Source organism: Legionella massiliensis (assembly GCF_000756815.1).
In the GTDB taxonomy this organism is placed as follows: Bacteria; Pseudomonadota; Gammaproteobacteria; order Legionellales; family Legionellaceae; genus Tatlockia; species Tatlockia massiliensis.
This window is the reverse complement of record NZ_CCVW01000004.1, coordinates 1-115343: the sequence shown is the minus strand read 5'-3', so window position 1 is coordinate 115343 and position 115343 is coordinate 1. Positions and strand designations below refer to the sequence as shown.

Genomic DNA, 115343 nt, shown 5'->3' with positions numbered 1-115343 from the left:
CCAGCTTAGATTTGCTCTCGGTGTTGCAGAGCAAGAATTGATTTATGAAACAAGCACGGCACTAGTTGCTTCAATCCTATCCCTATTGCCGCCTTTTCGATCCAATCTTTTAATTTCATTCATTTTCTGCTGCTCATCAACTTGATGAACCTTACATTTGTTCAATCCGGCAAGATCACAGCCAAGGTCAAACAACTCAGTCATATTACCCGCGGTAAGAATTTTACCATCAATAATGTCAGCTACCTTTGGTGCCTTTGTACCTACTGAGCCCGGAGTGTTAGCCGCTGCTGCCTCTTGAATTTTCATTGTACAATTCAACAGTGCTGCTGTTTCGCAGAACTCTTTGCGGGTTGCACCTTTCTCATCATAGGCAATCACTTCGCCATCAAGATCGTGAGTTACTATGCAGAGTGCATGTTGGTATTCCTCGCTTTGACCTGTGCGATCCTTGCCGCTTTTACAATTATTTTTAGTAGCACCGCCCATCGCCTCAACAAACATCTTTTTCAAGGCAATGATATATTCCTCTTGATTTCGGCTATCAGAGCCTACTGTCTTTGTAGAAGTTTTAGCTACCTTCCTAAATTGATTCTCAGTATTAACTAAAATTCGCAGATTCAATTTCTGTGCTTCGGTTAATTTTAAGCTATCAATATAGTTGGTTATTTGTTCCATTTGTGCATCAGAAATGGCTTTGCTACCCTTCATCAAAGGATCCAACACGTTGACAGAAGCCCCTTCCGTAAAATGGCCGACTACCCTAGCTAAAAATTGCATACCAATTCCGCGTAAGGCTGCTAACTCCCTTTCTGCCTGCTTTCCAGCTTCTTTTCCTTCTCCATGCCTAAAAGAATTGGTTGCATTGTTATGATGTAGAACTATAGAAGATGAAGAGACCAAACCATGATCTACTACATAGTTTACTGCCTGTCTCTGAGCCTCAATCAAAGCTTCATCCGCTTTACTCACTTTAATTGTGGCAACTTCAACGCTGTTGCTTAATAGTGATTGGATCAAGATAAGTCGTTGCGGTCTGTCAAGTTCATTATCTGTAAAAAAGTCACCCCAAACTTTATCGAAATTATGATCAGCGAGTTGTTCTAATTTCTCAATTTCTTGCAAGGTGTTCAAAACAGTTTGTAACTCACGATCCCCTTGTTGCATTTCATAAGTTACTGGTGTCCCTGATTTCATGCTGGCAGACTGTATTTCTAATGAGCCTGTTTCAGATTCGGCAATTAAATAGTTGACCCTTGCGTTTGCCAATCCAGGAGTATGTTGCATGGCAGATGACTTAAAGAGCTTCTCAAAATTTGCCCACTCAGGTGCGCCGAGTGTTTGCGGAATTCGGGCTAGATACCAAGCTTGCTCAGCTCGGTGAAGATTAGTAAACCACTGTGGCTTATTATCAGTACTGTGAATTCTCAGGTATTCCTGTTTTTGTCTTTCTGTAAGTTCGTGGTTGAAATTATTGTCAACCTGAACCACCTTGGAACCATCCTTACGGTGAGTGATAACTGCTAGTACCTTATTTTGATTATGTTGAGCTACGAAATAACGCTCGGCTTCACGAATTGGACCAACAACATTTTTAACATCTGTTTTCGCAAGTTTGGCAACTTGTTTATTTAATCCTTTGACAAAGTTATCCATGCTTTTGTTTACATCATCTAAGCCCTTAGTCGTATTAGCATCACTAATTATGTTATTGGAAAGTCTTGTCAGATACTCTCTGATCTTTTGCTTATCTTCTTGATTATCTGTTACCAGCCCCTGATCAAGCAGGGTCAATACCCCTGCAATAACACTTAATTTTCTCGTGGCCAATGAGTAACGTTTTTTATCTGTTTTTATTCTTGATGTTGGTTTTGCCTCATCATTATATTCAATTTTTATGACAACCTTTTCTCCAGGTTTTTGAGGATCTAAACGGCTATAGGTCCAATTGGGCTCAGGATGCTTTAATTGCTCTAAAACCTGCATTCTTTGCTCAATTTGAATTAATAGTGCTTGACTAGTAGTAGCAGATAGGATTTTGGTTAAATCTTCTTTTCTATATCTACGGAAATCAGCAGCATTCTCCCCCGTCACTGTTCTTGTGATTTGCTCGCTACTAGCCTCATTGGCAAACAGGGCAAAAGAGTTTTTTAACGCCTTCCGTGCTTCGATCTCGACGGGTTTTTCTACAAGGAGATGACGTGTTCCCTCGGTACGTTGCAGGCGTTTTAAGAAAGTAACTGTAGCTTTCGATGGTCTCTCATCCTCAGAACTGCTAGAGCTCCTAGGACTACTTGGACCACTTGAACTACTTTCCTCAACATCACTTGATTGACTTAGACCATCAGATGAGGTCGCTAAGGTCATTTCTAGACTATCTGAGCTGTTGCTTAAACGCAGCGAAGGAGTTCTTGAGGCAACAGGGAAATCGATATCAGATGAAGACGATCTATCAGGGCTTTCAGGCTGACTTAATAGAGGATTCTCAGCCTCATCATCAGATTTCGCTAATTCAAGTTTTGATTTAGCCTTATCAGAGGGAACGGTAGGTTTTTTAGCACTTTTTAGTTGTGCCTCATGCTCTTCATCGTCTTCAACAGTTTGCTCAACAACAACTGACAGGGCATCATTAGGATTTTGACCCAGATCATGCTCATGATCGTCAGATAAATCATCATCGTGATTGTCTTCATTCTGCAGTAACTGCTCATCCTCATCACTTTTAAGCTCTGCAGGCTTAGAGCTGAATAAAAAAGAAAATAACTGATAAGCTCCATAAACAATGGCGGCTGCAACAATGACTACAGTAATAAGAGCTAAAGCACCTATTCCAGCGCCGGCAGCAATCGCTAAGGCGCCTGCCCCTAAAATAGGAATAGCGCCCGTTGCTACAAGAGCAGCGCCTACACCTGCGCCTACTAGAATTAGTAAAAGAATTAATCCTGCATAGAAGAAACGTCTACGATTTGCTTGCCAAAAAGTCTTTTTTGCTACGGGAAGACCACTCTCAAGATCAACTTCAAACTCTTCGTTTTCACCAGCCATAATTACACCAAATATTGTACAACTGGTGTAATTTTAGCAGCCTATTATTAAGCAAATGTTAAGAATTAAAATCAATATGCAATTTTTTGAGCCATATTGGCATATTATTGTTTACTCTGAGCTGATTGGGTTTTTATGCAAGAGGAAAATTCGGTTTTCTATGGAGCCGATCCTTTCAAAGAACAACCTTCATTTTGTGGCATCAATTAATAGCATCGCCCCATAGATATCTACACAAGTGTAGCCTTGATACAGCGCAGCACTGAGCTGAGCGATCCTGACATTTTTTTAGTCAAAGTATCATTTAGCTACCTATATGAACATTAATCAGTTACTTTGACTTATATGACACATGCCTTCTGTTTAAAAAATGCCAGGATTCCTCAGAGCGCAGCGTAATTAAGGTTTCCTTTGACAAATTATAGCGAGAGGTAATAGGCCAGCCCCGCTCCAGTATCGAAATCCCGCGGCTTGACCGCGGGATTTAGGAATATCTCACTCCTTTGGGCAATTCCTTGCACTTCCACAATTTGAAAGTGTTACCGAATAAGGGTTTACCTCAGCAGCAACAGTTGCTGGCGACAAAGGCGTTAACACGCCATCCTCGCCTTTTGCATACATTGAAATAGAGTCAGAGTCGAAATTGGCCAGATAGGCATATTGTCCTGAAGGTTCAAAAGCGATTGCGGCTTGAGGCCCCCCGCCAGCATCAACTGAGGCTGGAGAAAGCGGCACTAGCACGCCATTTGAACTAATTTTAAACATGGAAATGCTACCATTAGAGCCATTCGGCCCCCTATTCGCTGAATAGGCAAATTGACCTGTGGTGTCAAAACTAATTGCCATAGGCATATATCCTGTCTCGACCGTTGCAGGATTTAAGGCAACTAACTCGCCATTTTCCTGATTAATCTTATACATCGCTATCGAAAAGGGCTTCCAGGAATTTGCAACATAAACATAGCGTCCAGAGGGATCCAGCGTAATAAAGCTTGGAGTTTGTGCGCCAGTCGAAATTTCGCTGGTTTCTAATGGGGTTAAGACGCCCGTTTCAGCATCCATTTGATACATAGAAACAGAGCTACCATTATAATTGGTTACATAGGCATAATTACCGGTAGGATCAAAGATCATTTGAAAAGGATATTCACCAGTGCTAACACTCGCTGGCGATAAGGCAGTTAAAGCACCTGTTTTTGTATCCCGCTTATACATATAAATACTGTTGTCGCTAGAGCTTGGGATATAAGCAAATTGACCTGAGGGATCTAAAATAGGCACCTGAGCATTAACACCGGCATCAACAGTAGCCGGGGAAAGCGCTCTTAGGCTGCCTGTTATCTGATCAATGCTATACATAGAAATAACACTATTCTCTGAATAGTTTCCAACATAGAGATTTGTTCCCGTAGGATCAATTAACAGAATACCGTTATTGGGTGCACTAACAGGGCTATTGGGCAGTGGACTTAAAACTCCCGTTGACTTATCGATAGAAAACATATCAATGCTATTAGCCTGATTATTAGAGTAACCAAAGCTGTCCGAAGGATTGAGAACAAGAGGCCCTGGGTTGTAACTGGTTGGAATACTTGCGGGATTAAGAGGAATCAACTGACCTGTTAAATTATCAATAGCATACATACTTAAGGTGTTAGATCCATTATTAGGAACATAGGCATAAGTGACTTGCTCGGTATTAGCTGCAAATACTGCCGTTGCAAAAGCAATACTCTGCAACATCAAAACTACAGCAAGTTGCTTTCTCATAAAACCATTAATCATCATTATTCCTTTTATTAATTAAGAGCAGCGCTTCCCCTTTACCAAATTCTCGGTTTGACCGTGGGTTCGGCGACGGTGCAAGAAACATAGATCCCGTGGTCAAGCCACGGGAATTCGGGGCCATTAGAATCGTATCTATCTATAACTGTCGAATCCCCGCGGGGTCTAGCAGTAGCAGATGATACATTCGAGCCGCCTGAATTCAGGATAATTAAAAGGGGGACCACTTTGGGTCCCCCTAAAAAGCACGCGCTATATTAACTCATATTTCATAAAAATTATTATTACTTTTTTTGATGAATAGGCAAAGTCATAGACACTATATTGATTTTATCGAGCACTAAAAATGTCACAATCAACAACCACATTCCTGCAAGAATCTCTATAAAAGCTTGGAGTGCATTAGCTCCCAAATAGCCCATAAGCACGACAGCAACTGTGGCGGTTGACATGTTTATAAAACTCATCATTGCCGAACAGCTTGCTTTATCAGCAAGAGCATTGGATGCAATCAATGAGCCCCCGGCGAACAATAAGCCGCTGAATAAATACAAACTCAGGGTGCTTAGGAAAAACCAGACAGCAGACGACGAGTGCTGTAAATCCATTAACCCCAGGCTTAGAATTCCCAGAATACAACCAGCAAAACCAATAGCGATTACCTGTTTTGCTTGCAATCGATTCAATAGTTTCTTCGCAAAGATTCCTCCTGCAAGCATGCCCAGCATATTAAGCAAGTTCCAATATCCGTATTCGGCAGACGATAGATGCAGGATCTGATGTGCAATCTGAGGCCCTGCTGCCGAAAAACAATAGCCAATGATCGAGCAGAAACCCACCACTAAAGAGAATAGAACCAAGTTTTGCGAAGTCAGGGCACGTGTATAACCTGTAAAAATTGTCAGGAAATTAATCGCCTGAGATTCGACTAAGGTCTCAGGAAAGGCAACGGTCCCGAGCAGCATAACCAAGCCATGAATTAGCAAAAACATAAAACAATAGGTCCAGCTTCCATATTCACTAATAATCCCACCGAGTGTTACAGCCAGGCCAATTCCGAAAGTAAAGGACAAAATGGTATAGGCCATTGCTGTTTTTCGTTGCGACTCAGCTAACCATTCATTAATAAGCATAAAGGTACAAGCCAACCCTGCGGCCGTTCCGAGTGCAGAGATCAGTCGTCCGATAAGAACTAAGGCAAATGAATTGCAGGCTAGGCTAAGCAGGCATAAAGAAACACCAAAAAGATTAATGATTAAACCAGTACGCAGAGAAAATACACGTCCCCAACGATTAGCGAGTGGTCCATAAAGTAGTTGGCCAAAAACATAGCCAAACAAAAAGGCTGAAACAACCCACTCAACCTGCCCAGCTTGCAAACCATAGTAGAGTTGGATTTGCGGCAATGCTGGCGTAAGAAATGCGGCTGAAAACGAGGCAATTGAGATATAACTAAGCAACCAAGCAATACGAAAATTTGTAACCATGATAATTCTCCATTGGTAAAATTATATTATAATGGTTAACAATTAATCGATTAAGATAGTTGCAAGTTAATAATTATTAACTTTAAGTTAATAAAAGACCCCTCATCCGCCCCATAGGTATCTACACAAGTGACTGTAATAGACGCATGTCATCCAGAGCGCAGCGAAGGATCTCCGGGATTAGCACGGTACCACATTCAGGAGATCCTTCGCTGCGCTCTGGATGACGTAGTGTTGAGACAAGGAGGGACGTGACCTATTAAAGACACTTGTGTAGATACCTATGCATGCCCCCTTCGGGCACCTTCTCCCCTGAGGGGAGAAGGTGCCCGAAGCGTCGGATGAGGGTCTTAAACTTGATTCGCCTTCAGGGAGAATGGAGAAACGAGGGAAGCCTGCAAGATGTGCCAAATACGACCTTTCTTTGAATAGGGCACAAATGCTAAGGGAGGACTTCTTCGTCTTCCATCTTCCCAAACACATCCTTCTTCGTATGATCTTCAGCCAACAACATATACATCGCAGGTACCACAAATAAGGTAAAGAGTGTACCAATTGAAATACCGGTAGCAATCACAAGGCCAATATTGAAACGGCTCTCAGCACCTGCGCCGGTCGCGATAATCAAGGGGATAACACCTAAAACCATTGCTGCTGTTGTCATCAAAATCGGCCGTAAACGAATTGCGGCTGCTTGCTGGATAGCGTCTCTTTTCTTTCTGCCGTTGATCTGCAATTCATTAGCAAATTCAACAATCAAAATACCATGCTTAGAAATCAAGCCGATGAGGGTTACCAGTCCTACCTCACTATAAATATTGAGGGTTGCCTCACCAATACCGAGACTCACAAAGATCATGGCGCCACAAATGGACATGGGAACGCTGATAAGTACGATCAGTGGATCACGGAAACTTTCAAACAAAGCGGCTAAGGACAGGAAAATAATAATTAGGGCGAAGAAGAAAGTTACAATCAAGCTCGATCCTTCCTGAATGAGCTGGCGGGATTGTGCTGCATAGTCAATATAATAGCCTGAGGGCAGTAGTTCTTTAGCAATATTTGCCATAGTGGTCAAGGCAGTGGCCATTGATACCCCAGGCAGGGCAACCGCTGAAATGGTTGCTGAATTAAGCTGCTGGAAATGGTTTAAGGACTCAGGAACAATTTCTCTTTTCAAGGTAGCAATTGTCGATAGGGGAACCGAGGCACCAGAAGCTGTCTTAATGTAATAATCCAAGATCTGTTCTGTATTTAAACGTGTATCACGTTTTGTTTGTGGGATAACTTGGTAGGAGCGTCCCGCATAATCGAAGTAGTTGATATAACCTTCGCTAAGTGCTGAGCCGAAGATATTACCCAAATCCTGCATAGTTAAACCGAATTGTGAAATCTTATCCCTATCTAAAACAATTTTAGTCTGTAGCTGATCAATTTTAAGATCCGGGTCAATATAAGCAAAGAGGCCGCTTGCATAGACTCGCTTTAAAATATTTGCAAGTACTTCATTGAGGTTATCAAAGTTCTCAGTTGTGGTGATAACAAATTGGATAGGCAAACCACTTCCCCCGCCAGGTAATGAGGGTAATTGGAAGGCGGCGATCTTAGCTCCAGCGATATTAGACAATTCTTGTTGAATCAAAGGTTGCAGCTGGTTTGAGGTGCGTTTGCGCTGATCCCAAGGTTTTAATACCATACCAATGATGGATTTGTTTAAGGAACCAGTACCATCAACCTGGAAGACATGGTCTGTTTCAGGGAAGGTATTAAAAATCTCGCGAACCCTGTTTGAATACAACTTGGTTTGATCCAAAGACGCATTGGCTGGAGCAGTAACCTGGGCAATGATGATCCCCTGATCTTCCTGAGGAGCCAATTCAGAATCAGAGGTAACGAACAAGAAATAGTTAGATAGCAGAATAATAACTGCAAAAACGGCAATGACAGGTAAATAATTCAACGATCTATCCAGCACCCGCTCATAGCGCTTTTCCAATCGCTTAAAGAAACCATCAACCTTGATCATCAGGCGCCCTTTATCCTCACCACCCGTTTTTAAAAATTTCGAGCACATCATAGGTGAAAGCGTCAAGGCAATAATTGCAGAAACGGTTACCGCCCCAACCAGAGAAAAGGCAAATTCGGTAAACAGAGCTCCTGTTAATCCGCCCATAAAACCAATGGGGACGTAAACAGCGATAAGAACGACAGTTATCGCCACAATTGGACCAGCTAACTCTCTAGTTCCAAGTATAGAAGCTTGTACTCTATTTTTGCCCTCCTCAATATGGCGTTGTATGTTTTCCACTACAATAATCGCGTCATCGACCACAAGACCGATAGCTAATACCAATGCTAAGAGGGTTAATAAGTTAATCGAATAGCCTAAGGCCAACATTACAAAAAAGGCTCCAATAATCGATAAGGGAATAGCAACAAGAGGAATGATTACTGAACGGATAGAACCCAAAAAGATAAAGATAACTCCTGTTACAATCAAAAAGGCTTCCATTAAGGAACTAACAACCTCATGAATTGATGAGTCAACGAATAAACTAGCATCATAGGTGATATTTGCTTTTAAACCCTGGGGTAATTCAGCTTCAATGGTGGGAAATATTTTTTTGATATTCGAAATTACGGTCAAAAGATTCGCAGAAGGAGCAACAATAATACCGATATAAACAGCCTTGCGCCCATCAAAGCCTACTGTTGAATTGTAGTTCTGAGCGCCCATATCTACTTCAGCAACGTCTTCCAAACGAATAATTGCACCGTTCTGAGCTTTAAGAATCATTTTCTTAAATTGCTCCACATTTGTCAGATTTGTACTTACCGTGAGATTTTGAATAAACATTTGTCCGTCAGTACGCCCTGCTGCCGAAATAAAGTCATTATTCGCTAAGGCTGCACCGACTTCTGCGGCTGAAATGCCATAACCTGCTAATTTGGCCGGATCAAGCCAAGCCCGCAGAGCAAAGGTTTGGTTACCTAATATTTCTGCTTTCTGCACCCCGTTAACTGCCTGCAATTTTGGCTGGACCACACGGATCAGATAGTCAGTAATTTTATTAATCGGTAACTCATCGCTATAAAAGCCTATATACATTGAGTCAATTGTTTGCCCTACAGACACGGTAATAACCGGCTGCTGTGAATTCTTTGGTAACTGGTTAAGTACAGCATTTACCTTGGTTGTAATATCTGACAAGGCTTTTAGCGGATCATAATTGAGCAGCAGGTTAACAGTAATTGTCGAAGTACTGGGAGTACTGGTCGAAGTCATATAATCAATACCATTTGCCTGGGCGATGGAATTTTCCATGGGGGTCGTAATAAAGCCGGCAATAACATCAGGATCAGCACCTGTGTAAGTGGTAGTTACTGTAACAATGGCATTTTCAGTAAAGGGATATTGCATTACAGGCAATAAATTAATCGAACGCAAACCTAATACCAAAATCAACAGACTGATTACTGTTGCAAGTACTGGACGTTTAATAAAAATATCAGTAAACGGCATTTGTTGCGGTCCTTAATTTGCGGTAATAGGTCAGCCCCGCTCCAGTATTGAATTCCCGCAGCTTGACCGCGGGATCCAGTGGTTAGAAGCTCTTCACTCTGAGCCCATAGATCCCGCGGTCAAGCCGCGGGAATTCGTGATGGGAGTGACCTAGTACAATTTGCGTAAATTCGATTATCTTTCTTTAATCTTCGGTGCAGCTTCATCACTTGGTTGCAGTGAATTATTCACAGTAATACGGCTACCATTTTTAAGTTTCAGCTGACCGCTGGTCACAACCGTGTCACCCAGGGACAAGCCCTTTAATATAGCAATCTGGTCGCCTCTGGTTTCCCCTACTGTCACAAAAACCTGGAGCACAGTGAGAATCGGTTTATTATCCTTATCCTTTTTGCCACTGTCTTTAACGATATAGGCAATATCGCCATAGGGGTTAAAGCTGATTGCTGATTGCGGTACTGTTAAATAGGTTTGGGGCATTGCGATATCAACTTCCACATTAGCAAACATACCAGGCGTTAAGAGAAACTTAGGGTTTGGCAGCGTTGCTTCCACCTGTACGTTACGGGTGCTTGTATCAACTGCAGGCTGGATAGTTGTAACCTTTCCGCTAAACACTTTATCTGGAAAAGTATCAGTCTTTACTTCAACAGTTTGTCCTAATTTCAGCTGAGATAAAGCTTGTTGTGGTAGATAAAAATCGGCATAAATTGGATCCAAGGCCTGCAAGGTTGTAACGGTGTCTCCAACATTGAGATACTGGCCAGGGTTAATGTTGTTAATTCCTAAGCGCCCTGCAAAAGCAGCACGTAGCGTCTTTTTCTCAACAGTTGCAGTTTGCTGTTCAACCTGGGCTTCCAGGTTTTTGAGATTCCATTCATCACTATCAACAACCTGTTTACTCACTGCATGTGCAGCAAACTGAGCTTTATCGCGGTTATAGGTAATCTTTGCTAGCTCAACCTGGGCCTGTAAGGAATGAAGTTGGCCAATTTCTGTTCCAGCATTCAACTGCACCAGCACCTGACCCTTTTCAACCTGGGCTCCGGGCGTAAAATAAATGGTCTGCACCATACCAGGCAATTCGGTAGTCACGTTAACACCTACTCGGGCGCGTAAACTTCCGACTGCTTTCAGCTTGGGCTGCCATAAAGAGGATTCTACTTTCATAGTTGAGACAGTCACAGCTGGGGACAGCATTGTGGCCATATATTTCTCGATCATTTTCCCCTTAATATATTTCCAGCCAAAGATCGAGCCGAATAATATACCCACCGCAACCAACATAATAATCATTTGTTTTTTCAAGAAAACTCTCTCTCTCTCTTAAAAATTTACTCGGATAACTTAATGCATTATCAAGAATCCAACCATTCTTATAAACACTCATTCACACACCAGGGTTTATGCCACCATCCACCACCCAAAGCTTGGAACAATGCAGCCGTATCAGCAAAGCGCGTAGCCTGAGCTTGAATTCGGTTAATACGGGTCTGCTCATACTGCTGTTGCGTATTCAGCAAAGCGATATAACTCGCCCCGCCCAAACGGTATTGTTGAATCGTCAGATTCAACGCTTGTCGTGCCGAATTTTCCGCAACGACCTGTGCACGTAAAGCTCGTGCATCTGTTTCCAAAGCGCGTAAGACATCCGCTACATTTTCGAACGCCTGTAACACAGTCTGCTTATATTGCGCCGCTGTTTGTTGAAAGGCTGCAATGTTGGCGCGTCGTTGAGCCAGCAAAGCGCCACCATGGAAGAGTGGCTGTGCCGCCTGCGCCAGAATACTCCATATGTTATTGGGTCCAGTGAATAAATTTGACAGCTGACTACTGACATAACCATAAGAACCACTTAGCGTAATCTGCGGCAGTAAATTGGCAGTTGCTACACCAATCTGGGCACAAGCCGCATGCATAGTTGCTTCTGCTGCTCGAACATCAGGACGTTGCCGCACAAGCATAGAGGGCAAACTAACAGGGATGTTAACAGGGAGCTTTAAGTTATCGAGCTTAGGTAAGGGCAAGGGTTCATCTGGGAAAGTACCAACCAGAGCAGCTAAAGCATGTCTGTTTTGCGATAAACTCTTTTGCAAGGGAGGCAAGGTCGCCTTCGTTTGCTCAAGCAAGGTTTGCTGAGTTAAGACACTCGCGTTTGAAATAGCACCTAGCTGATATTGCTTATTCAAAATGTTGTACACTTTTTGCTGTTCATTGATTAGCTGAATTGTCACATCAATTTGCGCCTGGTATGAGGCAACAGCCACAGCAGTTGTTACGATATTTGAAGTCAGGGTCAAATAGGTTGCTATCACCTGGAACTGTTGGTAGTCAACCTGAGCAGCATAGGATTCAATTTGCCGCCTGTTTCCGCCCCAAACGTCAAGGGTATAGGAGGCATTAACTGAGGCATTATAAAGATTAAAGGTAAAAGCCCGATCGCCTCCGCCAATACCACCAATACCAGTAGTCGAATAACGCTGTCTTTGCGCAGTCCCTACAGCATCGACTGCAGGAAGCATCAAATTGCCAATCTGCACATTCAAATTTTCCTGAGCTTGCCGTAGAGCAGCATTTGCAGCAGCAATCGTGGGACTATGGGCTAAGCCTCGGCGAACTAATTGGTTAAGCTCTGGGGAGCGAAATAATTCCCACCATAGCAAGGGTACATCCTTATCCTTAAGAAAACGTTGAGAGTCGCCACCAGGGGTTGGAGAACTAGCTGTTTTAGCAGGAAGGAGAGGTTTTTCTTCATAACCTTTAACTGGAGGAGCATCTGGTTTACGGAAATTAGGACCAACCTTGCACGCTGTCATACAAACAGAAGTCAAGATAATAAGGATAGCTCTGCTAATTCTTGGCCTAAAAATATCCACTTACAACATCCCTCGGATACAACGAATAATTTGATTAATCTACATGATATTAGCCCAGATGTTAAATCAAAAAATGTTTTTTTATCAAGACTCTTTTTGTTGAAATGGCGACTTCTCAATAAATCCGGCAAAACGTCATCTTGCACACAGTGAGAGATCTCCTAATGCAGGTACAAAGCCACATTCAGGAGATCCTTCACTTTGTTTAGGATGACGAGGCTCAGACTTATTGAGAAGTAAGTTGAAATGAAAAGGTGAAGTACAAGCTCCCACCCTCTTCGGCATAAAAGTGATCAGATATTGCATAGCCAACCACAGCAGCGCATTGTCCATTAATAAAAAGAAGAGGAATGCGGTCGCGTTGCCAAGGTGGGATAGACCAATCCTGCATTAATTTCTTAAGATGCTTGTTTTGTCCGCGCCAATAAAATAATTCACCCCCTTGGCGAAACCGTATTTCGATTTGAGCTTGCTCTGGGAGTAAAAGACCTTGTGCAACATTATTAGCAACTAAGGTTCCTAAACCTTCTATAACCACGGGTTGTGGAAAAAGCAGCCAGGTCATTGCACTTAGGGGTTGGCTTTCTTCATCTGCCATTAGATAAAGCGCTTGCTGATAACGTCTTACACAGCCTCCCTGCCAAGCAACTTTGGGTTGAGCATCATCACGGGCTTCTATCACTTCACTAATAAGGCGATTGAAAGTCAGTGTTCCTGGTAGCCTAAAATTATTCGCTTTAAACCAAGCTCGCAGGACATTTGTAATCCTTGCCTCGGACAGCCTGTTTAATCGAACAAGAGGTAAAATCCTAGAAGCAGGTGAAAGTTCAGGGCAATCGAGTTTTGCCAAATCATCTAAATTAGATTGTGCCTGTTGGCAATGACTGGCTGTACGGGTCAAATTGTTAACTATCGCAGGCCAGCGCGAATCTAAGACTGGCAAGACCTCATGTCTGAGAAAGTTTCTGTTAAAGGCAGTATTCTGATTGGATTCATCTTCAATCCATTGAAGTTGATACTCTCTAGCATAGGTTTCGAGGTTTTGACGACGTTGTTCAAGAAAAGGGCGAAGAATTTTTGCCCGGCCAAAATCTTTAGATTCTGCCATGGCAGCCAGGCCATCAATCCCTGTGCCGCGGAAAAGTTGTAAGAGTAAGGTTTCCGCCTGATCATTCAGGTGGTGACCTAGAATTAAACAATCCTCATCGCTAAGCAGGGAAGCAAAAACTTGATATCTGGCCTTTCGCGCTTCGTCTTCTATATTGGCATGACGGGCAAATTCAACTTCTTTTGCTTGCAAAGCGATCCCTAGATTCTTGCAAAAAAGCTGACAATGCCTTTGCCAATTGACAGCATTTGGACTGAGTCCGTGATTAATATGTACAGCTAGCAGCTTCTGAGCCAAACCTGGCTGGTTAGCCAGGCTATGAAGCAAGACTGTCGAATCTAGGCCGCCACTAAAACCAACAATCACTCGCTTGTATTGGTCTAATTGTTTTAGCCATTCAACACTAAGCAGAGAACTAGTCACAGGCCCCCATTGCCATGAATTTCTCGTATCGTTGTTGCAAAAGCTCATCCATTGATAAACGCTTGAGCATGCGTAGTTCATCAATCAAAAGCTCTTTCAAACGTGAAGTCATATCTACAAGATTGCGATGCGCCCCACCTAAGGGTTCTTGAATAAGATTGTCTACCAGGCCTGATTCATAAATTTTATCGGCTGTAATCCCCATCGCGCGCGCTGCTTCACTCGCCTTAGCCGAATCTTTCCAAAGAATAGAAGCACAACCCTCTGGAGAAATAACTGAATAGATAGAGTATTGCAGCATTATCACCCTATCGCCGACACCAATAGCTAAAGCGCCACCAGAACCCGCTTCGCCGGTCACAGTGCAGATTATCGGTGTTCTCAACTGAGCCATTTCAAGCAAGTTTCTTGCAATAGCTTCTGACTGGTTACGCTCTTCAGCCCCTATTCCAGGATAGGCGCCGGCTGTATCAATGAAAGTAAAAATGGGGATTTTGAATTTTTCTGCCATTTTCATCAGGCGCAAGGCTTTCCGATATTCTTCCGGGCGAGCCATACCGAAATTTCGATAAACTTTTTCCTTGGTTCGCTTGCCTTTTTGATGGCCAAGAATCATAACGGCCTCGCCATTTAAGCGTGCCAAGCCACCAATAATTGCTGGTGCACAAGAATAATGCCGGTCACCATGCAGTTCTTGGAAATCGGTGAAAATATGTTCAACATAATCAGTCGTTTGCGGACGAAGAGGATGCCTTGCCATTTGTGCAACCTGCCAAGGTTCCAAATTGGAAAAGATATTGGCTGTTAGCTCTTCGCTTTTTGCTTCAAGGCGGGCGATTTCTTCCGTTAAATTGACTTCATTATCACTGCCCACCATGCGCAGCGCATGAATTTTTTGATTCAACTCCTCGATGGGTTGCTCAAAATCCAAAAATTGTCGACTCATTTACATACTCGTTGGCGATTTTTTTAATGCGCTATGATAACCGCAACTTCTTTTTGACGCTACCATTCCCTGCATGAAGCTCCCATTATTCCCCTTCCTATGGTTAAATTAGCGTCCCCTCTTCATTGAGAGCCCCAACTATGCTGTTAAATGCCCAATTGATCTCAGCTAAAGACTGCTCTTTGCAGGACAATTGTATTGATATCTGGGAATTCCCCTTGGATGAACTACCTCCTTTGGCCAGCTCCTTTCTCAATGAAACCGAATTAACGCGCGCCAATCGCTATTATTTTGATCAACATCGACGCCGTTTTACTGTTGCCCGTGCCTCGCTACGCCTTATACTTGGGCTTTACATAAAGCAAGAAGCAAGACAACTGACCTTTAGTTATAACGATCATGGCAAACCTAAACTGGATAATCTACCAACTCTGGAATTTAATCTTAGCCACTCTGGTGAGCTAGCCCTGCTTGCAGTAGGCCAAAACCAGCCCCTAGGCATTGATTTGGAGTTTTTCTCCGAGCGACCTTATGATGGAATCGCTAAAAACTTATTTTCTCCGCAGGAATTGGCGCTCTTTCTACCCCTCCCAAGCTGGCAAAAGCCACAGGTTTTTTTCCATATTTGGGCGCAAAAGGAAGCCTTTATAAAAGCCAGCGGTCTGGGATTAGCCTATCCAACCGCGCTCTTTACTGTTCCGCTCTATTCACCAGCGCATGCGCTAGTCAATGATAGTGTCCACCACCGCGATTGGTTATTAGAATCATTTATGCCTAAGGTAGGATGCAATGCAGCACTCTGTCATCATCCTGAGATCCAGACAATTCGCTATATCCGTGTTGACAAGGCTAAAGAGCTTTTTAATTAATGTGCAAATTGCAATTATGGTTGTTTAACTGTTCAGCAAAATAACATATACTTTGCGTTTTTTACTAAATAACTAATGTTATGAGTCATACAAACAGAAGGTTAATCGATCGAATTCCCCCTGATTATCGTGACTATCTAGGCTATTATCCTGATACCCTGTTTTACCAGCACGATAGCATCCAATATCGCCAGAAATTAGCCCGTTTAGCGCAAGCCTCTTATCTTTATTCCGATGGTTATACTGTAAAATCCGCAAGTTACTTTAGATATCTCTTTGAATCTTTTAAAGGCTGGTTTGGTTTTACCAATCATTGCCAACCGGAAAAGGCGCAGCTGGCTTTGCGAAAATTTACTTTTTATGGTTATTTACGAGGTTACACGCAACCTCAGGGGCGTTTGCAAAAACTTGGCATCGATGCAGAGTTCCTTGAACTTGTTTCCAGACCTAGAACCAGTGAGAATTCACAAGAGCTTCAAAATAAGCTGATTGAATTTTGTATTGAAAATGAATCGGGTTTGGAAACTATTTCCTCTAATGTATTACCGCGAATTGCACAGAACTATCGTTTTGGTACTGTATTGTTTCGCATGGGTTTCTGGTCAGAGATTCCTAGTCTTGATCCACAGAATGAACAGCTGATTCAACTCACTGTTCAACGGCTTGAGTCCGAAATAGAACTCCCCTCCCCTTATAGCTTTATTCCAGGGAGCAAATATGCCCTTGCTGCTGCAAATTGCTATCTTGAGCGAGCAAAGGCAGCTAAAGGAAGTTATTTTTATGGTTGGTCCTATGTCAGCAATAGCCAAGCAAATGCTCAGAGCGCCCTAGAGCAAGCTCTTACCTTTGATCCAGAAATAAGCTCGCGTGAAAAGACCATTTACATTGAGTATTACTTAGAGAAAAAAGAATTAGCCAAAGCAATAGCACTTATCCATCAACTTGATGATCCGGAACAAGCACTAAAATATATCAGAGACGGAAAATACTCTGAGACGCAATTACAGCAATGGGTAAAGAAAGATTCCTGGCTAGCTTCTGTATTGTCTACTTCTTATTTAATGCAACGGAATGACCGTGAAACCCTCGAGTTCGTTGATAATTTACATTCAAATCTTCCGGAGCAACGCCCTGTACAAGCCTTTAGCTTATTAGTATCCCAACAAAAATATGATGATGCTTATAGCCTATTCGCTAAAAGTAAAGGAACGCCTTTCTTGGATGAGGATATCGCGGAAGTTGCTAATTTCTACAGCGAAGAGAGTGAGAGACTTTATAAGCAAGGACACGGCTATAGACAATCCAAGAATTGGAAAATGGCTAAAGAATATTATTTGAAAAGTGCATCGATGAAGCGAAGGGCCAAGGAATTAGAGCCTAATGATGAAACTAGAGAAAATGAATATTTTGCGCACAAACGCTTATATGCTCAGTTATTAATTGATGCGGATATTGAGCTAAATTCGATAGACCAATGTCAAATTGAAGAAATCCTCAAAGCAGTTAAATTCCTTAGAGAATGTAATTCAACTGATGATCGTGAACAGAAATATAATCAAAAAGCCTTGGCAAAAGGCCTAATGAGACAGGTCGATTATCTGGTTTTTCGTGTACTTACGCCGACAACCTATGATGCGGACTATCAAACCCGAGTGAAGCATCTCGCAGCAAATAAAACTAATTTCGAGAACATGAATACGGCGCTGCATCAAATAATCACCTTGCTCGATGGCACAAAGGATAAGCAGCTAAAATTAATCTTAGGTAAGGCTTACTTTTTATTAGCTGATGTTGCTGACTATTTTAGTTTAGAAGGCTCTTCCCCGAGTTTCTATATCAAGGCGCAAGAAACTGTTCCGGATAACCCCTTCTACCTCCTTCGACGTAGCGAAAGATTTCCCGAAGATAAAGAGAAATATCAAAGGCCTGGTATTGTCCGATTAAAACAGCTAGGCTTTGCTGTTATTGACTGGCTTGATTGGGACAAAGAACGCTGGCAGCGCGACTATCGGTCTGCACAGATAAAAGATATCCATTACTATCAGAGTGATAGCCAGGTATTAGGGTTGCAGCTGAGATCTTAGGCCAGATGCCGCGCGATTTCGGGATAACGCTAACCACCGGATCCCCGCGGCATCAACCCATAGATATCTACACAAGTGTCTGTAATAGATGAGCTCTGTCCCCCTAAGGCACGTCATCCAGAGCGCAGCGAAGGATCTCCTGAATGTGGCACGGTGCTAATCCCGGAGATCCTTCGCTGCGCCCTGGATGACGTAGTGTTGAAACAAGGAAGGACGTGACCTTATTACAGACACTTGTGTAGATACCTATGGCGCAGCGAAGGATCTCCTGAATGTGGCACGGTGCTAATCCCGGAGATCCTTCGCTGCGCTCTGGATGACGTAGTGTTGAAACAAGGAAGGACGTGACCTTATTACAGACACTTGTGTAGATACCTATGGCCATCAACCGCGGGGTCTAGCACATAAATTTAATTTCATTATCCCACCACCTGCGCTATGCTAATTCTGCTTTGCATCTACTAATAAGGATATTTTATGACAAACGCAAAAACTGAGATTGAACAGGAAGTTGACACATTAAAGCGTAGCTGGGGCTGGCTCTTAGCTTTAGGCATTTTATTTGTCATCTTAGGTTGTATTGGTATGGGTATGGTTGTTGGTTTAACTCTCGCCAGCATGCTCTTTCTTGGTGTCTTGCTCATCATCGCAGGCTGCTCACAGTTTGTGGATGTCTTTAAGGCTAAAGGTTGGGATGGTGTTGCCTGGCATGCTCTTATTGCTGCTTTATACATCATCGGTGGTTGTGTTGTTATCTACGATCCCTTTTTAGCCTCATCAATAATCACAGCGGTACTAGCAAGCGTTTTGATTATTATCGGCCTTACGCGCTTTTTAATGGCTATTAAACTAAAGGGTTCTCCAGGCTGGGGCTGGCTATTTTTTGCAGGAATTATTGCCATCATTCTAGGCGTCATGATTCTGATGCAATGGCCAATTTCTGGTTTATGGGTCATTGGTCTATTCATTGCCATTGAAATGATCGTAGACGGCTGGACCTATATATTCCTGGCTCTTGGCCTTCGCCGCTCAAGCTAGGTAAATAAGAACTGCTGTCATTGCGAACAGAGTGAAGCAATCCAAGGTTCAGGGCTCCAAATCCTGGATTGCTTCGTCACTAGGTTCTTCACAATGACGGCGACTAAGTTACTGCCTCTACCCTTCTTTGCTATAATCCCTCGCCAGAACAAATTGCCCTGATACCCTAATGAAACAATTCAGCAAAACCCAATTAGCCCTACTTCACCTACTTTCTGATGGTCATTGTCATAGCGGCAATGCCATTGGTGAAAAACTTTGTGTATCACGTACAGCCATTTGGAAACACATCAGCCAATTGGCTGATTTGGGTTTAGCTATTAAACGAATTCCACAACAAGGCTACCAACTCACAAAACCTATGAAACCACTGGACGAACAGTTAATTCGCCAGCATTTAAAAAATAGACTCTTCGATAAGGAACTCAATTTTCATCTCTTTGCGGACATAGGCTCTACCAATCAGTTTTTAAAAGAATTAAGCGATGACGTCTCAATCAATATCTGTTGTGCTGAAAAACAAAGCCAAGGCCGTGGCCGTTTCGGGCGCCAATGGGTTTCTCCTTTTGGTGAAAATATTTACTTCTCTGGCCGTTGGCAATTAAATTGCTGTTTATCTCGCTTATCGGGTCTTAGTCTTGTCGTTGGTTTGGCTATTATGGCTAGTTTGGCTGATAGCAAAATTCACCAGGACATTCGCTTAAAATGGCCAAACGATGTGATCTGGGAACACAAAAAACTCTGTGGGATTTTGATAGAAGTAATTGCCGAAACAAATAGTTGTGCGCAAGTCATTATTGGCATTGGCATGAATGTCAATACAGCAACCCATGAGCAACCTCTCGCAGATAAACCTTGGTGTTCCTTGTATGAAATAACGAACAATTATTATGATCGCAATGGCTTAATTGCCAATCTGATTCTGTCCTTAAACCACTATATGGACAAATTTTTACTCTCTGGTTTTACTGTCTTTATGGATGAATGGCATACCTTGGACTACCTACAAGATCAACAGATTACCGTTTCGCAACCAACTGGTTCTATCAGTGGCCAAGCCTGTGGCGTCAACGAACAGGGGCAGCTCTGCCTTCGCGACAATCAGGGTACGATGCACTATTTATCCTCAGGTGACACATCTTTAAGTGCCAATGCACAATTTACACAGGAATAGGTCACTCCCCTTCCGTCATCCTGAGCGTAGCGAAGGATCTCCTGAATGTGGCAAGGACGTACGTCATGTCGAACGTAGAGAGACATCTCCTTATGTGTAGCACGTGCTAATCCCCGAGATCCCTCACTATGTTCGGGATGACGAGGTCTTTATCGATGTTTGCCCAAAAGGGGCTGGGGTGCTCAGGATGACGGGCTATGTTAGGCTGACAGGGGCGACCTATTACTTTCCACAAGGATAAAGGATATTAGATCTATTCGTTTAGTAAGGGGAAAGTTTTCTATGAGTGTAGTCCCGAGTTTCGAACGATCCTGTTCGACTCGGGACTGGAGGACTGCGGAATGAATCCGGTGTTATACAGCTTCTTCTTCAGTATCTGGTGTTTCTTTTTCTTGTTGAATACGCAGGTATATTTCTTCGCGGTGTACAGAAACATCTTTTGGTGCATTAATACCTAGGCGCACCTGGTTTCCTTTTACCCCTAAAACAGTGATATTTACATCATCACCAATGATCAGTGTTTCACCGATACGTCTGGTCAAAATTAACATGACAACTCTCTCCCTTCTACAAGACAGTCACCTCCAATTCCATAGAACAGTCCATGGTGCCCTCGGTGACTACGCTTTGTTTTATTTATAATCAAATTTACTACTCGATTGTTAGTTTACACAACCATTCTTAACACAATATTAAGAAACACAAATTTTGAATTTCTAGGACGAAAAAACTCAAAATTATTCCTTTACTCCAGCATTAAACTTCAATGCCAGAGCAAATAGCGGTAGATAAGCGATCAACAAACCTAAGCTACTATTGATCCAATCAAATCCAACTGCTAATGCTATGGGGAATAACCACAGCACATTGATAATCAATACCCCCAAGGTAACATGTCGATGTTCCCCATAATAACGCGAGGCATATTGATAAGCATGACTTCGATGCGCTTCGAAAAGAACTTCGCCACGAATTCCACGGCGCAGCAATGTTACAGTAGCATCGACAATAAAAACACCCAAAAGTATTAACCAACTCCAAAAAAAGTTTGGTTTTATGGTTGCAGCCTGCATTGACAAGATTCCTATGACTAAGCCAAGAAAACCAGAGCCTGCATCTCCCATAAAAATCTTTGCGGGGGGAAAATTCCAGAATAAAAAACCGGCAAGCGTTGCAGCCAAACTGATTGGTAAGTAAATTGAATCTATATTATTAGTAAGACAATATAATAGAACACCGCCTAAGCAGACGCTTACCCCCTCCACTGCCGCAAGACCATCGATACCATCCATGAAGTTATATAAATTCAATAACCAGATTAGATATAACAGCGCAAAGATATTGGCTAGTCCCCCCACCGCAAGTGTCCAGCCAAAAACTGGAATAGCCGGCATACCACCTAAGCAATACAAAGCAAAGCATGCCGCTGCAAAATGAGCTAATAAACGCCAGCGAGCAGGAATGCCCCCTTTTCGATCATCCATAAAACCGATAAAGGCTATGAAAAAACCAGAACCTAACAGGGCAATAGCCAGCCAATGTTCGATGAAGGCGCCAGATAATAAAACAATGACTGATATCAAAAAACACAAAACAAAACTCAGCCCACCACCTCTAGGTACAGGTATCTTATGAGAACTACGCTGATTGGGAATATCAAGCATGCTGGTAGACAAAGCGTAACAACGCAATGCCCAGGTCAGAAAACAGGATAATAAAAATATGAATGGAAAATACAAATAAAGCATTGTTTCCCCGCCACCGTCGGTTGGTTAATCCCTGAGTGATGATTACTAAAAAATTTCGGATTATACAGTAAATCGAGACTAAGTTGCTATGAGATCTTAAGCTGATTCTCTAAAGTCCTGTGTATGGGTCAAGCCGCGGGGATTCGGAACTAGTTAGCGGGTTTCAATTTTTTGCCTCTCGTTTTTCCCCTATGACAAGATTATTGTTTAAATAATAACTATTTGCTATCTTAGGCAGAATTTTTTATTACAAATAAACAAGCATGAAGCAACTTACAGAACTAAGCTCCTGGATGGCACTCGAAAAGCATTCTGAATCCCTAAGATCAACATCTTTTAATCTTTTGAAAAAAGATTCAGCTCTGCGAAGTACCAAGATGACCTTTGCTTCCCAAGGGATCAGCATCAATTTTTCCAAGCAGTGTCTCGATGAGACAGCGCTTGATTTGCTAATTGATTTAGCGAAAGAACGAAACATCAAAGAAAAGATTTTTTCGCTCATGAACGGAGACAAGGTCAATCAGAGTGAGAATCGACCTGCCCTGCATACCGCACTTCGTACCTTTAAAGATAAGCCAATCTGGGTTGACAGCCACGATATCATTCCCGATATTTTTACTACGCGCGAGCAAATGCGGGTAATTTCCACAAAGATCAGAGACGGCCTCTGGCTTGGTCAGTCGGGGCGGCCGATTAAGGATATAGTTAATATTGGTATCGGCGGCTCTGATTTCGGCCCCCGCTTTTGTGTTGATGCCTTGGACAAATACGTTACAGCCGATTTAGGTTTTCATTTTGTGTCTGATGCAGACCCACAAGCTTTTGAAAGTACAGTCGCAAAGCTAAAACCAGAAACTACCCTATTTATCATTTCGTCCAAATCATTCACTACTAGAGAAACCTTGTTTAATGCCCAAAAGGCAATTGCCTGGATTAACAATAATCAGCAACTTGATAAGCATTTTATTGCTATTACAGCAAATGTTAGCAAAGCGAAGACTCTTGGCTTCTCTAATGTATTACCTATTTGGGATTGGGTTGGCGGAAGATATTCCCTTTGCTCTGCTATTAACCTAATTACTTGCATTGCAATTGGTTTCGAGCAATTTACGCAGTTGCTTGTTGGTGCTAACTCCATGGATGAGCATTTTTATAGCAAGGATTTACATGAAAATATGCCAGTCCTCATGGCTCTTATTGGCCTATGGAATATTAATTTTCTTCATATTTCCAGCTTATTGCTTCTTGTTTATGCCAGACAGCTTGAGAAATTAGTTCCCTATATTCAACAGTTGGATATGGAGAGCAACGGTAAGTCCATAGATAATTCTGGGCGCTCAGTAAACTATGCAACAGGGCCTCTTGTCTGGGGTGGAGCAGGAAATCAAGCCCAACACGGTTATTACCAACTGTTGTGCCAAGGGACACACAAAATTGCCGCAGACTTCATTTCTAATGATGAATATAACAATGACCTGATTGGTCACTTCTGCGACGCAAAAATGCGCGTGTTGAGTAATGGAATAGATCCAACCGATAACTCCAATGGCTACATTCCTGGTGGCATGCCAATTAGCCATATTCGTCTCAATTCCTGCTCACCATTCTGCCTAGGCGCTTTAATCGCCTTATATGAGCATAAAGTTTATGTGCAAAGCGTGCTTTGGAATATTAATTCCTTTGACCAACCTGGTGTCGAAAGTGCTAAACGTCAAACACCCGCAGCATCGACAGCAAACCAAACAGAACAATCCCATATAGAAGTGAGTTAATTTTTGCAAGGAGCATCATATGGCTAAACCAGTCTGCGTTGTTGTCGGAGTGGGACCTGGAAACGGGGCTGCTTTTGCAACTCGTTACAGCAAAGAAGGCTATACCGTTGCTCTGCTAGCACGTAAGAAAGATTTTACCCAGCAGCTCGCGACGGAACTGGCAAATTGTCATCCTTACGATTGTGACGTTAGTAATACTCAGTCTGTAGAAAAAGTCTTTCAGCAAATCCAAAAGGATTTGGGAGATATCTCTGTTGTTGTTTATAACGCAGGTTCTGGATCCTGGGGAAATGTTGAAGAAATCACCTCAGAACTCTTTGAAACCAGCTGGCGTGTTAATACTCTAGGCCTCCTTGCTGTTAGTCAGGCTGTGATTCCAAGCATGAAAAAGAAGGGAAAAGGCAGCATCATTGTTATTGGTGCAACAGCCTCTCGTCGCGGGGGGATCAACACCGCAGCCTTTGCTCCGGCAAAAGCGGCACAACGAAGCCTGGCTGAATCTATGGCTAAACACTTATGGCCACAAGGTATCCATGTTGCTCTAGTCATTATTGATGGCACAGTTGATTTACCGAAAACACGGGAATGGATGTCTGACAAACCAGCTAGTTATTTTGTTAAACCTGTGGATGTTGCCAATACTGTTTTCTGGTTAAGCCACCAGCCCTCTTCTGCCTGGTCTTTTGAAGTGGAAGCACGACCTTTTGCAGAACATTGGTAAGGTGTAAAGATGCCGCGGGGATTCGATACATATTCTATAAACCCCGAGAGCCCAACACTCTTACTCCGAATTCCGGGGGATCCTGAATCTAGCTACATCGCTGGATCCCGCGAACAAGTCGCGGGACGTGGACAAGGGTTTAGTGCTAAACCTAACGGCAGTGCCCTTGGGGCATAGGTATACACACAAATGTCTGTAATAGGTAATAGGTCACCCTAAGGCACGTCATCCAGAGCGCAGCGAAGGATCTCCGGGATTAGCACGGTGCCACATTCAGGAGATCCTTCGCTGCGCTCTGGATGACGTACGTTAACTAAGTACCATTGGGCAGAAGGGTTTGCTACCCCCTCCTTTCAAACAATCCACGCCCCTATTTCTGTTTTACTGACTTAGCTGAATTTCTAGGCTCAACAAGCTGAATCTTATCGACAAAACATTTGGTTTCTCCACGCCAGGGAAGGACAAAGAGGTCGCAATGATAGGAAATAATGACATGACTATTATTTTGCATAGCCAAAAGAGCCTGATCGACTAGCGTCGACTTAAACTGCCCTAAGGTAAAATTAAAGGAACGTCCTGTTGCACCGCTAGCATCCTCCAATCCACCTCGAATTAGCTCACCCTCGTAGGTTCCCCAATATTTCCCTTCCTTGGCTACTTTGACAATAACCCCAGATTTTTCCCCCGACTTAACCTTCCAGCAACCAGTCATTAAGCTGATGCTGATTAACATCAATAAAACTAATAATTTTTTCACTATCTAAACTCCTTGAATACTTAAAGTCAGTTATGGATAAGAATCATTTAAAACCTTCGATAAATCAATGTACTTTTCGTTAAATGATTCTTATCCATAACTGATGTTACTTAAGAGCTAAATTTTGTCGAAAAGATAATGTCCCGTCAAATGGATATAAGATACAATCCTGGAACGCTTAATGCTTGATACAAGTTAGGTCTAACCGATATAACAGAAAAAAATTAAATTTGTGTCGCTATGAGGAGAAATATCATGAACATAAGCAATAAGGGCTATAAATTGTTAAGCACAGTAGCCTTAGCAGTTTGCTTACTAGCTACAACAGTTTCCCAATCCTATGCATGGGTAGCCTGGGGTGGTCATCCTGGATACTATCACCCTGGCTGGGGTTACCACGGTGGTTGGGTTGCACCTGGCCCTAGAGTTGGCGTCGTAATCGCCCCCGGCCCAGCTTATTATCATCCCTATGCTGCTCCTGGTTGTGTTTGGGTTGCTGGTCATTGGGCACGTGGATACTGGATTCCAGCCCACAGAGTTTGCTAATCCTTCAAGCATTAGCGTCCTTCTCGTCACCCTGTATCAACAAAAAACGCAGTTGAACCTAGATAGGCAGCAACTGCGTTTTTTGGGTTTAAACTAGCCGGAAATTCCGTTACTATTAAGTCTCGCTATTTTTGACCATAACAATAACAATACCATGCAAAAAAGACTTCTTTCCTTATTATTCCTTGCTAATACTGCATTCGCCTCACCATGGTTCACAGGACCCTTACTTGCACCCGCAGGTAAAACTATTCCTGCCGGCCATTTTAACTTCGAGCCCTATGGTTTTTATACCGAATATCCCGCAGGTTTTCGTAACGTTGAGGTTACTCCTATTCTGACAGCTGGTATTAATAGCTTTATGGACTTACAAACCTCCCTGCCCTATGACTATAGCTGGGATAGAGGTAAACATGGCAATGGTATTGGCGACTACAGTATTGCTTTGGGGTTTCAGGCTTTGCGGCAAAAAGAAGGCAGCTGGTTGCCGGATTTGCGCATTGTTTTGCAAGAGGTTATACCAACAGGGCGCTTTGAAAGACTCGACCCCAAAAAATTGGGCACGGATCAAACTGGTTCAGGCTCTTACCAAACCTTTCTCGGCTTTAACTTTCAAAAGCTCTTTACTGTTAATAAGGAACATTACATACGTACACGTCTGAGCTTAGTCGGGTCCTATCCAAGCGATGTTAAAGTCCATGGCGTCAATGCTTTTGGCGGTAACAGATTAACTGAAGGTAAGGTACATCCCGGACGAAGCTATTCAGTCGATGCGGCTATTGAATATACGCTCACTCAGCATTGGGTTCCTGTAATGGAAGCCTTGTACGTCCATAGCACCTCAACTAATTTTAGTGGGAACCCTGGTTTTACGCCTGGAGGGTCTTTTGCAAATGTTGGTGGTAAAGGCGGAGACTCAGCCTCTTTAGCTCCTGCAGTCGAATACAACTTTACACCGAGTCTTGGAATTATTGGCGGGGTTTGGTTTTCCGTCACAGGTCCACATGGGGCGAAGTTTGCCTCGACAACGGTAGCGGTCAACTACTTCTTTTAGAGTTTTCGGTAATAGGTCAACCCCATCCGCCCTCCGAGCACCTTCTCCCCTGAGGGGAGAAGGGAAATATACCCTATGTGGTGATAATGCAAAGTGGCTTTAATCGCTTAGTATCCTACAAAATCCCTCTTCAACTGTTTGCACTGGCTTCCAATCAAGCATTTCTTTGGTTTTATCAATATTTAACTGTAAAGAACCACATAAGCGGTCAAAAACTGCCTTTTTTCCTAAGGAAATTGCCGCCCAGCGTAGAAAAATTTGCGGTATCGGCAACAAATAAACAGGCCTATTGAGCGCAGTGCTAAGTTGCTTTAATAATTCTGTTGTTGATAAATCCTGATCATCGCTTACAAGAAAAACCTGGTTTGTCGCACGCGGGTGATTGATGCAGGTTATTATCAGGCTATTTAAATTATCGACTGATACAAAACTTCGTTGATTCCTTATTGCTCCCAGAGGTAGGGGACGCTTTTTTTTCAGCCCAGAAAGCATGCGTTGGAAATTTCCCTTAACACCTGGACCGTAAACTAGGGGTGGGCGAATTATTACAACGTCCATACCCGTTTTTGTAGCGATTAACTGTAATCCCTGTTCAGCCTCATACTTAGAAATAGCGTAGGGATCCGTTGGATTAGGTAGATCATCGGCAGAAAATGGCTGATTAGCAGAAGTTGACTCACCATTAACTTTAATTGAACTAATAAAAATAAAGCGTTTTACCCCTGAACTAGCCGCTTGCCTTGCTAAATTGAGAGTCCCCTCCGTATTCACCTTTCTGAACTCCCGAAGTGGATCTTTTGCTCTATCCTCCATGATATGAGCTCGTGCTGCTGTGTGGATTACGACATCGCATCCTGCCAAAGCATCTTGCCAATTTGTTGTTGCAGAAAGCTCCATTGCCTTGAAAACGCTGATCTTGCCATCGCTAGGAAATTCGCTTTTAGCCCGGATAGCAATCCTTAAAGAAAATTCGTTTTGTTCAATAAGCGTTTTCACTAACTGCTGTCCTACAAAGCCAGTAGCACCGGTAAGTAAAATTCTTTTATTCGCTTGCTCCACCTTTCAAGCCTCCCTAATCAATTCACAAGGGCACGATAAAGTTTCTCATATTCCATGACCATTGAGTCCGCAGTAAACAGCTCCCAATAGCGTGCAGCAGCTTGCTCTCCCATTTCTGAGCATTTCTCAGGATTATCCCAAAGGAATTGCATTGCCTCACGAAGTGCTTGAGGATCATTCGGCGGCACAACAATCCCTGTTTTACCATCAACATTGATATAACTAGTTCCTGTTCCTATTTCAGTAGAAATCAAAGGCTTACTAAACATTGCACCTTCAAGCAAGGAAACACCAAAGGCCTCTGAACGTAAATGAGATGGAAAAATGATTCCCAATGCTAACTGCAAAAGCGCAATTTTATCTTCTTCACTTAGCCTTCCTAAAAAATGAACGTTTGTTAAATTTAAAGCCATTGCCTGCTCTTTTAACTCATCCTCAATAGGTCCTGAGCCAACAATTAAAATGGGAAAAGAGGTATTTTCAGCCGCCTTTAATAGAATATGTAATCCTTTGTAATAACGCATGACACCTACAAAAAGAAAGAACTTATCGCCATATAATTTTCGCCACTGTGCCTCACGCTCATTCGTCGCTAGGGGGTAACTTGCTTTGTTTAATCCTATAGGCACCACAGCAACCTTTTTATGATACTTCTGCAACACAGGGCTTGTTTTGAAATAATTGGGTGAGGTCGCAACTATTTTATCTATTGAATTTAAAAATAGATTCATTAGCGGACGATAGAAAAAGAGCAGTTTCTTTTGGCGAACGATATCCGAATGATAGGTGATAATTGATGGTTTTTTTATCTGCCATAGCAAATGCAAAATATCAGCAAAAGGCCAGGGAAAATGATAATGAATAATATCTGCTTGTTTAGCGATTTTACGAAAGTCGCGAAGTAGGGAAAAGGAAATGCCATTGGATGCAATATTGAAATTTTCTTTGTAGCGAATATTTTTACAACCAAAATAGTCAACTTCACGGGGCTGTGGATTTTGCGAAATAGATAAAATCGTATGCTGAAAATCTGTCTTTGGGTTACAAGCAATCTGTGCAATAACTTGCTCAACGCCTCCAAAATTATCATTCAGAAAGGTCTTATAGACATGCAAGATCTTCATTAAATCAGCAACTCATTTTTAAATAGTGCCGCTATACTAACATAGATTCGCCAAAGCGTAGAGAGAGGTCCCTCATTCACCTTCAACATTAAGCAAATGCTCAATTCTTTTTCTATGCAACTGTTGGCCACCAGTCATAGCAAGACTAATACAGACGAACAAGAAAATAATCTGCTCACGCAAACGACGGCGGCATTGGAAGGTATAGATAGACAAATGCAATAATTGCTTTGTTCCTAACTTGGACCAAAGTTGGATAAAGGAGCTATGGCTAATACCAACAAGCTCGGCAATCAAAAGAGCCTGAGTTAACCACCAACCGTTTTTGATTTTACGAAACCGGTTCAGATAAGCCTTGATTCCTAAATTAACACCGACTTGATTTTTATTATGCTGGCGGTAAAGCATGGAGGGTTCTGGATCAATAAACCATTTAAAGTGATTAGCACGGGCAAAAGCATAACAAAACCAATCATGCAAACTGACTTCTTGAAGCCTATCCCAGACTTCAAGCATACGAGCCTTGATGACCGCCATAAGCTTTACAGTCATTACATAGGTGCAACCCGGCCCTGCGGCTTCAAATACATAATCCCAAGAACGTTGTGGCTGAGATTTATTAATTAATAAACGTTTTTGATCAGGCCAAAATGCGATTACATTAGAGGAATATCCCGCATAATCTGAACCGGACAAACGCTTAGCAGCTCGGGCAAGTTTGTCAGGAAACCAACAATCGTCTTGGTCTGAAAAAGCAACAAAGTCAAATTGAGAGAAATCAACATCACGTATTAAACGGAAAAAATTTCGGGCAGCACCACCAAAGTGCTCACCTGCAGTTAGAACCTTAACTCGAGGCTCACGAGCTGCCAGTTCCTTAAGCCATACCTCACTTTCGTCGCTTGAAAGCTCAATACTGACAAAAATTTTAACATCAACATCCTGCTGCTGAAGAATAGTTTGTACCTGCTCCTCAAGATAAGGCATGCCGCTATATACAGCCATCAGAACGGCACATTTGGGTACTTGTAAGTCTAAATGAACACTCAATCCTGCAGCTCCTCAATTAGCTTGGATGCTCTTATAAGCTCCGCAAAAAACCACAACACTAACATCAAAATAATAAACATCAGATTTAATAAAATATAAAATTGCGGCGCGAATCCCATAAATAGCGCATTGTAAGAGATTCTTATAAAAATCAAAAAAGTGAAAATATTAGGTGATCTCTTAAATAAAAGAAAGGAAATGATAAAACTTAGCAACATGCCTATAAAGGCAAAAACAACCAAACCCAGCCCTTTGTACAATAAAAAGGGATAAAACTCTGTACCCACATTAAATCTGGGCACTAATACTGGTGCATAGGGGTAAGCATCAAAACTCTCTCGGCTAAAGGGTGAAAACTGACTTAATAGAAAATCCTGATTAATAAAATCAAGGGAAGAAATTGTCGCCAAATTAAAGATTGGCGTAGTTATATATAAAACCACCTGCTGTAAAAGTCTTGGTAAAGTGCTAAATGAATCTTTTAAGGGAAAATACTCTGATTTTAAAAAGCCACCTGATGAAGGAACAACAAACTCTGAGCCCGTACGAAAATGACCTACTATAGAAAAAATTAAAAGACAAAGTATCGGGATAAAGAAAATTAAAAAATCGCTTTTAAACTTCGAATTTTCTGTCGAATTAGATTTAGCAAGCATGGTACAAAGAAATAAGGAATAACAGGATAAAATAAAGCGATTGCGATCGATAATTAAAATTGGAAATAAAAGTGCATAACCGATGAAGAGGGATTTCATCAAGAATGAGCGAACAAAAAGAAAAGACACCGGCACAAAAAGCCAACAGAGAATAGTGACATGCCGAATATATCGCCCAACACCAAAAATATCAGCATAGGTATCAGGAGCAAGTAATTTAAAACCATTCACATAGATATCCAAAGGACCACAAATAACTATGAAGAAGCAAGCTGAAAGAATCACGAAGCGATAGTGCGGTTTTGCAGCCATTAATTGGTAATAAGAACCCAGTTTCATCCTCAATGGAAGCATGGTTGTTATAAGCAAAATGGGTAGGGTAATAACGGAATAAAAACTTAAAAGACTAGGATAATAGCCCTCTGGCACATGAAAAAAACCAAATAATAATGCAAGGGCAACATAGGCTGGAAATAAGAAATAAAACGACATTGAGTTAATCAATTTATTCAAAATTTCAACTCACTTTTTATTTTAAAAAACATTGATATCCCCATCGAAAAGAGGCAACGAAAATACTGCCTTTGCAAATAATAAATCTTAGCTTTGCTCAGGTATTTAACTGAGGTTAAGTACTTGGCTAATATTGGCCTATCAAGATACTTGTTAATAATATCCAGAAAAGACCCTATATTTTCAATTCGTTTTTTCCTGTTTTTAGATTTAGAGGTATTTGTTTTATGCACCCTATATAAACAGGCCTTTTCATTAATAAAAGTCAGTTTGCCCGGACTTTCTAATAAGGATAAAAATAAGTCATAGTCATCAATTTTTGATGATTCATTATAGAGCATTCGCTCATAATGACTTTTCTTTATGAGATGGCTTGGACCCGCAACGCACCAGTGTTGGATCAATTCCTTTGTGAGAGAAGCGGGATTAAGCAAAGATTGAACCCTTCCCCCATGAAAGGCGATTGAACTCTCATCAAGCACCCTCTCCTGCTCATCGATAACCCTAGCATCCGCCAAAACACAAACAAGCTGAGGATTAGATAAAAATTGCTCATAAAGCCGTTGGCTAGAACCAGGCAAGACAATATCATCTGAAGCACAAAGTCTTAAATACGAGCCTTCAGCCCTGGAAATCAGCTGGTTTAGCGTTGCAGTCAGCCCTCTATTCTTCTGATAAAAGCAGCTAATCTTAAACTTTGAGGCTTCTTGTTCAGTCCAAGCCTTAATGAGCGCAGCAGAATTATCTGAGGAACCGTCATCAATAATAATGACTTCAGCAGCTATGGTTAAAGATTGAATATCTAAGCTGATATTTTGCAATAGAGCCGGAAGAAATTGCGCATGATTGTAGCTGGGGATTAAATAAGATATCACTCTAGGTACTGGCAACTGGAAATCAGCTATGTTAACTCAAATTTTGCCTCGCGCAAACGAGATAAGCCTTTCCCAAAAATCAGAAAGTACATTGTTATCCAATACAAAAGATAATTCATTGCATAAGCCCAGGAAACACCTTCCAAGCCATAACGATCTGTCATTAAAACAACTAGACCATAAAAACTAGCGGAAAACAGGATTTCGGTAAGAATAAAGGCCTTAGTCATTGCCTTACCCAGCATAGTGAAGGCCAGAATCCAGCTGCCGATTTTCAAGATATCGCCGATAACCTGGCCGAGAAATAACTCTCGTACAGCATAAAAGTCCTTATTGAACAGCAGGTTGATCACAAAATCGCGCAGCAGATAGATAAGACCCCCACAGCAGATAGCCAGCGGTAAAATAAGCTTATAGCCCTGCAGAATTTCCTTTTTTAATTCGGCTGTTGTTTTTAACTCAGAAATTCTTGGCAGATAATAAACGCTTAGCGTGGTGGTCACTAACATGAGATAGGCTGCACTCAGACGCCACATTGCCTCCCAATAACCAGCAGCATCCCAACCGAGGGTCGCACCCAAATGGCTGCGTATAAAAATATGACTAATTGGGACGCAAACCGCTGTTGATACCGCCATCAGGGTATAAGCCAGCAATTTTCTGGCAATTGCCCTGTCGAAACGGCCAAAGAGATATACCAATTTAAACCAAGGGCAGCGATAACATAAAAAGAGGCTGACAAAAAAGGCCAGCGATTGAAAGATCGCCAGGGCGACTAAAGCGCCATAGAGGCCGCTTTGCAGGACTAAAATAGTTGTGATTAGCAGCGCAAAGAGACTGCCAGCAATATTTGCGCAGACATAGGAGCCAATTTCTTTTTTGCCGTTGAGAATAGCGAGTAACAGGGCATTAAAGACAAAAAAGACTAGCGAGACTGCAAACCAGAGAAAGACTGAAGCATAGGCTTCGTTGTTTAAAAACCAGCCTGCGAGAATTTTACGATAAACAATAATCAACAAAGCAGTGAGCAGAGAACCCAATAAAGCGATAGAACCCGCTGTTTGCCAAACAGCACGTTGACGTGTTTCGTCCTCAAAATATTCTGCTGTATATTTTGTGACTCCAGTATTAATCGCCCCGCTAGCAAAGGTTGTAATCATGGTTATTGCGTTTTGAAACTGCCCCAGAGCAGCATAGCCAACAGGGCCAACATAGATAGCCAGCAACTTATTGATGCCTAGGAGAGTAAGGATCCTTACAAAAACAGCTATTCCATTCAGCAGGCTGGTTCTAATTAGGGTCATTTTCCTGGGTCTCTAAATTGATTACAGGCAGCAATAACTTGCTCTGCCTCAGCACAGGTCAGCGTCGGTCCCATTGGCAAACTCAAAACCTCTTGATGCAAGCGTTCGGTCAGCGGCAGGGATAGATGATTGTACTCCTTATAAGCCTCCTGCTTATGCGCAGGAATAGGATAATGAATCAGTGTTTGGATGCCAGCTTCTTTTAAATGTTGTTGTAAGGCATCGCGCACTGGGCAGCGCAACACAAAAAGATGCCAAACATGCTGCCCCGCCTGCCCTTGCTGTGGCAGGGTCAAAAGCGGATTGCGAATACCGTCCAGGTACAGTTGCGCTATCTTGCGGCGCTGTTCAGTGTAATTATCGAGATAGGCAAGTTTGACAGAAAGCATTGCTGCCTGAATTTCGTCCAGACGGCTATTCAAACCTTGATAGCGGTTTTGGTATTTTTCATGGGAACCATAATTGCGCAAGGCGCCTAAGGTTGAAGCCAGTTCTTCATCATTAGTAGTGATACAACCGGCATCGCCAAGCGCGCCCAGATTTTTGCCGGGGTAGAAACTGAAACCCGAAGCATCCCCCCAACTACCGGCCTTTTTTCTTGCAAGGCATGCGCCATGCGCTTGGGCAGAATCCTCTAAAACCAGTAATCGATGCTGCTTAGCAATAGCCATTAACGCAGGCATTTCGCTCAAACAACCATAAAGATGTACGGGCATAATAGCCTTAGTCCGCTTAGTTATTGCTGTTTCTACGCCGGCAGGACTAAGGTTATAACTTTGTTCATCAGGCTCAACAAAGACAGGTTGCAAACGGTTTTCCGTAATAGCTAAGATTGAGGCAATATAAGTATTGGCCGGAACTATCACCTCATCGCCCTCTTTAAGCCTGCCAAGTTCTTTCCAAGCTCTCAGGGTCAGGCTCAAGGCATCCAGACCATTAGCCACGCCAATTGCATAGTCGGTACCGCAGTAGGCAGCAAAGTTCTGCTCAAAGGCTGCAAGCTCTTCGCCACAGAGATACCAGCCAGAATCAATAACTCGCGCACAGGCCTCTTTCAAAGCCTCTGCCTCTAATTGATTAACTGCCTTTAAATCAAGAAAGCTGACCATCTAATTCAATCTCATAAAAATCAAGGACTACACCTCGGGCACCAAAATTTTCTTTTTGGGCAACCAAGCCAGTATTTAATACCCTGCCCTGCTGCTCTGTCGAGATCCCAAAACTAAAATAACTGTAGCCCTGGCTTTTTGCCTCAGCAATGCAGCTTTCAATCAGAAAATCCAAAGCCCCGAGGTCTTTCCCCGTCTCAGAAGTAGCAAGATATTGGGTGTGTACGGTGGCGTGAAAGTGGAAAAGCAGAGCAGCAGCCTCTATCACTCCCTCTTGTTCAACTACCATTAACCTGATGTTATCAGGAAACAAGGCAGCTAAGGTTTCAAGCTCAGAGACTGAATGTACAGGCTGAGCACCATGTCGCAACAATACGCTTGCCAGTAAACGGTGAAAGGCCGACCAATCGCTTGATCGACTCACCTTAAGGCCTAGCTTTTGGGCTCTGCTAATCAGCCATTTTCGCCCCTTAGACAACTTCAGGCGATTATTGAGATAGATCACTGAGGATAAATCACGACGAAAAATTTTAGCGTCCAGATGATTCACCAGGGCATATAAATCTTCCTGGCTTCCCTGGGTATAAAATAAATAAGGAATTGCCTTATAAATGATTTTTTTACAGCCAAGCTCATACACTTTTTCTGCCAAAACTTTGATAATAGTTATCACCGTTTCCGAGCGAACCCGCTCAGACAGTAAAAGACCGCCATAGGTCAGGCCGCCATGGGAACTTAAAACCTCACCTTCACGACTGGCAGGAAAAACAGCTAGCAAGACCTCGTCCTGATAAAACAGTAAGGAAGCATCAGAAAAACGGTGAGCATGGTATTCAAGATAATCCCGCTGGAAAAAAAAGAGCGGAGCCTTGCATTGGGCAACGAAGCGATCCCAGCTGGACTTATCCTCTGCTTTATAAACCCTGGCAACTACCATTCTAAAAGCTCCGCGAGACCAAAACCCTCAGCGCCCATATTATTGCCGTTATAAACACAGTAGGTTTTATTCTGAACGGCAAGCAGCCTTGGATAACATAAATGAATAGAATCGAAGCCTGTGCTTGATAGAGGCAAACCAAAATCGCCATCCTGCCTTTGCCAGTTACAACCGTCAGTGGAGAGGGCTAGGCCAGGATAATAGTCCTCGCCTGAGGTGCTTCCTCGGGTATAAAACATATAATAAAGGCCCTCATGGTGATAAACAGAGGGGCGACCAATACGATACTCCTCGTCTTGCACATCGATACAGAGTGAGCTCGCTTGGTTAAAACAAAGGCCATCCTGCGATTCCGTGTACCAAATATTGTATCGAGGATAAGCTGTTCCCTTGATATCTTGCCAATCATTACCAGCCGCATACCAGATTCTCCAGCGGCCTTGCTCATAGCGGGCACTATGAATTGCGCGAATGGTTGTCGCACCGGCTGCTCTGTCTAAGACTGGCGCTTCGCTAAGGCGAGTAAAACTTTCGCCCTGATCCTTGCTTTCTGCAACACCTGTAAAGGCGAGAAATTTCGCCCGTTTTACCAATTGGAAACCGACATAATACATGCGCCAGCAGCCATTATGATTGATGATATCCCCTAGAATGACACCATTGTCATCAAAGCAACCTGGCCTGCCAATATCCAACACTGGTTCCTTAGCAACAGCCTTAACGATGGAAGGATTTGCTGAGTCCAGATCGACATAGCCTATACGACTGATGCCTTCCTGATCACGAAAGCCAGCATAGACCCGGATTGTTTCTTCATTGAGCAACACGGGAGTCGGTGTCAGCGCCGAATTTGCCCGCCAACTCTGCGCTCCGTCTTGCTGAAATATTTGACCTAACTTTCTCCATCGCATCTTACCGTTCCTAAAATTGCACGCTAAATGCGCTCTTTTTGGGCATTTCTTTAGCCGGAGAGCCATAATAGATTTTTTCGGGTGCCTGCACACTTTTAGACAGCAGAGCACCGGAGGCAATAATACAATCACGCGGAATTTCAACATGATCATTAAGCGTTGAATTGACGCCAAGAAAACAGGAATCACCAATCCGGCAATAACCAGAAACGACAACATGGGAGGATAAAAAGCTGTTGTCGCCGATAATTGAGCGATGGCCAATATGGTTGCCGCTCCATAAAATGACGTTATTCCCTATTTTGACGAAGGGCTGCACAGTATTGTTTTCAAAAATAAAACAATTTTCGCCTATCTCGGCATTGTGCCAAACAAAGGCGCGAGAACTGATATAGGTTGCGCAGCGATAACCCTTTGCTTTTACAGCCAGATAGAGGCGAGTTCGCAATCGGTTTAGTTGTGAAGCCGGAATGGCGACAAAGGCATCATGTGTTGCTGCCGGGAAGTGTTCGTTAAGTTCATCAAAGGCGACTATGGGTTTGTCATAAAGACTGCTTTCCTGCAAATAATCTCGTTCTACCGAAAAACCAACTACCTCATAGCTTGAGTCATGGGTAAAATATTCATAGGCAATCATTGCCATTTCACCAGCCCCCACAATCACTAGCTTTTTGTCTTTAGTCACCCCTTGCCTCCTTTAGAAATTGCTGGTAATCGCGGATATAATCGCTTTCTCTATAATAGTCGCTGGCAAAGACTATAAAGACACAATCAGGCGAAAACTCATGTAGTTCTAGCCAAATCAGATTGCTTACCAAAACTCCCTTTTCTGCTGAATCCATCCAGAGTTCTTGTCTTGTTTTTCCATCGTCAAGAACCATTCGACACTTTCCAGAAACACAGACAACAAGCCGTTGCGATTCCCGGTGGGCATGAAAGCCACGGCTTACCCCGTCCTTCGTATTGAAGATGTAATAAACTCGTTTTAACTCAAAGGGGATGTTAGTGCCCATCTCAACCGGTATCAGACTACCCCGTGAATCCCCCATAACCTGCAGCTCAACCTGTTCTACCTTTGGGCTTGGGCTAGACACTGTAGGTTCAACAATAACACCGTCAGGGATAGCTGTTTGTACCAATTTCACACTTCTACTCCTATAAATCGATCAATCGCTTAACGCACAATTAACGCAAGAGGCTTTCGTAAAATAGCCAAGCTAACACCTAAAAAGATACCAGCAAAGATCGACAGCAAAAGTATGAGTTTTTTGCGCGGCGCAACGCGAAAATCTGGCACCATCACCTCACTATCCATCCTGAACATTCTAAGATCACCTTTGTTAAAAACGATATTCTTGTAAAAATCATACAAACCCTGGGTTTCGCGCAATTTTAGGCTTTTCGCCACAAAGGCATCCGAGGATTTTCTGCTTGATAAATTATCAATCTCTGCCTGCAAGGCTTTAGTGCCGCGTAGATACATCATACTGGGATTGTTGATGACTGAGGCATCGGTGATTAGACCGTTTGCAGCATGGTTCATATCAACTGCCTGAGCAACTTTGACTGCTTCCTGCAATTGCTCAATACGATCAAGTCGTTGATTATTAGCAACATTCCTTATTGAATTAATTTTAGCCTGCAATCGCTCAAGCAAGCTGTCCCGCTGTTGATTAAGCTCCAGCCAAAACTCATCAACCGCCTTTTCCCTGGCAAACTCAATATAACCTTGCACAAAATCTGCATCCTGCTTAGGCGAAGTCCCTCGGTAAGAAACAATATAATCAGCCGGTTTGAATTTATCACTCAGAATCAAGGCATTAACTGCTTTGACAGTCAGGGAACTAGAAAAGCTTGCCCAGAGCTTTGCTTCAGAAGAGGTTGATTCTTTAATTTGCTCAGCCGGTAACACAGCGCTCTCAAAAAAAAGCCTTTTTGTCGAATCAGCTTGCAATACCCTGCTAAAGACTTCATAAACATTTTGCGGCTCGTAAGCCATTAATAAGGCCTTTTTACTTGCTGAACGCCCTTGGTTAATCGCGCTAAGATCCCCTATCGTAGGAGGGCTGAGATGGCCTGTTGCTTCATAAACAGGTTTAGAGAGAAGAATATAGCTAAGGCCTAAACCTAGACATAAAATTGTCGTTAGCAGAATTAATCGTTTTTGCTGCCAAAGCGTACGCAAAAACTCAATTAAATTCATTTCATCTGTTAGTTGTCGTCCTTCTGAACCCACTTTGAATATCTCCGTCTAAGGATAATGAGTAAAACATAATAGATCAGCCCCGTCACCCTAACATGGCTTGTCATCCTGAGCGTAGCGAGATCTCCGGGATTAGCATCTGCCACATTCAGGAGATCCTTCGCTACGCTCAGGATGACGGAAGAGGGAGTGACCTATTACAGCAAAACAGCTGCTGATAATATCCTAAATCTCTCAATCTCTGCTATGGAAAAAATAAAATTAGCCGGGTTAAACAACATAAACGCATCATGTTAAAATTTTCAATATAAAGATCCAAATAATATCAATCAGAATCTATTTTAAGCAACAACTAAAACAAGTCTTCCTATTCAACCTAAAGAGCCTTTATTATGTTTAACAGCACTACTACGGCTACGCCCCAAGCTAACAAAATTTTTTACTGGCATGGTCTCTTTGATCCTGCAGGACTCTCAGCAAATTACAGCAACATCATAGAAAAAAATCGTGCAAGGTAATTATCAAGGCTTGGATTTAGAAAAGCTGCCCGGCCATCATGTCTATAGCGTGCGTGTTAATCACAGCGACCGCCTGTTGTTTACTACTAAGCGTTCAGCGCGCGTTTTTTAGCAGCAACTCAACGACCTAAACCAGCGGATTCACAAGCTAGCAATGAAGGTCTAATAACCAAGAAACCAACAGCTGCTGCGCCCCAAAGTCCAAGTCATGCTACTACAGTAGAGAAATCTGACAAACATTACGAATACATTGACAAATTACTTAAGCAGTTCACTGTGAATAATTTAATCCATTTATTTAAAAATCCCCAAGCACACAAATACTTATTTCAATACCCGCTGGAAGATGGGCTCTGTTTGTTTACCAAGCTATTTGAAAATGAGAAGTCACGGCAAATAATATTTGCATGCCTGGAGCAAGGCATCGATGCCATTGCCCAAGGTATCACCCAAGAGTCTTTATGCAGGACGGATAAGTATAATATTTCACCCTTATATTGGTTTACAATCAAATCTTGCAGGCTTAAATTTCTTAATAGCCTGCTCGATAGAAATCCAGAATTTGCTAAAATAATCAACCCGCAAAAGCACTCTGTCTACCACTTACCTCAGCCGCTAGTTCGGATGCGGCTTACTCCCCGCTCTCTTTACTTCTACGTTTTAATAAGGGCTCAAAATTCTTGAAATTCTGTTCAAAGCAAATCCGAAACTTGCTCAATCCATCGATATCAATGTGCTGCACCAGGCAATGAAAAACATAAGCATTGAACCCGATTCCTCGCAGGTCCTTTCGGAAACCGAAGAACAAGAATTGCAGAACCCTTATTAAACCATGTGGCAAGAGCTCAACGACAAAGTTGAAAAAAGAGTAATAGGTCACCCCCATCCCGAAATCCCGCGGCTTGACCACAGGATCTATGGACTCAGAATAAACACCGGATCCCGCGGTCAAGCCGCGGGAATTCAATACTGGGGTGGGGGCTGACCTATTACAAAAAAGATCAATCTTACAAAGAGTATTCGCATAATTGGGTAAATTAGGGATATACTGTCCGAACGTTTATGAATTGGAAGGTTGCATGTCCTTAAAGGCCATGTATAACGAAATTGCGGGCAATTATGCTACCGCAGATCGATTTGGCTCAATTAGCGACAGCCATCTGGCAGCGATAGCTCAGATTAAAAAAGAGCATTTAGGCTTAAGACCTCATTATAAAGTGCTCGATTTTGGTGTGGGTAATGGGGCTTTTTTAGCAAAACTTAGCGCCTGTATGCCAGAAGCCGATTTTACCGGAATTGATATTTCCAAAGAAATGTTGAACCGAGCCCGCGAGGCACTACCGCTAACTGCTATTGAAGCCAGCGCAACCGAAGCCAGCCACTACCTGCCTCATCATAGCCAAGATTTAGTGCTTGCCCATTTTGTGAATGCCTATATTCCCATCCATACACTCTTTCATGAAGCTGATTTATTAACACGAGCCAATGGTTATTTCTCATTAATCACAACAACCTACGAATCATTCCCTGTTGCGCAAAATAATCTGGCTGAATTTATTGCCCAAGGCACTATCCTAAGCTCTGTTGTCGGTCATTATTACAAAGCGATGGTTAAAAATACCACTGTTGCTTCAGGATTCGATGAACTGATGCGAGTATTTGCTCAACACAAATTTACAGTCGTCGAACATCAACGCTTAAGAATTCCTGTAACCTTGCAAGATATTGACGAACTTGCCCTCTTTGGTATAGAGGGAACCTGGTTTCTCAATAGCATCTCAATGAGAATGTTACCTAAAAATTTCTTGATACAACGGTTAAAACGCCTTTTTGGACAAATTTTTACCTTTCCCTATCACGATACCCATATTATTGATGTTGTTTTAGCAAAAAAGCAGTAGAGCTTTAAAGGTGTCCAAAGGGGAGAAGGGAAAATAATTGAATCCTTTCTCCCCGCTCTCGGGGAGAAGGTGCCCGAAGGGCGGATGAGGAGCTGCTGGTTCGAAGTTCTTTGCTGATATTCGCCTTAAATGGGATTAAGTTGCTCCCAAAGACGTACGTCATGTCGAACGTAGAGAGACATCTCCTGAGTGTGGCACTGTGCTAATCCCGGAGATCCCGGGATGACGAGGTCTTTATCGATGTTTGCCCAAAAGGGGCTGGGGCGCTCAGAGCGAACAGATATAAATGTCCTTAACTTGGAGACCAGGGAATGGCTTATCAGGGACTTAAAAATTACCTACCCCAGTGGGATATTCGCCAACAACAAACCAATAATATTGTCCTGATTACCTTTTGGAGTCAGTTTTCATCTTATGCCCTGAATACCATCTTAATTCTCTTTTTAACACGCCCCTTACTCACTCATGGGCTAGGATACAACCAAGAGACAGCCTATGCCTTTATGGGAGTTAGCCAAGCTACTGGTTACCTAATGCCCGTCTTAGGTGGGTTTATGGCAGACAAAATACTAGGAATACGCCGAGCCATTTTATTAGGTTCAGTGATGCTTGCTAGCGCCTACTTGCTAGTTATGCTTAGCGGCTACACACTAACCTCTTATGGGGACACCCTATTCATTGCCGCCTATGCCTTAATTCCGGCCACTAATTCTTTATTAATGGGGACAGCATCGAGCATGGTTTCCCATATCTACGCCGATGATGCCATCAAGGCTAAATCGGCAATGACCTTTTATTATATGGCTATCAATATTGGCGGATTATTGGCAACCTTCATTGCCCCTGCTTTGCTAGACAGCCGTTATGGCCCCCTATCTGTCCTAGCCCTGACCTTTGCTGGCAAGGCAATCGCTGCTTTAAATTTTGCCAAACGCTATTCACTCTACGATCAGGTTGCCTGGGGTAAAGACAGATTAGCCTTCTCGCGAAAATCTAAATATCAACTTGCCATTTATATCCTGTCTATCTATTGTTTTACTCTTTTTGCTTATAGCTATGTTTATCTTGCTTCTTTGATAGTAGGTTTGGGTTGTGCCTTGGGGATTTTTTGGTTTCTGAAAAAAACCTTGAGCTTGTCGGGAACTCATCGTACAAAGCAATTAGTTGCCTTATTGTTAATAGTGGAGGCTATCGTTTTTTTCATTATTTACAATCAGATGAATAGCACCCTGGTTCTGTTTGCCAAGAATAACTCAGATCTGCAGCTTTGCGGGCTTAGTATTTCAGCAGCCCAATATCAATTACTCAATCCCCTGTTAATTATTGCTATAGGTACACAACTTCCCCGTTTTTATCGACTTTTCCCTCGCTTCACCATTCCCTATCAGTTTGCAGCAGGAACCTTGCTGGCTAGTTGCGCCTTAATCCTGCTAGCCTTTGCAGCTAATCGGGCTAGTAATGGCTATATCAATGGAAATTATATCGGTCTCAGTTATATCTTTATCACCCTCGCAGAATTATGGGTCTCAGCAATTGGTTTAAGCATGATTGGGCTCTATTGTGATAGCGAAAATATTGCTTTCGCAATGGGGGTCTGGTACCTGGCAGCCTCAATGTCAAACGCTATTTCTGGGCGTTTAGCTGGCTTGGTTGCTATCCCAGACAATCTTAATTCTGCTTTGCAAAGCCTAAAGATTTATCAACATTATTATTTATTGCTAGGTGGTTGCACCCTGGTTTTAGGATTGATGATGTTGATCTTGGCTTATGTTGTTCAGTATAGATTGCGTAAGAAAGGGATTGTTTTGGTGTAGCCTGGATGTAGCGAAGCGAAATCCGGGCTACGAGTTTAAAGGCGATACATCAAAACCGTTCGGGCTGAGGAGGCCTTTAGGCCGTCTCGAAGCCTTAATTATGACGCTTCAAGACCTATGCATAGCCCTCTCCCCAACCCTCTCCCGCGAAAGACAGTATCATACTTTTCAAATTTCTTGCGCGGGTGAGGGAGTAGATTGGGGTAAACCTATAGAACTGTTTATGACCTTAGACTGCTAGCCTAAACCCGACCATAAACATCTTCAAAACGCACAATATCGTCTTCACCCATGTATTCGCCGCTTTGCACTTCTATCATCACTAAGGGCTTTATACCTGGATTTTCCAGGCGATGTTTATGCCCTGCTGGGACGTAAGTTGATTCATTCGTACGAACAAAAATTTCCTTATCACCATTCACCACTTTTGCCATACCACTCACGACAATCCAATGCTCACTGCGGTGATAATGCATTTGCAAACTTAGGCTCGCACCAGGCCTCACTTCAATACGCTTGATTTTGAAACGTGAGCTCTCTTCCAACACAGTATAAGTTCCCCATGGACGATGAACCGTACGGTGCAGTTTATGCGCTTCATGCCCCTGTGTTTTGAGCTGGCTATAAATCGATTTAATATCCTGAGCTCGTTTTTTATCAGCAACTAAAAGGGCATCAGGCGTATCGATAATAAAGAGATCTTCAATACCAACAGCGGCGATTAAACGCTCTTTGCCGCGGATATAGCAATTGGCTACATCATGAAGCATGGTTTCACCTTCAATGCGGTTTCCTTTGGCATCTGACTCAATCAAGCTACCTAAGGAATTCCATGAGCCTATATCACTCCATCCGATTTGGCATGGAACAACAGCTACATGTTTTGATTTTTCAATAAGCGCATAGTCAATGGAATTATCAGGAACTAAATTAAATTGCTCTGCCTCAAGTTCAATTTGGGCAAAATCTTTACCCGATGCTTTATAAGATCCTTCGACACAGGTTTTAGTAGCAGCCAAAATATCTGGGCAATGATCCGCCACTTCCTGCAACAACGTTTTCACGCTAAAGCAGAACATACCGGAATTCCAGAAAAAGCGTCCAGAATCCAGATACTCTTGTGCTTTTTCCAGAGAGGGTTTCTCTACGAATTGCAAGACTTCGTTGCCATTCGCTTCGATATAGCCATAGCCCGTTTCTGGACTATCGGGTTGAATACCAAAGGTAACTAGCTTGCCTTGCTGCGCAAGCTCGGCTGCTTGGGCAATAGCCCTAGCAAAGGCTTGCTGGTCAGTAATCAGATGATCTGCAGGCAAAACCAGCATGAGTGTCTCGTCATCATGATTTTCATTAATTTGTAAGGCTGCAGCAATAATAGCCGCTGCAGTATTACGGCCAAAGGGTTCAAGAATATAAGACAGGTTTAATCCTGTTTCATTAGACTCACGAAACTCATCAGCAGTTTTAAAAAATAATTCTCGATTAGTGACTGTGAGAATTTCTTCAACGCCTGGTAATTGTGCTCCACGTAAAAAGGTTTTTTGTAATAAACTTTGTCCATCAGCCAGATGAATAAAGGGCTTGGGGTGCAATTCGCGCGAAACAGGCCAAAGTCTTGACCCGGCACCACCGCAAAGAATTATTGGAATCATACGCATAGAAAATCCTCTAGAATCACCCTTCTTGTGGGCTATAAACCTAAATTGTCTCGTTTGAATACCCTGTCAGCACGATAGCTTGAACGTACTAATGGTCCTGACGCTACTTCAAAAAATCCTTTCTGCAAACCAATTTCACGAAGCGCCGTAAAAGTTTCTGGGGTTACATAACGCGCAACAGGCAAATGATTTTTAGTGGGTTGTAAATATTGCCCTAGGGTTAAAATATCAACATTTTGTGCGCGCAGTTCATCCATGGTCTTAATAATTTCTTCATCAGTTTCACCCAAACCCAGCATGAGGCTTGTTTTGGTCAAAACATCTGGTCGGTACTTCTTGGCAAAGGCTAAAACACCTAAGGTTTGCCAATAGCCAGCACGATTATCGCGTACAGGATGAGTTAAACGCTCAACTGTTTCTACATTTTGCGCAAAAACATCAACTCCGCTGTCTAACAAGGTGACCAGATCTTTCTCTACTCCTTGAAAATCAGGCGTTAGTGCCTCTACCTTGGTCTTTGGGCAGCGAGCTTTAATCGCACGGATAGCATTGGCATAATGTTGTGCCCCACCATCTGGCAAGTCATCGCGATTCACCGAGGTTAGGACAACATAATCGAGATTCATTAAAGCAACGGTATTCGCTGTATTTTCAGGCTCTTGAGCATCTAGCCAACCATGAGGATTTCCGGTATCAACAGCACAAAAACGGCAAGCTCGGGTACAAACAGCGCCCATTAGCATAATAGTTGCCGTCCCATGGGACCAGCATTCGGCGATATTGGGGCATTTTGCTTCTTCACAAACAGTCGCTAAACGGTGTTTAACCACCTGTTCTTTCACTTGTTTGTAGGCTGGAGTAGTATGATTAACAATACGAAGCCATTTTGGCTTTGGCAAACGCTCTGACGATGAGTCAACGGATTTAACCCCATCTTTGATAGCGACAATACCTTGGGCAGTTTTGTATTTATGACCACTTTCGACCACAACTGGGATATCAATTAGTTTGCTCATGGAAATACCAGTAATACGGAATTCAGTGATAATCCCAAATCAAGCAAGCTAGATCAAGTTTATTTGGACTTTTTCAACCTAAAAGACGCAGTAGTCGCTTGTAGTAGATTCAACTGCGTTTTTTTAGGTTCATATATTCACGCAGTAATCTCGCATGAGAACCATCACATAAAGGGGGATCTTTGCTTTCCTTGCAGGCACAAAAATAAACCGTTTCAGTGAGTGGAGCAAGATAAGCAACAGATGACTCGCCACAATTCTCACGATCGCAGAGTGGTTGGCTTTCGCTCTTTCCACAACCACACCAATGATAGGTTTTGCCCTCTTCAACATCATAGGCGATGGGGAAAAACGGCAGCCTATCATTGTTGTCTGTCATTGCGCCCCCTGCTTGTTTTTAAGCCGACGAGCTCGTCTCACTGTTAGCCAGGCAGCAACAAAAGACAGGAGCAAGGCTAGCACTGAACAAAGATAGTTCGACAAACCACGGGGATAAATGACTAATATGATGCCAATAATCAGCAACAAGCACCAAGCCATACAAACCAGAACCGCCTTGCATTTTTCTATTTTCTTCTTCACTCGGCAATAAATAAGAAGAACCATGAATAAGATGAGTGGGATGACATAAACCAGGCTGTAAAAAATAGCATAAATTCCCTTTGCAAAACTTGAGGGCTTCTGGGCATCAAGCCATTGAGTAAAAATCAACGCAAAATTGGGTAAACAAACTTGCTGATAAGACTCTATAACTAAGGCTGTTAAGCCAACAAGAATTGGAATTACAATCCCAGGCTGCACATTAGCCCCTTTGGAATAGAGAACAAAGACATAGGCAATAAGCCCCAATCCAATCAAAGCAGCAAGGATACGTAAATTATGGAGAACCTGATAGAAAAAGATTGCGTGGTTTTGTTGGAAATGATGAACAACAGCGACAACAACTATAAACAAAATTCCCAGACCTAACATGATCGATTTGTCTTTGTATAACCAAAGAAAAGAAAACAAAGCGAGTAAGCAGAAAATTGAACAAGAGTTTAAAGAATCCATCGATGCAATCAGGGGAATTACAACAATTGCCTTAGAAGTAGGCGTCAAACTTCCAGCCAGAAAACTTGCATTCGCCCATTGAGTTAAGATTTTTACTGTATTGCTCTTTAACTCACCTGTTTTAGTGATTTGTTGATAACAGAAATCCAGACTTTTTGCTAAGACTTGTCCCGTTGTTTCAGGCTTATCAAAACCAACCCAGCGTGAATTACAAAATAAGACAGCTGGCACAGAATAATCATCCGTTTTCAACAGATTCAATTGCTGGCGGAAATATTCCAAGGCTTGCTTATCCTGATTAATTTCATAGCGATGAACATCTAACCAAGGTCTTTTAGCTTGCAAGTCACGAAAGAAAGCATCTGCTTGTTGGCAATGGGGACAGGTTGAAGCCATAAACAAATCAACTCGCAGCTTAATCTGGTTATTGCCAGCCTTAGAAAACCAGGGAGCCGAGTCGGTACTAGCGGCACAAGCCAAAGGGGTAAAAATAAAGAAGAGAATGGCTATTACACTTTTTATCATTATTTGCATGCTCAACAATCCTTATATGCACTTTCTATAGATTCTAGCTTAGCGTCACCATTATTGCAGTATTTCTTATTTTATCAATGCGGTTTGAGGGTACAACACTGGTGTGGATGAATCAGGGAGGAAGCTGCTCCCCCCCGCCACCGCATATAGGGTGGGGAGGGAGGATGAATGCTGCATCATTTCAGTTTTTGAGATTTAAAAAAGTGGTTAACCCAGACGCCGCTATCTTTTCTCCGAGTTGCAGCATGGTGTAGCAATTGTTTTTTGCTTTTATGGACTCAATATAGCGTTCGATAGTTTTGCGCGAAACCTCAGTAATCTCTGCAATAAGAGCGGCAGATTTTCCTAATCGAAGCCATTGGAGACACTCACGTTCTTTAGGATTTAGGTAATAACGTGATTCATGTTTGAAATGTAATCTATTTTTGGCCTCTACCTCAAAATCTATTCTTCGAGGGTCATCAATGATCGTATTAATTTTTCTCTGTTGCTTTGCTCTATCACCGATATTAATCGGAAGTTTATAAACCGCCGCCAACTCTGGAATATTTTTTAAGCGATTGTTGAAATAATCAATAAATGCGTGAAGAGAATCCATTTTTTCAAGATAACGTTGATTTATACTAGAATCAGTTAGACGGCCGCTAAAATGATAGCAATGAGTAAGCTCGTTATCATGTTTAGTTATAGTGAGGGTATGGCCCTGATCAAAGGCTGCAGCCAAATGATAAAGATCTTCGGTGTTTTTGGTCATATCAAGGTAATCCCAAAAATCATAATGAACTTGCTTAGGCCTATTTTCATTATGGTAATGAACATCATTGTGTGCATGATTGCGTCGAAGATACTCCCTTGCGTAATCTGGTTTAGAGCCTAAACAAAAAACATTTCCTTCGCTATCTAGTGCCGTATAACCGAAAAAATTGATTCTCAGTGTCTTTAAAGGTGTGCAAACTTCGCTGAGTATTTCATGATGGGCGATACTTGGATTTTCAGAAACTCTAGGCTGTGTGTTCATAATACCTACAACAATTAACTATTACACGAAGACATAATAACACACAATATGGCTATATTTAAAACATTTTGCGTTTTTATTGTAACATTTAATAACAATGTCCGATTTGCGTCATGGTTTAGTTATTTTTAGAACAATAGAATTTCCCCTGCTTTTTAAACGGGAGAAAGAAGATGAAATCCACCAATGTCTGGCCAAATAGCCGCGGTAAAATAAAAGTTGCAACCTTGCATGCAGTGAATACGGAAGAAAGCCTAAAAGACGAAAGCCAAACCAACCAACTTGATATTCTCTCTGAATTACCAGCAAACCCAGTTATCGTTGATTTAGGTATGGGAACTGGACAATTTTTAATTGATTTAGCTTTAGAGCTTAAGAAGCACTGTGTCTTAGTTGGGGTAAGTGCCTCACCTAATGAAATCAAGAGGCATACCTGTGATTATGCCGGTATTCATATTGTTAAAGGTAAGTTGCCTCATGATGAATCAGTGACTGAGTTATTAGAGCAAAGACAAGGTACAGTAGACAAAGTATTTGATACCTACGGTCCAGCAACCTATGCAAACAATCCTTTACACAGCCTAATTTATGCCGCCATTTTACTTAAATCCGGTGGTAAATTTTCGGCAATGACCTCAACAGAAAATAATGCATTAATGACAGTTTTTGGTGATGAGGTTATCCGAGAAAAAATAAAGTCCTTTTTTAAGTGGCATTTGGGCATTGATCTTCATTTCGAATTTAGTGCAATTCGATCTGAATTATCGCCAGGAAAAATTTTTACAGACTTACTGGTGACCTTTACTAAGGGAGAAAAGCAGCTAAATGCAGCAAGCTATTTGGCACTGTGTCGTTTAGCAGATTGTGAGGTAGGTGCAGCTCAGGTAATAAAACCAAGTTGGTATAAATATCATGCCTCAGCTAGTAACTTTTTCTCTATTGATATGCGGACTTATAAACCTTTTGAAAAACTTGAAGATGAACACGGTCTACAGCCTGGTTAGGAATAAATAGGTGGCCATAATAGAGCCGCGAGGATTCGAAAGTTTTAATATGCCGAATTCCCGCGGCTTGCCCCATAGGTATCTACACAAATGTCCCTCCTTGTCTCAACATTACGTCATCCAGAGCGTAGTGAAGGATCTCCTGAATGTGGCACAGTGCTAATCTCGGAGATCCTTCGCTGCACTCTAGATGACGTGCGTCTATTACAGTCACTTGTGTAGATACCTATGGGCTTGACCGCGGCTCTTCTTATCATGGCAAAGAGGTAACCCAAAACTTAATAGGTATGGATATAATTTTCCAATTGTTCTATCACTCTAGTCTTATCTTCGAGCAAATAAAAAAGCACGTCCCCGATTGAAAGTATTGCGACCACTTCACCCTCTTCAGCAACCAGGACATGGCGTCGCTTGGTGTTAGTGATAATTTCCATTGCCAGTTCGACAGGATCAAAAAGATCAAGGATTGCTACATCTTTATAGTCAATATCCTTAGCAGAGGTACTATGTAGATCCAGATTAGGTTGCAAGCAAGCTCGAACTATATCTCGTTCAGTAACCATGCCCAGGAGTTGCTCATCATCACATACAACTAAAGCACCAATATTTTCTTTAGCCATGAGATCAATACATTGAGACACACTCATCATTGGGTGGACACAAACCATAGGACGCCTAGGATGAGGCAAGGCTGAATAAATTGGTGATGACATGACATACTCCCTAAAAGTGCTTAATTAAGTCCTCTTTATAAATAGAATCTTAATCAGAAAGAGCAATATTAATACGATCTGCATAATTATAAATATAGCACAAATATGTCATTGCTTAGGCCCAGCCTAGCCTGGAAACTTAAGAAACACTAAGCTGGAGTTGTAGTGGATTCATCTCTAATAAACCCAAAGCCTGTTCCATCTCAGTTGCTTTCTTTTGATGCTTTAATGATTTTGGTTTAAAAAAGCGCTCAGCTTGACTATCAGAGGAGGAACTAACAGAGGTTTCAACTCTGGCTCGCGTTTCTCTTGTTCTCCTAGCAGGCCTCTCAGAGACTGAACTTTCATCAGTAGCAAGTGTTGAGGTAGAAGTAGTTCCTGGATTGACCGGTATATCCATAATGTGACTATGCTCAACTATCAACGCAGCCTTCGCCTCACTAACAATACGCGCAACGCACCTGCGAGCTTTTTGCAGATCATGCTCGTTGATATCCTTTTCCATTAATTTTGTTTCTTCATCAGCGATATCTGTTAAACGCTTTTCTACAATTTTGGGTACCTTTTCAAAGCCAAGTTCGTTATTACTATGGATATCGTACCACTCTAAAAGGATGCTATGGCGCCTGATAATATTATCTTTTCTTAATTTAAGTTCTTCCTCTGTTAATAAACCATCACCGCCCCTTTCGCTATAGGATTTTTCTAACTCATCACAGGCTTTTAACTCATTAATATAAATCGCTCTAATGACCTCAGCATTCTCTTCGCTGCCAAAGATATGAAGCATGCGCGGATTAATTTTAAATTCTGGAATTTCAAAGGCGCCGCCATAATACTTAGTACGAAAATATTGATGGAGCTCATTTTTTATAGTCACATATTTACTAGCCAGAAAAATGCCTAAAAATAAGGTAGGTATGGCAGCAATTAAAAAGGCGAGCTCAGGGATTGCCAAAGGCGACAGCATTGCGGCAACTAGAACGACAAAGCCAGCGATAACCAATAAGGGCATTACTGTTCGGAAAATTTTTCGGTAGACATTTTTTTCATACAAGCCAATTTCTTTGTATTCCTCATACAAGGGCATGAAAGGCTTAAGCAGACTAAATAAAATTGTTCTTGTTTCAGTGATTTGACCCGCTGAACGATAGTAGTTATAGAGATCGACGATAACCAGATAAGAGCTTTCGTTCTGAGTAGACATTCCGGTGTACTGAATAAAAGCGTGAGCATCCGCTAATTTGTCAAAAAACTCGGTAGTTTTGTTTACTGCTGCACTATGCCAAAAAAGGTAGGAGAGCGAACTGAGCATACCAGATTTCTCTTCTGCCTTAGCCACAATCTTCCTGATTTTACCGTTAATTAAACGCAGTCTCCTTTCAACATGACGATTAAGATTATCCTCATACTCTTCTAGCCAGGAAGCCATGCTTATAGCTCTGTCCTTGGCAATCGCTTTAAGGATTTTTTTGGCAATTTCCTTGGCTTGGTCGTGGTTAAAATTCTGCAGATTAAGAAAATTAATATGATTTAGGCTTGCATTCTGTAAGTGATGAAAGATAACAGAGGTGAGAAACTCCACTTCCATTTTCGCCAAATCAGGCTCTGCTTTACGGTTTTCCTTCTTATACTCTTCAATATACAACTCAACCATAGAGCGTTCTGAAGGAGGCAGAGTGTTATTTAGAATTGGTAATGCCCTTGCTAAGGCTGAAGCCCGCTCTGGCGCCCGGTGTTCTGCGATTCTTTCTCGCAGCGGAGCCATTTTAGCGCTCTTTTGAAATTTCATGGTCCATTCTTTAATAATTTTCTCTTTCTCTTCCTCAAGTTCTTCCAATCTAGACCTAACATCCATACCCGGACTGGTGCCTTTTTGCCACTGATCCATGGCATCGAATTTCTTTTGTTCCTCTGCTTGAGCTGTCATAAGCGGCAAAAGACTGGAGTATAAGGACATTGAGAATGGAGCTTTTGTTAGTACTGATTGCTGAGGAGGGGTCAGAAGTAAAAAATCAGGATACACGATTTTAAGTAGTTCATAATTAATTCGATTAATCAGAGCTTCATAGTCACGGCTCCCCTTGATTGAATTAAATAGGTCTGTTTTTTCTTTTGAAAATTGATCCCAGAACGCGCTTCTTTCTGATTCAAGTTTTCCTGATAATAAAGACCAGCCAAACTTTATTATTCTTACAGGTGCACTTGAATTAGTTTCTCTAGGATTTGCTAATGAAAGAAATTTACTCACAAAAGATTTAAAAAGCCGACCAGCTTCTGTCTGCTCGAAAGCGTCTTTTTGATTTTTCTCTAAGAGATCGTAACCTGGTATGACTTGAACCGCTAGATCAATAAATTGCATTTCCAAACCACCTCGACTTGCGATTTTCAGGGGATATTAGCAATCAATCCTTAAGAGATTATTAAGAATACCCCTAGTTGAATTAATTATGATCAACAAAAAAATGATAAACCAGTGCACAGTGGCCTTGTATGGGGCAAAAATCGATAAAGACCCCGTCATCCCAGACAAAGTGAGGGATCTCCGGGATTAGCACAATGCCACATTCAGGAGATGTCTCTCTACGCTCGACATGACGTACGTCTTTGGGAACGCCGTAGGGCGGCGGGGACCTACCTATTACTGTCTTGTGCAAAGATTCTATAAAGCACTAACCTTTTGCTAGAAATACAACATTGTAGGTGCGCGAAGCTTATTGGAATTATTATTGACTACAACTGTGATTAAATCTTTCTCTCCACTACAGGAGAGAAAGATCTAGAGACTATTTAACTAACAACACGCCAAGAACCATCCGCTTGGCGACAGGCCTTTCCATAAATCTGCTGTGGTTTACCGCCAATAATTGCCTTAGTAATGTACTCACGGCAAGGCTGTTGATTGGTATAGTAGGTTCTGGTTGGTTGTACAGTGTAGCGGTTACCTGTATCTGGATTTGACCAGGCTACAGCTCGACCTGTTGGTGCAGTTTCCAAAGCCTTTTGCATTTCCAGTCGGTCAAGGCGATCCATTGTTCGACCAATGTTACCACCCAGGTAAGCGCCTAAGAGAGCGCCACCAGCAGCAGCGGCCACTTTGCCTGAACCACCACCAAATTGGCTTCCAATAAGACCACCAACAACACCACCAGTAATAGTTCCTACCCCTTCATTATTCATCTGAGTACAACTAGTTAGTAAAACTGTGAGTGAGAGTGACGATGCCAGCACTATTTTTTTCATTTGTATTCACCTGTGTAATGGTCGTAAAATCGGCAGCCATTCTATCATCGAGGTTAGATATTATCCAGATTCACCCGATGAGAGAGAGCAGTATTAATACAACAAGAAAACTAATCTATCAGATATCGCTAGCTAAAATGCTTATCTTGACGAACTCGGGGTGAAAATTGACAAAGCAGCTCATAAGCGATTGTCCCCGCCGACAAGGCAATTTTCTCGACAGGAATATGTTGCCCCCATAACTCAACCGGTTCACCAATTCGTACATCGGAACAGTCAGTCAAATCGACGGTTAACATATCCATTGAAACCCGTCCAACAATTGGGGCCTGCTGCCCATTGACCCATACTGGTGTATTTTGCGCAATATGCCGGGGATAACCGTCACCATAGCCGGCAGCAACCACACCAATAATAGACGGTTTAGTCGTCTGCCAGGTTCCGCCATAACCAATACGGGCTTGAGCGGGATAATGGTGAATTGCGGAAATTGCAGAAACAAAGCGCATGACAGGGAGTAATCCCAACTCTTGTCCCGTTTGATTAGAAAAGGGAGAAACGCCATAGAGCATAATGCCAGGCCGAACAACATCAGTATGTGTCTCAGGCAAAGCAAGAATCGCTGCTGAATTAGCGATGCTTCTTAGATATTGCCCGGGAAATTCCAAGTCTTTAAAAAGTCTTAGCTGGCTTTGGTTTGAGGGATTATCTGGCTCATCCGCTGAGGCCAAATGAGTCATCAAACCAATTTCCTCATCAACCCAAGGGCAATTAGTCAGGGCATTAATCACCTCATAACAGGCCTCTGGTGCAAAACCTAAGCGATGCATGCCAGTATTAATCTTTACCCAAACCTTAATTTTATTTGCCAGGGGCGTTGCTAATAGCCAATTGAGTTGATGTGGCTGATGGATAACCAGCTGGAAATGATGAGCAGCAACCAAATGCAATTCATCGGGAGTAAAAATCCCTTGAAATAAAACACAATCGCTGCGAATACCAAGGGTTCTTATTGCCATTGCTTCCTCAAGACAGGCAACGCCAAAAGCGTAAACCTGCCCTTCCAACACCGGAACAACCGCAGGGATACCACAGCCGTAAGCATTTGCCTTTACCATTGCAATAACTTTGCTCTCAGGCGCGCAACGTTTTATTGTATTGAGATTATGCAATAAAGCAGTTTCATCGATTTGTACGCGTGTGGGTCTTGCCACCTTATTCTGCCCCTTGGTAACCAGTAAAAGCCAAATCTTCAAAACGAGTATATTTACCAAGAAAGGCAACTCGCACCTTACCAATAGGACCATTACGCTGCTTAGCGATAATGATCTCAGCTACGCCTTTATCAGGGCTATCATCATGATAAACCTCGTCACGATAAATAAAGCAGATCAAATCAGCATCCTGCTCAATCGCACCTGACTCCCGCAAATCAGACATTACAGGGCGCTTATCCTGACGTTGCTCTAAGCTTCGGTTTAACTGAGATAAGGCAATGACTGGAACTTCTAATTCCTTAGCCAGGGATTTTAAGCTACGTGAAATTTCTGAAATCTCAGCAGTACGGTTGTCCCCTTTATAGCCAGGAACCTGCATCAATTGAAGATAGTCGACTACAATTAAGCCTAATTGACCATGCTCTTTAGCCAAACGTCGCGCCCTTGCCCGCATTTCTGAAGGGCTTAACGCTGGCTGATCATCGATAAATAAAGGCGCTTCAGATAACATGTGAACTGCTGAGGTGACTCTTGGCCAATCATCATCATCAAGTTTTCCTGTACGAATCCTATGCTGATCAATACGTCCCAAGGATGACATCATCCTCATCGCCAGTGAATCTGAAGGCATTTCCATCGAGAAAACCAGAACAGGCTTGCTTGATTTAATAGCAGCATGTTCAGCCATATTCATTACTAAGGTGGTTTTACCCATTGAGGGTCGTCCAGCAACAATAACCAAATCAGAAGGTTGCAACCCTGAGGTCATTTCATCCAAATCTGTCAAACCCGTTGCCAAACCAGTGATTGCATCGCCGTTATGATAAAGGGTATCAATCTTTTCCACGGCCTTAACCAGAATCGATTTTATGCTTTCAGGCCCGCCATCTCCTCCAGTCTGCTCAGCAATGGCAAAAACCTTGGTTTCAGCAAAATCAAGCAGCTCAGCAACTTCTCTGCCGCCTGGGTTGTAAGCTGAATCGGCAATTTCACCAGCGACAGTAATCAGCTGTCTTTGCACCGATTTTTCACGCACGATATCTGCATAGGCTGAAACGTTAGCAACACTGGGGGTATTATTGGCCAATTCAAATAAATAAGTTTCACCTCCGGCATCATCCAGATCATTAGTTGATTTCAGAGTATCGAGCAGGGTCACAACGTCGAAGGGCTGATCTTTTTTTGCTAAGTCAGTAATTGCACGAAACAGAATACGGTGTTCAGTACGATAAAAATCAGTTTCGCAAAGTTTGGAACTCACCTTATCCCAAACCTGATTATCTAGCATCAAGCCACCGATAATCGACTGCTCCGCTTCTGCTGAATGCGGCGGACGTCGCAGGGGATCAACAGCATTCTTTCGTGTTTGTGTTTCAGACATTGTATGAATAGGAAAAGTGTTTAGCTGGCTATTGTAATGCTGAATAGAAAAAAACACATCTTTTAGTTTGCCTCTTCTTAACTGTTCCAAATCCCCGCGGCATCGATCGCGGGATCAAAAAGATCCCGCGGCTTGTCCGCGGATCTTTTTGAGGTAGCTCTTTGGAAAGTTCTGGGTGTTATTTAATCATCTCACCCAAACTTGAGTACGGCCTAAGGCTGATACACCGACATAGCCACGAACATAAAGTTTATTGCCCTCCAAGGTCATCTTGGCTCGATAAACTTTACCACTTTTAGGATCCAGGATTTGACCGCCATCCCATACTCCATTGCCTTTATCTTTCAATCCCCAGACAAATTGAATGCCTTGAATTTTTTTGCCTTTAAATCCACCCGGACATTTTGAGCAAATGCCTGTATCACCTGGTTGTGGAAAGACTTTGACAATCGTAGCGCTTAAGGTTCCACCTGACACATTTATACTCACCACTGCTCGCTTCTGTCCTGTTGCATCATCGATGGTTGTCCATGTTCCTGCTGGTGATCCTGCTGCAAACGCCAATGGTGCAAACAGCAAAGAAAACAAACACCCATAAAACGCCTTCCAATGTTTCATGTTTTTCTCCATAAATTTCTCATTAGAAGAATAGGCTATGATTCAATAGTTTGCAATTGTTTGGAGCAAACCCTCATCCCTCAAAGACATACGTCATGTCGAATGTAGTGAAACATCTCCGGAATGTGGCATAGTGCAAATCCCGGAGATCCCTCACTACGTTCGGGATGACAAGGGATGTTCGGGATGACGAGAGACGTTCAGGATGACGAGAGACGTTCATGATTATTTTGCTAAGACTTAATCAGCAAGTGGCATAAAAAACTGTTCTATATCAGTTGATGTTAAACTAGTCATACCACTGGCATTATTCGCTAGAATACCATCAAATAATTGCCGCTTTTTCTCTTGCATCGCCAAAATCGCTTCTTCTACCGTTCCTGATGTAATTAATTTATAAACAAAAACTGGGTTTTCCTGACCTATGCGATGGCTTCGATCCGTCGCCTGCTCTTCCACTGCAGGGTTCCACCAAGGATCATAATGAATCACCGTATCGGCTCGCGTCAGATTTAATCCTGTGCCTCCAGCCTTTAAGCTAATCAGAAAGATTGAGGTTTTGCCTTCTTGGAATTTATCCACCAAGGCTTGCCGGTTTTGCGTTTGACCAGTTAACTTTAGATATTCATAATTACGCGCTGTTAACTGTTCTTCAATCAGTAGCAGCATAGAAGTAAACTGCGAAAACACTAAAACCCTTCTGCCTTCATTCATCAGATTATCTAATAATTCCATCAAGGCATCTAATTTGGCAGAACTGCCATGAGCAATTTCAGCCTCAGGCATCGACAATAATTTTGGATCACAGCAAACCTGCCGCAGTTTGAGCAAGGCATCAAGCAAAACAATATGGCTCTTTCCCATCCCCTGCTTGGCGATTGCATCACGAACTTTTACTTCCATACTCATGCGTATGGCTTCGTAAAGATCTCTCTGATTACCTGACAACTCGATGACATGGGTCATTTCTGTTTTAGCAGGCAACTCTGAGGCAACCTGGTTTTTAGTCCGGCGCAGCATGAAGGGTTGCACTCGTTTCGCCAGTAAGTTTCTTCGCTCCGAATCTGCAAGCTTTTCAATAGGTGTTCTAAAGAATTGTCTGAACTGTTTTACATCACCTAATAAACCTGGCATGAGGAAATGGAATAGCGACCAAAGTTCACCTAAATGATTTTCCAAGGGAGTACCAGACAAGCAGAGGCGATGCTGCGCCTGAATTTGCTGGATAATCTGGGTCGTTTTAGTTCGCGCATTCTTGATTGATTGGGCTTCATCAAGAATTAAATAATAGAAAGGGTAATCAGTAAAACGAGTTTTATCGCGCTGAATAAGACCATAGGTTGAAATAATCAGGTCATAATCATCAAAATCACCGCCGTGGCGATCAAGACCATGAAACACCAATACCTTCAACTCAGGGGTAAAACGTTGAGCCTCAGCAAACCAATTTCCAACCAGACTGGTTGGCGCAACAATCAAACTAGCCCTTGTTAAACGCCCCTGTTCTTTTTCAACCTGTAGATGGGCAAGCGTTTGCACGGTTTTTCCCAGTCCCATATCATCGGCAAGAACACCGCCAAAACGGCTTAGACGCAGAAATTGCAGCCAATTTAAACCTTGTTGCTGGTAATCACGTAAGGTTGCTTTCAAACCTTGAGGAACTGCAATAGACGGAAGTTCCGTCAGCGTGGTTAGTTGATGTAACTGCCTGCGTAAAACTTCATTCCCTTGCCAGCGCGCTGAAACAGCTGCCATTGCTTGTTCAGTTTCCTGCATTAACAAGAGTTGGTAGCGATTAATTTCTAAGGAAGGATCATCATTTTTGATGTGGCGTAGACCGTATTGTAAAAGAAAACGCAGCAGCGGTTTGATTCGTCCAAGACTTACCTGTAAGACCTTACCCTCTGTCAAAGGCAAGCGCACTCGCTCCTGATCTTCCAAACTATCAAGATTATCTCTGCCAATCCGGCCAATCAGCTCTGCAACTAGAGGCACTATACTGACGGGTTTACCATCAACTAAAATACCAAGCTGATAAGAGAAGAAATCATTGCCACGATCGCCGAGTTCAGAAAACCATTCCAACTCATCTGCATCAACCAATTCTTCATAGACTGGATGAGTAAATTCAACCTGCCAACCCTTCTTGCTCAGGATAGGAATAACCTGCGTATATAATCGTTGCAAATCGTCTTTGTTTTTATAATGAGCCAGGATCATCTCCTGGCTCATATCGAATTCAGTGCGTAGTTTTTCAGAAATACCAGCAGAGCGAAGACTAAGTATTTGCTCAAGCTCCCAGGCAACCTCAGCTTCATAGAGAGAATCGCGCTGAATTTCAATTAAGCTATCACCCTGGGTACGAAAAAGACTAGATTTCTCTTCTTTGCTAGCGATGAGAATCCCATCGTAGTCAAAAAATAAATCGGCAAGGAATAAAATCTGATGCTCATTATCAGCGCCATTATGACTATCGCTCAGATCGATTGCATCGAAGCTTATCTTCGGAACCGGTCGATTCTTTACTAGTATTTTATTAGTAAAGACTCGTGGACCGGGTACTTCAGGATTAGTTTCAGCTAACTCATTGGCAACAATATCTGTCTGTTCTAAGGTGACTGGCGGTCTATTTAACAGATGCATTAACTGCCCTGGACTGTAAGGAAGGTTTACCAGACCCAGCAGGTTTTCATCGCGATCAAAATACCAAGTCTTATCTAAAAACAGAGGCTCAATAGTATCCCCATCCCCTTCTAACACTAAAACCTGTGAACCATTAGTCGCTAACTTCCACTCAAATCGGGCTTCTTGTGGCTCTCCAAGCTTTAGGAGCGGCTCTTTAGCGCCAGCTAAATAGGCTCGCCCTGTAGCAAGGATCTTTTCAAACAAATCACTATTTCGAATAGCTAAGCGCTCAAACCATCCTCGCGCATTGGCTTTTGATAGCAAGGACTCAATAATTTTTTCATCAGTTTCGGTAAAGTATTGTTTGCGGCTTTCGCTAATCGTATTGAAAACCGTTTTTTTACCTAAATCACCCCGTTTTAGGCGTTTGCTTATTGCTAATCTTATTACAATCCGATGTTCGTAACTGCCAAATTGCGGCTCAATTAGATAGGCAACCTGATGTGAAGAGCTTGGTTTTTGCTCAATCATTTCTTTTTCACGCAGAGTACTTAGCCAGGTATTCAGAGAAACCTTTTCTTTACTTTTTGACGGGGCGGGAATCTCATAGTTTTCTCTGATCTGTAAAGCAAAAAGGCTTGCAGCCGCATGTTTACAATTCATCCGAGATTGGCAAGTACAACGAGAAGCAGCACCGGGCCAGCTTTTCAGATCAATATGAACATCATAGATTTGACTTGAACGACCTTTTACACGAGCCTTAAGAAGACCATCGCTAAGTCGTATATTCAATACATAACCTTTTTGCTGGTATTCCTGGCCATGCATCAGCACGTTGGGTAAAAAAACATCCGCCATCCGTGATAATGCTTCTTTTAGCATATAAAACCTATTACAAACTGAACAATCAAACGGTATATTATAAACAATTTAGCCTGTATTTAACATCTGTAAAATAAAAATACTACTTATTAATATTTTATGACTATATTTCTTATAAGAATAAATGGCTTTTTAAAAACTCTAATTGAGAAATCACAGAAAAAATTTTCATTATTTATCAATAAGATAAACTTTAATTGAGGTTTTCAATAAATAACATGCTGTCTTTAAATATACTTATGGGTCAAATCAACCCAACCGTGGGCGCTATAGAAGCTAATGTTGAAAAAATAATTGCGATAATTGAGCAGGAACAAGAAAAACACGACTTGATAGTCTTTCCTGAGTTAGCTATTACCGGCTATCCACCAGAGGATTTGTTATTTCGTGAGGCGCTTTTTCTGCGCGTTGAGCAAGGATTGGCTGCGATTAAAAACCGTACTAAAGATTGCCATGTTATCCTTGGTCATCCTAGCATGGAGCATGAGCATTGCTTTAATTCTGCTACAGTGTTTCATCAAGGTTCGCGCCTTGCGATCTATCACAAACAACATCTGCCGAATTACGGCGTTTTTGATGAAATGCGTTATTTCTCCCCCGGTTCTGCTGAGGCCTGTATTTTTACAGTCAAAGGTTATCGTTTAGGTCTTTGCATCTGTGAAGATCTCTGGCAACCCGGCCCAGTCGAGCAAATCAGGCATGCAGGAGCTGATGCGATGATTTGTATTAATGCATCGCCCTTCGACTATGAGAAACCAGCCCTAAGAGAGCAATTATTGCAGGACTATGCTCAAACAGGCTTGGCTATCATCTATGTGAATCAGGTTGGTGGTCAGGATGAATTGGTCTTTGACGGTCAATCCTTGGCCTTCGACCATCAAGGCAAAATCCAGGGCCGTGCCCCTGCCTTTCAGGAGCATTTACAAACGGTGAGTCTGCAAGGACAGAAATTAGACTCAACTCTTGCTCCAGTTCTTGAGCAGAGCGAGTTAATTTATCAAGCCCTGGTCTGTGGTACCCACGATTATGTGGAAAAAAATCGCTTTCCAGGAGTTCTTCTTGGTTTATCTGGTGGGATCGATTCAGCCCTAACCTTGGCTATTGCAGTAGACGCCTTGGGTGCAGACCGAGTGCATGCAGTTATGATGCCCTCTCGCTACACCGCAGATATAAGCCTGGAAGATGCTGAGCAACAATTGAGAATTATGGGAGTCAAAAGTACGAATCTATCCATCGAACCTGCTTTTAATAGTTTTCTTGCCACCTTAGCGCCCTCATTTCAAGGCTTAGCAGCTGATACCACCGAGGAAAATTTACAAGCCCGTATCCGCGGCATGCTTTTAATGGCCTTATCGAATAAAACAGGGAATATGGTTCTGACAACCTCCAATAAAAGCGAAACCGCAGTAGGCTACGCGACTCTCTATGGAGATATGGCAGGCGGCTTTGCTGTCTTAAAGGATGTATTGAAAACACAGGTTTATGCTCTGGCAGCTTACCGTAATCGCATCCAGGGCGTAATCCCTGAGCGAGTTATTAGTCGAGCGCCTTCTGCTGAGTTAGCTGAAAATCAGAAAGATCAGGATAGCCTGCCTGAGTACTCAGTGCTTGATAGCATCATCAAAGGTTATATGGAAGAAAATCTGGCCGCAGCAGATCTGATTCAGCAGGGATACTCAGTAGCGGAGGTTAACAAGGTAATTCGCTTAATTCAGCGTAATGAGTACAAACGCCGACAAGCAGCGCCGGGAGTAAAAATAAGCCCCCGCGCCTTTGGGAAAGATTGGCGCTGTCCGATTACTTCGGGGTTTTGATGACCTTTCATATCCCCTTTCCCCACCCCGTCATCCTCACTGCCATTAAGTTAACGTCAGTGCCCGTCATCCTGAGCGCAGCGAAGGATCTCCGGGATTGGCACTATGCCTCATTAAGGAGATCCTGCACTGCGCTCAGGATGACGGGCTATGGTTATAAATGATCCAAAGGCAAGGCTGTCGTATCGCAAATATTTCGCAAGATAAAACTGGAATGCACGCTACTAACCCCTTTAATTACAGTCAACTTACCTAGAAGAAAGCTTTGATAAGCCTTCAAATCAGGCACGATAACCTTCAGCAAATAATCAGCAGACTGGCCGGTGATCAGATAACATTGTATGACCTCAGGCAGTAGACGCATGCGCTCTTCAAAGCCATTCATGAGAGCGGGTTGATGACTATTTAATCCGACTAAAACTAGAACCGTCAGTTCTAAACCGATTTTTTCAGGATTTAAGAGGGTCACCTGCTTATTGATAAACCCGTTTTCTTCCAGCAGCTTAACGCGACGCAAGCATGGAGAGGGAGATAAGGCTACTTGTTCGGCCAATTCCTGATTCGAAATTTGACTGTTTGTTTGCAAAATTTCTAGGATTTTTTTATCTATCCGATCTATCGACATATTTCACCAATATTTAATTATATTTTGAAATATTATTCTATAAAAAAATTAATTCGTACAATTTTAGAAATTAAATTCTAAGGCAAAGAGCTTAAAATAGTAAGTTCATCACTTAACTTGCTAGGGGATTTCGATGGCTACAGACAATAAAGAAAAGATATTTATCCTGGATACCACCTTAAGAGACGGGGAACAAGCACCAGGGGCAACAATGACTATCACTCAGAAAATTGAAATTGCTGAAGCACTTGATTTTATGGGTGTTGATATCATCGAAGCAGGTTTTGCTGCTGCCTCTGCTGGTGACTTTCAATGCATCCAGAAAATTGCTGAGCACATCAAAAATGCGCGAGTCTGTAGTCTGGCACGAGCAAAGTCTGCTGATATTGAATCAGCCGTCCAGGCCTTAAAATCCGCAGCCCAACCAAGAATACATACCTTTATATCCACCTCTGACCTGCATTTGCAACATCAATTTAAAATCACTCATGAGGAAGCCATAGAAGTCATTGCTGCCTCAGTGCAGCAAGCACGTCAGTTTTGTGATGATGTTGAATGGTCTGCCATGGATGCAACACGATCTAACATCGACTTTTTAGCGCGCGCTGTAGAAACAGCAATCAAAGCGGGAGCTAAAACAATCAACATTCCTGATACTGTAGGCTATACCACACCGCAGGAATACGGTCATTTAATTAAGCGCTTAAAAGACAAGGTTCCCTCGATCGATAAGATTATTTTGTCGGTTCATTGCCACAATGACTTGGGCTTGGCTGTTGCCAATTCAATTGCCGCAATCAGTGCTGGCGCGCGACAGGTTGAATGTACAATCAATGGTATCGGCGAGCGTGCTGGTAACGCAGCCTTGGAAGAAATTGTCATGGCTATCAAAACCAGACAAGACCAATTTCCCTTTGCTATGAATATTGACCCCAGCCATATTGCCGCTATATCGCAACTGGTCTCCGCAGCAAGCGGCTTTATCGTGCAGAAAAACAAGGCCATTGTCGGAGCCAATGCCTTTGCCCATGAATCCGGTATTCACCAGGATGGCATGCTCAAATGTCGCGAGACCTATGAAATTATGAGACCTGAATCCATTGGTTTGACCCAGTCGACCTTGAGCATGGGTAAACACTCGGGCCGTGCAGCCTTTCGCAATAAGTTGGCTGCTTTAAATATCGACTTAGATGAGGTCGCGTTTAAGCATCTATTTACTCAGTTTAAAGAATTAGGTGATCAACAAAAAGAAGTCAGTGACGAGGATATTATTGCCTTAGCAAAAGGACAAGGTCCTAAAGTGCAACAGGAAAAAGGTCTGATCTGGATGGATGGCCAATTTATTCCCTGGAACGAGGCGCAGGTACCCATTCTAACCCATGGCTTACACTATGCCAGCTCAGTCTTTGAAGGTGAACGTGCTTATAATGGCAAGATATTTAAACTGCATGAGCACAATAAGCGTTTGCACGCCTCAGCCAGGGCGCTGGGCTTTAAAATCCCCTATTCGGTTGCAGAATTGAATGAAATTACCGAAGAACTGATTCGCCGCAATAACCTGCAAGACGCCTACATTCGCCCTATTGCCTGGTGTGGCGAAGAAACCATGAGTGTTGCCTCACACGCCTGTAAGGTGCATGTTGCTATCGCTGCCTGGCCTTGGAAATCTTATTTTTCCGACGAAAACACCCTGAGAAAAGGCTTAAAGTTGATGTGGGCTGATTGGATCCGCCCTTCCCCCTCAACAGCACCGGTCATCGCTAAGGCGGCTGGTTTATACATGATTGGCTCTTTAAGCAAAAACAAGGCTGAACAAGCTGGCTTTCATGATGCCCTCATGTTGGATTACCGTGGCTTTGTCGCTGAATGTACCGGAGCTAACTTTTTTATGGTTAAAAACGGCGTGATCCATACCCCCATTGCCGATTGCTTTTTGAATGGTATTACCCGGCAAACAGTTATTGCTCTTGCTAAGGCGCATCATCTGCCAATCATTGAACGCCATATTTATCCCAATGAGGTTATGAGTGCAGATGAACTATTTATTACCGGAAGTGCCGTTGAAATCGCACCTGTTTCGCAGATTGGCCAGCAAGAGTTTAAGGTTGGCGCAATCACCCAGATGATTATCCAAGCCTATAGCTGCCTGGTGAGGGGTAAGCCCTTTGACTTAGCGGATGTGGATCAGGATTGCTTACAGGCTGCGTCATAGTTAAACGTCATGTCGAACGTAGAGAGACATCTCCTGAGTTTAGCACTGTGCTAATCCCGGAGATCCCTCACTACGTTCGGGATGACGGGGGCTTTGTTCGCGATGGCGGGGGCTTTGTTCGCGATGGCGGGGGCTTTGTTCGCGATGGCGGGGCTTTATCGATGTTTGCCCCTAAGGGGCGGGATGCCCAGGATGACGAGTTACATTAATTTGGAGTTCCTATGAAAACCTTATATGACAAAATTTGGCAAGAACATCAGGTTTGCAACAAACCTGATGGCACCTCAATTGTTTATATTGATAAGCATTTAATCCACGAAGTAACCAGCCCTCAAGCCTTTGAGGGTCTTGCCCTGGCAGGTAGAAGGATTCGCCGCCCAGACACCATTCTAGCAGTCAGCGATCACAATATACCTACGCAAAACCGGCAAGGAGGTATTAGTGATGCTCAATCGCGTTTGCAGGTAACAACCTTAGAAGCGAATTGCCGGCAGCAAGGCATTAACTACATTGAACTTTTAGACAAGCGACAGGGCATTGTACACATCGTAGGTCCTGAGCAAGGATTTACCTTACCTGGAACAACCCTGGTCTGTGGTGACAGCCATACCTCCACCCACGGCGCTTTTGGCGCCTTAGCCTTTGGTATTGGTACTTCAGAGGTCGAGCATGTCTTCGCGACTCAAACGCTTATCTTGGAAAAGTCCAAAAATATGCGCGTTTGCATCGAAGGAGCCCTGCCCTTTGGTGTTACGGCAAAAGACCTTATCTTAGCCCTCATTAGCAAAATGGGTACGGCCGGTGGAACTGGGCATGTTATTGAATTTACAGGGTCCTTGATTCGCTCACTCTCAATGGAAGCCAGAATGACCCTTTGTAATATGGCCATTGAAGCAGGAGCACGCGCAGGATTAATAGCACCAGATGAGGTGACCTTTAGCTATCTAAAAGGCCGGCCTTATGCACCAAAGGGGAAAGACTGGGACAAGGCTTTGGCTTACTGGCGTCAACTGCAAAGTGATGAAGGGGCTCCCTTTGATAAAGAGTTCAAGCTGCAAGGCGATGAGCTGATCCCCTATGTGACCTGGGGAACAAGCCCCGAGACAGCCTTACCCATCAACGCAGCCATACCCGATCCGGCAAAAGAGCTCAATTCGGTTAAACGGGATTCGATTCAACGCGCCCTCGATTACATGGGTTTGTCAGCTGGCACACCGCTGGAGACAATTAAAATCGATAAGGTTTTTATCGGTTCCTGTACCAATGCTCGCATTGAGGATCTACGCAGTGCAGCAGCAGTCATTGAGGGGCACAAGGTTGCCTCTAAGGTTTATGCGATGGTCGTTCCAGGCTCAGGACTAGTAAAAGAGCAAGCAGAGCGTGAAGGCCTGGATAAGATTTTTATCGCCAGCGGTTTTGATTGGCGCGAACCAGGCTGTTCCATGTGTCTCGCTATGAATGCTGATCGTTTGGAGCCTGGCGAACGTTGCGCCGCGACCTCTAATCGTAATTTTGAAGGGAGGCAAGGCCGCGGAGGTCGTACTCACTTAATGAGCCCAGCCATGGCCGCCGCTGCTGCCATTACTGGAAAACTAAGCGATGTACGTCAGTTAATATCATCGAACTCCCACGGCCACTCTAACGCAACGTCATCCAGAGCCTAGTGTTGTGTAGATACCTAGGGGTCAAGCCGCGGGAATTCGTGGATTTTTTCTTCTCCATAACTGAGGTTAAACAAATATAGGATTTCATCATGCAAGCTTTTTCAACAGTAACAGGTGTAATGGCTTATTTACCTATTGCCAATATTGATACTGATATGATCATTCCCAAACAATATCTCAAGACGGTTAAACGTACGGGTCTGGGAAATCATCTCTTTGCTGAACTGCGCTATGACCAGCATAACAACCCGCAGCCAGACTTCATCTTGAATAAACCCGGATTTCAAGAAACAAAAATTTTGCTGAGCGAAGAAAATTTTGGCTGCGGCTCAAGCCGAGAACATGCGGTCTGGTCGTTAATTGATTTCGGTATTCGGGTGATCATTGCACCAAGTTTTGCCGATATCTTTTATAGCAATTGTTTGAAAAACGGTCTGCTGGCAATCACCCTATCCCAACCTACGATTCAAAAACTGGTAGAACATCAGGGCAGCCTATTAACTGTAAATTTAGAGTCTCAGATGCTCAGTACTGAAACGCTAGAAATCCTTTTTCCTATTGACAGTTATCGTCGCCAAATCTTGTTAAAAGGCTTGGATGAAATTGGTGAAACCCTAAGTTATGAGCAGCAAATTAAAGACTTTGAGAAAAAGCAAAGCCTTGCTCAACCCTGGCTTTACTTCGGAGGAATTAATCATGCATAAAACTATTCTAATTCTCCCTGGTGATGGCATAGGTCCTGAGATTTGTGCCGAAGCGGTTAAGGTGTTTGACTGGCTGAACCAACACAGCGCTCACCGCTTCGAACTCATTCAGGGACTGATAGGTGGCGCCTCAATCGATGCCTATGGCAGCCCACTCACAGAAGAAACGCTAAATCAGGCTAAGCAGGTTGATAGTATTTTGCTAGGGGCCGTAGGCGGGCCACGCTGGGATCAGCTTGAGAGTCAAAATAAGCCAGAAAAAGGCTTATTAAAAATTCGCAAAGAATTAGGGCTTTTTGCCAATTTAAGGCCGGCTACCCTATTTAATGCACTCTCAGAATCCTCACCCTTAAAAAAAGAATGCATCGAAGGCCTGGATTTAATAATTGTTCGCGAACTCACTGGTGACGTTTACTTTGGCGAACCACGCGGTCTTAACAAAGAGTATGGATTTAATACCATGCGCTATAGTCAATCTGAGGTTGAACGAATAGCCAGAGTAGCCTTTCGCCTTGCGAAACAACGTTCAAACCGTCTCTGCTCAGTTGATAAAGCGAATGTATTGGAGACCTCAATGTTATGGCGTAAAACCGTAGAGCAAATAGGTGCTAGGGAGTTTCCAGAGGTCGAGCTCTCACATATGTATGTCGATAACGCTGCGATGCAGCTCATCCGCGACCCCAGGCAATTTGATGTTCTGCTCACGGCAAATTTATTCGGCGATATTTTATCCGATGAAGCGTCGATGCTGACAGGTTCCTTAGGGATGCTCCCCTCTTCATCCTTTGGTGAACTTCATTCGCTCTATGAACCAATCCATGGCAGCGCACCTGATATTGCTGGAAAAAACCTTGCAAATCCGCTGGCAACGATTTTAAGTGTGGCGATGATGCTGCAGTATTCCTTTCATTTTGAGCGGGAAGCGCAGCTTATTCACAAAGCAGTAGCTCAGGTTTTGGAGAAAGGCTTTCGTACTATGGATCTGATGAGATCTGCTGGTCAATTAGTGTCAACGGTAGAAATGGGGGATCGGGTTATTGTGGAGTTGATGGAGTTGATTTAATGACCGTCATCCAGAGCGCAGCGAAGGATCTCCGGGATTGGCACTGTGTCTCATTCAGGAGATCCTTCGCTGCGCTCCCAAAAACGTACGTCATGTCAAACGTAGAGAGACATCTCCTGAGAGTAGCACTGTGCTAATGCCGGAGATCCCTCACTATGTTCGGGATGACGGGGTCTTTATCGATGTTTGCCCCAAAGGGGCTGGGGCGCTCTGGATGACAGGCTACCCTAGATAACAATAGAACTCCTTTGCTGCCCATCATCCGATTTCTGGTCAACCGCCATTTCTTGAATTACAGACTCAATCTTTGGTGCTTTAGCACTCCCCTGATGACCAAATAAGGTAGCAATTCCATAATTATTTACATTCAATTTTTTCCTTGGCTCCTGTTGTTGAAGGGGTTGCGTCGCAGAACTTGAAGGCCTTGGGCTAACAGATTCATTAGGTTTCGTTGATTCCGCTGTTTCTGCAACCTTAGACTTCGATGTTGAACTCTTTGCCCCAATACATGCCGCCAACTCGGAAAACCTATTCATGTCGATACGTTCAGAAGGCTTGTATTTGCCAATCAATTTTGCAAGCTCAGCAAGCTTAGTTTGATTCAGCTCTTCAGGCTCTTCCTTCCATTGGACAAACAATTGAGTAAGCCCCTCAACATTAGCGGCTTTAACAGCTACCGGCTTTTGTAAGGTATCAATGTAATAGACTAGCCATTTCGTTTCGACTTTAGTGACAACAAAGGAATCAGGACGATAAGATGTCGCCTGATTCGGTTGAGGGACAAAATCCTTCACCGCCACACAGCCTTGGCTCTTAGCACTAATGTGTATCGCTCGCGAAATCTCCTGACGAACCCTATCGGCTATAGAAAGAATATGCCCGCGCTTTGCAACAATCGCCAAAATGTCTGCTTGTAAGAAAGCTAGCTGCTCTGAAGTCAGAGGCTCTGTAAAATCATGCTTTAACTCTTTCTTATTGATCGTATCAACTCTGGGTTTCCCCGAGGGATCTATAACGATATACTGCAGTAACTCCTCAGTTATTATTACCGAAGGTACAGCTGAGGCCTCATTTACATCAGCCTTCGGCTCCTCCTCCCCTGAGCGAACCTTAGTAATGCTCATATAAAGCTTGTTTTTTTCTGCAGTAACCGCATTAAACTCCTTAGGTTTTAGGCACAGTTCATAAGGTTCAGCAACAGAACTGTTGAGTTGTTCCGCGGATAAGGCATTATTATTTGCGAGCACCTCATGGAATGACTCCCAAGAATCTGTATTGATAACCTGTAAATTCGCCTCCCCTTTTTGTTTTTGATACAAAACCCAGCGCCCTGTATAAGGATCAGGTTCGCGCGTTAAAAAGTAGGTACCAACGATAAGTCTAAAGCGTGGAATTTTCGCTAAATAATTGTGAGAAATAAGAGTAACCCCATGATTTTTTTGTAAAACCTGGCCTACATTCTTATGTTTTACCTTATCAACTTCCTGGCGAAACCAGATGTGCTGTAAATAGGTCTTAAGACGCGGCAAGTCATCTGCTGTCAGTTGCTTCTTCTCAGCTAACCAAGTAGCCAACAAGGGATAATTACTCAAATGCAACTGCTTACAGTCACCAAGACTATCGTACCAACTCAGTTGATACTCCCTGGGATTCTTTGTTAATACATAGGCAGAGGTCAGATTACGCAATTGTTCTGAGGCCGGGTTAAGTAATACTTGAGTTCGGCTAAGCTGTTCCTCGACTAATCTGGCGCACTCCATTTTGATTTTGAACTGCAGCTTTGAGTTTTCTTGCGGAAGTTTGGCAGATTTTAAGCTTTCCAAAGTTCGTTCTAATTCACTTTTAATAACCAACAGATTCGCTTTTCCGGTAAGGTCATACCAAGTCAATTGCCATTTCGAACGACTGCCACTTGGCGCTGCTAAATGAAAAACTTGTTTATCAGGATGTGATTGTACAAATCCGGCAGCCTCAACATCATTTTCAAATAGGACTATTCCTTCCGCTGTCTTCCGCTGTCCTGCGGCCATTTCCCGCAACTCTCTTTTACGCTGCTCTGCCTGTTCGTTTGCCAGAGCAAATTGTCTAATGAGAGAATCAATATCCTTATCAATCAATGTTCTTAATGGAGGAATTAATACTTCATGAATGTACTGATCGGATAACTTCTCCTCACTATTTTCATAACCCGGTATTGCTCGGATAAGAAAGGTAAACAGCCGAGTATTCGCTGAAGTTGATTCCCATCCTCCTAAGCTGACAAATTTTTTAAATTCTTGCAGCCTAATAATAGGATCTGGAAATGCTTTTAAGTCAGTAATTGTTTTAGTGAAGGCATCACCTCGGTATCGAGTGAAGTAAGTGATTACACTTCGCAGCATAGATTCTGCTGTTTGATATTTAGACTGCGCTTGCTCAAAAACCCCTACCAACCGCTTCTGGCCTTCTTCCGAACCATCGGAAATAAAATCAACCATGGACTTAGTGAATTCAATTAAATTGTAAATAATTTTCTTTGACATTTTTGTGCTCCCGATATCCTTATGGGTTTCGCCATCTTATCCTAACGGTGCAACCTAATACAAGTAAGAAAATTAATTATCATTAAGTTCACTGAGAAACCATGTTTGGCGCATCTTGAACGAAAATAATTATAAAAAATGCTCAGATAGCCATCTATGCCCTGCTTTCTCATAATCCTTTTCTAAAGTATTCAAAACATGGTGAATGGCTGCCTAAAAAAGCTACTTGCAAAATAAAAGCAAACAGCTAACATTGGGTTTGCTTTTATATAACAATAATAAAAAAGGGATGTCATGAGAATCGCACTTTTTTCTGCTGCTTTACTGGCCTCAGGCCTCACAGTAGCGGCCACACCCATAGATGGCTTGTATGGTAGCGTATTTGGTGGATACTCTTATCTGCCTGACAATGTCAATAAAAACTATCACGGGAACAAATTTGAACGCGCAGAGTTCAACGGCGGTTACAACGTTGGAGGGCGCTTTGGCTATCAAAGTCATCCTCTACGCTATGAGGGTGAATTTACCTATATCCAGGCAGACGTAAAATCCTTTCATTCCGGACGCCACCAACCCTTTCAATTTGGCCCAATTCGGCAGCGCCATCGTCATGTGAACGGTGACACATCTTCGGCACTGGGAATGGCTAATGTCTATTACGATTTCCCAGAGATGGTACCCTGCATTTCTCCTTTTGTAGGTGTTGGGCTTGGCTATGGTTGGGTTCAAACCTCAATGAAAAACCATAACCTTTTATTTCGTCAACAGTTTAAAGGATCTGGTAGCGCCTTTGCTTATCAAGGGACTGCTGGCTTTACCTTCAATTTTTCTGAAAATTATGCGCTCAATCTTGCTTATCGCTATGTAGGCAGCACCAGAGTTGATGATCTTGGTAAGAATTTCCAAGGAAATTTAGCTAGTTTGGGTGTGGTTTATCGTTTTAATGAATATCAATATAAATAACAAAAAGGGTGCCAAATGAAATATTCATCTCAATTTGCCATTGCAGGTCTCATGCTTGCAAGTTGCTCAACATTTGCAGTCACCCCAGCTGATGGCTGGTACCTAGGTTTGATGGGTGGTTTAAGTTTTGCGCCAAGCATTAATCTCAGAACACCAAACCCTACGCAACTCCTTAATATAGCTGCAGCTACTAATCCGACTTCTAACAATCTTAATATCAACCCACTAGTAACCCTACCTAACTCTAAGTTTCCAGGATGGTACAGCTTCCTTAATGGTACTGTTGAACATAGCGTAGGTGGTGATTTTGGCGGTCAGGTAGGCTATCGAATTTGTAATTTCCGCGTGGAAGGTCAATTTCTATTCAATTACTCACCGGTTTCCTCCATAAAAGTAGGTGGAACCACTATTACCAGGCACGTGACCTTCGTCAATCCATTAAGAGTCAGTGGGCAAACTGCTTTAGGTGCTGGCCTGGTGAATGGTTATTATGATTTTTATAACGAAGACAATGATCCAACCTGGGTTCCCTATCTTGGTTTAGGTATAGGCTATTCTTATATTCGTAATACAGTAACTACCTCAGTCCCTTATCTCTTCAACAGTGGTTACAATTTCACAGTCAAAACCAACAAGAGCACACCAATTGGCCAAGGTATTATAGGTATTAGCTATTACTACTCCGATACGCTCGCTTTTGGAATGGATTACCGCTATATCTCTACACGCAATATTAAAGAGCTGGGATCGCGCATTTCATCGAATACACTGAACTTTAATTTTAACTATTGGTTCGGGCAATAGATAGATAGCATCCAGGCTACGGTACTTAATTTATGTCGTCCCCGCGCAGGCGGGGATCCATGGGGAATTAGCGTAGTGCAGCCTTTGTGGATAGATTCCCGCCTACGCGGGAATGACAATATCCCTAAACTTGTCAGCCCTATCTACACTTACATCTCCCCCAAACAAAGCCCTAAAAAATTTTGGAGTTCCATGTCATGGCCTATTTAATTGCCCCTTCCCTTCTCTCAGCTGACATGACCTGCCTTGGCGAGGAGGTTAACAATGTCATTCAAGCTGGGGCAGATATGATTCATTTTGATGTCATGGATAATCACTATGTGCCCAACCTAACTTTCGGCCCACCTATTTGCCAGGCTTTGCATAAACGCTTTCCCAACCTAGCTATTGATGTTCATCTCATGACGAGACCCGTCGATGAATTGATTAACCAATTTGCCAAGGCAGGTGCCAAGCGAATCAGCATTCATCCTGACGCTACTATTCATCTTGACCGCTCTTTACAGCTGATCACACAACTGGGATGCGCAGCAGGTCTGGTATTAAATCCAGCAACTTCGCCTGAATGCCTTGAATGGTGTATCCATCATCTGGACTTTGTCCTGGTAATGACAGTTAATCCTGGCTTTGGCGGGCAAAAGCTAATACCGGAGATCATCGATAAAATTCGCCGGATAAAGGCTAAGTACCCGTCTCTCGCTATTTGTGTCGATGGTGGCGTAAGCATAGATAATATTGCCCATCTAGCTAAGGCAGGCGCTAGCGAGTTTGTTGCTGGTTCTGCTATCTTTTCTAGCGATGATTATGCTAAAACAATCCGAATAATGCGTGAAAAGCTGTCGACTGAGATCCTATGAGAAAGTTATTATTACTATTAAGCCTCTTCTACCTAACGCCGCTGACCTATGCAAGCTCAGGCCAAGCCTACCTTGAGCGCTTCATGGCTTACCAGGCCTGGAACCAAAATTTACCAGAACAGCCTGGCGAAGACTTCTTTGCCTTCATCGATAGTGATACTCCACTTGCACAAAAATTACGTGAAAAATGGCTCTACCGCTTAGCTCAGCAAAAAGATTGGGCTAATTATTCCAAACATTACAAACCATCTGCCGACCTAAACCTGCAATGCTTTGAACAAATTGCCAATTACAATCAGGGGAAAACAGATGAAGCCTTGACTAAGGCTAAAACCTTATGGCTCTCTGGCTCGTCTTTGCCACCGGTTTGCAATACTCTCTTTGACTATTTATTAAAAAGCGAGAGTTTTAATGAAAACTTGATAACTGAACGAATTATTCTTGCCTTAGATAAACGCAATATTGGCCTCGCTCGCTTTTTATTAAAGCAATACAAAGTACCACGTCTCAAAGACGAACAATTGTTAACGGCTATCTATCAAAATCCAACAAAAATTGCCCAATTAGAGCCTGGTGAATTGCATGATTATTTCTATTTATTTGGCCTAAAACGCATGATCGCCGCCAACATGAATCAGACAATGAAATATTGGGAAACCCCTAAGACCAAGCAGTTTTTAAACGAAGCCCAACAACAGTCCTTTCTTGTACATTTAACTATCTATAAAGCAATGCGCAACCATGAGGATGAGCCGCAATGGTTTGCCAAAATAAAACCTGCTTTTTATAGCGATATCCTACTTGACTGGCAAATTCGCTTTGCTTTGAAACGCCAGCAATGGGAGGAAGTGGAATATCTGATCAATCATTCACCGGACAAAGATAAACCTGTCTGGCAATATTGGTTAGCCAGAGCGTTGGAAGCAAAAGGGGAAACAGCTAAGGCTAAACCCATTTATCAGACTATCGCTCAATCCAGGCATTACTATGGTTTCCTAGCAAGCATGCGTCTCAATAAAAAGCCAACCTTTGAAAATGAAAACCCAGTCAATAATATGGCTTTGCTAAGACCCTATCAGCCGTTTACAGATAATATCAAAGCACTCTACTATTCAAAGCAAGCACTGCAGGCATCAAGACTCTTGAATGATTTTATCAGCGAGCTGCCCAAGGAAGACAAAAGCGCGTTGATCTATTGGATAGCAAACACGCTGCAGTGGTACGGAAAATCAGTTTATTTAAGTAGTAATGAAGAGTTGGCTAATCAGCTATCGCTGCGTTTTCCTGTCATTTACCATGACACAGTTAACCTCTACGCTAAGAATTATCAGGTTCCGCAAGAATTTATCTACGCAATTATCCGTCAGGAAAGTGGATTCAGAGAAGATGTTGTATCGTCTGCCGGAGCACGCGGGTTAATGCAAATCATGCCTGCTACAGCCTCAGTTGTCGCTAAACACGCGAAAATCACTTATAGCGATAAGAATCAGCTTTTTGCGTCTCAGAAAAACATTAATATTGGCGTGGCCTATTTAAAGCAATTAAAAAATCGATATAACCATCATCCAGTCCTGGTAGCAGCAGCCTACAACGCTGGCCCTAGCCAGGTGAATTACTGGCTTAAAAACCATCCACCCAAAGAAATGGATATCTGGATAGACACCCTGCCTTGGCACGAAACACGTAATTACCTAAAAAATATCATTGCTTTCTATGCTGTTTATCAATACCGCTTGCAGCAAAAGCCAGACTTAAAGGGCTTTATGACGCCGCTATAATATTCTGTCATCCTAGCCCCCTACAAAGTAAAGAAAATCCCCACGTTCCGCGGCTTGTTCGCGGGACGTGGGCAAGGGTTTAGTGCTTAATCTCCCCTACACCCCGTCATCCCTCACTATGTTTGGGATGACGGACTATGTTAGGGTGACGGGAATGACAGTGGCGGCGGGGATGCCTATTACAAATTATCAAAATGCTAACTTTCATTTTAAAACAAAACGCCCTATAATTGCCCACTTTGCTCCTATAACAAATACCCATGACGATAAATATTACATTTTTTGGAGCCGAAGGAGCCGGCAAAACCAAACTTATTAAAAGGATGTTTAATCCCAGCCTACCTATATCAATTGAACCTGAACCTACTATAGGCGGTTTATTTGACCGACCAGTTGTTCGCGGGGTTGAGCTGAAAATATGGGATGTTAGTGGTCAAGAACGGTATCGATCTCTTCGCAAGGTCTTTTTTAATGGTGCAGATATCGCTGTGTACTGCGTCAATTTATCGCTTCCAATTAATAATGATCTTATCGATAGAGACATTGAGGAGTTTCGTGCCACAAATAAAGAGGCAACTTTATTATTAGTAGGTACCAAATCTGATCGGGACGTTAATTCAGATACAACACTAGCATCGATCAACAATCAAGCCTTTGCAGAACGCTTTCGTCTTTCCTCAGAGGATGATCATTCACTGCAGTCATTTTTTAACATTCTAATGAGTATTGGCAAGCAGCGTTTACCCATGAAAGTAGCCGCAATGACCAATTCCGAAGTCGCAACCACAAAAACAGAACTCTTCCGTACCGCAAAAGAAAGATTAGCATCACAATCAGCCCTGTATTTAGCCCTAGAAAGCCTAGGCGAGTGCGCTATCGATTTACCCGAGGAGCGGTATAAGCAGCTTGGTCAACAAGCAGTTATCCTTGTCGAAGCCTTATATTCAAGTGAAAACAACAAACAGTTTGCTTCTGATATTCAAGCGTTTAGAGATAATTGCTATTCCATAGTGAAAGAAGAAACACCTTATGTAAAAAACCTTGTTTTATCAGTTGTTGCTGCAGCTGTAGTCACTGTAGTTGTTGCAGCCCTGGGCTTTGGAATTGGTTTTGTACTAGGAGCCTGGGCAGGACCAATGGCCTTTTTATCAGCAATTACAACTAGTTATGCCGCAGCCTCTATTGTTATTGCCAGTGGTACAGCAGGAACTATTGCTGGTTTGATAACAGCCTATGGCTTGTTCAATCAAAGCACTGTTGAAACTGAAGTTATTGATCAAGTGGCGGAAGCCGCTTCTGCTTTTCGACTTTCTATGCAAGCGCAAAACTAATTCGAATCAGCAACCCCTCAACCACGGAAAGAGAATTACCGTAATAGGTCACCCCCATCCCGAATTCCCGCGGCTTGACCGTGGGCTCCGGTGTTCACTCTGAGCCCATAGAGCCCGCGGTCAAGCTGCGGGAATTCAATACTAGGGTAGGGGCTGACCTATTACGAATTACCTATGTGGAGCAGTAAACACTCCTAAACTGCGTACTGTCTTTTTCACATCAATAAAAGCATGATGTAAGGGTTTATAACTAAATTAAATTCCATCTACCTGCTCCCCTACCAGTGCTCATCAATAATACGACTTCCTTGGTATTCTTCAATTCTGCGGTGAGTTGCTGGTGAAATATCTGTAGGAAGATTGTCCAGATCAAACCATTGCTCATCCATGATTTCGAGAGAACGAACTGCGTTTTTCTCAAATTTATCAACTAAATAGAAAATGATGTAGTCATCACGTTTTTCGTGGTTATTGTGATAAACGCTGAATAACCTTGGCAAGGTTAAACAACGAATACCCACTTCTTCGGAAAGCTCCCTTTGCACAGCCTCAATAGGTGTTTCACCAGCATCAACTGCGCCACCTATGGTATACCAGCCCGGAGTATAGCTATGCTTAACTAATAAAACCTTCCCTTCGTGAATAACCAAGGCTCGCGCACCAACAGATTTGTTGACAAAGAGCGAAAAAGCCAAGCTTTTAACTCGTCCTATAAATTTACGCATGAGCGCCTCTATTTAACGTCAGTTATTTAACATTAATTGTTTATATTTTGACCTTAACCCCTCGGTGGTCTATCTTTTAAATAGATAGTATTTGATGCACAGCTAACATTGTCAATTAGGAAGCCAGATTTGCAAACGCGGTGAGCAAGCTTGGGATGTTACTGAGAAGCCTAATGCGTTTCGAGAGGAGTCCACTTAGATGTAACTAACTGTGGCAAGAGTACTATCCACTTTTGGTAGATCATCGACTTGAGCTGCTAGCAGCTTAGAGGGGTCAAACTAAGACCCTAGATCCCACGTACCGCGCTAGTCACGGTACGTTGGCGATTAGTTTATTAGATCACTCCGAATAAGGACAATAACCTCCTGTTTTCTGTTCCTCCAATTCATTGATGATATCTGGCGCATGTTCAGCAAGAATATCTCTAAACATAGCATCCTCATCATTAAGCACCTGTTTCCCAATCATTTTGTTAATCTCTTGCTTGCTTAGAAAGCTCAAGATCAAATCACTCGATACAGAAGCCATTTGCTCCGGAAGCATTTCAACCGTATAGATAAGCCTCTTATCCAACCTATCTAATTTCTGTTTTAGCAGCCAATCATCAAAAAACTGTCGCTCAATTAATCCCTTCCTTGGCCCATGAGGACAAACAATGAGTACTCGCGAGCTCTCTGCCTGAATCCAATAATCATCTGTCCATCCTTGCACTATTTCATTTAGACTTGTCAATTGCAGCTGAGCTGCTTCCTTCGCATAGCTATTCAAGGACTCACTCGTCGCCTTATTGTATTTCGCCATAAGTTGGCGACAGGCTAATTTATCTTCCCATTTTGCTAGAAGTCGATAAGTTAGTAGGATTGTTTCATTGAGGAAGGATTGATAAGGCAACAACTCTGATTTATGGTGCACAATCAACTGCTTTAATTTCTTTTGCAGCTCTTTTAGACCATCCTGGGATTGCCCTTCTTCAATGAGGATATTGAGGGTAACAGCTATATGCGACAAGGTTTTCAATTGTCGATACCTTGAGCCAAGAGCAGCAGAGTCGCAGGAGGCAACTTCCTCATAATTGAAATCCATGTTTTGCTCCAGAAGAGACAATTTACCATTTAAATAAATCATGACATGCCTGATGGTCTTCAAATAGTTGACTGCTTTCTGGTTATGAATATCAAGAAATTGCTGATTGAGCTGTGCAAGTGAATCGTCTAAATGGAATTTTGGCTTGCTAGGTCGAGAAACTGTAGAGGTTGAGAAAAAACGATGTTGTGACTGTTGGGGATTAGTGACTAAAAAGATAGCTCCGACTTCCTCTTCTAGCTAGTGCACGGCCTTGATTAACGAGTCTTTGTCTGAGCATCGCGGATATTGCTGGATTAGATAACATAATATGCACTCCTTGGTTAATTAAAAAATACTCAGATTTAATTTAAACCAACTCGAGTGGGGCTGTCAACCTAAGATGGCCCGTCTGCTATCCAAGCCATCTAGACATGCCCCGTTCAGGCTGAGGAAGCGCGCGACGCTGTCTCGAACTGGGGTATCCCCACGAATTTGAAATTCAGATGTATGACTAAAAAAATGTATGTTAATCGCATAAGTTGATCTATTTTTCTGTCATTCCTGCGCAGGCAGGAATCTGTCTCCCAAACAGAGTGATGGCCTTTGCTTGAGAAATGGATTCCCGCCTACGCGGGAACGACATAAGAAAGAGCATAATGATTTAATAAATAACTATTTTTGAGTTGCAAATTCGTGGGGATACCTCAGGTCTCGAAGCCTTACTAGAGCCTTCGAGACGTGGCTTAGGCCACTCCTCTCAAAGAGCAGCCTTCATTTTAGCTGCAATCGCAACCAATATTCGGTGTATCAAACACCTCTTGTGAGAAAGGACTGAGTCTTTGCACAAAAAAACCAACAATATTGCGGCCAACCCAATTTTCAGTGTCATCGAAGCGTCTGAGAGATGTTGCATCTTGATTCGTGCCAATCAAAACCTTATTGACATAACTAAAGCAATCATTTTCTCCCCCCTTCATCTTGGTGAGAACATAGCCAATGTCACATTCTTCGGTTTGCCAAAGAAGTTGATGAAAGGCAATCATTTCTACCAACTTTTGACCACTTACCCTTCGTTCCGGTTCCTCAACCTGCGAAAAAGGTCTTGTATCAATTTCATCCGATTCTGGGGCAAATTCTATCAGGGTTGGCGTTATTTGATTTGGAAGATCAATAATAATTTGCGCATGATGTCCTAAGTAACCCTCTAGATTCTCGCTTAAAAACTGCGCTGAACGGGTTACAACTTTGAAGCTCGTTTCATCTTCTAAAAATCGTTCGAAGGCTTGCTTATCATTATTGAAATTGTTAACCAAGATTTCTTGTCTCACCTTGTCTTCAAAATAAGAAAAAGGTAGATTAATTTGAGCTGTCATTTTGTCCATGCATTCGCTAACTCCATTTAATGCATAACGCAATTGCCTTGTAAGCTCATCTTTAAACAACTTTTTAGGCGCTCTAAAACCTATAGCCCCACCTACAGACATCCCAGTCACTAAGCCGTCGGCAAGAAAATAAAAGGGATTATTTAAGGTACAAATTGCTCTAAATAGCCCTGCAACACCACCAATTAGAGCCCCCAAAACACCTGTTATAAAACCCAGCAGTGCAGAACCAAGATTAATCAGTGCATAGCCGACTTCGACTGCTACAGTATAGGCTCCTGAAAGCTCAGAGAGATTCTGATAATGAGATTGAATGAGTGTTAGATGATCATGGTCTTGAATTTCTGGATCAAGAAACTCAGAGAGAACATTACATAATTGAATTATTTCAGCCGCTATTAATCGGTTTTTCTCGGTATTTTCTTTACTTATCGCCTTTAAGATTAGCAACAAATAATATTTAATCTCATTACTTACTAAGCTATTAATTGCGTTAAGACATTCTGCAACGGAATCTTTATTAAGAGGATCAGCCATAAACAAGAACTCGCGAAATATAAAACAATCTGTTTATTTTAAGCTCTGAATGATAAAGGATTTAGTTTTTTTGTCAATAGAATAAGCTTTTATCCCCTCTCCCCCAGGCTTACTGCCATTCAGTTAAGGGGCTATATCCAAGCCGTTCGGGCTGAGGAGGCCTTTAGGCTGTCTCGAAGCCTTGCACAATGTTACGCTTCGAGGCCTGTGCTTGCTTTATTAATGGCCGTGAGACCATATGGATTATTCACATAGTACAACTGCTACTAGCCACTGCTGCACACTCCACAGGTGCTAAGCACTCAACATTGCTAAGTCTTTCTTGCACTGAAGAAAAAACCGTTTTTGTCTTGATATCTTTCACAATATAGTTAACAAAATCTGTAAATTTTGCATCAACAGCAGCCTGTTCGTAATAATCAATTGCCTCATGCAAGCGCTGTTCTGCAAAAGATGCTGAAAGCTCTTCTTCACTGTTTATAGAAGGAATACGCCCCTCAGCAAGTAACCCACAAATTAAATTGGCCAAAGGTAAAAGGGATTGAAACTCTATGCTTTTGAAACGATTGATAAGTTCTATACGTGCCAGATGCTCAATCTCGATTGGGGGAGTATAAGGAGAATAAAAATCCCCTGTTTTACTTTTTTTGAACCAGGCTTTTAAAATTTTTGTATATAAAATATACATCATATGCTTATTAAACTGATCACTTTGAGCTAAGCCATCGATGTTTAGGAGAATGCTATCACCGCGTTGTTCAACTGAAAAAACTCTTCCTGGGGTAGATGATTTGGGAAGCCCTTCCTGTAATTCATGGATACTTACCAAATGTCTGGAGGGAAAGCAGATTGAGTTAGCAATAATTTCAAGTTCCTCTTTAACTCCTAAATTTTTAAATAACTCAATAATCATTGAACCATCAGGCTTTCCAAGCCCATAGATAATTACTTTTTTTAGAACCTCTAAACTACCTTTCATACTGAAATCTCTGGTGTGAAAACCGGACATTTTAGCATCAGCTTCAAACAAACAATCCTGCACAGTTATCTATTTTATGATTTTGACTATTAGCTAACCTGATAACTTCAACTTCAAGGGAGCATTTGGCGAAGAAAAAGCGAGTTTCATTTAACTACTACTGACTCCCTGTATTCCGCAAAAATCTTAGTAACATATAATTAGCCTGCTCAACTGCCTGATCAATAGCCTGCTTAGGCATTTTGATACCCGCAAAAATTTCCTCCATGGCTTGATCATTAATTATTCTAATTTGATTTTGTGGTCCCAGATGCAAACGGTCTTGTGCGTTTCCTGGTAGGGATAAATCGCTTTGTGCAAGCGCAAGAACTGGATGCTTGTTCTTTTCGGCCAATTGCGAATAAATGCCTCCTGTGCCCAAAGGCAGATAACCAGTTTGCTTATGCCAACGCTCTTGTACCGCAGGCTGGGCAAGATAGGAAAAAAATCGCGCAATTCCAGCATAAACCTCAGGTTTATGACCAGCAACCGCCCATAAGGCAGCTCCCCCGGCAACGTTGTTATAGCGTGATTTACTGACACTGGTATCCAAGGGCAAAAGTGCGACACCTAAGCGAAACTTTACTATCTCCGCTAAGCTGTTATAGCTGCCTGATGATTGACTAAACAAAGCACATCGACCACTTGTAAACAACACTGTTGCGTCGCTGGCTCTGCCGCCATATTCAAAATAATGTTTTTTTTGCCAGCGCTCTAAGCGCTTAAGATGATGAACTATTGCCTGGTTATTGTAATTCGCCCGCCTAGGCTCCCCTTCTACCATTGCCAAGCCATGAAGGGCTGAAAAGGATTCAAGTTGAATCCAGCTCGGGTAGGCTGAGGTATAGGCACAACGATAACCCGCTTGCATTAATTTTTCAGCGAGAATCTCCAGCCCGTCCCAAGTCTGTGGAAAGGAGTCGTCCTTATAACCCAGTTGTTCTAAAACATCAGCATTATAAAAAACTACAGGGATTGAAGTATTAAAAGGCATTGCCAACAATTGATTTTCTTTAGAGTAAAACTCACGAACTGCGGGCAAGAAACTCTCTTTTGGTAAAGAAAGCCCTTCCTCCTGCATAAGCTCATCAACCGGTTTGATAATCCCTTTAGGATGCAACATCGTCGCCGTACCAACCTCAAAAATTTGCACTAGTGCCGGTGGCTGCTTTGCGCGAAAAGCTGCAGCAAAACTGGTGAGTGCTTCGGTATACTCCCCCTTATAAACCAGCGTCACTCTATAGTCTTTCTGACTGCGATTGAAGTCGGCAACAAGTTGCCTAGTCACCTCACCTGTATGGCCAGCCAATGAATACCACATGACCAATTCGACAGGCTTGGCAAATAAGGCACTGAGAAAACAAAACAAGAAAATAAAAATGGATAAACGCATTATGATAGCAAGTCAGGATAATCACTAAACACAGCATCAACTCCCCAATCAAAAAGCTTGTTGGCCTGACGGCGTCGGTTAACCGTGTAGACCAAAACAACATAGCCCTGCTCTTTAACCTGTTTAACCCGCTCCGCTGTCAGCACACGCCTATTGAAATGTAAGGAATAACATTGCAACTCTTTGGCTTTGGCAAGCCAATCCTTATCCCATTCATGCAAAAGTAATCCCAGAGGCATTTCTGGAGCTAGGCTCCGACAGAGAGTTAAGGCTGAGTAATCAAAACTTGAAATTAGGGGCATTTCCTTCGTTTGCGGCCAGTAGCGATTGATATGCGTGAGCACAGCTATCGTCGTTTGCTCTGTTGTTCCAGGATAGGGCTTTATTTCAATATTTGCTCCTACATTGGAAAAGGTTAACCACTGCAAGACTTCGCGTAAATGCGGGATCTTTTCACCTTGGAATCGCCTCGCAAACCATTTCCCAGCGTCCAGGGTTTGCAAATACTCCGCATTGACCTTGCCAATATCCCCTTGACCATTAGTTGTGCGTCGAAGTGCCTCATCGTGAAAAACAAAGGGCTCACCATCTGCGCTGAGCATGACATCAAACTCAAGAAAGCGGCATCCCATCGCCAGAGCCTTATCAAAGGACGCAATCGTATTTTCAGGGGCATAGGCCGAAGCCCCCCTATGCCCGATTATTCGTTCAATTATTTGCAACAGCATGTCCCTCTTGGCGGTTAGAAGCAAGCTCAACCATTGCGCTCATAACCAGTTCATTACTAACAGTCAATGGTGCAGCCGGGGCTGGTGTAGCCACCGCATTAAAGGCCATTGCATTCATTTCACGTGCCTTAGCCATCGGCACAACCTGATCACCTTCAAAGAAATAGACTTGGTTTACAGAATAATTTTGATTGTTATAAACCTTATTTAAACGGCCTAGCTCATCGTTAATTTGCTCATACAAACGTTCACGTAACTGCATTTTAACCTGCTGAACTTCTTCCAAACTGGGTTTGAATTCAACACCGTTAATTTCATAAGTAGCGCCAGGCTTTGTAATGTCTTTTGCGCTTTTATAAATATCAGGCAAACTTGTTTGCGGAATCCTTGCCTGAGCAGCAACAAAGAGTTTATCTAGACCAGAACTATCCTGGGAGCGATCAAACTGAGTTAATTGCCATTCCCCTACAGAGATTTTATTTAGATTTGCCATAATATCAGCACGAGCTTTTACTAAATCAGCATTGGTGAGGGTTGCATTGATATTGACTGTTAATAAAGCAGATTGTGTTGTGACCCATTGTTTTGCAGAAATCTGAAATACAACCTTATCCATCGTTAATTGATAAGGCCAGTCGGAAGCATTTACCCAAGGACTTAAAGCCAGTAAAGCAAGTATCGCAATAAATCTTCTCATTACTATCTCCGTTTATAATTTGTAATAGCTCACATAGGATGTAAAAATCTTGGAGAAAGTTCAATTTTGAGTCCCGAGATGGGCCAAAAGTGGACTTTCCTGAGTACGGAGTGACCTATTACTATAATTTTTATCAGCCAGTGTACACTATGCAATTGGCGGCTTCCAATGCTTGTCAATGTCTGATAACTTGAATTTTAAAAACGTCAGTTTGGGATAGGATTTTGATGAGTAAAAATTTTCTGATATTTTTATTTAGCGCTGCAATAAATAACACAGTCTTTGCCGAAGAATCATCGATAGCCATTGATCAGTTTCAGCGTCTTATAAGATATCCTGGCAAAACCGAAGTCAGCTGTCCTAAGCAAGATAAGGACACCGCTGTTTTACTTGCAATAGGCCAATCCAATGCAGCCAATCATGCTGAAAAAATGTTTGTTACCAAATACCCAACCCAGGTTTTTAATTATTTTAATGGTAAATGCTATATTGCCTCCTCGCCTTTGCTCGGCGCCACAGCTCCCTTAGGTGAACTAATAACCCCTCTAGCAGATAAGCTGATTGACAATGGCGATTATAAGACTGTAGTCATTTTACCTTCAGCTATTGGTGGATCAGCAATTGAACGCTGGCAGCAAGGCGGCGATCTGAATAGCATGATGCAAGCTGTTATTGGCCATTCACCCTATAGAATTACCGAAGTCATCTGGCATCAAGGCGAATCTGATTTTGTGTTAAAAACTAAAGCTGAGGACTATAAAAAACGCTTTAATTCCCTAGTGAATTCGCTGCGTAAAACAAAGGAATTCAGCCCACCTATTTACTATGCTATCGCGACCAAATGCGGCGATAATCCAGAATGGCAGAGGGCTAATCCAATTGCCATGGCGCAAAAGTCTTTGGCTAACCCAACACAAAACATTTTTCTAGCCGTCGATACTGATACCCTCTTATCTGATAGTGACAGAGCACCGGATCACTGTCATTTTGGTGAGACGGGACAAGTTAAAACGGCTAATGCCTTTGCCGCAGCAATACACAGCCAGAAAACTCGCATTTTGAAATAACTTGGGTATATAATCCGGCCTCGTTTAAGCACTGAAAACATAAAAAATGACTAATACAAATGCAGAAAATACTGAAGTTTTAACAGCTGAAGATTACAACAAAGCAATGAATTTTATAGCGCAAAATTTACTGTCATCACTCTCACAATCTATGGGAGCTTTACCTCAGCAACTCCATAATCGTAAAGTTGTTTCTCAGGCATTGGCTGCATTTTTAACAAATATTATTTATAAGCAGTTTCCTGGAGATAAAGACTTATCTCAGGAAATGCTTAATGAAATTACTGAATTTGTAAAATTGCAATTAGCGAGTATTCCTGAACCAGCATAGATTCAGACGCAAAATCCTGCATGCTATACTTAGATCTCGCGGTCAAGCTCATGGGTATCTACACAAGTGTCTGTAATAGATGAGCCTTGTCACCCTATTGCGCTCTGGATCACGTAATGTTGTGACAAGGAGGTACGTGTGACATTACAAATGTCTAAAAGTCCGTAGCCTGGATGCAGCGAAGTTTAACGCACAGCCGTAGACGATGGTGGTGACTCACCCTCACTGTCATCGTCGTCATCTTCCTTGACTAGCGGCTTATCTTCGGCAACATCAGGCATTGGCTTCGGCTCATTTTTCTGGCCTTGTTGCTTAGTTGGTGATGGCTCTAAATCCTCATCGAAGACTTCGGTGGATATGTTTTCCAAACTTTCAACACCTTGTTTTTTTGCTTCCAACTCACGGAGAAAAATCTTTGCGGAGCTACTTAAGCCCTCATCCTTGCGAGGCCCTAAGTCTGTATTAGCAACGAATGCTTCATCAACATGTAGCTGTTCTTCGACTTCTTTATTCACTGTATTTAATTTCTCTTGCTCACGCGCTACCTTGTATCCCCATAATGCTGTAGCAAGCAGGGTAACTGTAGCTGCCAGGACAGTAATTGCAATAAGGCCAGCCACGGGTATACCTATACCAGGAATAGCAGCAAAAAGACCTGCAAAGCCTAAGGCTAGACCAGCAAAAGCTATTGAATAGCCAAGACCTCGTAGCAATTTTTTTTCTGATGACAAATGTTGTGTATTCTTTGCCTGTTGCTCTAAAAATTTCCCTTTTTCAAAACCAGGAAACTTCCCTTCAAAATCAATGAGCTCATCTGCTAACTCTTTGCCAAGCGCTCGCTCCCCTAACTCCTCGCCATAGACCTCTGCTAACAGTTCTGCATTTTGTTTCGAAAAATCAATAATCCCATAACCAAGAACCACAGCACCAAGCACAATACCTGGAATAACCAAGACTGGGAATGCTAAGCCTAAAACAGAGGCTGCAGTAAGCAACAAACCACCTGCGAGTATCCAGGCAAGATCTTTGAATATTTCCTTACGGTCATTAACCTCTGGGAGATAGGACAAGCGTGCCTGAGACATGGTTTGCAAATTTTGTTTTATTAGGGCTAAAGAAGCGAGATTCGACAGGTCTTTCTCCTGCTGTTTAATAAGCAAGTCAGCCATTAATGAATGTCGATAATTATCAAATTCATCATCATTCAGGTTTTGTAATTTCTCTAACTTTTCTTTCCATTCAGCATATTCTGGGTGATTGCTAAACAACTTCGTAAAATTGTCAAAAGGCATTTTTTTTGCGATAGACGAATCACGAAGAATACGCAGAGGCTGCTGATAAAAACGATAATCTTCAAGTGCTTTATCCAAATCACCATCAAGAGCTAATTTAACTTGTAATTGCTTTAGCAACTTCTCCAATCTCTTCCGTTGAGCATTAAAAGCCTCTTTTGACTCAGCCCGTATCATCTCATTAATCGCCTGCCCTGCTATCTCATGTATTTTTGTCTGCAGTGCTTTCGAGCCGTCTGAGGGATAATGTATCACCATATCCTGGGTGAGTGCCTGCAGTTGATTTTGGATAATCAACGCTGCTTTTAGTTCTATTTTCAGGGCCTTCTGATTAAATTTATAAACAGATTGTTCTGGTAGTTCAGCCATGATACTCACTCATAGGGGATTTATTTCTAGTATATACCCTTTAGGAGTGAATTTTAGGCTTTTATACCATAGCCGAGTCTGGCCCCAAACCTAACCATTGATTTAGATCGTGATTACGACTATAACATGTGCACGTAAATTTCTTTGGAGCACAATAAATGATGTCAGTTGATAAAATGAATAAAAACGAAAACGCTCTATTCGTTCAAGATGACTTTCTTGATTATGCAATGTTACATGGTTTTGGTGACTTACACTTTAAAGTCGATAATGAAACCGGAATGAAAGCCATTGTTGCTATTCATAGTACAAAGCTCGGACCTGCACTAGGCGGTTGCCGTTTTATAGAATATCCCTCCACTGAAAGCGCTATTTATGACGCTATGCGTCTAGCAAGAGGAATGAGTTACAAGGCTGCCTCAGTTAACCTGCCACTTGGTGGCGGTAAAGCAGTGATCATCAAACCGAACAAACCCTACGATCGCGAAGCTTACTTACATGCTTTTGGTAAATTCGTCAATGAATTGGGCGGACGATACATTACTGCTCTGGATAGCGGTACCCAACTTAGTGATATGGACATTATTGCCGAACATACAACCTACGTAGCTAGCTTGTCGCATCATAATGGCGACCCTTCTCCATCAACAGCAAAGGGTGTGCTTCGAGGTATTCAAGCAGCGGTTGAATTCAAGTTGGGTAAAAATAAATTAGATGGCCTGCATATCGCGATCCAAGGCTTGGGGCATGTTGGTTATCTCCTGGCGTCCCACCTTCACGAGCTTGGTGCCAAATTAACTGTTGCAGACATTAACTCTGCTTCTGTTGAGCGTGCAGTCAAAGAATTCGGCGCCTCTGTTGCTCCTACTGAATCGATTCACAAAGTTCCCTGTGATGTCTTTGCTCCCTGCGCTCTAGGCGCCATTATTAACGATACCAGTATTGGTGAGTTACAAACCACTATCATAGCTGGGGCAGCCAATAACCAGTTGGCACATACCTATCATGGTCAGTTATTACATGAAAAGGGTATTCTCTATGCAGCTGACTATGTGATTAATGCCGGCGGCTTGGTTTTTGCGGCAAGCAAATACCTCCATACACCAGAGCAACAGATTAACCAGCAAATTGATGGTATCCATACCTCATTATTGGCTATTTTTGCACGCTCGCTTCGAGAAAATCGTCCAGCGAGTGAAATTGCTGATATTCTGGCACAAGAGAAACTGGGCTTAGTGCCTAAGGTTTCTTAAAAAACCCTCATCCGCCCTTCGGGCACCTTCTCCCTTGCAGGGAGAAGGGATACACATTATTTAGATAAAGGCATTAGCAATGAAACATTTAAGTCTTACCCCTCCTTTATATGATTACATGCTCGATATTTCTTTGCGCGAGGATCCGGTATTAAAGGCCTTACGCGAAGAAACAGCTAAACACCCCTTAGCCAATATGCAGACGCCCCCTGAACAGGTGCAATTCTTGCAATTTCTAATCCGACTTAGCGGCGCGCGCAAGGTATTAGAGTTAGGCACCTTCACTGGTTATAGCGCTTTGGCTATGGCGCTTGCCTTGCCTAACGATGGTGAAATTATAACCTGTGATCTTAATGCCGAATGGACTGCTATAGGTAAACCCTATTGGCGCGAAGCAAGGCAAGAAGCCAAAATACATCTGCGCTTAGCCCCTGCCCTGGATAGCATGCATAGTCTGCTACATGAAGGATATAAGCATAGCTTTGATTTTATTTTTATCGATGCTGATAAAACCAATTACGTCAATTACTATGAATTAGCACTGCAATTACTTAGCCCCCGCGGGTTAATCGCTATAGACAACATTTTTTGGGATGGTAAAGTAATTGATGCTCAGGAAACGGGTGGGCAAACCCGAGAAATTCGCCGTCTAAATGAATATTTAAAACATGACAAGCGTGTGGATGTTAGCCTTCTAGCTATTGCTGATGGATTGTTTTTAGTCAAACCACGTCCTTAAGTTTCTCCCCTGTGGGGAGAAGGTGTCCGCAGGGCGGATGAGGACAACCTTAAAGCGCTATAAACCAACAAGGAGTGAGTCAATGAACGATAATGCAAAAAACCCCTGTGGTCTGGATGGATTTGCTTTTTTAGAATTCTCAGGCCCTGATCAAACCAAACTAGACAAGCAATTTATTGAAATGGGTTTTCATCATAGCGCTTCGCATAAAACAGAAAATATCAAACTTTATCAGCAGGGAAAAATTCAATTTATTGTTAACGCAGCCAGCAATTGCCAAGCGCAACAGCATGCAGCAGTTCATGGGGCTGGTGCCTGTGCAATGGGCTTCCGTGTTAAAGATGCGCAACAAGCTTACGTCCATGCACTCAAACACGGCGCAACAGCCTTCCAAGACAGCAAACATGCTGATCATGGTTTGCCTGCAATACAGGCTATTGGTGGGAGCGTTATTTACTTTGTTGACGATAAACATCAACCCTTCGCCAACCAATGGCAAGCTAATTCTGCAGCTGCTCAGAACAAAAATTGTGGCTTAACCAATATTGATCACCTCACCCATAATGTTTATCGCGGTAATATGGATAAATGGGCACATTTTTATGAATCCATCTTTAATTTCCGCGAAATTCGCTTTTTTAATATTGTCGGAAAAATGACTGGACTGGTAAGCCGAGCACTTGCAAGCCCCTGCGATAAAATTAAAATTCCTTTGAATGAATCCAAAGACGATAAATCACAGATTGAAGAATTTTTACATGAGTATCACGGAGAAGGCATTCAGCATATCGCCTTAAATACGGAAAATATTTACACCACGGTCAATACGTTAAGAAAGCATGGTGTTAGTTTCCTTGATGTTCCAGACACCTATTATGAGATGATTGATCAGCGCATTCCCTGGCATAAAGAATCCCTGGCAAATCTGCAAAAAGAACGCATCTTGATTGATGGTGAAAAGGATCCTAAAGGCGGTTTGTTGTTACAGATTTTTACCGAGAATGTCTTTGGACCTGTCTTCTTTGAAATTATTCAACGCCACGGGAACCAAGGTTTTGGTGAGGGCAACTTCCAAGCTCTATTTGAAGCGATTGAACGTGATCAAATTAAGCGCGGTACCCTTGGGACTGTTGAAACTCATTGAGAATCAAATATGAAATTAGCAAGCTTAAAATCAAACAAGAGCCGCGATGGTGAGTTATGTGTGGTCAATCGACAATTAACTAGCCTGGTCAAAGTCACGGATATTGCCCAAACCTTACAAGAAGCCATTGAGCATTGGGGAAAGGTTGAAAGCCGTTTACAAGAACGATATATCGCCTTAAACCAAGGTGAGATCTCAGGCCTTCCCTATAATCCTAAAGACTTGGCCTCACCACTACCCCGCTCTTATCAATGGGCAGATGGCAGTGCCTATGTCAACCACGTCGAGCTCGTTAGAAAAGCACGGGGCGCGGAATTACCTGAGAATTTCTGGACCGACCCGCTCATGTATCAGGGAGGCTCTGATGCCTTTTTAGGCCCGCAGGATCCCATTGAAATGGCTGACGAAGCCTATGGTATAGACTTTGAAGCCGAAGTGGCGGTGATTACTGATGATGTCCCGATGGGGTTAAGCGCTGAAAAGGCTGCGAGCCATATTAAATTATTGATGCTGGTTAACGACGTGTCTTTGCGCAACCTAATCCCCGATGAGATTGCCAAAAGCTTCGGATTTTTTCACTCCAAACCAGCAAGCAGCTTTTCACCTGTAGCGATCACCCCTGATGAACTTGAGCAAAATTGGGATGGTAAACGGGTACATCTCCCCCTATTCAGCCATTTAAATGGCAAGCTTTTTGGCGAGCCGAATGCGGGTATTGATATGACTTTTTCTTTTCCAGAATTAATAGCTCATGCTGCTAAAACCAGGCATTTAGCAGCCGGGACAATCATAGGCTCTGGTACCGTGTCCAATTTGGATCGCAGCAAGGGTTCATCCTGCATTGCAGAAAAGCGCATGCTGGAAATCATTGCTGGAGGCAAACCCTTAACTGAATATATGCATTTTGGCGATACAATCCGTATTGAAATGCTCAATGCTAAAGGGCAGTCCCTCTTCGGTGCTATTGAACAAACGCTCACTCAATATAGAGGTTAAACGTGAAACTCTACGATTATTACCGTTCATCTGCGAGTTACCGTGTGCGTATTGCACTCAACATCAAAGATATAAGCTATGAGATCCTTCACGTACATTTAACCAAGAATGGTGGTGAGCACCATCATGCCGATTATTTGCAACTCAATCCGCAAGGATTGGTACCTACTTTGGATGAGAATGGTCACATAATTAGTCAATCGCTGGCCATTCTTGAATACCTTGACGAGATAAACCCAACTCCTCCCCTATTACCCCCAACGCCCTTGGGACGTGCACAGGTAAGAAGCATGGCACTAATGATTGCCTGTGACATTCATCCCTTGAATAATCTGCGTGTCTTAGAACGTTTACGCGCAGAGTATCAAGCAACGGAACAGCAGGTTAAGAGTTGGTATCACCATTGGCTAAAACAGGGTTTTGATGCCTTGGAAAGCCGCCTACAGAACATGCCTCACAAAAACAAGGTCTGTTACGGCACCGAGGTAAGCATAGCCGATATCTGCCTGATTCCTCAGGTTTATAATGCGCATCGTTTTGAATTTCCTATGGATAACTACCCGTTGATCAATGAAATTTATGCCTATTGTCAAAGTCTCAGTCCTTTTAGGGACGCAGCGCCAGAACAACAGATCCAGGCTGCGTTCTGAGGAGCTGGTTTACCTTCTTTGCACTCCCAAAGACATACGTCATGTCGAACGTAGAGAGACATCTCCTGAATATTGCATAGTGCTAATCCCGGAGATCCCTCACTATGTTCGGGATGACGAGGGATGTTCGGGTGGGCGGAAGGGTTCCCTTCAAGAGCATTCTGAACTATTAGAGAAAGGCCAGATTTGAGTGCAGGTTGAATGAAAAGGGACTCTAAAAAAACGGGGCATAGATTACTATGTGAGTATTTTTTAGAGTCCCTTTTCATTCAAGATACGCCAAATATGGCCTTTCTAAAACCAAGCCTTAGAAACCAAAGCAGTTGTGATCCCCTTCGGAGTCCGTTGCAAGATACTCCATTTTGCTTCACAGCGTTGTACACGGCCAATCAAAACAGTCTGGCCATTGCATTGATAATGGACTTGTAAACCATCATAAACCTGTCCTTCATCAACAGCCTGACATTTCTCCCCGGAGGTTAATTCAACAGCCCAGGGATAGGCTTCTGACATATCGAGTGGTGTGTGGCTACTATCATCAGCAGCAGATGACAAATTGATCTGGACACCGTTCAATGACCAGGGTGAATAGGGACAAATTGCTTCCTTTCGCGCACCAACGGGTTTAATAAAACAAGGATCATAGACCTTGCCCTCTGCAGTACAGCGCCAGGCATCCTCTCTTTTAATTCGTTGCGACTGCTGCCAGCAGTCTCCAGCTATTTTTTTCTTAATGACAACTTGTATACCATCAACAAAGGGGCGGTACAATTTCAGCTCTGTATCTTCAGCAAATGAGCAAAATGACCCGATTATCGTAAAAAAGACTATAACTCCACGCCACATAGGTTCCCCCATTGATTTTATTTAGTGTATTATCCAAGGTTTAGTCTAGGTTTTGGAGTACATAATGACAGAGGTCTATACCGTAAAACAATGTTTAGATGGAGAAATTAGTGTTGATGAAACAGTTACCGTGCGCGGTTGGGTAAAAACACGACGAGATTCCAAACAGGGTTTATCCTTTATCAGCTTGCATGATGGTTCTTGTTTTTCACCAATTCAAATTGTCGCAACAGATAAACTTGATAATTATCAAGAAGATGTTCTTAAGTTAACTGCAGGCTGTGCAATCATAGCCTCAGGTAAATTAGTAGCTTCCCAGGGTAAGGGGCAATCCTTTGAAATTCAGGCGGAATACATTAAAGTCGCCGGTTGGGTAGACAATCCTGATAGCTATCCCATTCAAGCCAAACGCCATACTCTTGAGTTCTTACGCGACGTCGCTCATCTTCGTCCAAGAACAAACACAATTAGCGCTGTAACGCGCGTTCGCCACTGCTTGGCTCAGGCAGTTCATCAGTTTTTCCACCAGCTTGGTTATTTTTGGGTGCATACCCCAATTATCACGGCAAGTGACTGTGAGGGTGCTGGTGAAATGTTTAGAATTAGCACCCTTGACCTGTTGAATGTTCCTAAAACAGCACAGGGTCAGGTTGATTTCTCCAAAGATTTTTTTGGCCGTGAAACCTTTTTAACAGTATCAGGCCAATTAAACGTAGAAGCCTATTGTCTGGCGATGTCTAAGGTCTATACCTTTGGCCCTACTTTCCGTGCAGAAAACTCAAATACCAGCAGACATTTAGCTGAGTTTTGGATGATTGAGCCTGAAGTCGCTTTCGCCACCTTAAAGGATATCTGCGATCTCAGCCAAGCCATGCTGCGTCATCTTTGCAAAACTGTGTTAGACGAGCGCCAAGATGATATGGAATTCTTTAACCAATTTGTTGCCCCTGGCTGTATTGAAAGACTGGAACATATTGTTAATTCCGATTTTGAAATAATGACCTACACAGATGCTATTAAAGCGCTAGAAAATGCCGATCGTAAATTTGAATTCCCAGTAAGCTGGGGACTTGATTTGCAATCAGAACATGAACGTTTCCTGGCAGAAGAACTTTGCAAAAAACCAGTCATTCTCACAGACTACCCCAAAGACATCAAAGGGTTTTATATGCGCCTGAACGATGACGAGAAAACTGTTGCAGCAATGGATGTATTAGCCCCAGGTATTGGCGAAATTATTGGCGGCAGCCAACGGGAAGAACGTCTTGAGATTCTTGATAAGCGCATGGAAGAGTGCAACCTCAACCAGGACAGCTACCAATGGTATAGAGATCTACGCCGCTACGGCACAGTACCTCATGCAGGTTTCGGTCTTGGCTTTGAGCGCTTAGTCAGCTATGTCACCGGCATTGCCAACGTTCGGGATGTTATTCCATTCCCACGTACGCCAGGACATGCTGATTATTAGATTAGCGCGCCTACCACTAAACGCCTGTATTTTCCTATAAGATGCACCGTAATAGACCACCCAATCCCGAATTCCCGCGGCTTGACCGCGGGATCTATATAGCGCACACCACTGGCAGATCCCGCCGTCAAGCCGCGAGATTTTGAAAGGGTTTCGAGGCTTGGTTCACAGAGAGGAGACAATCTATTGCGCCAAAAACCCATCCTGAATCGTCAATACCTTATCCATTCTTGCAGCCAAATGCTGATCATGGGTCACTATAATTAAAGCCGTGTTTAAATTCTCATTTAACCCAAGCATTAAATCAAAAACCTTGCTTGCAGTTGCATTATCGAGATTTCCGGTCGGCTCATCAGCTAGTACACAACTCGGTTGATGCACTAAAGCCCTGGCTATTGCTACTCGTTGGCGCTCACCACCTGATAATTGCGAAGGCTTATGCTTCAGACGATGGGCTAAACCAACCTGCGCTAAAATTTGTTCAGCCTGTACCTCAGCCTCGACAACCGTTTTATCAGCTAATAACAAAGGCATAGAAACATTTTCCAAAGCACTAAACTCAGGTAAAAGATGATGAAACTGATAAACAAACCCCAGTTCCCTGTTACGTAATTTACAACGTTGTTTTTCAGAAAGAGCCTGCCAGTTCGTACCCTGCATAAAGAGCTGTCCGGTACTTGGATTATCCAACCCACCTAAAAGATGTAATAAAGTGCTCTTACCAGAACCAGAGGGGCCTACAATAGCAATTCGCTCTCCGGGCTTAATAGTTAAATCAATACTTTTGAGCACCTCTACGGACTCTGTTCCATCATGATAAGTTTTACCAACATTCTGGCAATTGAAAATAAACTCACTCATAATGCAAAGCCTCCGCTATTACAGTTTTTGAGGCACGCCACGCAGGATAGATGGTTGCTACAAAGCTCATCATCAATGCCACAGCACAGATTTGCCATAAATCGCTAAACATAATTTTTGATGGTAAATAATCGACAAAGTAAACATTTGAAGACAAAAGCTGCGTATGGAAAAATGACTGGAGAGTATTCACTATCGAGGTCGCATTGGAGGCCAAAATCAATCCGCCAACTAAGCCTAGCAAGGTTCCAACAACACCTACCATCATCCCTTGGACAATAAACACCCACAGAATAGTTGAGGGTGTTGCACCAATCGTTCTTAAAATAGCGATTTCAGACTGTTTATCATTGACAACCATCACTAGCGAAGCAACCAGGTTGAATGCAGCCACAGCGATAATCAATAATAAAATAAGAAACATCATCGTCTTTTCTAGTTTTACTGCATGAAAGAACTCACCAAATTGCTGCGTCCAATTGCCAACCTCATAGTCTTCACCCAATTTAGCAGCAAGTTGATCAGTCATTGCTGGCGCATTATAGATATTGTTAATTTTCATCTTAAGACCAGTGACATCATCGCCCAATTGCATTAGCTTCTGAGCATCAGCAATATTGATAAAGGCTAATTTACTGTCAAAATTGAAGCCAGCACCAGCCGTAAATACACCGGCCACAGTAAAACGTTTGAAACGTGGAATCATTCCTGCAGGCGTTACGCTTGCTGCTGGAATCATAATCGTTACCTTATCCCCAAGCATGACACCAAGATTATTAGCGAGTCCTCGTCCAAGGATGATGCCAAAATGCTGCAGATCAGCCATATCCCCAATGAGCAACTTATCTTGTAAATGAGTTACAGCCTGCTCCTGTTGCGGATCAACACCAGTTAATACTATTGGTAAAATTTGCCCTTCATGAGTAAGTAGTCCCTGGGCTCCAACATAGGGAGCAATAGCCTTAACGCCTGGGGTATTCTTAAGCTCAGCCTCAAGTTTTGGCCAATCCGAGATTTTGCCATCCCGACCGCTTACCGTGATTTCAGGCGCCATACCAAAAAAGCGCTTATGAATTTCATCATCAAAGCCGTTCATCACCGAGAGCACGGTAATCAGAACCATAACTCCAAGTCCGATTCCTAACATTGAGCTAAGTGAGATAAAGGAAACAAAATGATTTCGTTTTTTTGCACGCGTATAGCGTAGTCCGATATATAGTGCCAGAGGCTTAAACATAATTGGTTTGATAGTGTAAAAGGTCTATTGTAGTGAAAATCAATCCAGCAAGATATAGCAGAGGGTTCCTATATTTATCATCAGGCAATAGTTATCCACAAATTCTGTGGGTAACCTTAGGGAACAATTGTGCGCATGATTGGATTTTGTAGAGAAATCAAGGTTTCAGTTGATTGAATTTCATCAATCGCTTGGATTTTATTAATCAGCACATGCTGCAAAGCGTCTATTGAACGACACATTACCTTAATAAAGATGCTGTAAGAGCCCGTTGTATAATAAGCCTCAACCACCTCATCGAGTTTTTCCAATTTTTTCAAGGCAGAAGGATAATCCTTTGCCCCTTTTAAAATAATGCCAATAAAACAGCAGACATCATAGCCTAATTGCTTAGGATCCACCTGAGCGTGAACACCCGTAATGATCCCCGCCTGCCTCATTTTCTCAATTCGAACATGGATGGTCCCTGGACTCACATCGAAATTTTTGGCTAATTCAGCATAAGGAATGCGCGCATTTTTCATTAGTGCGTTAAGGATGTTTTTATCAAGATTATCGATTTGATAATTTTCCATTGAAATCCATTATTTATTTTAGATAAAAAACAATTATAAAGCGTTAAAATTGAATAATCAAAAGCAATAACCGCATATTTATTGAGCATTATTGAATTTAACTGGTTATTTATTGTTAAATATCTATGTCAATTTTTAAAAGGTGGATGTTATGAAAGAGCAATTTATACTAAAACAACAGCAAATCAGTTTCGTAAAATCTTTTTTCTCACTTCAACTAGAAAAGCAATTAGGTCTAATCGAGGTGCAAGCCCCCATGCTAAGTCGAGTTGATGAAGGCGAACAAGATAACCTCTCAGGTATAGAGAAAGCTGTTAACGTTAATGTTAAGGCTCTACCTGGCACCCAATTTGAAGTGGTTCACTCCCTGGCAAAATGGAAGCGTCGAGTTTTAGGCAGCTTTAACTTTGAAATCGGTGATGGCCTCTACACTAATATGAAAGCTCTGCGACCTGACGAAAGCCAACTAAGCGCAACCCATTCTGTCTACGTCGATCAATGGGATTGGGAAAAGGTTATCGCCAAAGAGGATCGCAATCTTGCCTGTCTGAAGAAAGTGGTCATTAAACTTTATGACTCAATCAAAAAGACTGAGGCCGCTGTCTATGCAACCTATGGCTTACCCCCCTTCTTGCCAGAAAAAATTTCCTTTATTCATTCTGAGCAATTATTAAAGAGATATCCTTACTTGAGTGCAAAAAAGCGCGAACAAGCCATCACTAAAGAACTAGGCGCTGTCTTTGTGATTGGCATAGGCTCTACCCTGTCGAATGGCAAACCCCATGATCTTCGCGCCCCGGATTATGATGATTGGACGAGCATGAATGAAGAAGGCTTTAGCGGCTTAAATGGTGATATTTTAGTGTGGAATCCTGTTCTACAAGATAGTTTTGAAATCTCTTCGATGGGCATCCGCGTTAGCCCCGAAAGCCTAAAGCAACAATTAAGTCTGACAGGCAAGGAAGAGCGCTTAGCTTATCCCTGGCATCAAAAACTGATAGATGGCAAGTTTCCACAAACCATTGGTGGTGGAATCGGCCAATCAAGACTCGTGATGCTACTGTTGCAGCAACCCCATATTGGTCAGGTCCAATGTGGTGTCTGGTCATCAGAAATTCGCGAGACAATGGCTCTCTGTTAAAACTTTAAGCCCCTACTTCAATCAGCAAGTGGGGCAGTACCAACCTTTATTAATCTAAAGTATACTTCCCGCCTAATAATTAAACTTCTTGAGGGATTACTCATGAGTAACAATAAAAACCACAAAGCTATGCGTCGTCTTTTTTTAGCCTTGGGACTGCTTGCAAGCACAGCAAGCCTAGCCTCCTGGAGTCAGCATGGTGGGAATTGGTACGAAGGATATCAACACTACCATGGCTACGATAATTACTATAATCAGGGCTGGTCTTATGGTGGAGGCGGTTTTTATTTTGGCAGTGGCAATTGGGGCGGCTTCTGGGGTGGCGGACCCAATATAGTGATTAATCTACCCGCACAACAATATTATGCCCAACCTGAATATGTTCCAGAATGCCAACACGTTGAAACCTGTAACTCATACGGAAACTGCTGGTTAGAGCCTGTTTGCGACTAAGAATATACCAATACGCGTAAGCTGGGCTGAAATGCCCAGCATTTATCCGCGAACATGGAGTTTAGATATTGAGTATTCAATCAAAATCAATGACAAAGAAATTTATAAATCTCCCAAACATAAAAATCACAAGCGGTACAATGGAGGCAGTAAAATGGCTTGCTCTGCTGTCCATGACCATCGATCATGCCAACCGATTCTTTTTTAACATGGCCTATTATTCCGCTTATTGCGCAGGCCGCCTAGCCATGCCGCTATTCGCCTTCATCCTTGCTTATAATCTTGCGCAACCAGGAACCTTTGAGCGCGGTTTATACTCAAGAGTATTGATACGATTACTTATTTTTGGCGTCTTAGCCACGCCGGCTTATATGGCAATGCGCCATCTGCAAGGTTTATATCCGCTAAACATAATGTTTAGCCTGGCGGCCTCAACAGCTGCCCTTTACTATTATGAGGAAGGTGGTGGAGTCAACAAGTCTATCAGCCTGTTTATCATTCTCCTTGGCGGCCTCTTTGCCGAATACGATTGGGTAGGAATTATTTTCTGTATAGCGTCCTGGTCTTACTGCCGGAAACCCTCCATCCAGTCTTTATTGGCATGTATAGTTGCTTACATGCTTCTTGATCTAATTAATAATAATTATTGGGCTCTGCTCACCATACCTATTATTCTTCTTGCAACAAAGATTGATTTAAGAATTCCACGTATTCGTTATCTTTTTTATGTTTATTATCCGCTCCATTTAAGTGTTTTGTATTTGCTAAAAAAAGGAGTCGATTACCTTTCGTAAAGATTAATTTGCATTTTCTACACCAATAATTTGAATTCTGTCTATTATTAAAGTAATAGCAGGGATGAACTGACGAAATGCAAACGAGAGATTAGAGACTGCTTTACAGTTAGCAATTAATAACCTTATCCTAAAATGGACTTTGGAGTAATCATGCCAGTACACGAAAGACGTCAACATTTCCGAATTGAGGATCAGATCTATTTTGACTATAAACTTGTCGAGCCAGGTTCTTTTTACTCTGACAAACTAATCACGGAAGAATTGTTAGGGCAAAGTGGTAAACGCTATCTGGAAACGACTCAATATTTTCAAAGCCTTGATTATGAGCTTTCAGAGCTCACACAAACACTTGCTATGAAAGAACCAGCTCTTGCCCATTATCTCAATTTAATCAATGCCAAGATCGAATATTTAGCCCGCCATCTGATGATCGGCGAAAAGATTCATCTACGCAAAGTCAATATCAGTCTTGGGGGCATGGCTTTTAAAACAAAAGAGCGCATTAAAGAAAAAACCCATATAAAAATAATTATTTATACCAAACCCAAGATGCTTCCTATTGTTGTCAATGCTGTCGTCGTCTATAGCCAATACCACAATGAAAGCCAATATCATACCGCAGTACAGTTTGAGGAATTGGATAGAGAGCAAGAACAATTACTGTCACAGCACATTATCATAGCTCAACAAGCCAAGTGCCAGGCAGATTAAAAACTACACCCCGGTTGAGCTAAAACCGGGGTTTAAATGTTTCTAGTATTGAAAGTTACATTACCGCATAATGTGAGGCCTACGAATTTTATGTTAGGGTAAGGTATGACCAGAGTTGTCTTTTGTTCCAAATTAAAACAAGAAGCTGAGGGCCTCGATAAAGCACCGTTTCCAGGCGCCTTTGGTGAAAAAGTTTTTAATGAAATCTCCAAACAAGCTTGGAAAATGTGGTTAGCACATCAAACCATGTTGATTAATGAATACCGTCTTAGTTTAATCGATCCTAAGGCAAGAGAATTCCTTCAAGAAGAAATGCAAAAATATTTCTTCGGTGATGGCTCAGAAAAACCCGCAGGTTTCGTCCCTAATGAATGAGGCAAAGTGAAATGTATCATGACTTATTAAATTTTAGTGAAGAGGTAGCTGAGGCACTAAGTAGAAAAAAGCCTATTGTGGCGCTAGAATCCACTATTATTTCTCACGGCATGCCCCATCCCGCTAATTTAGAGACGGCAAGGCAGGTTGAACAACTAATTCGTGATCAAGGAGCAGTTCCCGCCACAATTGTGCTTTATCAGGGAAAAATTCATATCGGCATTAACGATAAAATTATGGAGCATATAGCGAGTAATGATGAAGTCATTAAAGCATCGAGACGCGACATCTCCTATGTGCTGACCCGTAAAATGGCAGCCAGCACTACCGTCGCTGCAACCATGTTTTGCGCCAATTTAGCAGGATTACCACTTTTTGTAACTGGAGGTATTGGCGGCGTCCATCATCATGTCGGAGAAAGTTTTGATATCTCCTCAGATTTAATAGAGCTTGGCTCAACACCCGTCACAGTTGTCTGCTCAGGCGCAAAATCAATCCTTGATTTACCAAAAACCTTAGAAATGTTAGAAACCTACGGTGTCGCAGTAATCGGCTATCAAACCGATGAATTCCCCGCATTTTTCAGCCAATCCAGCGGCATCCCCCTTTTACACCGCTTAGATGATGTAAAAGACATAGCAAAGCTAATGAGCTATCAAAATCAACTAAACCTCAATAACGGTATCGTCATCGCCAACCCTATTCCCAAAGAAGCAGAAATCCCCGACGATGAAATTATCCCCATTATCAACCAAGCCCAAAATGAAGCCCAACACATCAACGGCAAAGCCATTACACCCTTTTTATTAAAACGAATAGCAGAATTAACAGCCGGCCAAAGCTTACACGCCAATATCGAATTAATAAAAAGCAACGCAACCCTAGGCGCACAAATCGCCGTAGCCTACCAACAAACAGAGAGCCAAAGATAAATCGATTAATACTAAATCGAAAAGACAAGAAATAATCCAAGTACTCACATGAAATTATCTTTTTATAAAAAAAATAATAAACACCGCTTGACTCAAAACCATTCTCAGAGTTTAATAGCAACCTCTTGTGGCCAGATAGCTCAGTCGGTAGAGCAAAGGATTGAAAATCCTTGTGTCGACAGTTCGATTCTGTCTCTGGCCACCATTAAAATCAATGAGTTACAGTCAAATCCTCAAAATCCAAATTTTTCATGTAGACGCAATGTAGACAGCTCAATAGCATAACTGCTATTGGAATTGAAATATGAAGGCTCATCCCCATTTCCGGGGGCACGAATCAAGAACACAAAACTTTAACCCTTAACCTATAGTTTTCAAAATTTCTAAATCCGTAAGCACGCCGTTGAATTAGCTTCATCTTTCGATGGAAGCCTTCCGTAATGCCGTTGTTTTTAGTAAACCGCCACATTCTAACCACTTCTTCACGCCATTGGTATAATGTTCTACCCAGAGTTTTAAGAGGCTCAAAAGGGCTTTCTTTCAGACTGGAAACCAGTTTCAGAAAGAGAGGTATTAAACGCGAACACTGCTTTGCGGTGCGATGTTTTCGCATGAGTAGCCGATGTAATCGCTGTTTAAAATAATAGATAGCAGCAATGATAGGCTGTTGCTGCAAATAACGTTCTCTTTTATTTAATCGTTTTAGGTTGAGATTACTCGGATTGGTTCTCAGTGCGGCCAGAAGACCTCGCTGATATTTCATGTCTGGGTCAATTTGCTGATAAGTCTGAAGGCTCATCTGGTTCAATAAACGAATCACATGAAAGCGGTCAGCGACTATCATGGCGTTGGGAAAGTAGCGCCTGATTAATTTGCGGTAACTTGAGCTTAAATCAATACAAACCACCTGTACCTTTTCTTTTCCCTCTAAGGTCGCTAAATAACTCTCCAAATCCTTTTCTGAACGCCCTTCAACCACATCAAATATTTTATGTTTCGCTAAATCACAAAACGTGGTGGCATAGCCCACTTTCCTATTAAATGAATGTTCATCAAGCCCTAGTATTCTCGGACAAGAGCGGGTAGCAATCTTCTTGGAGCGCAGTTCATAACCATAATGATACCAACGTTCGACTGTCGATTTTCCAAGCTTTAAATCGCGTGACAAATCCTTCTGACTTACCCCTTTACTATGAGTATGAAATACTTGTTTGCGTAAGCTCTCGGTCGCCCTTTGGTGTTTACCTATTCCAGGAAAGCGCTGATTAAAATAACGGCCACAATCACCACAATAATATTTATGAGCCTTAATGCATAAATAGCTACGACGCAAGCCAATCGACTCATGTCGGACACGTCTTATAAAACTATCCTTTATACGTAATTTTTTATTGCCACAATGAATGCAACGAACAACACAACGATAACTTACTTCAATATAAACAGGGTTCTCACCACTCACCTTTTTAATAGAATATCCCGGTAAATTTAGGATACAATCTTTCTTGGGCATTTTAATCTTCCTTTTGACCGTCGAATCAAAGAGTTAGTTTATACTAACTTGATTAAAGTGCCCCTTCTTTTGGGGTTGAGCCGATTTTTTACTTAAAATTTGGAAGCTTATAGCCGCGACTCCCCTCTCTATTGGCATATCCCATGAAGAAATGCCAATAAAGACTCAAATGAGTATTTATTATGAAATGGGAGTCGCCCAAGCTCTTGGTAAAGAAACTATTGTGATTAAATCTGAGCTTGCGGCAAACTCAGGGTCTAGAGCTAAAGATCGTCGGTTTTGCCGCCATCTGAAACTCATTTTTAGCGTATTTTAAATATGCCCCTCAATTTGAACAGAGGGGCAAAATAAATGAAGGATCTAGTGGAAAGATTTTAAGACGTTATGCTTTTTTGTGGAGCTTCAGCATATTCATTTATCACATTGACTTCAGCGCAAGGCGTTTTGGGTGTAGCAAAGAAGCTAGTGATGTTTTGAGATACTATCCCCTGAACAGCAGTGGCATTAGCGTTTTCAGATTTAAAGCACTGATAAGCAGCAAAGTAATTATTACGGGCTTTCACGCAAATATCTGCGGCCATTTGCGTTTTCAATATTTTTCTTTCATTACACCCAGTTATCTTGGTCATGTGGTCAAATCTTTCTGCGGCCATTAAAATTACTGGTGCATAATCTAAATTCATTTTTTGATATTCATATTCATCTTTATATCCAACCATTAGTGATGTTGACATTGTCTCATGTTCCCTAACTGAGTTATTAGCACGGGTCTTCGCTTCACTAGCGCACTCCAAGAGATTTAACCCATGCTCTTCAGAAGTTTTCATATAGTAGTCTGCATCAACTTGTGTGTTATCTATATTATTTCTTGCACTCTGCTCAAACTCTTTAGAAATTTCTTTAGATATATTGGCTATAGATGCAGCAACAGTAGCTATGTACTCATTGATATGGAAATAGCATTCCTTTAATCGTAATTTATTATTAAGGGGATCTTTGTCTTTAAAATAGGACTCCCAGACAACTTTACGACATGACTCAATATGTTTTTCTATAAGATCAAGGTAAAAATCAGGATCTGCAAATGAACCGCACATTTCGGGAATAAAATTATAGTTAATTGTGTGTTCAGCTATAGGTACAGGACCACCAACATGAATCCTCTGCTGCAATTTATATGATTTTTTCCATTCTGTTTGACTCGTTGTAATTTCAGGAATAGGTATCTGATGGATTTCAGGAATTACAGGTAAGTTGAGAGTTTTATTAGGAATATCTCTTTTATAAGTTCCAGTTTCTCCGTCTATTTTAAAATGCCTTAATGCATGATCTCTTTTACGCTTTAATGATTCATGGACATTTCGATTTGTTCGGGTAGTATCTGCTGCTTGTAAGTGTTTATTAAGTTCATTATAAGCATGTTCAGCAAAATCTTCTTCAGGAGGTGTAGCCTTTGTCTTTAAAGTAATATCAAGGGTTTTGGCGCTCTGAATTATTTCAGCATTTTTTTTCTTTTCTTCAAATGCAGAAAGAGCAGTTCCCAGGTATTTGGGCATTTTTATCTGCATTGAAGATACAGTAGGCTGTAAGGATGGCGCTGGGGGGATTGTATATGCGGGTATTTGTACGGGAATATTAGCTTTTGTATACTTTTCGGGATGACGGATACGATCTATACAATTAATACTTTCTTCATGATTAGCTTTACCAGCCAAATCCAATATTTTATTTCTGTACTTGGCATTTACTTCGCCTTTTCCTTGAATTGGAGTTAGCTCCACTACGTGCACTGCTTCAAGCCCTCTAAACTTAATCTGATGTTCCAGCCCATTCCCTGTATATTTATGCAGGCGCAAAGTCAGATTTGCTGGAATATAGGAAGGATTTTTAGCAAAAAATTTCTGCAAGTCACCAAGAATATCATCTATATCATCATAAAAGTCAAAAACGATTTTTTCGTTTGAATATTGGTTAGCTACTTTGTGCATTTGCGCGTATAACAAAAGAAATTTACTTGTATCAAACCACGAATCGCTATGTCCTGCCTTAGTTACGTTTGGGTCGCATGCTTTGGTAAAGGCCGTGCCATCTGCCTGCATGCAATAAATATCAGCTAGAAGAAGAGTATCTAATGTCGCACCCAGGTGTTTCGCAATCAACGGTATATCTTTAAAACATGAGCCTGTATCATTCTTAGATGCATTATATTGATCCAAATCATATGACTGCCTGTTTGATCCAACAAATACAATAGCATCATGCGCATTGGATTGTTCTATTTCCAATTTAATAGCGTCGAGTAGTTCCTGATTGGATGTAATTACATTTTTTGAATTGCTGTACTTAGCATTGTAGATGCAACCATCAAAATCAAATGAATAAACGTGAATTGTCATTAAAGCCTCGTTTGATTAAAGTAAGTTTTGTTTTGAGGCTGAGCAAACTATAAGCGAAAATGGTAACTGAGAATGCAATGTTCTTCGCTGAACCAAAACGCAATAAGTGCAGGTATCATAAAATACATGCCATCATAGTGCCTTACCTCAACGACGAACCCGTTTAATAATTAAAACTAGGAAGTTCCAGTCCTCAATAGTCCTTAATGAGAAGATATGTCATTTGCTTGAAGGAGATTCCCGTCAAGTGAAGGTACTATATTGATTCTATATTAAGAAAGGATTAGGGTGTATACGCAATTATTGCAAAGGCAGTTCCTACCGCGATGCATTAGTCACGCAGGTTTGTTGCAAACACAGAAAAGACTGCCATATTCCCCCCCTGGAATTAATTTTACCTGAGTTATAAACTGATCTTCATTAAGGGAGTATAACTTAATGGTAGATAGGAAAATCCCCTATAAGGCTTGGGCTACATTGCTAAATTATTCACTTTTTCAATCAATTCTTCAGGAAATATATTCACAGACTCGTCATTTATCTGTCCCTCTTTTTTCATTTCTCTTATCTTATGTACGGTTAAATCGAGTAATGACGGAAATTTATATTTGGTCTCAGTATTAAAGAGCTGCCCAGTTTTTGGATTTTTGAATAAACTATGCGTTAGTTTTGTACGGAAGTTCAATTTTGCTGTGGGACTTTCTAATACTATTCTCTCAGTGATTAGTTTCTTTTCTTCTTCGTTTAACGGATGCTGAGACGGTTTTGGTTTTTCCATCATCTGCTCACGACTCTTAGCAAAGCTCATTTTATATTCAGGTACGAGTAATGGCTCTATTCTCTCGTTAAGGTTAGATGAATCAGCTGAGCTTTCATTAAGGTTATTAGTGAGGTTTCAGTAGAGTATCGATGAATGTGCTGTTAAGGGTTGTGAATGGATAGAACTACCAGCTTACTCCGACCCTAGTTATAGAACCTATTGATTTTTCAATGTTAATTATTTAATCTTGCCGTCCTTTAGAAATACATAATTCCCAATGACTCCAGGCAAAGAGTTACCCAAGATGATTGAAAAGTCTCAAGAAGAGATAGAAGAAATCATTGCTCTGGTTGAATCATCAAATCTACCTGAAGAAATAAAGCCTTTTGTGATTGGCTGCATTAACCTTGCCTCATGGATACCTAAAGCGTTGGTCGAGCACAAAGTAACGATATCAAATTTAAAACGCCTTATTTTTGGCAAGGGTGCTAAAACCACTCGAAAGCAATCGCCTACGATAGAAAAGCCTGACGTTGTCACCGACTCTGAAAAACCAGAGGCCTCTAATCAAGCCCCTCAGGAGGATAAAAAGTCCAAAGGACATGGACGAATGCTCCACACCGTGTATCCCCATGCTAATGAACACACAATACCCCTTGAGTCTTCTCTACGCCCTGGCGAGTCCTGCCCATTGGCTTGTGGAGGCAAGCTCTACCGCATTCCCCCGGGTATTCTTGTTAATATCAAAGGCCACAATCTGGCTTCGGTAAATAAGTATTGGATTGAGAAATTACGCTGTGCGTTATGCAATGAAGTATTCCCTGCGACTATACCCAAAGAGGTCTGTAAAGAAAAATATCATCCGCAACAACAGACAAAATCCAGGGCAAGAGAGAACAGGCATGTATACCACAGGCATTCTTGCCCAAAATGGTACCCATAAAATTGCCTTATTTTATAACAGCAAACGCCATTCAGGGGAAAACATGGCGCGTTTGCTGAATAAGCGAGATAAGAATAAAGGACAAGTTATTCAGATGTGTGATGCACTGAGTCATAACCTTCCAGCAAACCACCGCACCATTGTTTGCAACTGTTTATCACATGGTTTTCGTAAATTTGAAGAGCTGCTCGCCTTTTACCCCGAGCACTGCCAAACTCTCATGAAGTACTTATCGACTCCGTTTCAGGTTGATGAGAAATCCAAGCAATTAGGCCACAATGAGCAGCAGCGTTTGCTTTATCACCAAACACATAGCCAGCTGTCTATGTTGAAAGCCAAAGCCTATATGGAAGACTTGCTCTCTACCAAGCAAATTGAGCCCAACGAATCCTTAGGCAAAGCGATTAATTACATGCTCAAGCACTGGGACAAGCTTACTCGCTTTTTATCCGTCTCTGGTGCGCCTGTCCATAACAACAATATGGAGCAGGGATTAAAAATTCCTATCCGAGGACGTAACAACTGGTTGTTTTATAAAACTGAATACGGCGCAATGGTAGGTGGTGTTTTGACCAGTATTATTTATACCTGTGAATTAGCTAATGTTAACCCCTTTGAATACTTGGTTGCACTGCAAGTATATAAAGATCACATTGTTAAAGAGCCTACAGCCTGGCTTCCCTGGAGCTATGCGAACACGACGGCTTTGTTGGAATCATCTATGGCAGCTTAAGCAACACAACGCCAATCTTCTGGTAGGTTTGCTTTAATAGGATGGCCTTGGGCTAGCAATATCACTAACTCACTGGAACGCAATTGAACTGAAGGAGTTTCCCCTGTGGGCCACCAGGACAGTTTTCCTCGACTAAACCGTTTTAAACAGAGCCAGAATCCATTCGCATCATAGACCAACAGCTTTACTGCGGTTCGGTTACGATTGGTAAAGACAAATACGGTACCACTGAATGGGTCATCAAGCAGCTTTTGTCGGCATAGCTCTTTTAGAGTATCGATTCCTTTCCTGAAGTCAACCGGCTCAACTGCAAGTAATAACCGATGTTGTGGGGTAATCTGCAGCATCGTTAGCCCATAAAGTCCAGCATCAGCTTTGATGCCATATGCATAGGTACTGCATCGATTTTTAGTATACTGCCACAAGGACGATGAACTTCAACACTACAGACCTTATCATTATCAGAGAGAACGTCTAAGCCAAGCCTCGAGTACTTTTGCTTTACCTCGACAAACTGCATGCATCCATTCTCTTGAGGCTCTAATTTTTTCCTGATTTGGATGGGGCTGAGTCCTAAATGAATACCGATTTTTGAAGGCGTATAATCAGGCAATAGTTCTTTAACTTGCTCCCATAACTCATCAGGGATATATCCACGCTTTGTTCGGGTTACTCGCCACTGTTTAAACGCTTGTTTGACTGAGTCTAGTTTATCTATGCCACTTTTCATAAGGCCACCTCTTAAAATCATAGAGGCTATAGGTTAAATAACAGAGATGTCTTTAGTCACGAAGCTCCGCCGCAAGCTCAGGTTGTTTTTAGTAAACCGCCACAATTTGGCAGCGAAAGCCATCAGCAGGACTCGTTATTCATTCAGATAGAGGAAGTTAGTACGCAAGTTACCAATACCGTAACTTATTAACGAGTAAAGGTTATATTGGCAGTATGAGTAAAAGAGGAGACTGCTGGGATAATAGTGTTATTGAAAGCTTCTTTGGTTGTTTAAAACAAGAACGAGTTCAATGGCGAAATTATCAAACTCGATGGGAAGCTCAGCAGGATATTTTGAATTACATCACTATGTTCTATAACAGCCACAGATTGCATTCTTATTTAGGATATTTAAGTCCAAATCAATTTGAAAAACAAAGCGATTGTTTAATGAAAGTTGCTTAACTGGGGTGTAACATTTTGGTTGACCACATCAGTTAGCCAGTAGTCATAATATAATCAATAGGTTGCGGTGAAAATAATGACTCAATATTTTTTTGCTGCAAGGTCACGAAGCTTCAGGGACAATCTAGCCGCGGGCAACCGTAGATGAATCCGTAAGGAATGCGTTGAATCTGCTAGCACAAAAGCGGAGAGGAGCTAGAGATGGGTGGTACTGTTCATGGCGCTCTCTTTTTCCGAAGAGCGCTTGTTAGGCCTCTAAAGTAGTAATTTCATAGCAACTATAAAAAATCAAGAATCAATTTTAATTTTTATTTAATTTATTCCTTTCATAATCATTACTTATTTTTTAGCAGTTCAAGAGATCCTAAAGAATGACCGCAGGCTCGATGAGAGGAGCTCCGAAGTTTTTTCTGACCTTTGTTCCTTAGTTCTGAGTCTCTATATAAAGATATTTTAAGCTGAGAAAATGATTATGCCTAAAAAACGTCCGGTAGATCTTGCCCTGTCACCTAATCAGGATCGCCAAATAGATTTTTCTTCTAGTTCACCCTCATCAAACAGTTCTGTGCTGAGTGATGAGCGCTTAAATGAGCTTGGGGCCGAGGAGTGAGACATGAGACTTAATCTTAATAATAAAACGCAAGAGAATATTATTGCATCGTTGGAAGAGGTCTCCCCGGGTACTTCCCAGCTCGATTTGAGCTGGAATGACCTCCGCACCAAATCCGGTGCAGAACTTGTAGCCATCATGCAGGCCCTGCCACAAGGCCTGCAGTCGCTCGATTTGTGCGGGAATAACCTCGGCACCAAATCCGGCGCAGAACTTGTAGCCATCATGCAGGCCCTGCCACAAGGCCTGCAGTCGCTTGATTTGGGCAAGAATAACCTTGGCACCAAATCCGGCGCAGAACTTGTAGCCATCATGCAGGCCCTGCCACAAGGCCTGCAGTCGCTCAGTTTGCGCGGGAATAACCTCGGCACCAAATCCGGCGTAGAACTTTTAGCCATCATGCAGGCGCTACCAAAAGGCCTGCAGTCGCTTGATTTGTGCGGGAATAACCTCGGCACCAAATCCGGCGCAGAGCTTGTAGCCATCATGCAGGCTCTGTCACAGGGCCTGCGGTCGCTTGATTTGTACGGGAATAACCTCGGCACCAAATCCTGCGTAGAACTTGTAGCCATCATGCAGGCACTGCCACAAGGCCTGCAGTCGCTCAATTTGAGCGGGAATAACCTCGGCACCAAATCCGGCGCAGAGCTTGTAGCCATCATGCAGGCTCTGCCACAGGGCCTGCAGTCGCTTGATTTGGGCTGGAATGACCTCCGCACCAAATCCGGCGCAGAACTTGTAGCCATCATGCAGGCACTGCCACAGGACCTGCAGTCGCTTGATTTGAGCTGGAATGACCTCGGCACCAAATCCGGCGCAGAACTTGTAGCCATCATGCAGGCACTGCCACAAGGCCTGCAGTCGCTCGATTTGTACGAGATTAAGCTCGACGCCAAATCCGACGACGAACTCATCGCAATCCTGGAGGTTTTCCGCAGTAGACCCACCGAGCTCAAGCTCAACGATTCCATCATGGTTAGACCCGCGGTGAAGCAGGTTTATGACGACATCATCGGAAGGAACAGCCATAATGTTAGACAAAGAAAGTCCACGTTGTTTGGGCGCCTCTTCCAGCCCGCCATGGAGGCCTACAGCCAAGAACCGCCGTTGCACGAAGCCCTTTCCGAATCATCAACATCTGATAGTCCGGTTTGCATGTTACGGTGAGGCTTGTTCGCAAAAAATATTCCGCGCGTGACGCGCAGGAATTTGTAGTTGTCTATATAAAACGTGACCTTTCTGCAATCTTGCAGAAAGGTCACGTTTTTCTGAAAAACTAAACTGCATGTAATCTGTATTTTAGAAAAAACTATTGATCAACAAGAGTATTTGGGTTTTGTCGCAGAAAATTTGAGACTCTGCTAGAGTTTCGAAATTTTTTGAGTTCGATAATGCTCAGTTTCAAATGGAAGCATTTCAGACAGGATGTGATCTTGCTGTTAGTCAGGTGGTATATAGGCTATTCCCTGAGCTATCGTGATGTTGAAGAGCTTGCTCTGGAGCGTGGCCTGAAGATAGACCATTCAACCATTAATCGCTGGGTAGTTGAATATTCTCTGACCTTTCTGCAAGATTGCATAAAGGCTACAATAAATTTTATCTTTTCATTCATAGGTGCAGTCTCTACCCAAGGCATCTCAGACTCTCCTTCTTCGGTCTGGATGTAGATTAACTGTTACCTATGTGTCCGGGCACTTTTGTTACCGATGTGACCGGGTCGGACCCTTCGGGTACCTTCTCCCCATGTCAGGGGAGAGAGAGGAAAACAAGGAATGCCGAGTAATAGAATTTTTAAGAAATAGTATAGCTAGTATCGCTTTGTGCTTGATTTTTTTTCACGTCATTATTCAATATTCCTGCATTTTGACTCTTAAAAAAAACAATCCTATTCGGCTCTTCTTTGGTAGATGAAACATCGTTTGGTGGATTGTTTTGCTCATTATTGGCATGACATAACTCAAGAAACTTAGCACTATTGGGTACTATTTTCCCATTCAGAGTCGTAACTTCTGAGAGACAAACGAATAACTCGCTAAATGCAGCTAAATGTTCTTGATCTATCTCTAATGCCTCTATATTCACATGAAGTATTTGTATATAAGGTAATGAACCCTTAAGTTGTTTCAGCTCGTTCAACTCCTTGTAGCCTATATGGCAACTATCCAAATCAAGCGTATGAACGCTGGCAGGAATTGCTTTAAATATCATAGCTAACTCTCTAATATCATTTTCTTCTCTTCCATCCCAACCAGGATATATAAACTCCAGTCGAGTTACACTTTCTGGGATAAATTTAAAAGCTTCTTTAAAAGCATAGCATTCGCTACTACGCATGCTACCTTGAATTATAAGATGGGTCGTTTGGGAGGGGATTGCGCGGAACTGATCTACTAATTTTATGCTTGTCTGCGTTGGTTTCAGTGTAAATTTCATTTGTAATTTCTCCTGTCAACTTATCATTATTTATCTTAATTGTTTATTACTTTGGTTAAGCAGGATTGATCGTAACAAAAGAAACCTAAGACAAACTTAGCTCAAAATGAGTAATGAGAATGAAATATTCTAAAAGGGAATGAACTCTCCAAACGGAAGCTAGTTGTTGCCCGTAGTTTGTGGGGCTAGGGGAGTAATGGAACGTGCTCTTTCTGCAATCTTGCAGAAAGAGCACAATTTATTAAAATATTACTAGAATTATTTTCTAAAGTAAGCTCTATACAAGGGAGACCCCATGTTCCATCGATACTTGGCTCTATCCATAATGTTTATTATCATGCCATTCACTGCAGACGCTAAGGACGTTTTAAACCCCGCGTCCCTAGGTCAAGCGCAAAAACTAATCGACGAAGGCAAGAACATCGAGGCTATCACCATACTTGACAGAGTCATCGACTCCGTGTGGGACAAGATCCCCTTCCAGATATCATTCTTCACATTAACAGAAAATTCTTCCAAGGGTTTTGGAATGTTTAATGCCCGGAAGACCAATATCTACTCAAAAGATAACGCTGAAATCCTTCTGTATCTCGAACCCATAGGATACAAGTTCGCCTCTGAGAAAATGGATCTCTTCAAGTTCGGCTGTTCGATGGATTTATACCTGCTTAACAAGGAGGGTAAGGTAGTTTTCAATAAGGAGAATTTCCTCAACCAGGAGCTAATGAGCCACTTCCACAACCGAGAGTTTTTCCTCAACGTAACCCTGAGCCTCACTGGCCTCGAGATAGGAGATTACACCATCAAGTTAATTACACACGATACCGTGGGCAAGCAGCAAACCGAAACCCTGGTCCCGATTGTAATAACAGGAGAAACCGGGGGCTCGATCAAGTAAGTATGAAAACACAGTTTAAGCAAGCCTACGATGAGGTTATTAATCTTCATATCCAAATAGAGAGTTTATTAGGTAACAGCCGTATTGAAGAAGATAGATTGCCTTTTTTAAGCCATTTCCACCCTGAGTTTACTATGATCCAACCTAATGGCATCTTGAGGGATTTTGCTTGGCTTAGTCATTGGTATCAAACCGCCGCTGGCTCTCGTCCACAGGTTAAAATTAGTATTGAAAATTTTAAAAATATCTACTCTTGTTCGGACAATGTGATTGTTGCTTACGAGGAGTATCAGCAGGTTACTACAGTTGAATCATTAAGGCGTTCATCCACTGCAATTTTTGTCCCAACAAATAATTCGAAGCAACCTTTGCTTTGGCGTCATTTACATGAAACTTGGGTTACAACTTAAGAAAACCAGGAATGACTAAGCATTTAAAAGCCGCTAGACATAAGATTAGTTTGTTCAGCCCCCTTTTAGGGTACTAGATGATTCTGAATCAGAGGATTCAGAATCGATTGATGCGGACTCTTGTGCGTCAGAGGCAGCTCCAGCTTCTGAATCATACTTTTTTACTTGTCGCCAATGGGTTGGCTCCCCTTGCTGAAATGCTCTACTGAAAAAACTGCCCTCGTATTGATTTGAAGGGCTTTTGTCAAGATGTAGCTTTAAAATGGATTTATATTTCACTAAAGATGTATATTTATCAGCGCATTGTTCAATCTCTTGCACTATAGCTGTTTTTATTTGTTTCCATAACTCCTTGTTTTCTCCTTCGCGCGCCCTTAGCATCATATCTTTCAATTGGCTCGGATTATTAAGTGGGATATCTTCCTTTGCCAATTTAAAAGGCATTTCTTTTATTCGGGAAAAGTCTTTATCGAAATGGATTTCCTCCAGGCGTTTTATGTCTTTCTGTAACTCGTCCCATCGTTGCTTATCACCACGTAGACGCGCCCAATTAAGCAAATAGGTCAGTTGAGATAGGTTTGTGGGGATATCGCTGTAACTTACACAAGCTTCTTTTGAATTTAAGCCCCCTTTTGCAACTAGACCGTGGCAATTTATAAATTCGCCATATTTACCGTTAAAATTTATACCGAAACTGAAACCTGACTCGTCTAAATTTCGACCATTACCTGCACAAAGTTGCAGACTAGTGAGCTGAAATCCTAACTCAGCAAGTTGTTCTGCAAGGACTTCTAAAATTTCTTCATCATCAAACAAGCCGTTTGGATAGTGTGAACTGCTGAATCCTATTACTGCTTCAATTTCAGCACCTTTAGGCGCGTTAGCCACCATTGCTGCTATAACTTCTTTTCCCACTTGTGAATCTAAAGTATAACTCGTCATACCACCTGGAAAATGGATCATAGACAGACGCTGAACTTCATTGTTTCCCTTCACAAAGAAAGCAAATGATACGCATTCAGTCATGCCTGAGGTGAAAATTCCATAGGCTTCACTTGAATCTATATTGATCACGTTTCTTGGGTCGCACTCAGCATAGAAAGGCGCGTATTTATAAGAAATAACATCGTCATCGATCGGATCTATGTACATAATCAACCTCACACAGGGTAATTATAGTACTTTATGGAAAGTTATTGATCACGAAAGTCAATTAACTATAACACGCGTAGTTGCTATGAATGGCATAGGGGTTTTGAAGACCTCATAACCTGAAATGGATAATAAGAAATGGCAACATGCAAAAAAATTGTAGCGGCCCCAAGCGACTTTCCCCCTTAAGTAAGGAAATTTCTTACGTACAATTAATAATTGTCTAAAGCCCAATGATATACAAAGTATTTTTTTTAAAAATCAGACAGTATTTTCACAGACGATGAGTTATTTTTATCAGGCCTAAACAAGTACGGTGTTCGCAGGATTTGGATTTCCCGTTATTATCTGATATTCCTCAATAATATCTTCAATAGATTCAATCAGAGGATAGGCTTTGGAATGAAACAATCGATAGGTTATATCCGCGCAAGACTTTGTACCTTGGTAAGGCTCGTAGCACCTAAAACCAGGTAATAAGAACGTCTCAAGAACCAAGAGAATTGGGATGAGTAGTGCCGTTAAGATTCCACAACAGATCCTTCCAAAGGTATTATCAGGTGTCTCTTGTTTTAACTCGTCAAATAATCCTTTAATCTCATCGAATTCTTTTTCCCTGGATTTTTTTGCGATAGATTGTAACTTTACGGCAAAAAAGCATTGAGTCATTATTTTCGCCCCAATCTATTGATTTTATTAGGGCTGCTAGCTAACCTTGCTGCCCTTAAGAGGAGCAGGGTTGCTAAATGACACCAGCAAAAGAACTACCGATTGTCATTGAAAAATCACAAGAAGACATTGATCAGATCATTGCATTGGTACACTCATCAAACTTACCAGAGGGAACAAAACCTTTTGTCATTGGGTGTATTCACCTGGCTTCCTGGATTCCGCGCGCACTGGTCGAGCATAAAATAACCGTATCCAATTTAAAGCGACTTATCTTTGGCAAAGGAGATAAGACTACTAAACAACAAGACAAATCTCCAAAGGCAGAAGAATCCGAAACCAGCCCTTCAAATGATGAGAGCCATGAGCCCAAAGAACCCACAGGACATGGACGCCTTCCGCATACAACCTACATCAATGCACAGGAACACACCATTGCCTTAGAGTCCCTAAATGCTGGCCAACTATGCCCACATCACTGTGGTGGCAGGCTTTATTCCATCAATCCAAGGGTAATCCCCCCGAAAAATAAGTGATGTCAAAAGTAGAATTTTCTCATACGCTATATTGGAGGAGATTCTTCATGAAAAGATCAAAATTTACAGATAGCCAAATCCTGTCGATTCTAAAACAAGCCG

General features: G+C 42.3%; 102 protein-coding genes, 1 tRNA gene and 2 pseudogenes. 48 read left to right on the top strand and 57 right to left on the bottom strand.

Annotated elements, in window-relative coordinates; translation table 11 throughout:
* Positions 1 to 42: 42 nt before the first annotated feature.
* The 8 genes from BN1094_RS15280 to BN1094_RS15245 all read right to left on the bottom strand — a co-directional run bounded on the left by BN1094_RS15280 (position 43) and on the right by BN1094_RS15245 (position 15193).
* Positions 43 to 3045 (bottom strand): hypothetical protein, encoded by a 3003-nt coding sequence (locus tag BN1094_RS15280; protein WP_052403331.1) that lies wholly within the window; start codon positions 3043 to 3045, stop codon positions 43 to 45.
* A 495-nt stretch (positions 3046 to 3540) separates the two neighbouring features.
* Positions 3541 to 4830, bottom strand: a complete 1290-nt coding sequence (locus BN1094_RS15275; RefSeq protein ID WP_044012017.1) for a lactonase family protein — start codon at positions 4828 to 4830, stop codon at positions 3541 to 3543.
* A 284-nt stretch (positions 4831 to 5114) separates the two neighbouring features.
* Positions 5115 to 6317: an MFS transporter gene (locus BN1094_RS15270; RefSeq protein WP_044012016.1), complete on the bottom strand. Its 1203-nt coding sequence runs from the start codon at positions 6315 to 6317 to the stop codon at positions 5115 to 5117.
* A 442-nt stretch (positions 6318 to 6759) separates the two neighbouring features.
* Positions 6760 to 9840, bottom strand: coding sequence for an efflux RND transporter permease subunit (locus BN1094_RS15265; RefSeq protein ID WP_044012015.1), 3081 nt, complete (start codon positions 9838 to 9840; stop codon positions 6760 to 6762).
* A gap of 174 nt (positions 9841 to 10014) precedes the next feature.
* Positions 10015 to 11148 carry an efflux RND transporter periplasmic adaptor subunit gene (locus BN1094_RS15260; protein WP_342666487.1) on the bottom strand — a complete coding sequence of 378 codons (1134 nt, stop codon included), beginning with the start codon at positions 11146 to 11148 and terminating at the stop codon, positions 10015 to 10017.
* Between the two features lie 68 nt (positions 11149 to 11216).
* Complete coding sequence (locus BN1094_RS15255) at positions 11217 to 12716, bottom strand: efflux transporter outer membrane subunit (protein ID WP_245614371.1); 1500 nt, start codon at positions 12714 to 12716, stop codon at positions 11217 to 11219.
* A 226-nt stretch (positions 12717 to 12942) separates the two neighbouring features.
* The gene (tilS, locus tag BN1094_RS15250) at positions 12943 to 14247 is read right to left on the bottom strand and encodes a tRNA lysidine(34) synthetase TilS (RefSeq protein ID WP_176695318.1); all 1305 of its coding nucleotides are present in this window, start codon (positions 14245 to 14247) and stop codon (positions 12943 to 12945) included.
* Positions 14240 to 15193, bottom strand: coding sequence for an acetyl-CoA carboxylase carboxyltransferase subunit alpha (locus tag BN1094_RS15245; protein ID WP_044012012.1), 954 nt, complete (start codon positions 15191 to 15193; stop codon positions 14240 to 14242). The genes tilS and BN1094_RS15245 overlap by 8 nt, the downstream gene beginning before the upstream one ends.
* Before the next feature lie 140 nt (positions 15194 to 15333).
* On the opposite strand from BN1094_RS15245, the gene BN1094_RS15240 reads away from it, so the two are divergent.
* The 4 genes from BN1094_RS15240 (at position 15334) to BN1094_RS15225 (ending at position 20358) form a co-directional block, all read left to right on the top strand.
* The gene (locus BN1094_RS15240; RefSeq protein WP_044012011.1) at positions 15334 to 16062 is read left to right on the top strand and encodes a 4'-phosphopantetheinyl transferase family protein; all 729 of its coding nucleotides are present in this window, start codon (positions 15334 to 15336) and stop codon (positions 16060 to 16062) included.
* Positions 16063 to 16142: 80 nt separating this feature from the next.
* Complete coding sequence (locus tag BN1094_RS15235; RefSeq protein ID WP_044012010.1) at positions 16143 to 18146, top strand: hypothetical protein; 2004 nt, start codon at positions 16143 to 16145, stop codon at positions 18144 to 18146.
* Positions 18147 to 18623: 477 nt separating this feature from the next.
* Positions 18624 to 19184: an HdeD family acid-resistance protein gene (locus BN1094_RS15230; RefSeq protein WP_044012009.1), complete on the top strand. Its 561-nt coding sequence runs from the start codon at positions 18624 to 18626 to the stop codon at positions 19182 to 19184.
* A 169-nt stretch (positions 19185 to 19353) separates the two neighbouring features.
* A complete protein-coding gene (locus BN1094_RS15225; RefSeq protein ID WP_044012008.1) occupies positions 19354 to 20358 on the top strand; it encodes a biotin--[acetyl-CoA-carboxylase] ligase in 1005 nt (334 codons plus the stop codon).
* Between the two features lie 353 nt (positions 20359 to 20711).
* Here BN1094_RS15225 and csrA read toward each other — a convergent pair whose 3' ends face one another.
* Positions 20712 to 20909: a carbon storage regulator CsrA gene (csrA, locus tag BN1094_RS15220; protein ID WP_044012007.1), complete on the bottom strand. Its 198-nt coding sequence runs from the start codon at positions 20907 to 20909 to the stop codon at positions 20712 to 20714.
* 186 nt (positions 20910 to 21095) lie between these two features.
* Positions 21096 to 22106 (bottom strand): MraY family glycosyltransferase, encoded by a 1011-nt coding sequence (locus BN1094_RS15215; protein ID WP_044012006.1) that lies wholly within the window; start codon positions 22104 to 22106, stop codon positions 21096 to 21098.
* Positions 22107 to 22369: 263 nt separating this feature from the next.
* On the opposite strand from BN1094_RS15215, the gene pgi reads away from it, so the two are divergent.
* Both pgi and BN1094_RS15205 read left to right on the top strand, forming a co-directional pair.
* Positions 22370 to 23878, top strand: a complete 1509-nt coding sequence (gene pgi / locus BN1094_RS15210) for a glucose-6-phosphate isomerase (RefSeq protein WP_044012005.1) — start codon at positions 22370 to 22372, stop codon at positions 23876 to 23878.
* Positions 23879 to 23897: 19 nt separating this feature from the next.
* On the top strand, positions 23898 to 24599 hold the full coding sequence (locus BN1094_RS15205) for an SDR family NAD(P)-dependent oxidoreductase (RefSeq protein ID WP_044012004.1): 702 nt from the start codon (positions 23898 to 23900) through the stop codon (positions 24597 to 24599).
* 370 nt (positions 24600 to 24969) lie between these two features.
* Here the strand turns inward: BN1094_RS15205 and BN1094_RS15200 are convergent, their stop codons facing one another.
* Positions 24970 to 25356 (bottom strand): hypothetical protein, encoded by a 387-nt coding sequence (locus tag BN1094_RS15200; protein ID WP_044012003.1) that lies wholly within the window; start codon positions 25354 to 25356, stop codon positions 24970 to 24972.
* A 255-nt stretch (positions 25357 to 25611) separates the two neighbouring features.
* Here BN1094_RS15200 and BN1094_RS15195 point away from each other — a divergent pair, with 255 nt between their 5' ends.
* Both BN1094_RS15195 and BN1094_RS15190 read left to right on the top strand, forming a co-directional pair.
* Positions 25612 to 25902 carry a hypothetical protein gene (locus tag BN1094_RS15195; RefSeq protein WP_044012002.1) on the top strand — a complete coding sequence of 97 codons (291 nt, stop codon included), beginning with the start codon at positions 25612 to 25614 and terminating at the stop codon, positions 25900 to 25902.
* Between the two features lie 154 nt (positions 25903 to 26056).
* Positions 26057 to 26956: a transporter gene (locus BN1094_RS15190; RefSeq protein WP_044012000.1), complete on the top strand. Its 900-nt coding sequence runs from the start codon at positions 26057 to 26059 to the stop codon at positions 26954 to 26956.
* Positions 26957 to 27055: 99 nt separating this feature from the next.
* Here BN1094_RS15190 and BN1094_RS15185 read toward each other — a convergent pair whose 3' ends face one another.
* The 12 genes from BN1094_RS15185 to BN1094_RS15130 form a co-directional block, all read right to left on the bottom strand.
* On the bottom strand, positions 27056 to 28015 hold the full coding sequence (locus BN1094_RS15185) for a UDP-glucose 4-epimerase family protein (RefSeq protein WP_044011999.1): 960 nt from the start codon (positions 28013 to 28015) through the stop codon (positions 27056 to 27058).
* Between the two features lie 17 nt (positions 28016 to 28032).
* Positions 28033 to 29139 (bottom strand): glycosyltransferase family 4 protein, encoded by a 1107-nt coding sequence (locus BN1094_RS15180; RefSeq protein ID WP_044011998.1) that lies wholly within the window; start codon positions 29137 to 29139, stop codon positions 28033 to 28035.
* A gap of 72 nt (positions 29140 to 29211) precedes the next feature.
* Complete coding sequence (locus BN1094_RS15175; protein ID WP_218054622.1) at positions 29212 to 30189, bottom strand: glycosyltransferase; 978 nt, start codon at positions 30187 to 30189, stop codon at positions 29212 to 29214.
* A complete protein-coding gene (locus BN1094_RS15170) occupies positions 30186 to 31358 on the bottom strand; it encodes a hypothetical protein (RefSeq protein ID WP_141650497.1) in 1173 nt (390 codons plus the stop codon). The genes BN1094_RS15175 and BN1094_RS15170 overlap by 4 nt, the downstream gene beginning before the upstream one ends.
* Positions 31355 to 32233 (bottom strand): glycosyltransferase family 2 protein, encoded by an 879-nt coding sequence (locus BN1094_RS15165; RefSeq protein ID WP_044011996.1) that lies wholly within the window; start codon positions 32231 to 32233, stop codon positions 31355 to 31357. Before BN1094_RS15165 ends, BN1094_RS15170 begins: the two co-directional genes overlap by 4 nt.
* 26 nt (positions 32234 to 32259) lie before the next feature.
* Positions 32260 to 33537 carry an O-antigen translocase gene (locus tag BN1094_RS15160; protein ID WP_044011995.1) on the bottom strand — a complete coding sequence of 426 codons (1278 nt, stop codon included), beginning with the start codon at positions 33535 to 33537 and terminating at the stop codon, positions 32260 to 32262.
* Positions 33534 to 34646 (bottom strand): DegT/DnrJ/EryC1/StrS family aminotransferase, encoded by a 1113-nt coding sequence (locus BN1094_RS15155; protein WP_044011994.1) that lies wholly within the window; start codon positions 34644 to 34646, stop codon positions 33534 to 33536. Before BN1094_RS15155 ends, BN1094_RS15160 begins: the two co-directional genes overlap by 4 nt.
* Complete coding sequence (locus tag BN1094_RS15150) at positions 34630 to 35583, bottom strand: GNAT family N-acetyltransferase (RefSeq protein WP_044011993.1); 954 nt, start codon at positions 35581 to 35583, stop codon at positions 34630 to 34632. Before BN1094_RS15150 ends, BN1094_RS15155 begins: the two co-directional genes overlap by 17 nt.
* Positions 35577 to 36494, bottom strand: a complete 918-nt coding sequence (locus BN1094_RS15145; protein WP_044011992.1) for a glycoside hydrolase family protein — start codon at positions 36492 to 36494, stop codon at positions 35577 to 35579. The genes BN1094_RS15150 and BN1094_RS15145 overlap by 7 nt, the downstream gene beginning before the upstream one ends.
* A 10-nt stretch (positions 36495 to 36504) precedes the next feature.
* Positions 36505 to 37179, bottom strand: coding sequence for an acetyltransferase (locus tag BN1094_RS15140; protein WP_081935176.1), 675 nt, complete (start codon positions 37177 to 37179; stop codon positions 36505 to 36507).
* Positions 37172 to 37639: a sugar 3,4-ketoisomerase gene (locus tag BN1094_RS15135; RefSeq protein WP_218054621.1), complete on the bottom strand. Its 468-nt coding sequence runs from the start codon at positions 37637 to 37639 to the stop codon at positions 37172 to 37174. Before BN1094_RS15135 ends, BN1094_RS15140 begins: the two co-directional genes overlap by 8 nt.
* A 29-nt stretch (positions 37640 to 37668) precedes the next feature.
* Positions 37669 to 38730: an LPS O-antigen chain length determinant protein WzzB gene (locus BN1094_RS15130; RefSeq protein ID WP_044011991.1), complete on the bottom strand. Its 1062-nt coding sequence runs from the start codon at positions 38728 to 38730 to the stop codon at positions 37669 to 37671.
* 761 nt (positions 38731 to 39491) lie between these two features.
* On the opposite strand from BN1094_RS15130, the gene BN1094_RS19700 reads away from it, so the two are divergent.
* From BN1094_RS19700 to BN1094_RS15115, 3 genes are all read left to right on the top strand, one after another.
* Complete coding sequence (locus BN1094_RS19700; RefSeq protein ID WP_044011990.1) at positions 39492 to 39899, top strand: hypothetical protein; 408 nt, start codon at positions 39492 to 39494, stop codon at positions 39897 to 39899.
* A 395-nt stretch (positions 39900 to 40294) separates the two neighbouring features.
* Positions 40295 to 41116, top strand: coding sequence for a class I SAM-dependent methyltransferase (locus BN1094_RS15120; RefSeq protein WP_044011989.1), 822 nt, complete (start codon positions 40295 to 40297; stop codon positions 41114 to 41116).
* Positions 41117 to 41427: 311 nt separating this feature from the next.
* Positions 41428 to 42930, top strand: a complete 1503-nt coding sequence (locus BN1094_RS15115) for a peptide MFS transporter (RefSeq protein ID WP_044011988.1) — start codon at positions 41428 to 41430, stop codon at positions 42928 to 42930.
* Between the two features lie 242 nt (positions 42931 to 43172).
* Here the strand turns inward: BN1094_RS15115 and BN1094_RS15110 are convergent, their stop codons facing one another.
* The 5 genes from BN1094_RS15110 to BN1094_RS15090 all read right to left on the bottom strand — a co-directional run bounded on the left by BN1094_RS15110 (position 43173) and on the right by BN1094_RS15090 (position 48209).
* Positions 43173 to 44588, bottom strand: a complete 1416-nt coding sequence (locus BN1094_RS15110) for a mannose-1-phosphate guanylyltransferase/mannose-6-phosphate isomerase (RefSeq protein WP_044011987.1) — start codon at positions 44586 to 44588, stop codon at positions 43173 to 43175.
* A gap of 32 nt (positions 44589 to 44620) precedes the next feature.
* Positions 44621 to 45604: a lipoyl synthase gene (lipA, locus tag BN1094_RS15105; protein WP_044011986.1), complete on the bottom strand. Its 984-nt coding sequence runs from the start codon at positions 45602 to 45604 to the stop codon at positions 44621 to 44623.
* Between the two features lie 109 nt (positions 45605 to 45713).
* Complete coding sequence (locus BN1094_RS15100) at positions 45714 to 45983, bottom strand: CDGSH iron-sulfur domain-containing protein (protein WP_044011985.1); 270 nt, start codon at positions 45981 to 45983, stop codon at positions 45714 to 45716.
* Positions 45980 to 47191 carry a glutaredoxin family protein gene (locus BN1094_RS15095; RefSeq protein WP_052403330.1) on the bottom strand — a complete coding sequence of 404 codons (1212 nt, stop codon included), beginning with the start codon at positions 47189 to 47191 and terminating at the stop codon, positions 45980 to 45982. Before BN1094_RS15095 ends, BN1094_RS15100 begins: the two co-directional genes overlap by 4 nt.
* Before the next feature lie 181 nt (positions 47192 to 47372).
* Positions 47373 to 48209 (bottom strand): helix-turn-helix transcriptional regulator, encoded by an 837-nt coding sequence (locus tag BN1094_RS15090; protein ID WP_044011984.1) that lies wholly within the window; start codon positions 48207 to 48209, stop codon positions 47373 to 47375.
* Positions 48210 to 48382: 173 nt separating this feature from the next.
* On the opposite strand from BN1094_RS15090, the gene BN1094_RS15085 reads away from it, so the two are divergent.
* Complete coding sequence (locus BN1094_RS15085) at positions 48383 to 49213, top strand: class I SAM-dependent methyltransferase (protein ID WP_044011983.1); 831 nt, start codon at positions 48383 to 48385, stop codon at positions 49211 to 49213.
* Positions 49214 to 49491: 278 nt separating this feature from the next.
* On the opposite strand, the gene BN1094_RS15080 is transcribed toward BN1094_RS15085, so the two are convergent.
* From BN1094_RS15080 to BN1094_RS15050, 7 genes are all read right to left on the bottom strand, one after another.
* A complete protein-coding gene (locus BN1094_RS15080; protein WP_044011982.1) occupies positions 49492 to 49926 on the bottom strand; it encodes a CBS domain-containing protein in 435 nt (144 codons plus the stop codon).
* Between the two features lie 139 nt (positions 49927 to 50065).
* Positions 50066 to 52288, bottom strand: a complete 2223-nt coding sequence (locus BN1094_RS15075; RefSeq protein ID WP_044011981.1) for a hypothetical protein — start codon at positions 52286 to 52288, stop codon at positions 50066 to 50068.
* 428 nt (positions 52289 to 52716) lie between these two features.
* On the bottom strand, positions 52717 to 53169 hold the full coding sequence (locus BN1094_RS15070) for an RT0821/Lpp0805 family surface protein (RefSeq protein ID WP_044011980.1): 453 nt from the start codon (positions 53167 to 53169) through the stop codon (positions 52717 to 52719).
* 128 nt (positions 53170 to 53297) lie between these two features.
* Positions 53298 to 54383: an alanine racemase gene (gene alr, locus BN1094_RS15065; RefSeq protein ID WP_044011979.1), complete on the bottom strand. Its 1086-nt coding sequence runs from the start codon at positions 54381 to 54383 to the stop codon at positions 53298 to 53300.
* A 1-nt stretch (position 54384) separates the two neighbouring features.
* On the bottom strand, positions 54385 to 55767 hold the full coding sequence (dnaB, locus tag BN1094_RS15060) for a replicative DNA helicase (RefSeq protein ID WP_044012547.1): 1383 nt from the start codon (positions 55765 to 55767) through the stop codon (positions 54385 to 54387).
* A gap of 186 nt (positions 55768 to 55953) precedes the next feature.
* Positions 55954 to 56385, bottom strand: coding sequence for a DUF2147 domain-containing protein (locus tag BN1094_RS15055; RefSeq protein WP_044011978.1), 432 nt, complete (start codon positions 56383 to 56385; stop codon positions 55954 to 55956).
* A gap of 240 nt (positions 56386 to 56625) precedes the next feature.
* Complete coding sequence (locus BN1094_RS15050) at positions 56626 to 59892, bottom strand: DEAD/DEAH box helicase (RefSeq protein WP_044011977.1); 3267 nt, start codon at positions 59890 to 59892, stop codon at positions 56626 to 56628.
* A gap of 218 nt (positions 59893 to 60110) precedes the next feature.
* On the opposite strand from BN1094_RS15050, the gene BN1094_RS15045 reads away from it, so the two are divergent.
* Positions 60111 to 61706, top strand: coding sequence for an NAD+ synthase (locus BN1094_RS15045; RefSeq protein ID WP_044011976.1), 1596 nt, complete (start codon positions 60111 to 60113; stop codon positions 61704 to 61706).
* 154 nt (positions 61707 to 61860) lie between these two features.
* Here the strand turns inward: BN1094_RS15045 and BN1094_RS15040 are convergent, their stop codons facing one another.
* On the bottom strand, positions 61861 to 62331 hold the full coding sequence (locus BN1094_RS15040; RefSeq protein ID WP_099909032.1) for an Lrp/AsnC family transcriptional regulator: 471 nt from the start codon (positions 62329 to 62331) through the stop codon (positions 61861 to 61863).
* Positions 62332 to 62464: 133 nt separating this feature from the next.
* Between BN1094_RS15040 and BN1094_RS19370 the strand changes: the two genes are divergently transcribed.
* The 5 genes from BN1094_RS19370 to leuB all read left to right on the top strand — a co-directional run bounded on the left by BN1094_RS19370 (position 62465) and on the right by leuB (position 67974).
* Entirely contained in the window at positions 62465 to 64543 is a 2079-nt protein-coding gene (locus BN1094_RS19370; RefSeq protein ID WP_081935174.1) for a 2-isopropylmalate synthase, read from the top strand.
* Entirely contained in the window at positions 64522 to 64752 is a 231-nt protein-coding gene (locus tag BN1094_RS19695; protein WP_141650496.1) for a hypothetical protein, read from the top strand. Before BN1094_RS19370 ends, BN1094_RS19695 begins: the two co-directional genes overlap by 22 nt.
* 12 nt (positions 64753 to 64764) lie before the next feature.
* A complete protein-coding gene (leuC, locus tag BN1094_RS15030) occupies positions 64765 to 66207 on the top strand; it encodes a 3-isopropylmalate dehydratase large subunit (RefSeq protein ID WP_044011975.1) in 1443 nt (480 codons plus the stop codon).
* Positions 66208 to 66296: 89 nt separating this feature from the next.
* The gene (leuD, locus tag BN1094_RS15025) at positions 66297 to 66911 is read left to right on the top strand and encodes a 3-isopropylmalate dehydratase small subunit (RefSeq protein ID WP_044011974.1); all 615 of its coding nucleotides are present in this window, start codon (positions 66297 to 66299) and stop codon (positions 66909 to 66911) included.
* Entirely contained in the window at positions 66904 to 67974 is a 1071-nt protein-coding gene (gene leuB, locus BN1094_RS15020) for a 3-isopropylmalate dehydrogenase (RefSeq protein WP_044011973.1), read from the top strand. Before leuD ends, leuB begins: the two co-directional genes overlap by 8 nt.
* 227 nt (positions 67975 to 68201) lie before the next feature.
* On the opposite strand, the gene BN1094_RS15015 is transcribed toward leuB, so the two are convergent.
* Positions 68202 to 70496: a hypothetical protein gene (locus BN1094_RS15015; protein ID WP_044011972.1), complete on the bottom strand. Its 2295-nt coding sequence runs from the start codon at positions 70494 to 70496 to the stop codon at positions 68202 to 68204.
* Positions 70497 to 70790: 294 nt separating this feature from the next.
* Here BN1094_RS15015 and BN1094_RS15010 point away from each other — a divergent pair, with 294 nt between their 5' ends.
* The 5 genes from BN1094_RS15010 to BN1094_RS14990 all read left to right on the top strand — a co-directional run bounded on the left by BN1094_RS15010 (position 70791) and on the right by BN1094_RS14990 (position 76229).
* Positions 70791 to 71459 (top strand): outer membrane protein, encoded by a 669-nt coding sequence (locus BN1094_RS15010; RefSeq protein ID WP_044011971.1) that lies wholly within the window; start codon positions 70791 to 70793, stop codon positions 71457 to 71459.
* Positions 71460 to 71474: 15 nt separating this feature from the next.
* Positions 71475 to 72263 carry an outer membrane protein gene (locus tag BN1094_RS15005; protein WP_044011970.1) on the top strand — a complete coding sequence of 263 codons (789 nt, stop codon included), beginning with the start codon at positions 71475 to 71477 and terminating at the stop codon, positions 72261 to 72263.
* A 197-nt stretch (positions 72264 to 72460) separates the two neighbouring features.
* Entirely contained in the window at positions 72461 to 73120 is a 660-nt protein-coding gene (gene rpe / locus BN1094_RS15000) for a ribulose-phosphate 3-epimerase (protein WP_044011969.1), read from the top strand.
* Positions 73117 to 74898 carry a lytic transglycosylase domain-containing protein gene (locus tag BN1094_RS14995; protein ID WP_044011968.1) on the top strand — a complete coding sequence of 594 codons (1782 nt, stop codon included), beginning with the start codon at positions 73117 to 73119 and terminating at the stop codon, positions 74896 to 74898. The genes rpe and BN1094_RS14995 overlap by 4 nt, the downstream gene beginning before the upstream one ends.
* 260 nt (positions 74899 to 75158) lie before the next feature.
* Entirely contained in the window at positions 75159 to 76229 is a 1071-nt protein-coding gene (locus BN1094_RS14990; RefSeq protein WP_081935173.1) for a Rab family GTPase, read from the top strand.
* A 278-nt stretch (positions 76230 to 76507) separates the two neighbouring features.
* Here the strand turns inward: BN1094_RS14990 and BN1094_RS14985 are convergent, their stop codons facing one another.
* The 7 genes from BN1094_RS14985 to BN1094_RS14955 all read right to left on the bottom strand — a co-directional run bounded on the left by BN1094_RS14985 (position 76508) and on the right by BN1094_RS14955 (position 83775).
* Positions 76508 to 76954 carry an NUDIX domain-containing protein gene (locus tag BN1094_RS14985; protein WP_044011966.1) on the bottom strand — a complete coding sequence of 149 codons (447 nt, stop codon included), beginning with the start codon at positions 76952 to 76954 and terminating at the stop codon, positions 76508 to 76510.
* Between the two features lie 340 nt (positions 76955 to 77294).
* Positions 77295 to 78038: a hypothetical protein gene (locus BN1094_RS14980; RefSeq protein WP_141650495.1), complete on the bottom strand. Its 744-nt coding sequence runs from the start codon at positions 78036 to 78038 to the stop codon at positions 77295 to 77297.
* Positions 78039 to 78796: 758 nt separating this feature from the next.
* Positions 78797 to 79939: a hypothetical protein gene (locus tag BN1094_RS14975; protein WP_044011964.1), complete on the bottom strand. Its 1143-nt coding sequence runs from the start codon at positions 79937 to 79939 to the stop codon at positions 78797 to 78799.
* A 247-nt stretch (positions 79940 to 80186) separates the two neighbouring features.
* Positions 80187 to 80918: a hypothetical protein gene (locus tag BN1094_RS14970; RefSeq protein WP_141650494.1), complete on the bottom strand. Its 732-nt coding sequence runs from the start codon at positions 80916 to 80918 to the stop codon at positions 80187 to 80189.
* Positions 80919 to 81075: 157 nt separating this feature from the next.
* Positions 81076 to 82350, bottom strand: a complete 1275-nt coding sequence (locus BN1094_RS14965; protein WP_099909031.1) for an extracellular solute-binding protein — start codon at positions 82348 to 82350, stop codon at positions 81076 to 81078.
* Positions 82350 to 83078 (bottom strand): glycerophosphodiester phosphodiesterase, encoded by a 729-nt coding sequence (gene ugpQ, locus BN1094_RS14960; RefSeq protein WP_044011961.1) that lies wholly within the window; start codon positions 83076 to 83078, stop codon positions 82350 to 82352. The genes BN1094_RS14965 and ugpQ overlap by 1 nt, the downstream gene beginning before the upstream one ends.
* Positions 83059 to 83775 (bottom strand): hypothetical protein, encoded by a 717-nt coding sequence (locus tag BN1094_RS14955; RefSeq protein WP_044011960.1) that lies wholly within the window; start codon positions 83773 to 83775, stop codon positions 83059 to 83061. Before BN1094_RS14955 ends, ugpQ begins: the two co-directional genes overlap by 20 nt.
* Before the next feature lie 227 nt (positions 83776 to 84002).
* Here BN1094_RS14955 and BN1094_RS14950 point away from each other — a divergent pair, with 227 nt between their 5' ends.
* Positions 84003 to 84842 (top strand): sialate O-acetylesterase, encoded by an 840-nt coding sequence (locus BN1094_RS14950; RefSeq protein WP_044011959.1) that lies wholly within the window; start codon positions 84003 to 84005, stop codon positions 84840 to 84842.
* Between the two features lie 46 nt (positions 84843 to 84888).
* Positions 84889 to 85173: a hypothetical protein gene (locus BN1094_RS14945; RefSeq protein WP_044011958.1), complete on the top strand. Its 285-nt coding sequence runs from the start codon at positions 84889 to 84891 to the stop codon at positions 85171 to 85173.
* Positions 85174 to 85358: 185 nt separating this feature from the next.
* Here the strand turns inward: BN1094_RS14945 and BN1094_RS14940 are convergent, their stop codons facing one another.
* A complete protein-coding gene (locus BN1094_RS14940; protein WP_044011957.1) occupies positions 85359 to 86834 on the bottom strand; it encodes a hypothetical protein in 1476 nt (491 codons plus the stop codon).
* A 158-nt stretch (positions 86835 to 86992) separates the two neighbouring features.
* Here BN1094_RS14940 and BN1094_RS14935 point away from each other — a divergent pair, with 158 nt between their 5' ends.
* The 5 genes from BN1094_RS14935 to maiA all read left to right on the top strand — a co-directional run bounded on the left by BN1094_RS14935 (position 86993) and on the right by maiA (position 91616).
* Positions 86993 to 88087, top strand: coding sequence for a Leu/Phe/Val dehydrogenase (locus BN1094_RS14935; protein ID WP_044011956.1), 1095 nt, complete (start codon positions 86993 to 86995; stop codon positions 88085 to 88087).
* 79 nt (positions 88088 to 88166) lie between these two features.
* On the top strand, positions 88167 to 88826 hold the full coding sequence (locus BN1094_RS14930; protein WP_044011955.1) for a class I SAM-dependent methyltransferase: 660 nt from the start codon (positions 88167 to 88169) through the stop codon (positions 88824 to 88826).
* Between the two features lie 82 nt (positions 88827 to 88908).
* Positions 88909 to 89970: a 4-hydroxyphenylpyruvate dioxygenase gene (gene hppD / locus BN1094_RS14925; RefSeq protein WP_044011954.1), complete on the top strand. Its 1062-nt coding sequence runs from the start codon at positions 88909 to 88911 to the stop codon at positions 89968 to 89970.
* Positions 89971 to 89979: 9 nt separating this feature from the next.
* A complete protein-coding gene (locus tag BN1094_RS14920; RefSeq protein WP_044011952.1) occupies positions 89980 to 90966 on the top strand; it encodes a fumarylacetoacetate hydrolase family protein in 987 nt (328 codons plus the stop codon).
* 2 nt (positions 90967 to 90968) lie between these two features.
* Positions 90969 to 91616, top strand: coding sequence for a maleylacetoacetate isomerase (gene maiA, locus BN1094_RS14915; RefSeq protein WP_044011951.1), 648 nt, complete (start codon positions 90969 to 90971; stop codon positions 91614 to 91616).
* A gap of 294 nt (positions 91617 to 91910) precedes the next feature.
* On the opposite strand, the gene BN1094_RS14910 is transcribed toward maiA, so the two are convergent.
* Positions 91911 to 92462, bottom strand: a complete 552-nt coding sequence (locus BN1094_RS14910) for a hypothetical protein (RefSeq protein WP_044011950.1) — start codon at positions 92460 to 92462, stop codon at positions 91911 to 91913.
* Between the two features lie 64 nt (positions 92463 to 92526).
* Here BN1094_RS14910 and asnS point away from each other — a divergent pair, with 64 nt between their 5' ends.
* The gene (gene asnS / locus BN1094_RS14905) at positions 92527 to 93930 is read left to right on the top strand and encodes an asparagine--tRNA ligase (RefSeq protein WP_044011949.1); all 1404 of its coding nucleotides are present in this window, start codon (positions 92527 to 92529) and stop codon (positions 93928 to 93930) included.
* A 183-nt stretch (positions 93931 to 94113) separates the two neighbouring features.
* On the opposite strand, the gene lolD is transcribed toward asnS, so the two are convergent.
* From lolD to asnC, 3 genes are all read right to left on the bottom strand, one after another.
* Positions 94114 to 94791: a lipoprotein-releasing ABC transporter ATP-binding protein LolD gene (gene lolD / locus BN1094_RS14900; protein ID WP_044011948.1), complete on the bottom strand. Its 678-nt coding sequence runs from the start codon at positions 94789 to 94791 to the stop codon at positions 94114 to 94116.
* A complete protein-coding gene (locus tag BN1094_RS14895) occupies positions 94784 to 96028 on the bottom strand; it encodes a lipoprotein-releasing ABC transporter permease subunit (protein WP_044011947.1) in 1245 nt (414 codons plus the stop codon). The genes lolD and BN1094_RS14895 overlap by 8 nt, the downstream gene beginning before the upstream one ends.
* Positions 96029 to 96144: 116 nt before the next feature.
* Positions 96145 to 96603: a transcriptional regulator AsnC gene (asnC, locus tag BN1094_RS14890; RefSeq protein WP_044011946.1), complete on the bottom strand. Its 459-nt coding sequence runs from the start codon at positions 96601 to 96603 to the stop codon at positions 96145 to 96147.
* A gap of 151 nt (positions 96604 to 96754) precedes the next feature.
* On the opposite strand from asnC, the gene asnA reads away from it, so the two are divergent.
* The 7 genes from asnA (at position 96755) to BN1094_RS14855 (ending at position 101217) form a co-directional block, all read left to right on the top strand.
* Positions 96755 to 97744 (top strand): aspartate--ammonia ligase, encoded by a 990-nt coding sequence (gene asnA / locus BN1094_RS14885; protein WP_044011945.1) that lies wholly within the window; start codon positions 96755 to 96757, stop codon positions 97742 to 97744.
* Between the two features lie 102 nt (positions 97745 to 97846).
* On the top strand, positions 97847 to 98197 hold the full coding sequence (locus BN1094_RS14880) for a hypothetical protein (protein WP_044011944.1): 351 nt from the start codon (positions 97847 to 97849) through the stop codon (positions 98195 to 98197).
* 68 nt (positions 98198 to 98265) lie between these two features.
* On the top strand, positions 98266 to 98991 hold the full coding sequence (locus BN1094_RS14875) for a TraX family protein (RefSeq protein ID WP_141650493.1): 726 nt from the start codon (positions 98266 to 98268) through the stop codon (positions 98989 to 98991).
* Between the two features lie 153 nt (positions 98992 to 99144).
* Entirely contained in the window at positions 99145 to 99705 is a 561-nt protein-coding gene (locus BN1094_RS14870) for a PilZ domain-containing protein (RefSeq protein WP_044011942.1), read from the top strand.
* Between the two features lie 105 nt (positions 99706 to 99810).
* Positions 99811 to 100080: an oxidative damage protection protein gene (locus BN1094_RS14865; protein ID WP_044011941.1), complete on the top strand. Its 270-nt coding sequence runs from the start codon at positions 99811 to 99813 to the stop codon at positions 100078 to 100080.
* An 11-nt stretch (positions 100081 to 100091) separates the two neighbouring features.
* Positions 100092 to 101012, top strand: a complete 921-nt coding sequence (locus BN1094_RS14860) for a pseudouridine-5'-phosphate glycosidase (protein WP_044011940.1) — start codon at positions 100092 to 100094, stop codon at positions 101010 to 101012.
* Positions 101013 to 101141: 129 nt separating this feature from the next.
* A tRNA-Phe gene (locus tag BN1094_RS14855) sits at positions 101142 to 101217 on the top strand.
* A gap of 132 nt (positions 101218 to 101349) precedes the next feature.
* On the opposite strand, the gene BN1094_RS14850 is transcribed toward BN1094_RS14855, so the two are convergent.
* Complete coding sequence (locus BN1094_RS14850; RefSeq protein ID WP_044011939.1) at positions 101350 to 102525, bottom strand: ISL3 family transposase; 1176 nt, start codon at positions 102523 to 102525, stop codon at positions 101350 to 101352.
* 169 nt (positions 102526 to 102694) lie between these two features.
* Between BN1094_RS14850 and BN1094_RS19925 the strand changes: the two genes are divergently transcribed.
* A complete protein-coding gene (locus tag BN1094_RS19925; protein WP_176695316.1) occupies positions 102695 to 102841 on the top strand; it encodes a hypothetical protein in 147 nt (48 codons plus the stop codon).
* 58 nt (positions 102842 to 102899) lie between these two features.
* On the opposite strand, the gene BN1094_RS18975 is transcribed toward BN1094_RS19925, so the two are convergent.
* Together BN1094_RS18975 and BN1094_RS14840 are read right to left on the bottom strand one after the other, a co-directional pair.
* On the bottom strand, positions 102900 to 104921 hold the full coding sequence (locus tag BN1094_RS18975) for a hypothetical protein (RefSeq protein WP_052403329.1): 2022 nt from the start codon (positions 104919 to 104921) through the stop codon (positions 102900 to 102902).
* Between the two features lie 472 nt (positions 104922 to 105393).
* Positions 105394 to 105729 carry a hypothetical protein gene (locus BN1094_RS14840; protein WP_044011938.1) on the bottom strand — a complete coding sequence of 112 codons (336 nt, stop codon included), beginning with the start codon at positions 105727 to 105729 and terminating at the stop codon, positions 105394 to 105396.
* Positions 105730 to 105985: 256 nt separating this feature from the next.
* Here BN1094_RS14840 and BN1094_RS20145 point away from each other — a divergent pair, with 256 nt between their 5' ends.
* Positions 105986 to 106624 carry a hypothetical protein gene (locus tag BN1094_RS20145; RefSeq protein ID WP_245614368.1) on the top strand — a complete coding sequence of 213 codons (639 nt, stop codon included), beginning with the start codon at positions 105986 to 105988 and terminating at the stop codon, positions 106622 to 106624.
* Positions 106584 to 107357: an IS66 family transposase gene (locus BN1094_RS19365; protein WP_081935172.1), complete on the top strand. Its 774-nt coding sequence runs from the start codon at positions 106584 to 106586 to the stop codon at positions 107355 to 107357. The genes BN1094_RS20145 and BN1094_RS19365 overlap by 41 nt, the downstream gene beginning before the upstream one ends.
* Here BN1094_RS19365 and tnpB read toward each other — a convergent pair.
* Together tnpB and BN1094_RS20140 are read right to left on the bottom strand one after the other, a co-directional pair.
* On the bottom strand, positions 107354 to 107704 hold the full coding sequence (tnpB, locus tag BN1094_RS14825; RefSeq protein WP_044011937.1) for an IS66 family insertion sequence element accessory protein TnpB: 351 nt from the start codon (positions 107702 to 107704) through the stop codon (positions 107354 to 107356). The two genes, BN1094_RS19365 and tnpB, sit on opposite strands and share 4 nt — an antisense overlap.
* Before the next feature lie 2 nt (positions 107705 to 107706).
* Entirely contained in the window at positions 107707 to 108087 is a 381-nt protein-coding gene (locus BN1094_RS20140; RefSeq protein ID WP_245614366.1) for a hypothetical protein, read from the bottom strand.
* Positions 108088 to 108182: 95 nt separating this feature from the next.
* On the opposite strand from BN1094_RS20140, the pseudogene BN1094_RS14810 reads away from it, so the two are divergent.
* The 4 genes and pseudogenes from BN1094_RS14810 to BN1094_RS20135 form a co-directional block, all read left to right on the top strand.
* Positions 108183 to 108533, top strand: a pseudogene (locus BN1094_RS14810) (IS3 family transposase); the annotation flags it as partial.
* A 472-nt stretch (positions 108534 to 109005) separates the two neighbouring features.
* The gene (locus BN1094_RS19915; RefSeq protein WP_176695315.1) at positions 109006 to 109143 is read left to right on the top strand and encodes a hypothetical protein; all 138 of its coding nucleotides are present in this window, start codon (positions 109006 to 109008) and stop codon (positions 109141 to 109143) included.
* 3 nt (positions 109144 to 109146) lie between these two features.
* Entirely contained in the window at positions 109147 to 110310 is a 1164-nt protein-coding gene (locus tag BN1094_RS18965; RefSeq protein ID WP_052403328.1) for a leucine-rich repeat domain-containing protein, read from the top strand.
* A gap of 224 nt (positions 110311 to 110534) precedes the next feature.
* Positions 110535 to 110699 (top strand): annotated as a pseudogene (locus BN1094_RS20135) (IS6 family transposase); the annotation flags it as partial.
* 235 nt (positions 110700 to 110934) lie between these two features.
* Here BN1094_RS20135 and BN1094_RS14795 read toward each other — a convergent pair.
* Complete coding sequence (locus BN1094_RS14795) at positions 110935 to 111576, bottom strand: hypothetical protein (RefSeq protein WP_044011936.1); 642 nt, start codon at positions 111574 to 111576, stop codon at positions 110935 to 110937.
* Between the two features lie 295 nt (positions 111577 to 111871).
* Here BN1094_RS14795 and BN1094_RS14790 point away from each other — a divergent pair, with 295 nt between their 5' ends.
* Together BN1094_RS14790 and BN1094_RS14785 are read left to right on the top strand one after the other, a co-directional pair.
* Positions 111872 to 112474, top strand: a complete 603-nt coding sequence (locus BN1094_RS14790) for a hypothetical protein (protein ID WP_044011935.1) — start codon at positions 111872 to 111874, stop codon at positions 112472 to 112474.
* A 2-nt stretch (positions 112475 to 112476) separates the two neighbouring features.
* Positions 112477 to 112884: a hypothetical protein gene (locus tag BN1094_RS14785; protein ID WP_044011934.1), complete on the top strand. Its 408-nt coding sequence runs from the start codon at positions 112477 to 112479 to the stop codon at positions 112882 to 112884.
* A gap of 54 nt (positions 112885 to 112938) precedes the next feature.
* On the opposite strand, the gene BN1094_RS14780 is transcribed toward BN1094_RS14785, so the two are convergent.
* Together BN1094_RS14780 and BN1094_RS14775 are read right to left on the bottom strand one after the other, a co-directional pair.
* On the bottom strand, positions 112939 to 114036 hold the full coding sequence (locus tag BN1094_RS14780) for a hypothetical protein (protein WP_044011933.1): 1098 nt from the start codon (positions 114034 to 114036) through the stop codon (positions 112939 to 112941).
* A 303-nt stretch (positions 114037 to 114339) separates the two neighbouring features.
* Positions 114340 to 114705, bottom strand: coding sequence for a hypothetical protein (locus tag BN1094_RS14775; RefSeq protein ID WP_044011932.1), 366 nt, complete (start codon positions 114703 to 114705; stop codon positions 114340 to 114342).
* Between the two features lie 77 nt (positions 114706 to 114782).
* Here BN1094_RS14775 and BN1094_RS20130 point away from each other — a divergent pair, with 77 nt between their 5' ends.
* Positions 114783 to 115241 (top strand): hypothetical protein, encoded by a 459-nt coding sequence (locus tag BN1094_RS20130; protein ID WP_245614363.1) that lies wholly within the window; start codon positions 114783 to 114785, stop codon positions 115239 to 115241.
* Positions 115242 to 115343: the final 102 nt, after the last annotated feature.

Coding starts and splice junctions, on each gene's coding strand:
- BN1094_RS15280 (WP_052403331.1), bottom strand. CDS start 3,045: ATGGCTGGTGAAAACGAAGAGTTTGAAGTTGATCTTGAGAGTGGTCTT.
- BN1094_RS15275 (WP_044012017.1), bottom strand. CDS start 4,830: ATGATTAATGGTTTTATGAGAAAGCAACTTGCTGTAGTTTTGATGTTG.
- BN1094_RS15270 (WP_044012016.1), bottom strand. CDS start 6,317: ATGGTTACAAATTTTCGTATTGCTTGGTTGCTTAGTTATATCTCAATT.
- BN1094_RS15265 (WP_044012015.1), bottom strand. CDS start 9,840: ATGCCGTTTACTGATATTTTTATTAAACGTCCAGTACTTGCAACAGTA.
- BN1094_RS15245 (WP_044012012.1), bottom strand. CDS start 15,193: ATGAGTCGACAATTTTTGGATTTTGAGCAACCCATCGAGGAGTTGAAT.
- BN1094_RS15240 (WP_044012011.1), top strand. CDS start 15,334: ATGCTGTTAAATGCCCAATTGATCTCAGCTAAAGACTGCTCTTTGCAG.
- BN1094_RS15235 (WP_044012010.1), top strand. CDS start 16,143: ATGAGTCATACAAACAGAAGGTTAATCGATCGAATTCCCCCTGATTAT.
- BN1094_RS15230 (WP_044012009.1), top strand. CDS start 18,624: ATGACAAACGCAAAAACTGAGATTGAACAGGAAGTTGACACATTAAAG.
- BN1094_RS15225 (WP_044012008.1), top strand. CDS start 19,354: ATGAAACAATTCAGCAAAACCCAATTAGCCCTACTTCACCTACTTTCT.
- csrA (WP_044012007.1), bottom strand. CDS start 20,909: ATGTTAATTTTGACCAGACGTATCGGTGAAACACTGATCATTGGTGAT.
- BN1094_RS15215 (WP_044012006.1), bottom strand. CDS start 22,106: ATGCTTTATTTGTATTTTCCATTCATATTTTTATTATCCTGTTTTCTG.
- pgi (WP_044012005.1), top strand. CDS start 22,370: ATGAAGCAACTTACAGAACTAAGCTCCTGGATGGCACTCGAAAAGCAT.
- BN1094_RS15205 (WP_044012004.1), top strand. CDS start 23,898: ATGGCTAAACCAGTCTGCGTTGTTGTCGGAGTGGGACCTGGAAACGGG.
- BN1094_RS15195 (WP_044012002.1), top strand. CDS start 25,612: ATGAACATAAGCAATAAGGGCTATAAATTGTTAAGCACAGTAGCCTTA.
- BN1094_RS15190 (WP_044012000.1), top strand. CDS start 26,057: ATGCAAAAAAGACTTCTTTCCTTATTATTCCTTGCTAATACTGCATTC.
- BN1094_RS15180 (WP_044011998.1), bottom strand. CDS start 29,139: ATGAAGATCTTGCATGTCTATAAGACCTTTCTGAATGATAATTTTGGA.
- BN1094_RS15160 (WP_044011995.1), bottom strand. CDS start 33,537: ATGACCCTAATTAGAACCAGCCTGCTGAATGGAATAGCTGTTTTTGTA.
- BN1094_RS15155 (WP_044011994.1), bottom strand. CDS start 34,646: ATGGTCAGCTTTCTTGATTTAAAGGCAGTTAATCAATTAGAGGCAGAG.
- BN1094_RS15150 (WP_044011993.1), bottom strand. CDS start 35,583: ATGGTAGTTGCCAGGGTTTATAAAGCAGAGGATAAGTCCAGCTGGGAT.
- BN1094_RS15145 (WP_044011992.1), bottom strand. CDS start 36,494: ATGCGATGGAGAAAGTTAGGTCAAATATTTCAGCAAGACGGAGCGCAG.
- BN1094_RS15120 (WP_044011989.1), top strand. CDS start 40,295: ATGTCCTTAAAGGCCATGTATAACGAAATTGCGGGCAATTATGCTACC.
- BN1094_RS15115 (WP_044011988.1), top strand. CDS start 41,428: ATGGCTTATCAGGGACTTAAAAATTACCTACCCCAGTGGGATATTCGC.
- BN1094_RS15110 (WP_044011987.1), bottom strand. CDS start 44,588: ATGCGTATGATTCCAATAATTCTTTGCGGTGGTGCCGGGTCAAGACTT.
- lipA (WP_044011986.1), bottom strand. CDS start 45,604: ATGAGCAAACTAATTGATATCCCAGTTGTGGTCGAAAGTGGTCATAAA.
- BN1094_RS15100 (WP_044011985.1), bottom strand. CDS start 45,983: ATGACAGACAACAATGATAGGCTGCCGTTTTTCCCCATCGCCTATGAT.
- BN1094_RS15095 (WP_052403330.1), bottom strand. CDS start 47,191: ATGCAAATAATGATAAAAAGTGTAATAGCCATTCTCTTCTTTATTTTT.
- BN1094_RS15090 (WP_044011984.1), bottom strand. CDS start 48,209: ATGAACACACAGCCTAGAGTTTCTGAAAATCCAAGTATCGCCCATCAT.
- BN1094_RS15085 (WP_044011983.1), top strand. CDS start 48,383: ATGAAATCCACCAATGTCTGGCCAAATAGCCGCGGTAAAATAAAAGTT.
- BN1094_RS15080 (WP_044011982.1), bottom strand. CDS start 49,926: ATGTCATCACCAATTTATTCAGCCTTGCCTCATCCTAGGCGTCCTATG.
- BN1094_RS15075 (WP_044011981.1), bottom strand. CDS start 52,288: ATGCAATTTATTGATCTAGCGGTTCAAGTCATACCAGGTTACGATCTC.
- BN1094_RS15070 (WP_044011980.1), bottom strand. CDS start 53,169: ATGAAAAAAATAGTGCTGGCATCGTCACTCTCACTCACAGTTTTACTA.
- dnaB (WP_044012547.1), bottom strand. CDS start 55,767: ATGTCTGAAACACAAACACGAAAGAATGCTGTTGATCCCCTGCGACGT.
- BN1094_RS15055 (WP_044011978.1), bottom strand. CDS start 56,385: ATGAAACATTGGAAGGCGTTTTATGGGTGTTTGTTTTCTTTGCTGTTT.
- BN1094_RS15050 (WP_044011977.1), bottom strand. CDS start 59,892: ATGCTAAAAGAAGCATTATCACGGATGGCGGATGTTTTTTTACCCAAC.
- BN1094_RS15045 (WP_044011976.1), top strand. CDS start 60,111: ATGCTGTCTTTAAATATACTTATGGGTCAAATCAACCCAACCGTGGGC.
- BN1094_RS15040 (WP_099909032.1), bottom strand. CDS start 62,331: ATGTCGATAGATCGGATAGATAAAAAAATCCTAGAAATTTTGCAAACA.
- BN1094_RS19370 (WP_081935174.1), top strand. CDS start 62,465: ATGGCTACAGACAATAAAGAAAAGATATTTATCCTGGATACCACCTTA.
- leuC (WP_044011975.1), top strand. CDS start 64,765: ATGAAAACCTTATATGACAAAATTTGGCAAGAACATCAGGTTTGCAAC.
- leuD (WP_044011974.1), top strand. CDS start 66,297: ATGCAAGCTTTTTCAACAGTAACAGGTGTAATGGCTTATTTACCTATT.
- leuB (WP_044011973.1), top strand. CDS start 66,904: ATGCATAAAACTATTCTAATTCTCCCTGGTGATGGCATAGGTCCTGAG.
- BN1094_RS15015 (WP_044011972.1), bottom strand. CDS start 70,496: ATGTCAAAGAAAATTATTTACAATTTAATTGAATTCACTAAGTCCATG.
- BN1094_RS15010 (WP_044011971.1), top strand. CDS start 70,791: ATGAGAATCGCACTTTTTTCTGCTGCTTTACTGGCCTCAGGCCTCACA.
- BN1094_RS15005 (WP_044011970.1), top strand. CDS start 71,475: ATGAAATATTCATCTCAATTTGCCATTGCAGGTCTCATGCTTGCAAGT.
- rpe (WP_044011969.1), top strand. CDS start 72,461: ATGGCCTATTTAATTGCCCCTTCCCTTCTCTCAGCTGACATGACCTGC.
- BN1094_RS14995 (WP_044011968.1), top strand. CDS start 73,117: ATGAGAAAGTTATTATTACTATTAAGCCTCTTCTACCTAACGCCGCTG.
- BN1094_RS14990 (WP_081935173.1), top strand. CDS start 75,159: ATGACGATAAATATTACATTTTTTGGAGCCGAAGGAGCCGGCAAAACC.
- BN1094_RS14985 (WP_044011966.1), bottom strand. CDS start 76,954: ATGCGTAAATTTATAGGACGAGTTAAAAGCTTGGCTTTTTCGCTCTTT.
- BN1094_RS14980 (WP_141650495.1), bottom strand. CDS start 78,038: ATGGATTTCAATTATGAGGAAGTTGCCTCCTGCGACTCTGCTGCTCTT.
- BN1094_RS14975 (WP_044011964.1), bottom strand. CDS start 79,939: ATGGCTGATCCTCTTAATAAAGATTCCGTTGCAGAATGTCTTAACGCA.
- BN1094_RS14970 (WP_141650494.1), bottom strand. CDS start 80,918: ATGAAAGGTAGTTTAGAGGTTCTAAAAAAAGTAATTATCTATGGGCTT.
- BN1094_RS14965 (WP_099909031.1), bottom strand. CDS start 82,350: ATGCGTTTATCCATTTTTATTTTCTTGTTTTGTTTTCTCAGTGCCTTA.
- ugpQ (WP_044011961.1), bottom strand. CDS start 83,078: ATGCTGTTGCAAATAATTGAACGAATAATCGGGCATAGGGGGGCTTCG.
- BN1094_RS14955 (WP_044011960.1), bottom strand. CDS start 83,775: ATGAGAAGATTTATTGCGATACTTGCTTTACTGGCTTTAAGTCCTTGG.
- BN1094_RS14950 (WP_044011959.1), top strand. CDS start 84,003: ATGAGTAAAAATTTTCTGATATTTTTATTTAGCGCTGCAATAAATAAC.
- BN1094_RS14945 (WP_044011958.1), top strand. CDS start 84,889: ATGACTAATACAAATGCAGAAAATACTGAAGTTTTAACAGCTGAAGAT.
- BN1094_RS14940 (WP_044011957.1), bottom strand. CDS start 86,834: ATGGCTGAACTACCAGAACAATCTGTTTATAAATTTAATCAGAAGGCC.
- BN1094_RS14935 (WP_044011956.1), top strand. CDS start 86,993: ATGATGTCAGTTGATAAAATGAATAAAAACGAAAACGCTCTATTCGTT.
- BN1094_RS14930 (WP_044011955.1), top strand. CDS start 88,167: ATGAAACATTTAAGTCTTACCCCTCCTTTATATGATTACATGCTCGAT.
- hppD (WP_044011954.1), top strand. CDS start 88,909: ATGAACGATAATGCAAAAAACCCCTGTGGTCTGGATGGATTTGCTTTT.
- BN1094_RS14920 (WP_044011952.1), top strand. CDS start 89,980: ATGAAATTAGCAAGCTTAAAATCAAACAAGAGCCGCGATGGTGAGTTA.
- BN1094_RS14910 (WP_044011950.1), bottom strand. CDS start 92,462: ATGTGGCGTGGAGTTATAGTCTTTTTTACGATAATCGGGTCATTTTGC.
- asnS (WP_044011949.1), top strand. CDS start 92,527: ATGACAGAGGTCTATACCGTAAAACAATGTTTAGATGGAGAAATTAGT.
- lolD (WP_044011948.1), bottom strand. CDS start 94,791: ATGAGTGAGTTTATTTTCAATTGCCAGAATGTTGGTAAAACTTATCAT.
- BN1094_RS14895 (WP_044011947.1), bottom strand. CDS start 96,028: ATGTTTAAGCCTCTGGCACTATATATCGGACTACGCTATACGCGTGCA.
- asnC (WP_044011946.1), bottom strand. CDS start 96,603: ATGGAAAATTATCAAATCGATAATCTTGATAAAAACATCCTTAACGCA.
- asnA (WP_044011945.1), top strand. CDS start 96,755: ATGAAAGAGCAATTTATACTAAAACAACAGCAAATCAGTTTCGTAAAA.
- BN1094_RS14880 (WP_044011944.1), top strand. CDS start 97,847: ATGAGTAACAATAAAAACCACAAAGCTATGCGTCGTCTTTTTTTAGCC.
- BN1094_RS14870 (WP_044011942.1), top strand. CDS start 99,145: ATGCCAGTACACGAAAGACGTCAACATTTCCGAATTGAGGATCAGATC.
- BN1094_RS14865 (WP_044011941.1), top strand. CDS start 99,811: ATGACCAGAGTTGTCTTTTGTTCCAAATTAAAACAAGAAGCTGAGGGC.
- BN1094_RS14860 (WP_044011940.1), top strand. CDS start 100,092: ATGTATCATGACTTATTAAATTTTAGTGAAGAGGTAGCTGAGGCACTA.
- BN1094_RS14850 (WP_044011939.1), bottom strand. CDS start 102,525: ATGCCCAAGAAAGATTGTATCCTAAATTTACCGGGATATTCTATTAAA.
- BN1094_RS19925 (WP_176695316.1), top strand. CDS start 102,695: ATGAGTATTTATTATGAAATGGGAGTCGCCCAAGCTCTTGGTAAAGAA.
- BN1094_RS18975 (WP_052403329.1), bottom strand. CDS start 104,921: ATGACAATTCACGTTTATTCATTTGATTTTGATGGTTGCATCTACAAT.
- BN1094_RS14840 (WP_044011938.1), bottom strand. CDS start 105,729: ATGAGCTTTGCTAAGAGTCGTGAGCAGATGATGGAAAAACCAAAACCG.
- BN1094_RS20145 (WP_245614368.1), top strand. CDS start 105,986: ATGATTGAAAAGTCTCAAGAAGAGATAGAAGAAATCATTGCTCTGGTT.
- BN1094_RS19365 (WP_081935172.1), top strand. CDS start 106,584: ATGTATACCACAGGCATTCTTGCCCAAAATGGTACCCATAAAATTGCC.
- tnpB (WP_044011937.1), bottom strand. CDS start 107,704: ATGCTGCAGATTACCCCACAACATCGGTTATTACTTGCAGTTGAGCCG.
- BN1094_RS20140 (WP_245614366.1), bottom strand. CDS start 108,087: ATGAAAAGTGGCATAGATAAACTAGACTCAGTCAAACAAGCGTTTAAA.
- BN1094_RS19915 (WP_176695315.1), top strand. CDS start 109,006: ATGCCTAAAAAACGTCCGGTAGATCTTGCCCTGTCACCTAATCAGGAT.
- BN1094_RS18965 (WP_052403328.1), top strand. CDS start 109,147: ATGAGACTTAATCTTAATAATAAAACGCAAGAGAATATTATTGCATCG.
- BN1094_RS14795 (WP_044011936.1), bottom strand. CDS start 111,576: ATGAAATTTACACTGAAACCAACGCAGACAAGCATAAAATTAGTAGAT.
- BN1094_RS14790 (WP_044011935.1), top strand. CDS start 111,872: ATGTTCCATCGATACTTGGCTCTATCCATAATGTTTATTATCATGCCA.
- BN1094_RS14785 (WP_044011934.1), top strand. CDS start 112,477: ATGAAAACACAGTTTAAGCAAGCCTACGATGAGGTTATTAATCTTCAT.
- BN1094_RS14780 (WP_044011933.1), bottom strand. CDS start 114,036: ATGTACATAGATCCGATCGATGACGATGTTATTTCTTATAAATACGCG.
- BN1094_RS14775 (WP_044011932.1), bottom strand. CDS start 114,705: ATGACTCAATGCTTTTTTGCCGTAAAGTTACAATCTATCGCAAAAAAA.
- BN1094_RS20130 (WP_245614363.1), top strand. CDS start 114,783: ATGACACCAGCAAAAGAACTACCGATTGTCATTGAAAAATCACAAGAA.